Source organism: Polaribacter uvawellassae, from assembly GCF_039748955.1.
Lineage (GTDB): Bacteria > Bacteroidota > Bacteroidia > Flavobacteriales > Flavobacteriaceae > Polaribacter > Polaribacter uvawellassae.
Map to the genome: position 1 here is coordinate 115344 of NZ_JBDIZN010000003.1, position 115343 is coordinate 230686.

Annotated in this window: 96 protein-coding genes and 2 tRNA genes (2 of these 98 cut by a window edge); 43 read left to right on the forward strand and 55 right to left on the reverse strand. The window is 29.7% G+C overall.

Annotated elements, in window-relative coordinates:
* A protein-coding gene (gene purL / locus ABDX67_RS07730; protein ID WP_347174391.1) for a phosphoribosylformylglycinamidine synthase crosses the window boundary here: on the forward strand, nucleotides 1-2350 show its 3' portion. 1352 nt of this gene lie to the left of the window's left edge; the window shows 2350 of its 3702 coding nt (coding positions 1353-3702); the start codon falls outside the window, past its left edge; it ends in the stop codon at nucleotides 2348-2350.
* A gap of 78 nt (nucleotides 2351-2428) precedes the next feature.
* Here purL and ABDX67_RS07735 read toward each other — a convergent pair whose 3' ends face one another.
* From ABDX67_RS07735 to ABDX67_RS07750, 4 genes are all read right to left on the reverse strand, one after another.
* Nucleotides 2429-4843: an ABC transporter permease gene (locus ABDX67_RS07735; RefSeq protein ID WP_347174393.1), complete on the reverse strand. Its 2415-nt coding sequence runs from the start codon at nucleotides 4841-4843 to the stop codon at nucleotides 2429-2431.
* Between the two features lie 2 nt (nucleotides 4844-4845).
* Nucleotides 4846-7263 (reverse strand): ABC transporter permease, encoded by a 2418-nt coding sequence (locus ABDX67_RS07740; protein ID WP_347174395.1) that lies wholly within the window; start codon nucleotides 7261-7263, stop codon nucleotides 4846-4848.
* Between the two features lie 76 nt (nucleotides 7264-7339).
* Entirely contained in the window at nucleotides 7340-8041 is a 702-nt protein-coding gene (locus ABDX67_RS07745; RefSeq protein WP_347174396.1) for an ABC transporter ATP-binding protein, read from the reverse strand.
* An 86-nt stretch (nucleotides 8042-8127) separates the two neighbouring features.
* A complete protein-coding gene (locus ABDX67_RS07750) occupies nucleotides 8128-9372 on the reverse strand; it encodes an efflux RND transporter periplasmic adaptor subunit (RefSeq protein WP_347174397.1) in 1245 nt (414 codons plus the stop codon).
* A gap of 160 nt (nucleotides 9373-9532) precedes the next feature.
* On the opposite strand from ABDX67_RS07750, the gene ABDX67_RS07755 reads away from it, so the two are divergent.
* The 7 genes from ABDX67_RS07755 to ABDX67_RS07785 all read left to right on the forward strand — a co-directional run bounded on the left by ABDX67_RS07755 (nucleotide 9533) and on the right by ABDX67_RS07785 (nucleotide 19308).
* A complete protein-coding gene (locus tag ABDX67_RS07755; RefSeq protein ID WP_347174399.1) occupies nucleotides 9533-10903 on the forward strand; it encodes a sigma-54-dependent transcriptional regulator in 1371 nt (456 codons plus the stop codon).
* Nucleotides 10904-12226: a sensor histidine kinase gene (locus ABDX67_RS07760; RefSeq protein WP_347174400.1), complete on the forward strand. Its 1323-nt coding sequence runs from the start codon at nucleotides 10904-10906 to the stop codon at nucleotides 12224-12226.
* 56 nt (nucleotides 12227-12282) lie between these two features.
* On the forward strand, nucleotides 12283-13059 hold the full coding sequence (locus ABDX67_RS07765) for a pentapeptide repeat-containing protein (protein WP_347174401.1): 777 nt from the start codon (nucleotides 12283-12285) through the stop codon (nucleotides 13057-13059).
* A 237-nt stretch (nucleotides 13060-13296) separates the two neighbouring features.
* Nucleotides 13297-15057, forward strand: a complete 1761-nt coding sequence (locus ABDX67_RS07770; RefSeq protein ID WP_347174402.1) for an AMP-dependent synthetase/ligase — start codon at nucleotides 13297-13299, stop codon at nucleotides 15055-15057.
* Between the two features lie 76 nt (nucleotides 15058-15133).
* Nucleotides 15134-16906 (forward strand): AMP-dependent synthetase/ligase, encoded by a 1773-nt coding sequence (locus ABDX67_RS07775; protein WP_347174403.1) that lies wholly within the window; start codon nucleotides 15134-15136, stop codon nucleotides 16904-16906.
* 265 nt (nucleotides 16907-17171) lie between these two features.
* Nucleotides 17172-18176: an alpha/beta fold hydrolase gene (locus ABDX67_RS07780; protein ID WP_347174405.1), complete on the forward strand. Its 1005-nt coding sequence runs from the start codon at nucleotides 17172-17174 to the stop codon at nucleotides 18174-18176.
* Nucleotides 18177-18477: 301 nt separating this feature from the next.
* A complete protein-coding gene (locus ABDX67_RS07785) occupies nucleotides 18478-19308 on the forward strand; it encodes a hypothetical protein (protein WP_347174407.1) in 831 nt (276 codons plus the stop codon).
* A gap of 113 nt (nucleotides 19309-19421) precedes the next feature.
* Here the strand turns inward: ABDX67_RS07785 and msrA are convergent, their stop codons facing one another.
* A complete protein-coding gene (msrA, locus tag ABDX67_RS07790) occupies nucleotides 19422-20069 on the reverse strand; it encodes a peptide-methionine (S)-S-oxide reductase MsrA (protein WP_347174408.1) in 648 nt (215 codons plus the stop codon).
* Between the two features lie 144 nt (nucleotides 20070-20213).
* Between msrA and dnaX the strand changes: the two genes are divergently transcribed.
* Entirely contained in the window at nucleotides 20214-21908 is a 1695-nt protein-coding gene (dnaX, locus tag ABDX67_RS07795) for a DNA polymerase III subunit gamma/tau (RefSeq protein WP_347174410.1), read from the forward strand.
* A gap of 70 nt (nucleotides 21909-21978) precedes the next feature.
* Nucleotides 21979-22758, forward strand: coding sequence for a hypothetical protein (locus ABDX67_RS07800; RefSeq protein WP_347174411.1), 780 nt, complete (start codon nucleotides 21979-21981; stop codon nucleotides 22756-22758).
* Between the two features lie 86 nt (nucleotides 22759-22844).
* Here ABDX67_RS07800 and ABDX67_RS07805 read toward each other — a convergent pair whose 3' ends face one another.
* A complete protein-coding gene (locus ABDX67_RS07805; RefSeq protein WP_347174413.1) occupies nucleotides 22845-24668 on the reverse strand; it encodes a cation:proton antiporter in 1824 nt (607 codons plus the stop codon).
* A 113-nt stretch (nucleotides 24669-24781) separates the two neighbouring features.
* On the opposite strand from ABDX67_RS07805, the gene ABDX67_RS07810 reads away from it, so the two are divergent.
* Nucleotides 24782-25363, forward strand: a complete 582-nt coding sequence (locus tag ABDX67_RS07810; protein WP_347174414.1) for a MiaE family protein — start codon at nucleotides 24782-24784, stop codon at nucleotides 25361-25363.
* Between the two features lie 79 nt (nucleotides 25364-25442).
* Entirely contained in the window at nucleotides 25443-25880 is a 438-nt protein-coding gene (locus tag ABDX67_RS07815; protein ID WP_347174415.1) for a DUF4268 domain-containing protein, read from the forward strand.
* A gap of 241 nt (nucleotides 25881-26121) precedes the next feature.
* Here ABDX67_RS07815 and ABDX67_RS07820 read toward each other — a convergent pair whose 3' ends face one another.
* Nucleotides 26122-26460, reverse strand: a complete 339-nt coding sequence (locus ABDX67_RS07820) for a DUF4870 domain-containing protein (protein ID WP_347174416.1) — start codon at nucleotides 26458-26460, stop codon at nucleotides 26122-26124.
* A 103-nt stretch (nucleotides 26461-26563) separates the two neighbouring features.
* Between ABDX67_RS07820 and mnmE the strand changes: the two genes are divergently transcribed.
* From mnmE to ABDX67_RS07840, 4 genes are all read left to right on the forward strand, one after another.
* Nucleotides 26564-27958, forward strand: coding sequence for a tRNA uridine-5-carboxymethylaminomethyl(34) synthesis GTPase MnmE (mnmE, locus tag ABDX67_RS07825; RefSeq protein WP_347174417.1), 1395 nt, complete (start codon nucleotides 26564-26566; stop codon nucleotides 27956-27958).
* Nucleotides 27959-28054: 96 nt separating this feature from the next.
* Nucleotides 28055-33508: a choice-of-anchor L domain-containing protein gene (locus ABDX67_RS07830; RefSeq protein ID WP_347174419.1), complete on the forward strand. Its 5454-nt coding sequence runs from the start codon at nucleotides 28055-28057 to the stop codon at nucleotides 33506-33508.
* 113 nt (nucleotides 33509-33621) lie between these two features.
* Nucleotides 33622-40887 carry a DUF8202 domain-containing protein gene (locus ABDX67_RS07835; RefSeq protein ID WP_347174420.1) on the forward strand — a complete coding sequence of 2422 codons (7266 nt, stop codon included), beginning with the start codon at nucleotides 33622-33624 and terminating at the stop codon, nucleotides 40885-40887.
* Between the two features lie 194 nt (nucleotides 40888-41081).
* Entirely contained in the window at nucleotides 41082-45098 is a 4017-nt protein-coding gene (locus tag ABDX67_RS07840) for a GEVED domain-containing protein (protein WP_347174421.1), read from the forward strand.
* Here the strand turns inward: ABDX67_RS07840 and ABDX67_RS07845 are convergent.
* The 4 genes from ABDX67_RS07845 to ppk2 (ABDX67_RS07860) form a co-directional block, all read right to left on the reverse strand.
* Entirely contained in the window at nucleotides 45088-46230 is a 1143-nt protein-coding gene (locus ABDX67_RS07845; protein WP_347174422.1) for a cysteine desulfurase family protein, read from the reverse strand. The two genes, ABDX67_RS07840 and ABDX67_RS07845, sit on opposite strands and share 11 nt — an antisense overlap.
* A 17-nt stretch (nucleotides 46231-46247) precedes the next feature.
* Nucleotides 46248-46796, reverse strand: coding sequence for a Smr/MutS family protein (locus ABDX67_RS07850; RefSeq protein ID WP_347174423.1), 549 nt, complete (start codon nucleotides 46794-46796; stop codon nucleotides 46248-46250).
* Nucleotides 46797-46884: 88 nt separating this feature from the next.
* A complete protein-coding gene (gene ppk2, locus ABDX67_RS07855; RefSeq protein ID WP_347174424.1) occupies nucleotides 46885-47679 on the reverse strand; it encodes a polyphosphate kinase 2 in 795 nt (264 codons plus the stop codon).
* Between the two features lie 3 nt (nucleotides 47680-47682).
* Complete coding sequence (gene ppk2 / locus ABDX67_RS07860; protein WP_347174426.1) at nucleotides 47683-48543, reverse strand: polyphosphate kinase 2; 861 nt, start codon at nucleotides 48541-48543, stop codon at nucleotides 47683-47685.
* Nucleotides 48544-48632: 89 nt separating this feature from the next.
* Here ppk2 (ABDX67_RS07860) and ABDX67_RS07865 point away from each other — a divergent pair, with 89 nt between their 5' ends.
* Nucleotides 48633-49574: a lipid A deacylase LpxR family protein gene (locus ABDX67_RS07865; RefSeq protein ID WP_347174428.1), complete on the forward strand. Its 942-nt coding sequence runs from the start codon at nucleotides 48633-48635 to the stop codon at nucleotides 49572-49574.
* Here the strand turns inward: ABDX67_RS07865 and ABDX67_RS07870 are convergent.
* Entirely contained in the window at nucleotides 49571-50995 is a 1425-nt protein-coding gene (locus tag ABDX67_RS07870; protein ID WP_347174429.1) for an ATP-dependent DNA helicase, read from the reverse strand. The genes ABDX67_RS07865 and ABDX67_RS07870 overlap by 4 nt on opposite strands.
* Before the next feature lie 101 nt (nucleotides 50996-51096).
* Here ABDX67_RS07870 and ABDX67_RS07875 point away from each other — a divergent pair, with 101 nt between their 5' ends.
* The 4 genes from ABDX67_RS07875 to ABDX67_RS07890 are packed head-to-tail and all read left to right on the forward strand — an operon-like array spanning nucleotide 51097 to nucleotide 54538.
* Nucleotides 51097-51834 carry a hypothetical protein gene (locus ABDX67_RS07875; protein WP_347174430.1) on the forward strand — a complete coding sequence of 246 codons (738 nt, stop codon included), beginning with the start codon at nucleotides 51097-51099 and terminating at the stop codon, nucleotides 51832-51834.
* Entirely contained in the window at nucleotides 51797-52636 is an 840-nt protein-coding gene (locus tag ABDX67_RS07880) for a DUF3822 family protein (RefSeq protein WP_347174431.1), read from the forward strand. Before ABDX67_RS07875 ends, ABDX67_RS07880 begins: the two co-directional genes overlap by 38 nt.
* Nucleotides 52637-53179: an RsmD family RNA methyltransferase gene (locus tag ABDX67_RS07885; RefSeq protein WP_347174432.1), complete on the forward strand. Its 543-nt coding sequence runs from the start codon at nucleotides 52637-52639 to the stop codon at nucleotides 53177-53179.
* A 21-nt stretch (nucleotides 53180-53200) separates the two neighbouring features.
* Entirely contained in the window at nucleotides 53201-54538 is a 1338-nt protein-coding gene (locus tag ABDX67_RS07890) for an alpha-L-fucosidase (protein ID WP_347174433.1), read from the forward strand.
* A gap of 85 nt (nucleotides 54539-54623) precedes the next feature.
* Here the strand turns inward: ABDX67_RS07890 and ABDX67_RS07895 are convergent, their stop codons facing one another.
* Genes ABDX67_RS07895 through ABDX67_RS07915 form a run of 5 tightly spaced genes read right to left on the reverse strand, consistent with a single transcriptional unit; the run spans nucleotide 54624 to nucleotide 59689 of the window.
* Nucleotides 54624-55577: an AAA family ATPase gene (locus tag ABDX67_RS07895; RefSeq protein WP_347174434.1), complete on the reverse strand. Its 954-nt coding sequence runs from the start codon at nucleotides 55575-55577 to the stop codon at nucleotides 54624-54626.
* Nucleotides 55578-55580: 3 nt separating this feature from the next.
* Nucleotides 55581-56960 carry a peptidylprolyl isomerase gene (locus ABDX67_RS07900; protein ID WP_347174435.1) on the reverse strand — a complete coding sequence of 460 codons (1380 nt, stop codon included), beginning with the start codon at nucleotides 56958-56960 and terminating at the stop codon, nucleotides 55581-55583.
* Nucleotides 56926-57786 carry a hypothetical protein gene (locus ABDX67_RS07905; protein ID WP_347174436.1) on the reverse strand — a complete coding sequence of 287 codons (861 nt, stop codon included), beginning with the start codon at nucleotides 57784-57786 and terminating at the stop codon, nucleotides 56926-56928. Before ABDX67_RS07905 ends, ABDX67_RS07900 begins: the two co-directional genes overlap by 35 nt.
* A complete protein-coding gene (locus ABDX67_RS07910; RefSeq protein WP_347174437.1) occupies nucleotides 57779-59395 on the reverse strand; it encodes a peptidylprolyl isomerase in 1617 nt (538 codons plus the stop codon). Before ABDX67_RS07910 ends, ABDX67_RS07905 begins: the two co-directional genes overlap by 8 nt.
* Before the next feature lie 12 nt (nucleotides 59396-59407).
* Complete coding sequence (locus ABDX67_RS07915) at nucleotides 59408-59689, reverse strand: DUF493 family protein (protein ID WP_347174438.1); 282 nt, start codon at nucleotides 59687-59689, stop codon at nucleotides 59408-59410.
* An 83-nt stretch (nucleotides 59690-59772) separates the two neighbouring features.
* Between ABDX67_RS07915 and ABDX67_RS07920 the strand changes: the two genes are divergently transcribed.
* The 5 genes from ABDX67_RS07920 to ABDX67_RS07940 all read left to right on the forward strand — a co-directional run bounded on the left by ABDX67_RS07920 (nucleotide 59773) and on the right by ABDX67_RS07940 (nucleotide 64261).
* The gene (locus ABDX67_RS07920) at nucleotides 59773-60315 is read left to right on the forward strand and encodes an AAA family ATPase (protein ID WP_347174439.1); all 543 of its coding nucleotides are present in this window, start codon (nucleotides 59773-59775) and stop codon (nucleotides 60313-60315) included.
* On the forward strand, nucleotides 60312-62198 hold the full coding sequence (locus ABDX67_RS07925) for a RecQ family ATP-dependent DNA helicase (RefSeq protein WP_347174441.1): 1887 nt from the start codon (nucleotides 60312-60314) through the stop codon (nucleotides 62196-62198). The genes ABDX67_RS07920 and ABDX67_RS07925 overlap by 4 nt, the downstream gene beginning before the upstream one ends.
* Nucleotides 62198-63142, forward strand: coding sequence for a methionyl-tRNA formyltransferase (gene fmt / locus ABDX67_RS07930; RefSeq protein ID WP_347174442.1), 945 nt, complete (start codon nucleotides 62198-62200; stop codon nucleotides 63140-63142). Before ABDX67_RS07925 ends, fmt begins: the two co-directional genes overlap by 1 nt.
* Nucleotides 63143-63332: 190 nt before the next feature.
* On the forward strand, nucleotides 63333-63605 hold the full coding sequence (locus ABDX67_RS07935; RefSeq protein ID WP_347174443.1) for an HU family DNA-binding protein: 273 nt from the start codon (nucleotides 63333-63335) through the stop codon (nucleotides 63603-63605).
* A gap of 98 nt (nucleotides 63606-63703) precedes the next feature.
* The gene (locus ABDX67_RS07940) at nucleotides 63704-64261 is read left to right on the forward strand and encodes a YqgE/AlgH family protein (RefSeq protein ID WP_347174444.1); all 558 of its coding nucleotides are present in this window, start codon (nucleotides 63704-63706) and stop codon (nucleotides 64259-64261) included.
* On the opposite strand, the gene ABDX67_RS07945 is transcribed toward ABDX67_RS07940, so the two are convergent.
* Both ABDX67_RS07945 and ABDX67_RS07950 read right to left on the reverse strand, forming a co-directional pair.
* Nucleotides 64258-65094, reverse strand: coding sequence for an aminotransferase class IV (locus ABDX67_RS07945; RefSeq protein WP_347174445.1), 837 nt, complete (start codon nucleotides 65092-65094; stop codon nucleotides 64258-64260). The genes ABDX67_RS07940 and ABDX67_RS07945 overlap by 4 nt on opposite strands.
* A gap of 121 nt (nucleotides 65095-65215) precedes the next feature.
* Nucleotides 65216-65599, reverse strand: coding sequence for an START-like domain-containing protein (locus tag ABDX67_RS07950; RefSeq protein ID WP_347174446.1), 384 nt, complete (start codon nucleotides 65597-65599; stop codon nucleotides 65216-65218).
* Nucleotides 65600-65708: 109 nt separating this feature from the next.
* On the opposite strand from ABDX67_RS07950, the gene ABDX67_RS07955 reads away from it, so the two are divergent.
* Nucleotides 65709-65782 (forward strand) — tRNA-Met (locus ABDX67_RS07955).
* Between the two features lie 72 nt (nucleotides 65783-65854).
* Here the strand turns inward: ABDX67_RS07955 and ABDX67_RS07960 are convergent.
* Nucleotides 65855-66001, reverse strand: coding sequence for a hypothetical protein (locus ABDX67_RS07960; protein WP_347174447.1), 147 nt, complete (start codon nucleotides 65999-66001; stop codon nucleotides 65855-65857).
* A gap of 738 nt (nucleotides 66002-66739) precedes the next feature.
* Between ABDX67_RS07960 and ABDX67_RS07965 the strand changes: the two genes are divergently transcribed.
* A tRNA-Gly gene (locus ABDX67_RS07965) sits at nucleotides 66740-66812 on the forward strand.
* A gap of 40 nt (nucleotides 66813-66852) precedes the next feature.
* On the opposite strand, the gene ABDX67_RS07970 is transcribed toward ABDX67_RS07965, so the two are convergent.
* Nucleotides 66853-67497 carry a rhomboid family intramembrane serine protease gene (locus ABDX67_RS07970; RefSeq protein WP_347174448.1) on the reverse strand — a complete coding sequence of 215 codons (645 nt, stop codon included), beginning with the start codon at nucleotides 67495-67497 and terminating at the stop codon, nucleotides 66853-66855.
* A gap of 101 nt (nucleotides 67498-67598) precedes the next feature.
* Here ABDX67_RS07970 and ABDX67_RS07975 point away from each other — a divergent pair, with 101 nt between their 5' ends.
* The gene (locus ABDX67_RS07975) at nucleotides 67599-68480 is read left to right on the forward strand and encodes a lysophospholipid acyltransferase family protein (protein WP_347174449.1); all 882 of its coding nucleotides are present in this window, start codon (nucleotides 67599-67601) and stop codon (nucleotides 68478-68480) included.
* Between the two features lie 31 nt (nucleotides 68481-68511).
* Here ABDX67_RS07975 and ABDX67_RS07980 read toward each other — a convergent pair whose 3' ends face one another.
* The 3 genes from ABDX67_RS07980 to glmM all read right to left on the reverse strand — a co-directional run bounded on the left by ABDX67_RS07980 (nucleotide 68512) and on the right by glmM (nucleotide 72213).
* Nucleotides 68512-69981 carry an aminotransferase class V-fold PLP-dependent enzyme gene (locus ABDX67_RS07980; RefSeq protein WP_347174451.1) on the reverse strand — a complete coding sequence of 490 codons (1470 nt, stop codon included), beginning with the start codon at nucleotides 69979-69981 and terminating at the stop codon, nucleotides 68512-68514.
* Between the two features lie 11 nt (nucleotides 69982-69992).
* Entirely contained in the window at nucleotides 69993-70730 is a 738-nt protein-coding gene (locus tag ABDX67_RS07985) for a hypothetical protein (protein WP_347174452.1), read from the reverse strand.
* Between the two features lie 91 nt (nucleotides 70731-70821).
* Nucleotides 70822-72213 (reverse strand): phosphoglucosamine mutase, encoded by a 1392-nt coding sequence (glmM, locus tag ABDX67_RS07990; protein WP_347174454.1) that lies wholly within the window; start codon nucleotides 72211-72213, stop codon nucleotides 70822-70824.
* A 154-nt stretch (nucleotides 72214-72367) separates the two neighbouring features.
* Between glmM and ABDX67_RS07995 the strand changes: the two genes are divergently transcribed.
* A complete protein-coding gene (locus ABDX67_RS07995) occupies nucleotides 72368-74212 on the forward strand; it encodes an ion channel (protein ID WP_347174455.1) in 1845 nt (614 codons plus the stop codon).
* A gap of 4 nt (nucleotides 74213-74216) precedes the next feature.
* On the forward strand, nucleotides 74217-76070 hold the full coding sequence (locus ABDX67_RS08000) for an ion channel (protein ID WP_347174456.1): 1854 nt from the start codon (nucleotides 74217-74219) through the stop codon (nucleotides 76068-76070).
* A gap of 119 nt (nucleotides 76071-76189) precedes the next feature.
* Here the strand turns inward: ABDX67_RS08000 and ABDX67_RS08005 are convergent, their stop codons facing one another.
* The 21 genes from ABDX67_RS08005 to ABDX67_RS08105 form a co-directional block, all read right to left on the reverse strand.
* Nucleotides 76190-77086, reverse strand: a complete 897-nt coding sequence (locus tag ABDX67_RS08005) for a serine hydrolase (RefSeq protein ID WP_347174457.1) — start codon at nucleotides 77084-77086, stop codon at nucleotides 76190-76192.
* Between the two features lie 268 nt (nucleotides 77087-77354).
* A complete protein-coding gene (gene rpsA, locus ABDX67_RS08010) occupies nucleotides 77355-79163 on the reverse strand; it encodes a 30S ribosomal protein S1 (protein WP_347174458.1) in 1809 nt (602 codons plus the stop codon).
* Nucleotides 79164-79374: 211 nt separating this feature from the next.
* Nucleotides 79375-79920 (reverse strand): DUF7010 family protein, encoded by a 546-nt coding sequence (locus ABDX67_RS08015; protein WP_347174459.1) that lies wholly within the window; start codon nucleotides 79918-79920, stop codon nucleotides 79375-79377.
* An 18-nt stretch (nucleotides 79921-79938) separates the two neighbouring features.
* Complete coding sequence (locus ABDX67_RS08020) at nucleotides 79939-80694, reverse strand: LytR/AlgR family response regulator transcription factor (RefSeq protein WP_347174461.1); 756 nt, start codon at nucleotides 80692-80694, stop codon at nucleotides 79939-79941.
* 1 nt (nucleotide 80695) lies between these two features.
* Nucleotides 80696-81019 carry a 2TM domain-containing protein gene (locus ABDX67_RS08025; RefSeq protein ID WP_347174462.1) on the reverse strand — a complete coding sequence of 108 codons (324 nt, stop codon included), beginning with the start codon at nucleotides 81017-81019 and terminating at the stop codon, nucleotides 80696-80698.
* A gap of 7 nt (nucleotides 81020-81026) precedes the next feature.
* On the reverse strand, nucleotides 81027-81323 hold the full coding sequence (locus ABDX67_RS08030) for a 2TM domain-containing protein (protein WP_347174463.1): 297 nt from the start codon (nucleotides 81321-81323) through the stop codon (nucleotides 81027-81029).
* A gap of 3 nt (nucleotides 81324-81326) precedes the next feature.
* The gene (locus ABDX67_RS08035) at nucleotides 81327-81659 is read right to left on the reverse strand and encodes a 2TM domain-containing protein (protein ID WP_347174464.1); all 333 of its coding nucleotides are present in this window, start codon (nucleotides 81657-81659) and stop codon (nucleotides 81327-81329) included.
* 6 nt (nucleotides 81660-81665) lie between these two features.
* Entirely contained in the window at nucleotides 81666-81995 is a 330-nt protein-coding gene (locus ABDX67_RS08040; protein ID WP_347174465.1) for a 2TM domain-containing protein, read from the reverse strand.
* Between the two features lies 1 nt (nucleotide 81996).
* Nucleotides 81997-82302: a 2TM domain-containing protein gene (locus tag ABDX67_RS08045; RefSeq protein WP_347174466.1), complete on the reverse strand. Its 306-nt coding sequence runs from the start codon at nucleotides 82300-82302 to the stop codon at nucleotides 81997-81999.
* A gap of 15 nt (nucleotides 82303-82317) precedes the next feature.
* Nucleotides 82318-82647 (reverse strand): 2TM domain-containing protein, encoded by a 330-nt coding sequence (locus ABDX67_RS08050; protein WP_347174467.1) that lies wholly within the window; start codon nucleotides 82645-82647, stop codon nucleotides 82318-82320.
* Nucleotides 82622-83986 carry a 2TM domain-containing protein gene (locus ABDX67_RS08055; RefSeq protein WP_347174468.1) on the reverse strand — a complete coding sequence of 455 codons (1365 nt, stop codon included), beginning with the start codon at nucleotides 83984-83986 and terminating at the stop codon, nucleotides 82622-82624. The genes ABDX67_RS08050 and ABDX67_RS08055 overlap by 26 nt, the downstream gene beginning before the upstream one ends.
* A 31-nt stretch (nucleotides 83987-84017) precedes the next feature.
* On the reverse strand, nucleotides 84018-84446 hold the full coding sequence (locus tag ABDX67_RS08060) for a DUF2141 domain-containing protein (protein ID WP_347174469.1): 429 nt from the start codon (nucleotides 84444-84446) through the stop codon (nucleotides 84018-84020).
* Between the two features lie 108 nt (nucleotides 84447-84554).
* Complete coding sequence (locus tag ABDX67_RS08065; protein ID WP_347174470.1) at nucleotides 84555-85826, reverse strand: cryptochrome/photolyase family protein; 1272 nt, start codon at nucleotides 85824-85826, stop codon at nucleotides 84555-84557.
* A gap of 2 nt (nucleotides 85827-85828) precedes the next feature.
* Nucleotides 85829-86305, reverse strand: a complete 477-nt coding sequence (locus tag ABDX67_RS08070) for an SRPBCC family protein (RefSeq protein WP_347174471.1) — start codon at nucleotides 86303-86305, stop codon at nucleotides 85829-85831.
* Nucleotides 86306-86785, reverse strand: a complete 480-nt coding sequence (locus ABDX67_RS08075; RefSeq protein WP_347174472.1) for a glutathione peroxidase — start codon at nucleotides 86783-86785, stop codon at nucleotides 86306-86308.
* Between the two features lie 66 nt (nucleotides 86786-86851).
* Nucleotides 86852-87322, reverse strand: a complete 471-nt coding sequence (locus ABDX67_RS08080) for a TspO/MBR family protein (RefSeq protein ID WP_347174474.1) — start codon at nucleotides 87320-87322, stop codon at nucleotides 86852-86854.
* A gap of 3 nt (nucleotides 87323-87325) precedes the next feature.
* Complete coding sequence (locus ABDX67_RS08085; RefSeq protein ID WP_347174475.1) at nucleotides 87326-88021, reverse strand: lycopene cyclase domain-containing protein; 696 nt, start codon at nucleotides 88019-88021, stop codon at nucleotides 87326-87328.
* Entirely contained in the window at nucleotides 88021-88470 is a 450-nt protein-coding gene (locus ABDX67_RS08090; RefSeq protein WP_347174476.1) for a sterol desaturase family protein, read from the reverse strand. Before ABDX67_RS08090 ends, ABDX67_RS08085 begins: the two co-directional genes overlap by 1 nt.
* A complete protein-coding gene (locus ABDX67_RS08095; protein ID WP_347174477.1) occupies nucleotides 88470-89312 on the reverse strand; it encodes a phytoene/squalene synthase family protein in 843 nt (280 codons plus the stop codon). The genes ABDX67_RS08090 and ABDX67_RS08095 overlap by 1 nt, the downstream gene beginning before the upstream one ends.
* Nucleotides 89296-90777: a phytoene desaturase family protein gene (locus tag ABDX67_RS08100; RefSeq protein ID WP_347174478.1), complete on the reverse strand. Its 1482-nt coding sequence runs from the start codon at nucleotides 90775-90777 to the stop codon at nucleotides 89296-89298. The genes ABDX67_RS08095 and ABDX67_RS08100 overlap by 17 nt, the downstream gene beginning before the upstream one ends.
* 53 nt (nucleotides 90778-90830) lie before the next feature.
* Nucleotides 90831-91727: a MerR family transcriptional regulator gene (locus ABDX67_RS08105; protein WP_347174479.1), complete on the reverse strand. Its 897-nt coding sequence runs from the start codon at nucleotides 91725-91727 to the stop codon at nucleotides 90831-90833.
* 119 nt (nucleotides 91728-91846) lie between these two features.
* Here ABDX67_RS08105 and ABDX67_RS08110 point away from each other — a divergent pair, with 119 nt between their 5' ends.
* Together ABDX67_RS08110 and ABDX67_RS08115 are read left to right on the forward strand one after the other, a co-directional pair.
* Nucleotides 91847-92341 carry an RNA polymerase sigma factor gene (locus ABDX67_RS08110; RefSeq protein WP_347174480.1) on the forward strand — a complete coding sequence of 165 codons (495 nt, stop codon included), beginning with the start codon at nucleotides 91847-91849 and terminating at the stop codon, nucleotides 92339-92341.
* Between the two features lie 3 nt (nucleotides 92342-92344).
* The gene (locus ABDX67_RS08115; RefSeq protein ID WP_347174481.1) at nucleotides 92345-92986 is read left to right on the forward strand and encodes a hypothetical protein; all 642 of its coding nucleotides are present in this window, start codon (nucleotides 92345-92347) and stop codon (nucleotides 92984-92986) included.
* A gap of 33 nt (nucleotides 92987-93019) precedes the next feature.
* On the opposite strand, the gene ABDX67_RS08120 is transcribed toward ABDX67_RS08115, so the two are convergent.
* Both ABDX67_RS08120 and ABDX67_RS08125 read right to left on the reverse strand, forming a co-directional pair.
* Nucleotides 93020-94039, reverse strand: coding sequence for a threonine aldolase family protein (locus tag ABDX67_RS08120; protein WP_347174483.1), 1020 nt, complete (start codon nucleotides 94037-94039; stop codon nucleotides 93020-93022).
* A gap of 34 nt (nucleotides 94040-94073) precedes the next feature.
* Nucleotides 94074-96467 carry a zinc-dependent metalloprotease gene (locus ABDX67_RS08125; protein WP_347174484.1) on the reverse strand — a complete coding sequence of 798 codons (2394 nt, stop codon included), beginning with the start codon at nucleotides 96465-96467 and terminating at the stop codon, nucleotides 94074-94076.
* A gap of 96 nt (nucleotides 96468-96563) precedes the next feature.
* Here ABDX67_RS08125 and prfB point away from each other — a divergent pair, with 96 nt between their 5' ends.
* The 3 genes from prfB (at nucleotide 96564) to ABDX67_RS08140 (ending at nucleotide 100557) form a co-directional block, all read left to right on the forward strand.
* A complete protein-coding gene (gene prfB, locus ABDX67_RS08130) occupies nucleotides 96564-97670 on the forward strand; it encodes a peptide chain release factor 2 (protein ID WP_347174486.1) in 1107 nt (368 codons plus the stop codon).
* A gap of 7 nt (nucleotides 97671-97677) precedes the next feature.
* Nucleotides 97678-98019 (forward strand): arsenate reductase (glutaredoxin), encoded by a 342-nt coding sequence (arsC, locus tag ABDX67_RS08135; protein ID WP_347174487.1) that lies wholly within the window; start codon nucleotides 97678-97680, stop codon nucleotides 98017-98019.
* A 114-nt stretch (nucleotides 98020-98133) separates the two neighbouring features.
* Complete coding sequence (locus ABDX67_RS08140) at nucleotides 98134-100557, forward strand: TonB-dependent receptor (RefSeq protein ID WP_347174488.1); 2424 nt, start codon at nucleotides 98134-98136, stop codon at nucleotides 100555-100557.
* A 74-nt stretch (nucleotides 100558-100631) separates the two neighbouring features.
* Here ABDX67_RS08140 and ABDX67_RS08145 read toward each other — a convergent pair whose 3' ends face one another.
* Nucleotides 100632-100805, reverse strand: a complete 174-nt coding sequence (locus tag ABDX67_RS08145) for a hypothetical protein (RefSeq protein ID WP_347174489.1) — start codon at nucleotides 100803-100805, stop codon at nucleotides 100632-100634.
* A gap of 158 nt (nucleotides 100806-100963) precedes the next feature.
* Here ABDX67_RS08145 and fumC point away from each other — a divergent pair, with 158 nt between their 5' ends.
* A complete protein-coding gene (gene fumC, locus ABDX67_RS08150) occupies nucleotides 100964-102361 on the forward strand; it encodes a class II fumarate hydratase (protein WP_347174490.1) in 1398 nt (465 codons plus the stop codon).
* Between the two features lie 53 nt (nucleotides 102362-102414).
* On the opposite strand, the gene ABDX67_RS08155 is transcribed toward fumC, so the two are convergent.
* Together ABDX67_RS08155 and ABDX67_RS08160 are read right to left on the reverse strand one after the other, a co-directional pair.
* Nucleotides 102415-104910, reverse strand: a complete 2496-nt coding sequence (locus tag ABDX67_RS08155) for a polysaccharide biosynthesis tyrosine autokinase (protein ID WP_347174491.1) — start codon at nucleotides 104908-104910, stop codon at nucleotides 102415-102417.
* Nucleotides 104911-104915: 5 nt separating this feature from the next.
* Nucleotides 104916-105662, reverse strand: a complete 747-nt coding sequence (locus tag ABDX67_RS08160) for a polysaccharide biosynthesis/export family protein (RefSeq protein WP_347174492.1) — start codon at nucleotides 105660-105662, stop codon at nucleotides 104916-104918.
* A 134-nt stretch (nucleotides 105663-105796) separates the two neighbouring features.
* Here ABDX67_RS08160 and ABDX67_RS08165 point away from each other — a divergent pair, with 134 nt between their 5' ends.
* From ABDX67_RS08165 to ABDX67_RS08185, 5 genes are all read left to right on the forward strand, one after another.
* Nucleotides 105797-106570, forward strand: coding sequence for an O-methyltransferase (locus ABDX67_RS08165; protein ID WP_347174493.1), 774 nt, complete (start codon nucleotides 105797-105799; stop codon nucleotides 106568-106570).
* Nucleotides 106571-106594: 24 nt separating this feature from the next.
* Entirely contained in the window at nucleotides 106595-107170 is a 576-nt protein-coding gene (locus ABDX67_RS08170; RefSeq protein WP_347174495.1) for a cob(I)yrinic acid a,c-diamide adenosyltransferase, read from the forward strand.
* A gap of 90 nt (nucleotides 107171-107260) precedes the next feature.
* On the forward strand, nucleotides 107261-107482 hold the full coding sequence (locus tag ABDX67_RS08175; RefSeq protein WP_347174497.1) for a DUF2795 domain-containing protein: 222 nt from the start codon (nucleotides 107261-107263) through the stop codon (nucleotides 107480-107482).
* Between the two features lie 159 nt (nucleotides 107483-107641).
* A complete protein-coding gene (gene secA / locus ABDX67_RS08180; protein ID WP_347174498.1) occupies nucleotides 107642-110974 on the forward strand; it encodes a preprotein translocase subunit SecA in 3333 nt (1110 codons plus the stop codon).
* Nucleotides 110975-110980: 6 nt separating this feature from the next.
* Nucleotides 110981-111199 (forward strand): hypothetical protein, encoded by a 219-nt coding sequence (locus ABDX67_RS08185; RefSeq protein WP_347174499.1) that lies wholly within the window; start codon nucleotides 110981-110983, stop codon nucleotides 111197-111199.
* Nucleotides 111200-111266: 67 nt separating this feature from the next.
* Here the strand turns inward: ABDX67_RS08185 and ABDX67_RS08190 are convergent, their stop codons facing one another.
* Genes ABDX67_RS08190 through ABDX67_RS08200 form a run of 3 tightly spaced genes read right to left on the reverse strand, consistent with a single transcriptional unit; the run spans nucleotide 111267 to nucleotide 113366 of the window.
* On the reverse strand, nucleotides 111267-112223 hold the full coding sequence (locus ABDX67_RS08190) for a DUF4097 family beta strand repeat-containing protein (protein WP_347174500.1): 957 nt from the start codon (nucleotides 112221-112223) through the stop codon (nucleotides 111267-111269).
* A gap of 2 nt (nucleotides 112224-112225) precedes the next feature.
* A complete protein-coding gene (locus tag ABDX67_RS08195; protein WP_347174501.1) occupies nucleotides 112226-112834 on the reverse strand; it encodes a HEAT repeat domain-containing protein in 609 nt (202 codons plus the stop codon).
* Nucleotides 112803-113366: an RNA polymerase sigma factor gene (locus ABDX67_RS08200; protein WP_347174503.1), complete on the reverse strand. Its 564-nt coding sequence runs from the start codon at nucleotides 113364-113366 to the stop codon at nucleotides 112803-112805. Before ABDX67_RS08200 ends, ABDX67_RS08195 begins: the two co-directional genes overlap by 32 nt.
* 148 nt (nucleotides 113367-113514) lie before the next feature.
* Between ABDX67_RS08200 and ABDX67_RS08205 the strand changes: the two genes are divergently transcribed.
* Entirely contained in the window at nucleotides 113515-114039 is a 525-nt protein-coding gene (locus ABDX67_RS08205) for a hypothetical protein (RefSeq protein WP_347174504.1), read from the forward strand.
* 54 nt (nucleotides 114040-114093) lie between these two features.
* Here the strand turns inward: ABDX67_RS08205 and folE are convergent, their stop codons facing one another.
* Nucleotides 114094-114789, reverse strand: a complete 696-nt coding sequence (folE, locus tag ABDX67_RS08210; protein ID WP_430438125.1) for a GTP cyclohydrolase I FolE — start codon at nucleotides 114787-114789, stop codon at nucleotides 114094-114096.
* Between the two features lie 89 nt (nucleotides 114790-114878).
* A protein-coding gene (hisS, locus tag ABDX67_RS08215; protein ID WP_347174506.1) for a histidine--tRNA ligase crosses the window boundary here: on the reverse strand, nucleotides 114879-115343 show its 3' portion. The gene runs 1197 nt beyond the window's last position; only the last 465 of its 1662 coding nucleotides appear in the window; its start codon lies off the right edge, out of view — the gene reads right to left on this strand; its stop codon occupies nucleotides 114879-114881.

Below are 115343 nucleotides of genomic sequence, written 5' to 3' on the forward strand. Positions count from 1 at the left end.
TATTGTTTCTATTCACGATCATGGAGCTGGCGGACATTTAAATTGTTTGTCAGAATTAGTTGAAGATACTGGCGGAAAAATAGATTTAGATAAATTACCTGTTGGTGATCCAACGTTGTCAGCTAAAGAAATTATTGGCAACGAATCTCAAGAAAGAATGGGATTGGTAATTGCAGAAAAACATTTAGATACTTTACAGAGAATTGCAGAACGCGAACGTTCTCCGATGTACACAGTTGGTGATGTTACCGGAGATCATCGGTTTACTTTTGAGTCTAAAACCAAAGGTGATAAGCCAATGGATTTAGCGTTGGAAGACATGTTTGGCTCTTCGCCAAAAACAGTTTTAACAGATAAAACCATTGAAAGAAATTATAAAAATTCGCGTTATAAAACGAAAAATTTACAAATCTATTTAGAACAAGTTTTACAGTTAGAAGCTGTTGCTTGTAAAGATTGGTTAACCAACAAAGTTGACCGTTGTGTTGGTGGAAAAGTTGCCAAACAACAATGTGTTGGGCCTTTACAGATTCCGTTGAATAACGTTGGAGTTATGGCGTTAGATTATAAAGGAAAAGAAGGAATTGCAACATCCATTGGGCACTCGCCTATTTCTGGGTTAATTCATCCAGAAGCAGGAAGTAGAAATTCGATTACAGAATCGTTAACCAATATTATTTGGGCGCCTTTAAAAGATAATTTAAAAAGTGTTTCATTGTCAGCAAACTGGATGTGGCCTTGTAAAAATGAAGGAGAAGATGCACGTTTGTACAAAGCTGTAAAAGCAGTTTCTGAGTTTGCTATCGATTTAGGAATCAATGTTCCAACAGGAAAAGATTCACTTTCTATGAAGCAAAAATATCCAGATGGAGAAGTAATTTCTCCAGGAACAGTAATTATTTCTGCGGCAGCTAATTGTAATGAAATTACTAAAGTTGTAGAACCTGTTTTAAAAGTTGATGGTGGAAATATCTACTATATTAATATTTCTCAAGATTCTTTTAAATTAGGAGGAAGTTCTTTCAATCAAGTTTTAAATACGATTGGAAATGAAGCACCAGATGTTAAAAATGCCGCTTTTGTAAAAGACACATTTAATACGATTCAAAATTTAATTAAAGCTGATAAAATTGTAGCCGGACACGATGTTGCTTCTGGTGGTTTGATTACAACTTTGTTAGAATTATGTTTTGCTGATAACAATTTAGGAGCTGAGTTTGATTTAACAGCTTTAAATGAAGAAGATTCAATCAAAGTATTGTTTGCTGAAAATTCTGGAATCGTTTTTCAAGCTGACAAATCAGTTGAAGAAATTTTATCAGAAAATAATATTGAGTTCTTCAATATTGGTACGGCAAATAACTCAGGAAATATAACCATCAAAAATGATGAAGACTACTTCTCTTTTGATGTTGCTAAAATGAGAAATGTTTGGTATAAAACTTCTTTCTTATTAGATCAAAAACAAACCGCAAACGGATTGGCAAAAACGAGAGTTGAAAACTTTGCAAATCAACCTTTACAATATAAATTTCCAAAACATTTTACAGGACTTCTCGACTCCGCTCGAAGTGACATTAAGTTGTCAGGTCAATCGCAGTCGAAACCAAAAGCAGCTATTTTAAGAGAAAAAGGATCTAATTCTGAGCGTGAAATGGCAAACGCTTTGTATTTAGCTGGCTTTGATGTTAAGGATGTGCACATGACAGATATTATTTCTGGTAGAGAAACCTTAGAAGATATTCAGTTTTTAGGAGCTGTTGGTGGATTTTCAAATAGTGATGTTTTAGGTTCTGCAAAAGGTTGGGCTGGAGCAATTAAATACAACGAAAAAGCAAATACTGTTATCAATAATTTCTTTAAAAGAGAAGATACTTTATCTGTAGGAATTTGTAACGGTTGTCAATTATTTATGGAATTAGAATTGATATATCCAGAACACAATGTTCACGGAAAAATGGTACACAACGATTCTCAAAAACACGAAAGTGCATTTACTTCTGTAAAAATTCAAGAAAATAATTCGGTTATGTTATCGGGTTTAGCAGGAAGCACTTTAGGTGTTTGGATTTCTCACGGAGAAGGTAAATTTAAGCTACCTGAGAATGAAGAAAATTATAACATTGTTGCTAAATATGGTTATGATTCGTATCCATCAAATCCAAATGGTTCAGATTTTAATACTGCAATGATGAGTGATAAAACTGGTCGTCATTTAGTTATGATGCCTCATATAGAGCGTTCTATCTTTCAATGGAACTGGGCAAATTATCCAAAAGGACGAAAAGATGAAGTAAGTCCTTGGTTAAAAGCATTTGTAAATGCTAAAAAATGGATTGAAAATAAATAACACATGTATTATTTATAAAATGAAACAGCTTTTGAAATATTTCAAAAGCTGTTTTTTTATTTACAAAATATTCTAATTTTACTCAAATTTTAAATATTTAATTAAATCAATTTTTGTTGCGTTGTATGCTTTTAATCCAACAACTACAAAAACTAAAATAGCTAGTATAATTGGCGTTATAATAAACGGAATTATTGGCATATCAATTCTATACACAAAATTATCTAACCAATTTTGCATAAAGTAATAGGCAATTGGAATTAAGATTACAGAGGCAATTAAAGTAATTTTTAGAAAACTTTTTATTAATTGATACATAATTTCTTTTACTGATGCTCCTAATGTTTTACGAATTGCCACTTCTTTTAAGCGTTGTTGAATGGTTAACGTTGCTAAAGCAAATAAGCCCAATAATGAAATAATAATAACAACAGAAGTTAAGATTAAAAATAGTGTTTGTTGATTCTGGTACTTCTTATACGTTCTTGCAAAACGTTTATCTAGAAACTGTGCACTAAAGGGATATCCTTGTTCTATATTATCTTTCCAATAGTTTTCTATGTGTTTTAAAGTTTCTTCTACATTATTAGGTTTAATTTTAAACTGAACCATCCAAAAGTTTTGCTTCATCCAATTTACAGTATCCCAATTAAAAAATAGTGTTGGAGGAATTTTAGAATCGAGTCCGTTAATATGATAATCTTTTACCATTCCAACAATTTCGTATTTACCATCTTTAGCTTTAGAATCTCCATAACCAACTCTTAATTTTTTACCGATTGGATCATCATAAATATTATACGCTTTTGCTAAAGTTTCATTAATTAAAATATTTTTTATAGTATCAGAACTTATGTTTTCTTGTAAAAACCTACCTTTTAAAACTTTTATGTTTAGCGTTTGCAGATAATCAAAATCAATTGCGTTACCGTTGGTTTGCACAGAAATATCTTTGTAACTAACATTGGTAGAGTTAGAACTTCCGCCACCAATAATATAAGAATTGCTTGTTACAACATCTATATTTGGATGTTTTGATAACTCTTTTTTTGCCAATAAAAATTTCTTATATCTATCTTTATATTCATTCATTGATACAACAATTATTTGGTCGCCTTTAAAACCTAAATCTTTGCTCATCATATAATCTACTTGATTGTAAATGATTAACGAACCTGTTAAGAAAAATCCAGAAATTAAAAACTGAATTCCAAGCATAAGATTTCTTGCAAAAACACCTTGTTTGCTTCTAGAAACATTTCCTTTTAATACTTCTACAGATTTAAACTTTGATAAGTAAATAGCTGGAATAAAACCAATTACTACAGATATAACTATTGCAATAACTGCAACTTTAAGCAGTAATTCGAAATTTAAAATGGATATTTCTTTATTCATAAAATCATTAAAAGAAGGTAAAATAAGCTCAACTACTACTAATGATAAAATAAAAGCAATACATCCTTGTAAAACAATTTCTAAAGCATATTGTCTTATTAAAATTAATTTTGATAAACCTAAAGTTTTCTTTACACCTACTTCTTTTGCTCTTTGTGTTGCAGATGCAATTGATAAGTTTATAAAGTTTACACAAGAAATTAAAATCAATAATATTGATAAAGACAACATAATAATAATTAAATCATAACTTCCTTTTCCTTCTGGACCCGCTTGATCTGAAATTGTTTTTAATCGGATGTCTTTTAACGGTTCAAGAATGACTGTTACTCCGTATTTTTCAAAAAATTCATCTGTAGAAAGTCCTTCAACTTTTGCTTGTGGTTCTGTAGCATTTTTAAACCAAACATCATTTGTTTTTTTATTTACATCTTCTAAAAGAACACCTTTGTTGGTTTTTACAAATAAAGTGCTAGAAAAACTTCCCCAATGACCTTCTTGTTCTTTTTCAAATTGAGTAATAACTTTAGGCATATAAAAATGTTTGCCTTCTATTTTATAAACTGTTGTTATAACATAAGTTCTATTCTCAAATGTTATTGTTTTACCAATTGCAGATTTATTACCAAAATAAACTTTAGCTTGTTCTTCTGATATTGCAGCATTTGAAGTTACTTCTTTAAATGATTTTACACTTCCTTCTGTAATTTTAAAAGGAAAAAAATCAAAAAAACTAGCATTGCCTCTCAACATATCACGAGTAAAAACATCCTTGCCATCAATTTTTACTACAAAATCTCCATACCAACCATCACTTAAATAATAATTTGTTATTTCCGGAATATCCTCTAGATATTTTGGTCCTTCAATATTGGTACTACTGTCCCAAACTTCTCCATCAGATAATTTATGAATTACTCTGTAAACTTCATTTACATTTGGGTTTGTTGCATTATAACTTTCTTCATCATTTAAATACAATAAAACTAATAGTAAACCTGCAAAACCAACTGTTAACCCAAAAATATTGACAACGATATTCAGCCAATTCTTTTTGCTGTTTCTATAAAATATTTTAAACCAAGTTTGTAACATAATTATTCGAATTTTAAATATTTAATCAAATCTATTTTTGTTGCATTGTAGGCTTTAAAACCTACAACTGCAAATACTAAAACAATTAAAATAATGGGTGTAATTATAAACGGAAGCAATGGTATATCTATTCTATACACAAAGTTTTCTAACCAATTTTGCATAAAATAATAAGCAATCGGAATTAATAGTACCGAAGAAATTAAAACAACTTTAAGGAAGTTTTTCAATAACTGAAACATAATTTCTTTTACAGATGCACCTAATGTTTTTCTGATAGCAACCTCTTTTAATCGCTGCTGAATTGTTAACGTAGCCAAAGCAAACAATCCTAAAAGAGAAATTAAAATTACCAGTATTGATAATATTAAAAACAAGGTTTGTTGTTTTTGATATTTTGCATATGTCTTTGCAAATTTTTTATCTAAAAACTCATACGAAAAAGGAAATTTGGCATCGATATTTTGTTTCCAAAAATCTTCAATCTCTGTAATTGTTTTGTTTATATTATTTGGTTTAATTTTGAATTGAATTGCTGGCAACCATCCCTCTGGAAAATCAATAGCTTCCCAAAGTACCATAAACATTGGCTGAATCTCAGTATCAAACCCATCAAAATGATAATCTTGTATCATTCCGACAACTTCAAAACCTGGTTGATTATCTTCTAGCCAACCTAAATTTAATTTTTCTCCTAAAGGTTTATTGTAGATTCCTAAATCTTTTGCCGCGGTTTCATTAATGATTATTTTTAAAGTGTCTGATGCAAATTTTTCAGAGAAGTTTCTTCCTTTTAAAAGCTTAATTTTAGCAAAATCTAGGTAATTATAATCAACAATATTAGAGGCAGAGTTAAAACTCTTATCATTTATTTTATGCCTTAAAGAAGTACCATTTACAAAACCTTCACCTGGCACAAACATACTAGAAGTAACTGCGATAATGTTTTCGTTTTTAGATAAAACCTCTTTTGTTAGTTTGTACTTTTTGTATTCGTTTTTAATATTATATACATCTACAATTAGCACTTGTTCCTTATCAAAACCAAGATCTTTTTGCATCATATAATTAATCTGATTACCAACAATTAGCATTGTTATTATAAAAAAACCTGATATTAAAAATTGGATACCTAACATAAAGTTTCTAGCTAAGTTTCCTTTTTTACTTTTTGCCACACTTCCTTTTAAAACTTCTATCGCTTTAAAATTTGATAAATAAATTGCAGGAATACTTCCTACAAAAAATGAAATTAAAACTGCAGTTATAAATAATGTTACTAAGGAATTTGTATGCAATATTGAAATCTCTTTTTGCACAAATTCATTAAAAAAAGGCAATGCTAATTCAACAATTATTAATGCAATAATAAATGAGACCAAGCCTTGAAAAACAATTTCAAATACATATTGAAATAGTAATTGTTTTTTTGATAAACCCAATGTTTTCTTAACACCAACTTCTTTTGATCTTTGGCTTGCAGATGCGATTGATAAATTGATAAAGTTTACACAAGAGATTACAATTAATAAAATAGACAAACCCAATAATACCATTAATAGTTGATAATTTCCTGTTCCGCTTGGACCAGCTCTTTTTGCCGTATTATGTAAATAAATTGTATCCAATTTATCTAAAAGCACTGTTGGTATTCCGTATCGTTTTTCAAATTCTTCTACTGTAAATCCATTTTCTTCTGCTGTAGGTTTATAAGCTTTATCAATGATTACTTGATTCATTTTCCCTATAACTGCCTTTAAATCTGCATTTTTAGAAATTTTACAAAATAATTCGTTGTTATGATTTCCCCAATGAACTTGAAATTCTTCACCATATTGAAGTAACAAATCAGGTTCTTGATGTGAGTTTTTAGGAGTTTTATAAACTGTAGTAACTATATAATTTTCTCCACCCATTATTACTGAATTACCAACAGCTTTATCACCTTTAAAAATGCGTTCTGCATAGGCTTCAGAAATTGCAATGTTTGTTCTTGTTTCAGCAAATTTCTGGGAAGAACCTTCAATAATTTCGAAAGGAAAAAAATCAAAAAATTGAGGTTCTGTAAAAGTTACTTTATCAGTAAACTCAAATGCGTCTTTATATTGAACAACTCTACTTCTATAAAATGGATTTACCATTAAAGATTCTGTAACTTCTGGTATTTCTTTTGGATATGTTAAATACATCCCTGCATTTACAGTAAACCAAACATCACCAGTTTTTGGACGTTTTAAATTTACTCTGTAAACTTCATCCTTGTTAGGATTCCATTGATTGTAACTTTTCTCTTCATTTAAATACAATAAAACGACTAATAAACCAGCTAACCCAAGTGTTAAACCGCTAATATTTATCAGAGCATTTAACCAATTTTTTTTACTATTTCTAAAAAATACTTTAAACCAAATTTGAAACATTATTATATGCTTTACGCCTTAAGCAATATGCTTTAAGCTAGATGAAACTTTTCTTTTTTTCTTTTCTATAAAAAAGTTACTTAACTAAAACATCTATTTTATGTTCATTTGTTTTTTCTGAGATTACTTCACCATCTTTTAAAGTAATAATTCTCGACGAAAATTGTGCATCATAAGATGAGTGTGTAACCATAACAATTGTTGCTCCTGTTGCGTGCAATTCTGTTAATAATTCCATTACATCATTCCCGCTTTTACTGTCTAAATTTCCTGTTGGTTCATCAGCTAAAATTAATTTAGGGTTTGTTACCAAAGCTCTTGCAACCGCAACTCTTTGCTGTTGACCACCAGACAATTGTAACGGAAAGTGTTTTGCTCTATGTGCAATACCAATACGTTCTAAAATTTCTGTAACGCGTTCTTTTCTTTCTGATGCTTTTACTTTGTTATAAATTAATGGCAATTCTACATTTTCATACACCGTTAATTCATCAATTAAATTAAAGTTCTGAAATACAAATCCGATGTTGGCTTTACGCAATTCTGATCGTTGTTTTTCATTAAACTTTGCAACTTCTGTTTCATCAAAAAGATAACTTCCATTGTTTGGTGCATCTAATAATCCGATAATATTTAATAAGGTTGATTTACCACAACCTGAAGCACCCATTATGGAAACAAATTCGCCTTTTTTCACTTCTAAACTCAACTTATTTAAAGCTGTTGTTTCTACTTCTTCTGTTCTGTATACTTTTACTAAATCTGTTATTTTTATCATTTTAGATGTTTTTAAATTTTTATTTTATAATAGTTCTCGACTCCGCTCGAACTGACATTTACTATTTTTTTTTTGAGACTTTGCAACTAATTAATATTAACTTCTTCTACATTCTTGTAATCATCATAATTAGATGTAATTACTCTATCTCCTTCTTCTAATCCTTCTAAAATTTCGTAATAAAACGGATTTTCTCTACCAATTTTAATGGTTCTTTTTACGGCTTTATCATCAGAATTTAAAACAAAAACCCATTTGCCATTTGTGCTTTGATAAAACAATCCTTTTGGCAATAACAAAGCTTTGCTTTTACCCGATAAAAACACTTTAGATTTTAACGACATCCCTCTTTTTACATCGCTTGAAAGAGAATCATTTTTAAAACTCATTTCTAATTTGAATTGTCCGCTTAAAATTTCTGGATATATTTTAGACAATTTAACATCGTAGTTTTTTCCGTTCACAGCAACGCTCCCATTAATTCCTTCTCTTAATTTTGATATATAATACTCATCTACTTTTGCAACTAATTTATATCCATCTAAAACATCCATTTTACCAATTGGCTGTCCTTGATTATAACTTTCTCCTAAAATTGGATTGAATGATGACAACAAACCACTTACAGGAGCTTTTACAATAAAGTTTTCTTTGTTTTTTCTAAGTAACTGAAGACTTTTCTCCATGTTTAATAATGAAGTATCTATGTTTGTTAATTGAACATTTCTACTTTCTTTTTCGCTAGAAACACTTTTTTTAATCACATCATTTCTTTCTTTTTGAAACGTGTATTCTTGTAATGTTTTTTTATAATCATTCTTTGCAATTACTTCTTTCTGATATAAAGTAGAATCTAATTCATATTGTCTTTTTGCGTTTCTAAAATCATTATTAATACTTAATAATTGTTGATCTAAGTTTAATTGTTGATTCTTAATGTTTACACGTAGATTTCTTAAATTATTAATCTGCTCTACCATTGCGGTTTCTTGTGTTAAATAATTTAATTCTGCATTTGGATTGTATACTTTTAAAAGCGGAGTTCCTTTTTTAATTGTTTGTCCACTTTCTACAAAAATATCTGAAACAGAACCGCCTTGAATTACATTTACCAAAACAGAAGTAGTTGGCTCTACAGTACTATTAAATAAAATAACGTCTTCAAAATCTCCTTTTATAACTTCTCTAATACTTATTGAATCTTTTTTTAAATTCATCTGCTTTTTTCTGGTCATGTTTACTAAAACTAACACGAACAAAAAAACCGCAGGAATTCCCCAAAGCAATATTTTTTTTGTTTTTTTATTCTTAGGTTGAATTTGTTTATCCATTTTTATTATTTGTTTGATTATGTATAAGCCACAAATATGCCACGGAATATCAAAATTTAATCAACTAAAAATCAATTATTTAAAAAAAAGCCTACATTTAAGTGTGTTCATTTTCGAACAATTTTTTGTTCATATTCAAACAATGTGTTAATTATGCGGTATGAGAAAAAAAGAAGCCACTATTTTAATTGTTGATGACGATACTGATATTTTATTTTCTGCAAGAATCAGTTTAAAAAAATATTTTTCAGAAATTATTACCGAAAATAATCCGCAGAAAATAAATTCGCACTTCTCCAAAAACAGTTTGGATGTTGTGCTGTTAGATATGAATTATCGTATTGGTTTTGAAGACGGAAAAGAAGGTTTGTATTGGTTAAAACATATTAAAGAAGTTAGTCCAGAAACTACCGTTATTTTAATGACGGCTTTTGGTAGCGTAAATGTGGCAGTAGAAGCGATAAAAAAAGGAGCAACAGATTTTATTTTAAAACCTTGGACTACAGAAAAATTATATGCTGCTGTAAATGCTGGTGTAGAATTATCGCGTTCTAAAAGAAAAAATACACAATTAGAAACTATACAAGAACAACAAGATAAAGAGTTTCATCAAAAAACAGAACATATTATTGGGAATTCTCCGGCAATGAATTCTGCCATTAAATTAGTCCAAAAAGTTGCTCCGACAGATGCTAACATTTTAATTTTAGGTGAAAACGGAACAGGAAAATACGTATTTGCAAAAGAAATTCATTTACAATCTGAACGAAAAAACCACCCATTTATTCATGTAGATTTAGGATCTTTGAACGAAAACTTATTTGAAAGCGAATTATTTGGTTACGCAAAAGGAGCCTTTACAGACGCACAAAAAGATACTTTAGGTAGATTTGAATTGGCAAAAGGTGGAACCATTTTTTTAGATGAAATTGGTAATTTACCACTTCATTTACAATCTAAATTACTAACCGTTATTCAGAACAGAAAAATAACGCGTTTAGGAGAAGGAAAAGAAAGAGATTTAGATGTTCGTATTATTTGTGCTACCAATGCGCCAATCCATCAAATGGTTGATGAACAAACTTTTAGACAAGATTTATTATTTAGAATTAATACCATAGAATTAAACTTACCGCCACTTCGTAATCGAAAAGAAGATATAGAATTATTGGCAAATTATTTCTTGAAAAAACTGAATCAGAAGTACAGAAAAAAAATTGAAGGTTTTAGTAAAGAAGCAATAAATGGATTAAATAATTATAATTGGCCTGGAAACATTAGAGAAATTGAGCATATTGTTGAACGAGCTGTAATTATTACAGATAATGACAAAATTATGCCAGAAGATTTACACTTTTCTGCAAAAAAAACAACGGTACAATTAGAAAATAGTCTAAATTTAGAGGAAACAGAAAAAATCTTAATAGAACAAGCAATAGAAAAACATCAAGGGAATATTTCTAGAGCAGCAAAAGATTTAGGCTTAACAAGAGCCGCTTTGTATAGAAGATTAGAAAAGCATCAATTATAAATGGGAAAACCGCAATACATTCAAATAATTGTTAGAGTTTTATTAATTATCCTTAACGGAATTGTTGTTTTTAACAGCTACACAAATGCCTATATTATTAATACAATTGGCTTTTTATTTCTTATAGTTTTTCAATTGTTTTTATTGATAGATTATCTTAAAAAGTTATTTAGTGATATAGAAAAATCTATGGACTGTTTATTGTTTGATGATTACTCAAACACAATATCTGCTGAAAAAAGAAAAAATCCTTTACACAACAAAACAGCGTTACTGCTTGAAAAACACAGGAAAAATAATCTTCAAAAAACATCAGAAGAATTAATTTTTACAAATATTATAGAAAGTTTAAGCATCGGAATTCTTATTTTAAGAAAAGATAGATCAGAAACAATTGAGGTTTTTCAAATCAATAAAGCATTTACCAGTTTTTTAAAAATTCCCAAATTTTACAATTGGAATTTACTAAACAAAAAAATTGGTACACTCACCGATTACATAAATGATTGGAAAGAAAATAGACACACCATTTCTTTAACGATTAACGATGAACAAGAAAATTTCTTTTTAAAAACTTCTGTTACTCAAACAAATGAATATGGTTATTTAATTATTAGTTTAGAAACCATTCAGCAATTAATTGATAAAAAAGAAAAAGAAGCTTGGTTTAAATTAATGAATGTAATGTCTCATGAAATTATCAACACCATTACGCCTATTAGTAGTTTAGCAGAAAATTTAGATTCGTTATTACAAGAAGAAAACACAGATGAAAACACCATTGATGAATTATCTCAAGGATTAAAAATTATCAAACGAAGATCGAGTCATTTAACATCATTTGTAGATACATATCGAAAGTTAGCAGAATTACCTTTACCACAAAAAGAAGAAGTTAATTTAACAGAAATCATTAAAAATACCTTGTTGCTATTTGATCAAGAGTTTTCTCAAAAAAATATTAAAATCGACTTTAAAATTTCTAATTCTTATAATTTAAATGCCGACAGTCAACAAATTGAACAAGTACTTATAAATCTAATTTCTAATTGTATTCATTCTTTCGAAAACGTTACAGAACCAGTAATTAAAATCAATATTACTTCTGATAAAAACAGAACACATTTATCTATAATTGATAATGGAATTGGTATTTCTGATGAAATAAAAGACAAAGTATTTATTCCTTATTTTACAACTCGTAAAGATGGCTCTGGAATTGGTTTAACGCTTTCTAAAAGCATTATAGAAGCGCATAACGGAACACTTCAATTTAACTCTAAAAAAGGAAAAACTTCTTTTATTATTACATTTATAAATTAAAACTGTAACAATTCTAAAAAAACCTTGTCTTTACTACAAACATTAAAGAATCAATTATGAAAAATAGTTTAAAACTAACAGCTATTATTGTTTGTCTCTTATTTACAACAATAAGCATCGCACAAACAAGAATAAACGCTTCAGATATTATGAGAGATATCAAAAACGGAAAAGATATTACATACAAAAATGTAACAATTGTAGGTAATTTAGATTTTACTTTTATGGACGATCAATTAAAAAAATTACCTAAAAGACGAAAAAGCAGTTGGTGGAGCAATAATAGTTCTAGCAATAAAGTAGAAAAGCAAATTGATGTAAAAATTTCTTTTGAAAACTGTACGTTTGAAGATAATGTTTTTGCTTACATCCACGAAGAAGAATCGGGTTATACATTTGTAGCAAATTTTGATAATATGGCAATTTTCAAAAACTGTATTTTTAAAGAAATGGCGCAATTTAAATATTCGCACTTTAAAACTAATGCCGATTTTTCTGATAGTAAGTTTAATGGTGATACTTCGTTTAAATATGCTGATTTTAAAAGAGATATTAGTTTTTCAAAAACAATCTTTGGAGAAGAATCTACTTTTAAATATGCTGTTTTCAACAACAATGTAAGTTTTGCTAATGCAATTTTTAAAGAGTCTGCAATTTTTAAATATACAAAATTTAGAGACGGCGTTTCTTTTAATAAAACACGCTTCGAAGAAGATTTAGATATAAAATACACAAAAGTAAAAGGTAAATTTGATGTTGCAGGAATGCATGTAGAATATGATGTTGATGCAAAATATGCTAGCATTAATGGAAAAAAATTTAGCTATCAATAAAAACACGTATTAATACCCATTGAATTTAAACTAATAACTATTTATATTGCGGAAAGAAATATGATTCCTCAAAAATATTTAATAGCTTAGTTTAAGTGAGATTAGGGGCTTACTTATTCTTAAAACAGCTGGCTTTATTTTATAAAGCCAGCTTATTCTTAAAAATTTATATTTACAACAAAGCGTTATCTAAACAGATAGCGCTTTTTTATTTATATTGCTGCAATATTTTTATCTATGATTGAACCAAAAAGATTATTTGACTTTATTTATCATCAGCAAGAAAAATTTCCTCAAGAAAAATGTTATGTCTATAAAAAGGATACAATCTGGAAATCAATTTCTACTCAACAGTTTATTAAACAAGCAAATATTGCAAGTAGAGCATTATTAAATTTAGGAATAAAACCTAATGATAAAATTGCTGTAATTAGTTCTAATAACAGACCAGAATGGCACATTTTAGATATTGGTACATTACAGATTGGCGCACAAAACGTTCCGTTATATCCTACATTATCTGAAAAAGATTACGAATATATCATCAATCATTCTGATGCTTTGTATTGCTTTGTTTCTGATAAAGAATTGTTAGAAAAAGTAACAGCAGTTAAAGATAGAACTAAGTTAAAAGGAGTTTTTACTTTTGATGAAATCAATGTAGAAACTAGTTGGAGTTCATTTTTAGAGTTGGGTAAATCAGAAGCTAATCAACCTTTAGTTGAAAAATATAAAAAAGATGTAAAGGCAGATGATTTAGCAACAATTATTTATACTTCTGGTACAACTGGTACGCCAAAAGGCGTGATGCTATCACACAGAAACATTGTAGAAAACACACTTGTTAGTGCAGAAGCATTAGATTTAGAAGGCAATCATCATAGAGTAATTAGTTATTTACCAATCAATCATATTTTTGAACGTTTTGCTTCTTATTATTATCATTTCATGGGGTTTGAAGTTCATTTTGCAGAATCAATAGATAAATTGGGAGATAATTTAAAAGAGATTCAACCGCATTTTATGCCGGTTGTTCCAAGGTTGATAGAAAAAGTTTTTGATAAAATTGTAGCCAAAGGAAATGGGTTATCTGGAATAAAAAAAGGACTTTTTTTCTGGGCTTTAGCTTTGGCTGAAAACTACAAACCATACAACCAGAATACAGCATTTTATAATTTTAAATTAAAAATTGCTCGTAAGTTAATTTTTAGCAAATGGGCAGAAGCTTTAGGAGGTGAATTACGTTTTATGGTTTCTGGTAGCGCACCTTTACAAGAACGTTTAATAACTATTTTTAACGCTGCAGGAATTCCGATTTTTGAAGGTTATGGAATGACAGAAACGTCGCCAGGAGTTTCTATTAACGATTTAAGAAATGGTAAATTTAAAGTTGGTACAGTTGGAAAAGCTTTAAATGGAATTGAAATTAAAATTGCTGCTGACGGAGAAATTTTAGTAAAAGGATCTAACATAATGTTAGGGTATTATAAAAACGAAGAACTCACAAACAAAACCATAATTGATGGTTATTTGCATACTGGAGACATTGGAACCTTAGATGAAGAAGGCTTTTTAAAAATTACAGATCGTAAAAAAGAAATGTTTAAAACTTCTGGTGGTAAATATATTGCTCCAGCTGTTTTAGAAAGTGCCTTAAAACAATCTCGTTTTATTGAGCAGGCAATGGTGATTGGAGAAAGTGAAAAAATGCCAGCGGCTTTAATTCAAATAAATTTTGATTTTGTAAAAGAATGGGCAAAAAGAAAAAACTATTTCATAACAGATGTCGCAACAGATAAAAACCTTATTTCTAGAGTACAAAAAGAAATTGATATTTGTAATGCAAACTTTGGAAATTGGGAGAAAATAAAAAAGTTTGAAATAACACCCGAGGAATGGACTATTGAAGCAGATTTACTAACTCCAACTATGAAAATGAAACGAAAAAATATTAAAAAAAAGTACAAATATTTATTTCAAAAAATATATAATTCTTAAAAAAGTAACTACATAAATTTATCTTGTAAAATCGAGCTATTTTTTATACTTTGCAATACTTTCAAATAGTTACTTTATGTCATCAACAATTACACGTTTATTCGATTTTCCTTATTATCAGCTAGAAAAATACAATCTAGAAAAAGCACTAACTTCTTTTAAAGATAATAAATGGTATTCAATAACAACTAAAGAATATATTAATCAGGCAAATCAAATTAGTCGAGGTTTACTTAGATTAGGAATAAAAAAGGATGACAAAATTGCTGTAATATCAACCACAAACAGAACAGAATGGAATATCATTGATATTGGTATTTTACAATTAGGAGCACAAAACATTCCAATTTATCCAACTATTTCTAAAGAAGATTATGAATATGTGTTGAATCATTCTGGAGCTATTTATTGTTTTGTTTCTGATGAAACTGTTTTAGAAAAATTAAATCAAGTTAAAGGAAACACACAATTAAAAGGAGTTTATACGTTTGATGACGTAAAAGGAGAACATAATTGGAGTGAAATTTTACAGCTTGGTTCTGACGAAAGTAATCAGCCAGAAGTTGAAGAACATAAAAAAGCTGTTTCTTCTAATGATTTAGCAACTATTATTTATACTTCTGGAACAACTGGAAGACCAAAAGGTGTAATGTTATCTCATGGTAATATTGTTTCAAATGTTTTAGCGAGCGAAAAACGAGTTCCGTTAGTGAGTGGAGAAAGTCAAGCTTTAAGTTTTTTACCTGTTTGTCATATTTTTGAAAGAATGATTTTATACCTATATCAATATTGTGGTGTAGAAATTTATTTTGCAGAATCTATTGAAAAAATGAGCGATAATTTAAAAGAAATTAAACCTCATGTTATGACTGCCGTTCCAAGATTATACGAAAAAGTATTCGATAAAATTTATGGACGTGGAGCAGATTTAAAAGGAATCAAACAAAAATTATTTTATTGGGCAATTGATATTGGTTTACAATATGAACCTTATGGAGCAAATGGTTGGTGGTACGAGAAAAAATTAGCCTTAGCACGTAAATTAATATTTTCAAAAATAAAAGAAGGTTTAGGAGGTCGATTAGATTTAATGGTTTCAGGAAGTGCTGCTCTACAACCAAGATTAACACGTTTTTTTGCTGCCGCAGAAATGCCAATTATGGAAGGATATGGTTTAACAGAAACTTCTCCTGTTGTTTCTGTAAACGATCAAAATAATGGTGGTTTTAGAGTTGGTACCGTTGGTAGAATTATTGATAAAGTAGAAGTTAAGATTGCTGAAGACGGAGAAATTTTAGTAAAAGGTCCAAACATTATGTTAGGTTATTACAAAGATTCAGAAAAAACTGCAGAAGTAATGACTGGTGATTATTTTCATACTGGAGATATTGGAGAGGTTTCTAAAGACGGATTTTTAAAAATTACAGACCGTAAAAAAGAAATGTTTAAAACTTCTGGAGGAAAATATGTTGCTCCGGCTTTAATAGAAAACCAATTAAAACAATCTCGTTTTATTGAACAAGTTATGGTTATTGGGGAAAATGAAAAAATGCCAGCAGCAATTATTCAACCAAATTTTGAATTTGTTAGAGAATGGGCTGAAAGAAAAAATATTAAATTAGGAGACAATAAAGATATTGCTTCTAACGAAAAAGTAATTGAAAGAATTGAAGAAGAAGTATTCTTTTGCAATAAAAAGTTTGGAAAATGGGAAACTATTAAAAAGTTTAAATTGACTCCAGATGAATGGTCTATTGATGGTGGACATTTAACGCCAACAATGAAAATGAAACGAAAAATTATCAAAGAAATTTATAAAGACCTATATGAAGAGATTTACAGAGGATAAAAAACATAAAGCGTTACCATAAAGTAACGCTTTTTTTTGTGGTTTTTTTCTTAGTTAAATTTTTATTTTTAGAATTAAATAAAAAGTATATATTTGCACCGAATTTAATTTTAGGAATTCACGTTCCTAAAACTCCCTAAATACGAAACGATAAACAACCCTAGTTTATCAGATGAATTCCCTTAAAATTCGTCATTAATAGTACTACCCGCTGACCTAAATAAGATATAATACAATGTAAAATCGTATTTATATTTTAAATATTATGAAAAAAATCATTCTAATGTCACTCCTTTTGGTGTGTACATTCGTTAATGGTCAAATCATATTTTCTCATGAAAAGGAAATAGAAGGTAAAGAAAACTATACAAGTTTAGATATAGATTTCTTTAATCATATAGATAACATCCGTTTATCTGGTACATTATTAACACCCAAAACTTCCTACAAAAAGATTGTAATTATCGTTCCCGGTTCTGGCAAAGATACTCGCTACTCACATTATAAATTATCAACCACTTTTTTAGAAAACAATATAGCTGTTTATCGATTTGATGAACGTGGCGTTGGAAAATCTCAAGGTAATTTTACTTCAGATATAGAACCCTTAACAGATGATGTTTCTTATTGTATTAAATATCTAAAATCTTTACCAGAATTTAAGAATAAAGAAATTGGTATTCTTGGTCATAGTTTAGGCGGAATGGCTTCTGCGATTGCAAGCAACAACAGCTTAAATTCTACAACAAAGGTAGATTTCTTAATTCAAATTGCTTCACCTGTAAAAAACTTTTCTGAAGCATCTAAGTATCAAATACAAACACTTCCACAATATAAAATCAAAAATAAAACGGTAGAAGAAACTATTGCTTTATTAGATACCTTAATACAAATAACAAAACAATATAAAAACATAAGTGATTTAGCGCTAAGAGATTTAGGAATTAAAACCATTCAAGAAAAAGGTTTTAAACTAAATGATATCAAATTTTGGAGCTTAACACATATCAACCTTTTTAAACAAGATTATGAAACTGTTTACAAACAGCTTCAAATTCCGACAATTTATCTGATTGGAACAGAAGATAAATTTATAAACCCCAAAACGGAAGTTAGCTTGTTAAAAAAATACAATAACCCCTTAATAACAGTAAAAGTAATGAATAATTTAAATCATTACTTAACTGCTGGCGCTTTGCAATCTAATGTTATTTATAACATCGATAAAAAAGCTACAGACACGATTATTAACTGGATACAAAAAATTTAAATTTTAGCAATAAAGAAAAGATTTTAAGTACAGTTTATAGTCAAAAGATTCGAACCACAGAATCCTCTAAATATGTGGTGTTGCTAATGAATCCCTACAGTATTAGCAATTGTTTTAAACATCGTTTTTCAATTTAAAGATTAAATAAAAACCGTCTACGCAACAATTGGTTTATCTAATTATTGCTCTGACAATAAAGATGTTAACCCCTCCTAAATGGCATCTGCATTTAAATGCAGGTGCTTTAGGAAGGTTAAACAAAAAAATAAAAATAACTAGTAATCCTTAAAACACGTGTATTATGAAAAATGTATCAAAATTAGTAACAAGTTTATTCTTAATTGGAATCGTTACTGTAATTCAAGCTCAAAAAAGTAGTCAATCTGGAGTTTCTTTTCTAATGGATTTAAAACCCGTTTTACAATTAGAAATGACATCACCAGAACAAATTAATTTTGTTTTTAACAACAAAAAAGATCTTGCAAACGGAATCGTAAAAAACGCTGCAACCATTTTAAAAGTAACTTCTACTGTTAAGTGGGATTTATATGCTGTTGGTAGAACTATAAAAGACAACCCTAATGGAAGTACTTTTTGGGAACAAGAAAAAAGTTATGGATCTGATGTAAATTCGGTGGCAAATTTACCGCTTAGTTTATTAGAAATTAAGCAAAGTCAAATCAATACAGCAACAGAAGGAAGTTTAGCAACCTATCCAGATTACAGTCAAGATTTCACAAATCCGTTTAGATCAAGTGCTGGAAATAGTTTATATGTTGCTTCTGATGGATCTGCAACTCCACCAAATAGAAGCGGAAAATATATTGCTGGTCAAAGTGGACTTTCTAGCGGAGATAAAAAAGATTATATGCCAGCAGGAAGCTTTTATTCTAACATAAAGAAAAACAATCCAAATTTTTACTACAAAATAGATTATAGAATATTACCAGGTTATCCAGCAATTTTTCCAAATGCTTATAATGCAGATGCAACTGTTGCAGAAAACATTGTTGCCAACGCTAATGCAAATACAGTTTTAGCAGGTGGAGCTGCAGGTAACAATAACAAAAGTTTTGCTGAACCAGGTGCTTATAGAATGTATGTACAGTATGTTCTATTAGAAGATCAATAAAAACAAGACTTAATTGTCTAAATAATACTGTATAAACATTGTTTATACTTCATTGTGTATTAAGGATGCATATAAAAGCGTTGCCTACTGGTGGCGCTTTTTTTGTTTAGTGTTTAGCTTCTTTTTTTTAACAATTCTGGAAATTTCTTTTTAAAACGATTTAATCTTGGAACAGAAACGTTCTTAACATATGGATTATTTGGATTTAACTTTTCATAATTTTGATGATATTCTTCTGCTTGATAAAACTGTTCTAACTCTGTTACTTCAGTTACTATCTTACCATTATAAAAAGAATCGTTTAGATCTTTTATAAAATGCTCAATAATATTTTTTTCTGTATTATTTTGATAAAAAGCAATAGACCTGTATTGTGAACCATAATCTGGATGTTGACCATTTTTTGTGGTTGGATCATGAGAACCAAAAAAAACTTTCACGAGTGTTTTAAAACTTACCTTTTTGGGATCGTAATATACGGCAACCGTTTCTGCGTGTCCTGTTTTCCCTGTTCCAATTGATTGATAAGTTGGGTTGTTTGTAAATCCGCCAGCATAACCAGAAACCGCTTCCTCTACTCCATCAACACTTTCAAAAATAGCTTCGACACACCAAAAACATCCGCTTGCGAAATATGCAATTTTCATCTCTTGATTGTCTAATCTATAATTGGTTTTTTGTTCAGGAAAATTAGAAAAGCTAAACATTAAAAAAAGTAATAAAGTAAGAGTTACAGCAAGTATAGATTTTAAAAACTTCATAAAATGGATTTCTATTTTTCAACTTGGTCGTAAGATAAAAAGAATTTATACAATTGTTAAAAACTTTAGCAATCCAAATACAAGTTTAGTTGTAAAACGCCATCGAGTTACTTACATTTGTTTCTATAAAGAATAAATGATTTCATGGAGCAATTTATAGTATCTGCACGTAAATATAGACCACAGGTTTTTGCTGATGTTGTTGGTCAACAGGCAATAACCAATACGTTAGAGAATGCTATAAAAAACAATCATTTAGCACAAGCCTTATTGTTTACTGGTCCACGTGGAGTTGGAAAAACATCATGTGCAAGAATTTTAGCAAAACAAATAAATCAAGCTGGAAACATTTCTACAGATGAAGATTTTGCTTTTAATATTTTTGAGTTAGATGCTGCTTCAAACAATTCTGTTGATGATATCAGAAATTTAACAGATCAAGTTAGAATTCCGCCACAAACAGGAAAGTATAAAGTATATATTATTGATGAAGTTCACATGTTGTCTCAAGCTGCTTTTAATGCTTTTTTAAAAACCTTAGAAGAACCGCCAGCGCATGCTATTTTTATCTTAGCAACTACAGAAAAACATAAGATAATTCCGACTATTTTATCACGTTGTCAAATTTTTGATTTTAAAAGAATTGGCGTTTTAGATGCAAAAAATTACTTAAAAGTTATCGCTGAAAAAGAAGGAATTACAGCAGAAGATGATGCGTTGCACATTATCGCCCAAAAAGCAGATGGCGCTATGCGTGATGCTTTGTCAATTTTTGATAGAGTTGTTAGTTTTTCTGGAAAAAACTTAACAAGAGAAGCTGTTGCAGAAAATTTAAACGTGTTAGATTACGATGTTTATTTTAACATAACCGATTTAATCTTAGAAAATAAAATTCCAGAGGTTTTGATTGCTTTTAATGAAGTGTTATCAAAAGGTTTTGAAGGTCATCATTTTATCAATGGTTTGGCTTCTCATTTTAGAGATTTATTAGTTGCAAAAGATAAAGCTACTGTTGATTTATTAGAAGTTGGAGATACTGCTAAAAAGAAATATTTAGAGCAATCTACCAAAGCAAATGTACCTTTCTTAATTGCAGCGATAAACAAAGCAAATGATTGCGATTTAAATTATAAGGCTAGTAAAAATCAACGATTATTGGTTGAATTAACGTTAATGCAAATTTCCTCTATCACTTTTGATGGAGAAAAAAAAAAGTCAGTTAACTACATAATTCCAGCTACATTTTTCACATCACTTTCTCCTATTGCAAAAGCAATTGTAAAAACAGTTGAAAACAAAAAAATCATCACTAAAGTTGAAGAGCCAAAAAAACCAATTCCAAAGGTTATTCCGCCAAAACCTGTTCTTAAAAATGTTGAGAGAAGAACATCTTCTTTGTCTTTAAAAAGTGTTCACATAAAAAAAGAAGACAAAAAAGAAGTTGTTATTGATGAGAATTTCGACAATCATCCAAAAGATGTTTTTACACAAAAAGAACTAGAAAAAGCGTGGAAAATGTATCATTCAAAATTAATTAAAAGTGGTCAAAAAAGTATAGCGGCTACTTTTAATGCAGATTTTCCTGTTTTAAGTGAAGGTTTTAAAATTAGTTTGACATTACCAAATACGTTAATGCAAAGTCAGATTGAAAAAGAAAAACCAAAACTTATAAAACATCTTAGAACTGTTTTAAACAATTACGGAATTGATCTTTCAATTCTTGTAAATGAAACTGTAGTCAAAAAATTTGCATATACACCACAAGAAAAATACTCGAAATTACTAGAGAAAAATCCTGCAATGGCTAAGTTAAAAGATGTATTTAAATTAGACGTATAATTTGCGCAGCGTTGTTAAATTTATATCTTTAACATAATCCAAAATCAAATCAATACTTAACATTCTGATAATGAAAAAGATAGTTGCATCTTTATTTTTTTTTACAAGTATATTTTGTTTTTCTCAACAAGAAAACACAAAAAAATACAGTTTACGCAAATACGCTCATGTAAAATCTTTTTACAAAGGAATGTCTAAAAAAGCAACACAATTATGCTTAGATAATAATATACCACCAGCTGCATTATTAGCAATTACAGGTTTAGAATCTGGTTGGGACAGTGGTTATATTGGACAAATTACTGGAAATATTTTAAGCTTAGGAACCAGAAGAGGCGACACAGAATTGCCTGCTTTACGTTTGCCAAGAGTCTTAAAAACTAAAAAGATTTTATTTGATTCTTTAGAAATTATAAAGTATTCTGAAAAAGAATTAAAATGGGAAAATAGACCCGAAAGTTTAAAGAAGGATTACAGACCAAAATCAATTGCCGGAACAAAATTTCAGTTAGGTTATTTTAAACACCATCCAATTGCAAAAGCGAATGCTCATGTTGCTAATATCAACGATTTTGTGACTGTTTTTATTGGAAGAAAAAGTAGAATAAAAGTCTATCGTGAAACTCGTAAAAAGATGGACTCTTTAGTTGCTAAACATGGTAAAAACATCTTGTTAGAAGAACAAACTGCAATCCATTTTATCAACGGAATTGGTGGTAAATTAAATTCTTATAATTTCAGGAAAACCTGGCCAAAAAAAGTAATCTACATCATTAAAAATGCCGGTTTAACATCGCTAACAAAACAACTACACAAAGGGGTTTCTTTTGAAAAAAGTTGGAGTAATTAAACTAATTTTATTTAGATTCTTGTATTTACAGCAATGATAGTTTTACAAGAAATTTTGAGAAAAAAACCTTAAGAAGTTCTTTTTGATTAAAACTCTATTTTCTTTCCTAAATAAATTATCGTATTTCCTTCTTCTACATTCATTTCTTCTGAGTATGAAGAAATAATATGTATAACTCCATCATTACTTTTTACAAAAATAGGAATTGAACCAATTTCGGCATTTATCCTTCCTATTTTGGTGATGTAATCTTCATTAGATGTAATATCAACTTTATTTATTTGTGGGTTTTCTCTAACAGCTTCACTTAAATTAATAAAATCATCTGTTTGCGAAAACAAGCCAACATTTGGAGTTTCATTAGTGTTTTTCATTTCATCAGATGAAATTAAACGATACGAACCTTGCTCGCCAAAATTATTTTTATATTTTGCTAATGCGTGTTCATTTACAACAGAACTTCCGGTTAATGCCATTAAATAACCAACATCATTTAATTCTATATTTTCTGATAAATCATCTTCATAAACACTTGCTTCAATCGCTTCAAGTCCCATTTCTACGGCTTTTCTAATGTGATTCGGGTTACTATCAATCAATACTACTCTTCTATCATTTTGTTTTAAATAAGTAGCAATTAATCTTGCTGCTGGAGAAGCTCCAATAATTAAAATTCCGTCAGATGACTTTAAAAACACACCAACAATTTTAGAAAATAACCTTGCCGTAGTTGCATTTAATAAAACCGTACCAAGTACAATCATAAATACTAAAGGTGTGATGTACTCTGCTCCTTCTACACCTTGTTTTATTAGTTTACTTCCAAATAAAGATGCAATTCCTGCTGCTACAATTCCTCTTGGTCCAACCCAACTTATAAATAACTTTTCGTTGGTTTTTAATTTAGATCTATAAGTGCTAAGAAAAACAGCTGCAGGTCTAATAACAAAAACAATTACAACAAATAAAATAACGGTTTCCCAATTATATAATAGTCTTAAATCATCAATATCTATATTTGCAGCAAGAAGTATAAATAAAATTGAAACTAGTAAAAGGCTTAACGATTCTTTAAAATATAATAGTTCTTTTAAATTTTTTAATTTTCCGTTTCCTAAAACCATTCCCATAACAACAACTGCTAATAAACCAGATTCATGCGCAAAAACTTCTGACTCAACAAAAACTAAAAGTACAGTTGATAAGGAAACTACATTTAATAAATAATGTGGAATTAATTTTTTATTGATTACAAATGCTAACGCATGCGCAAAGGTAAACCCGAAGGATGTTCCGAATAATAATATTTTACCAAATTCCATTAAAGCAGTTTTAGTAAAACCGCTATCGCCACCAACACTAATAAATTCAAAAACTAAAACGGCAACTAATGCGCCAATAGGATCAATTAAAATTCCTTCCCATTTTAATACGGCAGATACATCTTTTTTAAGTGGAATATTTCTAAGAATTGGTGTAATAACTGTTGGTCCAGTTACAATAATCAATCCCGCAAAAAGAAAAGATATTTGCCAGCTTAAGTTAAATAAATAATGTGCTAACACACCAGCGCCAAAAAAAGTTACAGCAGAACCTAAAGTAATTAGTTTTGTTATTGAAGGTCCAACATTCTTAATTTCTTCACGTTTCAATGTCAATCCACCTTCAAAAAGTATTACACTAATTGCAAGAGAAACAAAATAATACAAACCTTCTCCAGGAAATAATCCTTTTTTTCCATCCCAAATTGGTTCAATCCATTTAGAACCATCACTTGTTATATATTCTGCAGCTATTGGTCCAACTAATAAACCAATTAAAATTAATGGTAAAATTGCTGGAATTTTAAATTTCCATGCAACCCATTGTGCTAATATTCCTAAAATGATAATTCCTGCTAATTCTAACATACTTTAATTCTCTTAAAATTTGGTTGGGAAGTTAAAAAAAAAACAATAAAACCAGCCATGATGCTTCTATAAATTATCAGTAATTTTGTTTTTCTATTTTAGAAGAAAAATTTATGTTAGGATTACAGTTTGAAACCAAAACTTCTTGGGCAGAAATTGCCAAAGATAATTTACAGCAAATATTAACAGATCATGCTTTTTTAGAGCAAAAAGCAGCGTCAAATGCCGTTTCTATCATTATCAATTATTCTGAAGAAACGAAGTTGGTGCAAGCAATGAGCGAAATTGCCATCGAAGAAATGGAGCATTTTAAAATGGTACACGATTTTATGGTAAAACGCGGAATGGTTTTAGGGCGAGAACAAAAGAACGATTATGCTATTCAGTTGATGAAATTCTTCAAAAAAACGGGCGATAGAAAAGAAGCTTTGATACAACGTTTATTGATTGCCGCGTTGATTGAAGCGAGAAGTTGCGAACGTTTTAAAGTATTTTCTGAAAATATGGAAGACAAAGAATTATCTAAATTCTATAAGGATTTAATGATTTCTGAAGCCAATCATTATACTGTTTTTTTAGGCTTTGCACGTGAATATGAAGAAAGAGAAACTGTTGACAAATTATGGAATTCTTTAGTTGCTTTTGAAGCAGAGATGATGCGAAATCGTGGTACAGAAGCGAAAGTTCACGGATAATAATAACAATGTTCAATGAACAATTATCAGTGAACAATGATAATTGATAATTGATAATTGAACACTGATAACTAAAAAAATGTTTAGTAAAGAAGAAGCATCACAACTTAGAAAAGATTTTTGGATTGCATTTGGAAAATCATTTCCTAGAAAATGGTTGAAATACAATACACAAATAAAAGGTTTCTCTTTTAAATTTGTTGCAGAACGCAAACAAGCAATGGTGGTGTTAGATATTGAACATCCTAATGAAATACAAAACGAATTGTTATTTGAGCAAATTCTTTCATTAAAAAATATTTTAACTGAAGAGTATCTTTCTGAACTTGTTTTTGATAATCAATACCAATTAGAATCTGGTAAAATTATTCATCGTATTTATGTGAATTTCCCAAAGAAATTTAGCATTTACAACAAAGATTCTTGGCAAGGTTGTTTCGAGTTTTTTGTTGAAAACATGGAACAGTTTGAATTGTTTTTTTACGAATACGAAGAGTATATTAAGCAAGCAATTTAGTTTACATTTTTGACTTTGTCTTTCTTGCGGAAGCAAGAATCTAAACGAACCAAAATATAAATTCTGACACTTTCAGTAAAACAGCTTCTTCATAAATTAGCCTGCGTTAAGGATTGAAGTGGAAATCCTTTTTATTTATGGATTTTTACTTCCGTAGGAATGACAAAAATAAAAAGATTGCAATGAAAAGCCTGACCTTACCTAGCTTTTGCGAAGTAAGGGAACGCCCAACTTTTTATTATTATTTTATAATTTTAATGCTAAAAGGATAATTTGGAGCTTCGTTATTATTGGCTCTGATGGCATTTATAATTGGAAAAATCAAATAGAAAATTCCGATAACAATAAATCCAACAATTCCTAATCCTAAGAACAAAACTAGCGGAATACAAATTAGCAAGTAAATAAACATGGTGATTCTAAAGTTTAGAATTGCTTTTCCGTGTGTATCCATTCCGTAAACCTCATCTTTCTTTACTAACCATAAAATTAATGGAACAATAAATCCGCCAATTCCAGAAACAAAGTCTAACAACTGTCTTAAATGTGTTAATACGAGTAATTGTTTATTTTCTTTCATCTTGATAAATTTTAGTAGTTGATCTATTAATAAGACTCTAAAAATTATAGTTTGTTACACAATTTGAGTTTTTCAAACTAATTTAACATCGTATCTTTGTGCCATGATTCAAAACGATACTATTATTGCGTTGGCAACTCCGTCTGGAGTTGGAGCTATTTCTGTGATTCGCCTTTCAGGCGAAAAATCGATTGAAATTGTAGATGCTTTTTTTAAATCTGTAAAAAAAGGAAAAACATTAAGCAATCAGAAATCGCATAGCATTCATTTAGGTCATATTGTTGATAATGATCTTATTTTGGATGAAGTATTAGTTTCTGTTTTTAAGAATCCAAATTCGTATACTGGCGAAAATGTGATTGAAATTTCGTGTCATGGTTCTGTATTTATCCAGCAAGAAATTATACAATTGTTTTTGAAAAATGGTTGTAGAATGGCAGATAATGGTGAATTTACCATGCGTGCTTTTTTAAACGGAAAAATGGATTTAAGTCAAGCCGAAGCTGTTGCTGATGTAATTGCTTCTAATTCGGCTGCGAGTCATCAAATGGCAATTCAACAAATGCGTGGCGGGATTACTAATGAATTGAAGGAATTACGCGCGCAATTATTAGATTTTGCTGCATTGATAGAATTAGAACTCGATTTTTCTGGTGAAGATGTTGAGTTTGCAGATAGAACAAAATTTAAAGAATTGGTTGCTCAAATTACATCTGTTTTAAAACGTTTGATTGATTCGTTTGCATTTGGAAATGCAATGAAAAACGGAATTCCGGTTGCAATTATTGGCGAACCGAATGTTGGGAAATCAACCTTGTTAAACACACTTTTAAACGAAGAAAAAGCCATTGTTTCTGAAATTGCAGGAACAACCAGAGATGCCATTGAAGATGAATTAATTATTGATGGTGTTGCCTTTCGCTTTATTGATACTGCCGGAATTAGAGAAACGCAAGATGTTGTAGAAAATATCGGAATTAAAAAAGCCTACGAAAAAGCCGAAAATGCGCAATTAATTATTTTCTTAATCGATGCAAATAAATTCTCACATTCTAACGAAATAATCTTAGAAGAGATTACAACTATAAAAGAACGTTTTCCAAATAAACGCTTATTAGTTATCGCAAATAAAATCGATACTTTATCGTGTCATGATTCATCAATTTTACAATCAGAAATTGAGAATTTAATTTTACTTTCAGCAAAACAAAAAACTGGAATTGACGAATTAAAGGCTGAATTAACTTCTTTAGTTAATACTGGAGCTTTAAGTAATAACGAAACTATTGTTAGCAATTCGCGCCATTTCGAAGCGTTAAATAATGCTCTGACAGCAATAACTTCTGTGCAACAAGGAATCGATTTAGAAATTTCTACGGATTTATTTTCAATTGACATTAGAGAATGCTTACGTCATTTAGGCAATATTACTGGCGAGTATGATGTTGATAAAGATATACTTGGTCATATTTTCTCTAACTTTTGTATCGGTAAATAAAAGATAAATTAATCTTTTAAATTTTTGTTAGTATAAATTATCAATAGTATCTTTACAATTAAATTATATAAAGATAACCCCTAAATCTAACTTATAATGGAAAAATTGCTTTCTGAAATAAATCATTTTTACAAAAATTATAGTAAGAATACTATAACCAATAAACTATTCTTAGTCGCTTTTTTACTACTAGCAACAAAAAACTATAGTCAAGCAACTTACACTTCTGGTTCAACAGCTGCACAATTAGCTACACAAATGACTGGACCTGGAATTACAATTTCAAATCCAACAATTACAAGTGGTATTTCTTCTCAAAGAGGTGTTTTTTCAAACGGAATAGCTGGAGCATCTTTACAATTAAATACAGGTATTATTCTTACTACTGGTACTGTGGTTGAATCTTTTACAACAAATAGCTCAGGTAGCATTTCTTTAGGTCCAAATTCAACATATTCAGATAATGAGTTAACTGCAATTGACGCAAATGCAACGAGAGATGTAGTTATTTTTGAATTTGATGCCGTTTTAGATCCTTTAGCAACAGTTTTAACTATAGATTATCAGTTTATGTCTGATGAATATGACGAATATGTTTGTTCTGCTTTTAATGATATTTTTGGTTATTTTATAACATCAGATACTACAGCTCCTTATACAGGATATCAAAATTTTGCCATTGTTCCCGGTACAGCAAATGCAGTTTCTATCAACTCAATTAATAATGGATCTATAGGCGCAAATGGTTCTGCACCAAACTGTGTAGATTTAACACAATCGGCTCAGTTTATTAGCAATAGCGGAGGATCTGTTCATGTTGAATATGACGGAATGACAAAGAAATTAAGAGCTTCTGCAACAGGATTAACGCCTGGCACAACCTATCGTGTAAAGTTAGCAATTGCTGATACCTCTGATAACCAATATGATTCTGCTATTTTAATTAATTTAATTTCTGGTTTTCCAGATGATGATGATGATGGTGTAGCTAATGATCTTGATAAAGATGATGATAATGATGGTATTTTAGATACTGTAGAAGATGCAAACTTAGATAACGATAATAATCCTTTAACAAACCCGACAGATACAGATGGTGACGGAATCCCTAATCATTTAGATTTAGACTCTGATGGTGATGGAATTCCAGATAATATTGAAGCTCAAACTACAAATGGTTATATATCTCCAGGAGGTACTTTTTCTTTAGGTGGTGTCAACACAGCTTATGGAGGTGGTTTAACTCCTATTGATACTGACGGAGATACAATTCCTGACTATCTAGATACAGATTCTGATGGAGATGGAACAAATGATCAGACCGAAGCAGGAATTACTCTTACCGGTAATGTTGGTGGAAATGGTTTGGATAACGGACTTGAAGCTATTGATGATTACTCTGATGTAAATGGTAATTTAAATGATCCAACTACACTACCTGATGCCGATGGCGATGTTGGTTCTGGAGGTGATGTAGATTTTAGAGATGCTTTAACACAAGGCGATAATGATAGTGATAGTATTGATGATGATGTAGATTTAGATGATGACAATGATGGGGTTACAGATGCACAAGAATTATGTAATACAGATTTTACCTTTACTGTAAGTTCTACTATTAATGTTTATATTAACTTAGGTGAATATGAAAATGAAAACAGTTGGACATTAACAGGTCCTGGAGGGTTTTCACAAAGTGGAGGTACTTATGCGAATGGAGACGAAATAATAGATTTAGATTTTCCAGTAACAACAGCAGGAACTTATGTGTTTACTATAAATGATAGTCAGGGTGATGGTCTAGATGGTGCTGGCGGATCAAATGCAGATGGAACCTCTTTGTATAGAGTCTCTTTAGATGGAGATACAATTTATGAAAGTGGTACATTTCCTGTATTTACAAATGAAGTAAGAAATATAGAGGTTACAGGTACACCTACATTTTCATGTCTAACATCAGACCCAATGAATGATGATGACACAGACAACATTCCTAATTACGCAGATTCAGATTGGGCAACAGCTAATGGTACGACTATTGTAAATGGAGTTGCAGCAAGTTTAGATTTTGATGGAGATGGAGTTATTAATAGTATGGATTTAGATTCTGATGGAGATGGAATTCCTGATAATATTGAAGCACAACCGACAAACTCTTATGTATCTCCAAATGCTTCGGTTGGTGCAACGGGTATTTTAACTAATTATGGAACAGGATTAACATCATTGGTAAATACAGATAGTACAGGTTTACCAGATTATAAAGATACAGATTCAGATGATGAAGGTGCTAATGATACTGTAGAAGCTGCTTTAACTTTAAATGGTATAATTGCAGTAAATGGTTTAGATACTGCAATAGCTACAACTTCAAATTATTCTGATGTAAATGGTACAATTAACGACCCAACAACTTTACCAGATTCAGATTCAGATAACGGTACTGGCGGCGATGTAGATTTTAGAGATGATACAGTAAATGTAAGCTTAGGTGCTGGAAATTCTCTTTGGTTACGTGCAGATATCGGTGTAACTGGTGGTTCAAACGTAACACAATGGAATGATCAAAGTGATTTTAATGACGATGGTAATTATACCAACGACTCAAACTTTACTGGAACGGGAACCACAACACCAGATGGAACTTCGAATTTTTTAAACTTTAATCCTGTAATTACGTTTAACCCAGCGACCAACGATGTTATGTCGTTTACTGGAAATCTTGATCCTAGAACAATCTATATAGTTTATAATGATATTTCAACAACAAATTGGACATCAGCTTTTACAAATAATGATATCAATGGCTCTCCTGCAGGTGATGGAATTGGTCATGGTCATTCAAATGATACTCAAATATATAATACTTCATGGACAATTGTAGATGTTAGAAATGGAGATTCTTATGTAAATGGAGGTTCTCAAAGTCTATTATCACATCCTAGACCAGATAATTTTCAACAGTTTACAAATGTATTTGATTCTAATGTTTCAAATGCAAGTCATACTTACTATGTTGGAAGCGATAGAGGAAATGCTGGTAGATCAATTAATGGAAGTGTAGCAGAAGTTATGCTTTTTACCGATGCACATAATGGAGCAACTAGACAAAAAATTGAAAGCTATTTAGCCTTAAAATATGGCTTTACGTTAAACTCAACAGATAATGATGGTTCTATAGTTGAAGGAGATTATATCTTATCAAACGGAGTAACTAAAGTTTGGAACTATACATCAAATAGCACTTATCATAACGATGTTGCTGGTATTGGTAGAGATGATACACAAGTTTTAAATCAGAAACAATCTAAATCTTCAAATACAAACTCTATTATTACAATGGGGTTGGGAGCAATAGCTTCAACAAATGCTGCTAATGCAAATTCATTTACAACTGACAAAGATTTCTTAGTTTGGGGGAATGATGCAACTGCACTTGGTGCTACTTCTCAACCTGGTGTTTTATGTGCTACTAATTTACAATTAGATAGGAAATGGAAAATTGTAGAAACTGGTAGTGTTGGGTCTGTACAAATTGCAGCAACAAAATCAGTAATTGATACACACTTAAATAATGCAACGTACAGTAAAGTAATAAAAGTTGCAGACAATGAAGCTTTAACAACAAATGTAGAATTTATTACTCTAACAACTGCAACAGTTGATGGCACTTTAAGTTATGTTGGTGATTATGACTTTAATGGAACAAAATATTTCACTTTTGCTGAGGTAAGTGGAATAACCTGGAATGGTAGCTCTGGAGGAACTGGTTCTTGGGCTGGTGGTTCTGGCGCTGGTGGTGCACCAAATACGGCACTTGCAGATAATAGTCAATTAGTTACAATTGATGCTGAAGGAACTTCGAATCATGCTGTTTTAGCAGCAAATGCACAAGTTGGTTGTGTTTGGATTAAAGCAGGCTCAAAATTAAATGTAAACACTGGTGTATTTTTAGAAATAGCGGATGAACTGCAATTAGATGGCGAATTAAGATTAGTTGGTTCAGCTCAGTTAATACAAACACATACAACTACAAGTAAGGTTACTGGAAACGGTAAATTATATGTAGATCAACAAGGTACAGTAACCAATACTTATAGATATAATTATTGGACATCACCTGTAAAAGAAGTAGGGAAATCTAATTTCTCAGTTAAAGGTGTAATGAAAGATGGTACTACTCCAACTTCTGTTAGTGATTTTACTTATGTACCGCCAGATATTAATTTCATTTCTTATTCTGGATCATATAGCACATTAAATGGAGATCATTCTACATCACCAATTACAATTGCAAACTACTGGATTTATAGTTATGTAAATGGATTAACAGGAACAAGTTGGATTCAACAATTAGAAACTGGTTCTTTTAATCCTGGGAATGGTTATATTTTAAAAGGTCCTGGTGCTGTTCAAAATTATACTTTTGTTGGAACTCCAAATGACGGAACAATTACAACTACTATTAATGCAGGTTTTTCAAGTTTGCTAGGTAACCCTTATCCTTCTGCATTAGATGCTAATGAGTTTTTTAGTGATAATTCTGGAATTGTAGATGCGCTTTATTTTTGGCAACATCTTGGAGATTCTGGAAGTCATGCTTTGGCTGGTTATCAAGGTGGTTATGGTGTAAGGATAGCAACAATGGCAACTTCACCAACAGTTCCGGCAGGAATTAACGGAGCTGGAGGAACAATTTTATCACCTGGAAGGTATATTCCTATTGGTCAAGGGTTCTTTTTGGAAGGATCTGATATTGGTGGTACCGTAACTTTTAACAATAGTCAAAGAGTTTATCAAGAAGAAATTGAAGACGGAGGAAGTGATTCTAAGTTTTATAAAGGAGCAAATAACAATACTCTGCCTGTTTTAAAATTAGGTTTTGAATATAAAAATGCTGAAAACCTTGAATTACACAGACAAGTAGGAATTTCTTTTAAAAATGGTAATACATTTAGACATGATTCTGGTTATGATAGTAAAGTATATGACTTAGACATTTCTGATGCTTATTTTAAATTTGAAGATAATAGACAAAATTTAACTATTGCTGGTATTCAAGAACTAACAGATGATTTAGAATTTCCGTTAGCAGTTAAAGCAGGAATTAGTGGTGACTTTAAATTCATGGTTGATTCTAAAGAAAATATCAATAGAAATGTATATTTAACTGATAAAGTAACAAATATTAAATACAATTTAAAAAATACAGTTACAATATCTTTAACTCAAGGGGTTTATGAAGATCGCTTTTATATTTCTTTTAGTACCACTGCGCTTGGTTTAGATGATGAACTTTTAAAGCAAAATATATCAGTATTCTTTAATAATACAACTAAAGAAATTCAGATTTCTAAAAAAACAGACATTACAATTCAAAGTGTAGAGCTGTATAACATCATTGGTCAAAAAGTTGAAAGTTGGTCTAATTTTAATCAAAATTTAAAAGAAATTAAATTACCAATTAATGCTATATCTAATGCCGTATATATCATCAAAATCAGCACAACTAATGGTAAATTAACAAAAAAAATAATTTATAATAAGTAATAGATAGTAACAGATTTAATTGGTTTTTAATTTTTTTTCTTACAAGAAATCATTTTTTTTGTATTTTTGTAAGCTAGACTTAGATAAGTCTAGTGAAAAAAATGTATAAAATTATGAGATTACAAATTATTAATAAACCGCTATTAATAACTATCTTTCCCCTAATAGTTCTTTTTTTTAGTATTACTACACAAGCTCAAAGTATTCCTGGAACAGGTACGTCCGCAAATATTTGTGGTGATTGTAACCCTATTGGTTGGTCTGATGCAGACCCGAATTTAGATGGAACTCCAGATATTTCAAACAGAAACCAAGCTGGTGGATCTCCAAATGCAGGACATAGTGCTACTTGGACAGTAACGCTTCCACTTCCCCCTACAACAGCAACAAATGTACGTTGGATTACACTTCGTGATGTTGGTAGTAGTACTTCAATAGAAGAAAATGTAACTACAACAATGACAGGCTTAGTTGTTGGTCAAGTATATAAGCTACTTTTATTTAGTATGACAGCTATTAGTAATGCTGATGGTGGTGATAATAACGATCAAAATTATGCAGGTACATATATAGAAGATTTTGATATTGAAATTGGTTCTAACCCTCGAAGAACTATTACTAATATAACACAGAATCAATGGGCAACAAACGCTATTATATTTATTGCAGAAAGTACTAGCGAAACTTTAACAATTTATCCTGGTGCAGATTCTGGTTTTACAGGTACTGTAAATACTTTACCTTTAGTTGAAACAATACATATTGCTGTAGATGCAGTAAATGCATTAGTTAGATTAGATACAGATGGTGATGGTGTTTTTGATGATATAGATATAGATGATGATAATGATGGTATTTTAGATACTGCAGAATATCCAAGCACTTTAGATTTTGACGGTGATGAAGATGGCGATGGACTTCCAAATTATTTAGATGCAAACGATGATAATGGTGGAGGTTCTGTAGGTACAGATTATACAGATACAAATAATGATGGTGTTCCTGATGCTTATGATTTTGACCATGATGGTATTCCTAATCACATAGATTTAGATTCAGATAACGATGGTATTTTAGATATTATTGAGGCACAACCAACAACAGGTTATATTCCTGCTTCTGGTAATGTTGGAGCTAATGGCTATTATGATGTATTCGAAACAAGTGCAGAGTCAGGTACACCAAAATTTACGATTGTAAATACTGACGGTGATAATGTTACATTGTTTAAACCAGATTTCTTAGATATTGATGCAGATGATGATGGAATTCCAGATATCGTGGAAGCTCATTCAACTTCAGATTATAAAAATAGTTTACCAACAGGGAATGTTGGCAATAATGGTGTAGATTCTAGATACGAAAACGTAGACACTTTCTCGCCTAGTGGAATTACAGTTGTTGATACAGATTTAGATACAACTCCAGATTATAGAGATTCAGATTCAGATAATGATGGAACTTCAGATTTAATTGAAAGTGGACTTGGTAATACAGTAAGCGGTAACGATTCTGATGGCGATGGTTTAAATGATAATCATGACAATACAGATCAAGCATTTACAGGTAGTGTTTCTAATTTTGATGCTACAAACGGATTAACAGATACAGAAACAGATTTGGCAGAAACAGAATCTCCAAATGATGTAACAACTGGTGGAGATGTAGATTTTAGAGATGATGTAAACGGAATAGATACAGATGGCGATAAAGTTCCAGATTCTATAGATTTAGATGATGATAACGATGGTATTTTAGATACTGATGAAACTGGCTGTACAACAACACCAGATACACCTGTTGGCGGAGTAGATTCTGGTGGTGGTGGAAATGGTGTTAATGCAGGGCAATTTCCTTTAATAAATAATTCTGATTTAGCTTCCGACAATGGTATTACATTAAATAGAGCTGGAGAATACCTTGTTGTTAATTTAGGTAATTCAATACCTTCAGGAACAGTAATCAGAGTACATTTATGGAAAAATAACGACAATAATAAGACACTACGTTTCGCTCAATTACCAAATAGTACAGTAAATTTAGGAGGAGGAACAAATCCTCAAACCATAAATGATACTGCTATAACTGGTGTGACTGCTTTTAATTACACTTTAAATGCTGATACTCAATACTTACAAATTGAAATGACCTCTAGAAGTGGTGGTAGAATTGAGATTATTGAAGCAACTGTATTATCTTATACTGGTTGTGGAATTGATGTTGATACAGACGGAGACGGAATTGTAGATCGTTTAGACATCGATTCAGATAACGATGGAATTATAGACAATGTAGAAGCGCAAACAACCGCTGGTTATGTTGCTCCAAATTCAGATAGTTTTGCTACTTACAATACTAACAACGGTGTAAACTCAGCATATATTGCAGGAGCAAATCCTATTACTAACCCTGTAAATACTGACGGTTCTTTTACAAACAGTGATAACAAACCAGATTATTTAGACATCGATTCAGATAATGATGGTATTCCTGATAATATAGAAGCACAACCAACTACCACTTATGTAAACTTTGTTGCAATAGCTGGTACAGATAAGAATGGTTTAAGTAGTGCGTATGATTTTACCGATAATTTTACTGCTATTGGTTTATCAAATTCATTAGTAAATACAGATGGTAATGGAGAACCAGATTATAGAGACCAAGACTCTGATGGTGATGGAACAGATGATGTTGACGAAGGTTTAAGCTCAATAACTGTTGGTACTTTTGGAACAGATACAGATGGTGATGGACTAGATGACATTTATGAACACGGAACTACAAATGATGGTTTTGTTGTAAATGACGGAATAAATGATCCAAAAACATCTGGATTAATAGATGTTGATGGTGATGTTCTTACTGGTGGTGATTTAGATTATAGAGATACATTGGTTGGAACAGATACAGATGGCGATGGTATTGTAGATTCATTAGATATTGATGATGATAATGATGGTATTTTAGATACTGTAGAAGGAAATGGAGATTTTGATGGAGATGGAATTATCAATTCCTTAGATTTAGATTCTGATGGTGACGGTATTTTAGACATTATAGAATCTCAACCAAATACTGGAGCTATTGTTTTATCCGGTAATGATGCCGATGATGATGGGTTAGACGATAACTTTGATGCTACTCCAAACGGAAATTCTAATGGTACTGGTTCTCTTGGTACTACTCCAACAATTACAACTGCAGTAGACACAACTCCAGATTATTTAGATATTGATACAGATGATGACGGAATTCCAGATAATATAGAAGCACAATCTACACAAGGATATGTTGCACCAACTGGTAATGTTGGTTTAAACGGAGTTGATTCTGCGTATGAAAATAACGATACTTTTAATCCAACTGGATTAACATTACCAAATACAGATACAACACTTAATAATAATGGAGACAGTATTCCTGATTATAGAGACACAGATGCAGATGGTGATGGTGTTTTAGACAATCATATTACTGAAAGCGGTATCACTCCAAATGGTGCCATTTCTGCAACAGATTCTGATGGCGATGGACTTATAGATACTTGGGAAGGTAGTAACGCTACAGCTGGAGAAGCATACGATGTAAACGATGAAATAGACGATCCTGTTAACGATTTATTAGACGCAGATAATGATGCTAATTCTACAGGTGATGTTGACTACAGAGATATTGATGTTGTTTTAGACAATGACAATGATGGAGTTATAGATTCTGTTGATTTAGATGATGATAACGATGGTATTTTAGATTCTGTAGAAGGAAATGGAGATTCTGATGGAGACGGAATAAAAGATTCTTTTGATATTGATGCAGATAATGATGGAATTCCTGATAATATAGAAGCACAAGCAACTGTTGGTTATATTGCACCAAATGCAGATTCACCAGCAAATTACACTGCAAACAATGGTGTAAACTCTGCATATCTTGGCGGTTTAACACCTGTTAATACTGATACAGTTACAGGAAACAATGCAGATGGTCTTCCAGATTATCTCGATTCAGATTCTGATGGAGACGGAGTAAATGATATTTTAGAAAATGGAAATGCAAATACATTACTAGGCTCAGATGCAGACAACGATGGTTTAGATGATGCTTTTGAACATGGAACTACCACTGATGGTTTTGTTGTTAATGATGGCATTAGCGATCCATCTACAGGTTTACCAGATTTAGATTCTGATGTAAATGTAGCAAACGGAACAGTACCTCCTGCATCGAACTATAATGATGTAGATTACAGAGATATTGATGATGACAGAACAGCACCTTCTTCTCCTGGTAATATTTTATGGCTACGTCCGGATATTGGTTTAATAGGTGGAGCAACAGTTACAGCATGGAATGATCAAGCTGGTACACCACAAAATGCAACACCAAGTAATAGTCCGGTTATTAACTCTAATGGATTAAACTTTAACAAAACAGTTTCATTTAATGGTACTAATCAGAGATTAACAATTAACAATGGTATTTTTGGAAATACAGCCAATAATGCGTATTCTTCTCTTTGGATTTATGCGGTAAGCAAAAGAACATCTGGATCATCAAATGCATACGTTTTTGCTCATAATGTAGATGGTAGTAATGTTATTTCTTTAATTGCACCAAACTCAGGGAATAATCTTTCCTTTACTCCTGGTGTTGGTGGAAATACGTTAAATTCTGCTTGGGGTGGCACAAATAATCAATTTAGTCTTTGGAATGCTGGCTTTTCTAATACAGCTGCTAGTGCTCCTTCTGGTCAAAGAACTGCTATTTATAGAAATGGTCAAAGACTTGCTACCAATAATACGGCAGGTACTTTTGGTGGAGATAATGGAGATGCTTATATAGGTAGTCTAAGTACTAATAGTGGTTTTCTAACTGGTCAAATTGCTGAGCTAATGGTGTATACATCTGCTCCTTCAGCCGCAAGACAACAACAGGTACAATCGTATTTAGCTATTAAATATGGTATCACACTTAGTAAAGTAGAAAACAACACAACTACAGAAGGAGACTATATCTTAGAAGATTTAACTACCAAAGTTTGGAACACTACTACAAATAGTACGTATCATAACGATGTAGCTGGAATTGGTCGTGATGATGGAATGTTATTATTACAAAAACAATCAAAATCAATCAATACAAGTTCTTTAGTAACTATTGGTTTAGGTAGCATTGCAGCAAACAATGCTAGTAACAATAATTCTATCAACTCTAATAAATCTTTCTTAATGTGGGGGAACAATGGGGCAACTGTAAATAGTACAAATACTTCTTCTGTTTCTTTAGTATGTGAAACTGAATTACAGTTAGATAGAGTTTGGAAAGTTGTTGAAACAGGATCTATAGGTTCTGTAGAAATTGCTGCTACACAGTCGGTTATAGACGCTGCTTTAACAACACCAACTTCTCAAGTAATTGTTTTAAAAATAGCAGACGATGCAAGCTTTACAACCAATGTAAAACACATTCCTGTATCCACAAGAACCATTAATAGTGTTTCTCATTATGTTGCAAATTTTGATTTTAACGGTACAAAATACTTTACTTATTCTGAAGTACTTGGTATTTTCTGGAATGGAGATGCAAATGCTTGGAAAGGTGGTGCAAGAGGAAACTTTTCTCCAACTGATACAGATGGAACTGTTGATGCATCAAAAGTACTAGTAATTGATGCTGAAACATTAGGTAGAAATGCTGTTATGTCAAATAGTGGAACTGTTGGTTGTGTTTGGGTAAAAGCAAATTCTAAATTGGTGGTAAATAATAATAGGTTTATCAAATTTGGAGGTAAACTAATTTTGGATGGAGAAATTCGATTAATAGGTGATGCACAATTAGTACAAACACATACCGGGGTTTCTAATGTTGAAGGAAACGGGAAACTTTATAGAGATCAAAAATCGTATTTACCAAATGTGTATCGTTATAACTATTGGACATCTCCAGTAGTGAAATCATTAGGAAATACAAGTTATAAAGTTGGAGAAGTGATGCATGACGGAACTACTCCTACTTCACAAACCTCAACAGCAAAAAGTATTGTATTTAAACCATATACACAGTTTAGTGATTTAAACGGAGAAAAAACAGACCCAATTAAGATTGGAAGTTATTGGATATTCTCATACTTTAATGGAACTACTAGAGATAATTGGGTTCAAAAAGGACATACTAATAGCATCAATGTTGCAGAAGGTTATATCATGAAAAGTACTGGTAGATCTCCACAGAACTATACGTTTATTGGAACTCCAAATGATGGCACCTATTCTAAAACAGTAAGTGCTGGTACATCTTCATTAGTTGGTAATCCGTATCCAAGTGTATTAGACACTCAAAAATTCATTCAAGATAATAGTGCTGTTATAGACGGAACTTTATATTTCTGGGAACATAAAGGAGAAAGTACAACAACTAGTCAAGTTGAAGGTCATGGAAAGTATGGATATATAGGTGGTTATTCTCAACGAAACGAAGCAATGGGTGTTGCAGCAAATTCTGTAATTGCAGGAACAGCTGGTCTTGGGCAATCTTCTTATACTTCTCCTCCGCAATATATTGCTGTAGGTCAAGGTTTCTTTGTCTCTGCTCCTTCTAATAAAGGTGGTACGTTTAGTTTTAAAAACTCACAAAGAACATATAGTGCAAACAATGTGTTTTTTAAAGGACAAACAAACAACACATTACCAAATTTCAAATTAGGGTTTGATTATATAAATGATACCAATGCAGGAATCCATAGACAATTGGGAATCAATTTCAAAACAGGAAATACGTTTAAATATGAAAGTGGTTATGATAGTCAAACATTTGACTTACAACCAACGGATGTTTATTGGAATTTCCCAGAAATAGAATCTAATTTAATTATTGCAGGAGTTGGCGAATTAAGTGCTCAATTGCAAGTACCATTAGGCTTTGAAATTGATACAGATAAACCTGTTACATTAATGATTGATGAAAAAGAAAATATGGAAGGTTACACAATCTATTTAGTAGATTTAATAACTGGTCAGATTTTTAATTTAGATTCACCAAAAGTGTTAAATTTAGCAAAAGGTACTTATAAAGACAGATTTGTATTAATCTTTGGCGGTTCAGCTTTAGGTATAGATGATGAAGCCATACTAAATAAAATACTTGTTTATTCAGACAATGAAAACAATGAGCTTGTTATTAAAAACAACAACAATCAGGTTGTAAATAAAATTGAACTATATAATTTATTAGGTCAAAAAGTAACAACTTGGAAAAACATTGAAACTAAATTTGAAAATAGAATTTCTACTAATAATTTAGCGTCATCTATATATATTGTAAAAGTGTTTACTGAGAAAGGTGTTTTCTCCAAAAAAATAAGCGTAAAAAACAATTAAATAATTTTTAAATTATAATGAAAAACACCACTTTTAAGTGGTGTTTTTTTATCATTAAAATTTACACTCTTGTTTTATAAAATTTAATTGTTAAATATTTTATAAAAGTACGTATAAAGTAAAACCCACAACTCTATTTTTTTCGTATATACTAATAAGTTTAATACTTTTGTAAGTCATAGTTTTTTTAAAAAATGAGTTTAATTTATCGTTTTACAGTTAGCCTATTTGTTGTTGTATTATCAATAATACCACATACAGTAAATTCACAATCTTATTGCACACCAAGTAATCTTGGAAATGCTAGAAATGCAAGTTTCTTTGTTTCTAAATTTAGCTTAGAAGATATTGATAATGTTAGTGACTTAACTGCTAACTCTTACGAATATTACACAAACAAAACTGCCGAAGTTATTAAAGGTCAAACTTATGCAGCTTCAGTAACTTTTAACATTCCAAACTATAATACAGGAACCTTAAATGTCTGGATAGATTACAACAAGAATGGCACATTTGAATCTTCTGAATTAGTAACTAGCTACACAGAAAGTCAACCAGCTAGTAGCACAGGAATTACAAAAAATTTCAACATTACAATTCCAACTAGCGCAACAACTGGAGAAACAAGAATTAGAGTCGCTGTTAGTAGAGGAAATTCTATTGAGCCTTGTAATTTAAAGTATCAGTCTGGTGAGTATGAAGATTACAAAATAAGAATAAAACCAATACCTCAACCACCAACTGCAATTTGTGTTAATAATCTAAATATAAATTTAGATATTTTAGGAAGTGCTACTATTACAGCAAATGATATTAATAATGGTTCTTTTGATGATTATGATGCTACAAACGACCTTATTTTATCAATAGATAAAGATACTTTTAACTGTAATGATGTTGGAACACCACAAACTGTAACACTAACCGTAACAGATTTAGATGGTTTAACAAGTACTTGTACAACAACTGTTACTGTTTCTCTTTATGCTGGCACATTTGAAGCTCCCGCTCTTGACGATATTACTCAATATTGCTCTTATACAGCAACAGCTCCAATTATGGAGTATCAGTGTAATGAAACAATAGTTGCAACAACTTTAGATCCAACTAGTTTTAATACAGCAGGAACTTATACAATAGATTGGGTTTTTGATAATGGAAGTACACAAAAAACAAGTACACAAACAATTGAAATTATAAATCCTACCCGAATTAATCCGGCAGATATTACTATTTCTAACATTAGCAACAAAAGAGCAGATGTTTCTTGGATATCTTCTGATGTTGGTCCGTTTAAAATTAGGTATCGTTTAAATGGTTCTAGCGATCCTTGGCTAGAAACTACATCTATAAATAAATCAATAACAATAAATAACCTAAATGATGGTGATGAATATGAAGTTCAAGTAAAAGTAGATGCAAGTTGTGCAAGTTATCCTGCAACTACTAAAACATTTACAACTTTTGCAATTATTTACTGTAACACTAACTTAAATTTAAGCAAGGGAAATTATTTTATATCGAATGTAACAATTGGCGATATCAACAATACAACTACATCTAGTGATCCATTTTACAATTATTTTGATACTACAGGTACAAGTTTAGAAAAAGGAAAAACATTTTCTGGAACTATCTCTTATACAAGACAAAGTTATAACGATACATATTTAGTAGTTTGGATTGATTTTAATAGTGATGGTAAATTTTCTGTAAACGAAGAAGTTTTTAGCATAGAAAACCTTGGTAACGCAACAACAAATTTCACGATTCCACTTAATAACATTCTAATACCTGAAACAGCAATATTAGGAAAAACAAGGTTACGAGTTGGATTAAGTCAAAATCAAAAACCATTACCTTGTAATTTTAATCATCAAAGAGGAGAAGTTGAAGATTACAATATAGATTTAACTCCAATTGATAATTCTTCGTTTGAATCTGCATTAATTACACAAACATATCATTCTGCATCAACAGAAAGATGGATTGAAATTACGAACATAAATACGAGCAAAACAATACCAACAAATACCGTAGTTTTAGCTTTATACAAAAACAAATCTGGTGATCAAACAGGAATATCACCTACAAGTACTTTTGTAATTAATACTACTTTAACTCAAGGAGAAACTGTCCTTATAAAAAGTAATTCATCTACATTTAGTAATATTATTGGTACTGTTATTACAAATAATGATATCACAGATTTTGATGAAGAAAATGATATTTTAATAGTCACAAAAACCACCGGAACAGATGCTTGGGAAAATCGTTTTGATGTAGTCTCAAATATAAAGAGTAACGCTTCTATGGTTAGAACAGATAAAGTTATCACTTATAATAAAAATTTCAACTCCGCTGAATGGATTAATTTTGTTGATGATAATTTATCAACAACTACAAACCCACCAGAAAGGCATCCTCATGCTCCTCTCCTTTCAGAAATAACAAACGCCGATAATAATGCCAATATAAAACTTGGAGTGCATCATACAAACTCAATAACAAGAGAAAGTGGCACTTGGAATAATGGTTTTCCTGATCGTTCTAGAAAAGTATTAATCAACGAAAACCTAACCACTACAAGTGCAATTAATGCTTACAAATTGACTATTACAGGAGCAAATAAGCTGACAATTAATAACAATTCTTTAATTGTTAGCGATTCTTTAACTATTGATACAAATGCTTCGCTAAGATTGGCTGGTACATCACAATTAATACAAACACATACTGGAAAAAAACAAATTTCAGGAACAGGAAAACTTTATATAGATCAAACGAGTCAATTAACAAATCTATATCAATCAGGAAACTGGTCTTCTCCCGTAACAACAAACGGAACAACTTTTTCTATAAAAAGTGTGATAAAAGACGGTACAACTCCTACTTCATCAACTTCTGATCCTTCTGATATTACCTTTTCAAGCGGCTATGATGGTGCTAAAACAACACCGATTACAATTAGTAGTTATTGGTTAGCAAAATTAATTAATGATGTAGATTATACAAGGCGAATAAATCCTGAACAAGTTTTTATGAAACCTAGTGAAGGATGGAATATGAAAAGTACTGGAAGTGGAACACAAAACTTTACTTTTAAAGGAATTCCGAATGATGGAGATTATACAAGTATTATTAGTCAAAATAGATTAAGTTTATTAGGAAACCCGTATCCTTCTGCAATAGATGCAGATAAGTTTTTATTAGATAATAGCAACGCTATTTCTGGTACTTTGTATTTTTATGAAGCTGGTGATGATACGTCTCATATTCGAGGTCAATATAAAGGAGGTTATGCAACAAGAGTAATTGGAATGGGAACTTCTTTTGGATCAGGAAAAGCTCCCACAAAATACATTCCTGTTGCACAAGCATTTTTTGTAACAAGAAGCAACGAAGGAACTGGCACAATAAAATTTACAAATAGCCAAAGAATAAGTAATGCGTCTAATACTTTTTTTAGTAAAAATAAAGCAGCTAAAAATGTAAAGATTTCAAACTTTCCTGTGTTGCGTTTAGGTTTTGAATTTATAGTAAATGAACCTGAAACATTTCTATTTCACAGAGAAGTAGCTGTAGGATTTAGAGGATTATCTTCTAGTAAATATAGAATTGGTTACGATGCACCAATGTTTGGACGAAACCCTACAGACATGGCTTTACAAATTCCTAATTCAGAAACTCCATTTACAATTACTGGAGTTGAAGATTTTAATGATGCAATAAAAATTCCTTTAAGTGTATATTTAGATGTTGATCGTTCGGTTACTTTTAAAGTTGATGCTTTAGAAAACTTAGATACCAATGTATATCTACAAGATAATTTAGCGAATAAAGAATATGATTTATTAAAAAATGGTGGAGTAACTTTAGAATTAAACGCTGGTAATTATTACGATAGATTTGTTATTAAATTTAGAAACAACTCTTTATCTGTAGATGACGAATCTTTACAAAAAGAAAGTATTACAACTTATTTTGATACTACTTCTAAACAATTAGTTGTTAAAAACTTACAACAAGAATCTATTAGAGCAATTAAAGTTTTCTCAATTTTAGGGCAATTAATTTTTTCAAAAAATCAATTAGGAAATCAGTCAGAGTATAAGCTACAACTTCATAATCAAGTTAAAACTGGAATCTATTTTATTAAAATAAGTTCTGATAAAGGTACTATTACCAAGAAAATATTTATCAATCAGTAATAATACTTTTTAGTTTTAAAACAGTTGTATCAATTTCTTTTTTTGTGGTGTTTTTACTAAACGAAAACCGAACAGATATTTTATCGGCTTCTGTTTTATTTAATAATTCATCTAATACATGAGAGCCTTTACTGCTTCCACTTTGACAAGCACTTCCGCCAGAAACAGCAATTCCGTTTAAGTCTAAAGTAAACAACAACATTTTACTTGCTTTTGCAAAACGAACATTTAAAATGGTATAACTACTTTTATCTATGTGTTCTGAATTCCCATTAAAAGCAACATCTTTAAAATTGGATTTTAACTCAGAAATAAAATATTTTTTTAATTCTGATAGATAACTGGTGTCTTTATCAATATTAGAAACGGCAATTTCTAGTGCTTTTTCCATTCCTAAAATACTGTGTACATTTTCTGTACTAGAACGTGCTCCTTTTTCTTGATCACCACCGTGCAACATTGGCTGAATTCCAAATCCTTTTTTGAAATACGCAAATCCTACACCTTTTGGTCCGTGGAATTTATGCGCACTTGCAGCAATAAAATCTATCTGAGTTTTTTGCAAATCTATTTGATAATGTCCAATTGCCTGCACAGTATCAGAATGAAATAATGCATTATGCTTTTTACAAATTTCAGAAACTTTGTTTAACGCTAATAAATTCCCGATTTCATTATTTACATACATCAAACTCACCAAACATTTATCTGTTTGATGCGTTTCTAAAAGTTCATCTAAATGTTTTAAATCGATATCTCCGTTTTTATCAACATCAACAAAAACAATTTCTGTTTGATGTGTCTTCTTTAAAAAATCGCAGGTATGTAAAACCGCATGATGTTCAATTTTTGAAGTGATGATAACTTCAATGCCTAAATTAGTAACCGCATTTTGCAGAATTAAATTATCTGCTTCAGTTCCACCAGATGTAAAAATAATTTCGCTTGCAGATACATTAAAATGCTTTGCAATATTTTTTCTGGCTGTTTCTACAGAAGATTTTGCTTTACGTCCAAATTGATGTGTAGAAGATGGATTTCCGTTATTGTACAGCATCGACTGAACCATAACATCGATTACTTCTTTATCTATTGGCGTTGTGGCGGCGTTATCTAAATAGATTTTGTTCATGCTACAAAAGTAGGAATTTAATTAGGGTTCTGAAAAATATAAACTTCGGTTGCGCCTAAACCATATTTTTGATACGAAGCGTCGTAATATTCTACTGGATATTTTTTAAATAGATAAACCAATTCAGATTTTAAAACGCCTTCACCTACTCCATGAATAAAAATAATTTTAGAAATTTTTTTTTGAATGGCATATTCTAATTTTCTTTTTGCCGTTTCTAACTGAATCGTTAACATATCGTAATTATCGAGTCCGTTTGTAGAATTTACCAATTGATTGATATGCAAATCAACTTCAAAAATGACCTCATTCTTTGCTTTTGTAAAACTTTGAGATTTCTTTTTTGGGTTTTCAGCAATTTTATCTTGTAATAATTGATGGTTGATGTCGCTAAATTTTGTTAATTCATGTTGATTCTCCTCAATCTTTACAAGTTCAGAAGGCAAGTAACTAAAGATCATTCCTGTATCATCTTTAATCGATATATCTGTGCTGTTAATGCTTGTAATTGTGCCTTTTACAACATCATCAAGTACAGCAACAAAATCTCCAATAACAAAATTCATTTTTATAATTTAAAAAAGGTACTACTTATTTAATTGCAAAAATATATAGAACCTTTTGATTGATGCTTAAAAAGATAAAGTATTCCTTTTAGACTTTAATATTCTTATCATAAGGAATTCTTTTAAGAATATAATTGATTGAATTAATTCTTGCTTCCGTTTTTTTATTGGCTCTTATAATTTTCCAAGGAGAAATTTCTGTGTTTGTTTTTTCGAACATGGCTTTTTTATAGGTTGTATAATTATCCCATAATTCTTGTGCTTTTTCGTCTACACTCGTCATTTTCCATTGTTTTAATGGATCATTTTTTATTTCGCTAAAACGCTTTGCTTGTTCTTTTTTAGAAATAGACATGTACATTTTTACCATATGAATTCCAGACTCTAAAATCATTTGTTCAAAACCATTTACTTGATTCATAAATATTTTATATTCTTCTTTGGTGCAAAAACCATTTACAGGTTCTACCACAGCTCTATTATACCAGCTTCTATCAAAAAAAACAATTTCCCCAGCTTTTGGGAACTGACTCACATAACGTTGAAAGTACCATTGTGTTTTTTCTTCCTCAGAAGGTCTTGGTAATGCAACTTTCTTTAAATGACGTGGATTTATTTTCTCTGTTATTCTTCTAATTGCTCCACCTTTTCCTGCAGCATCTCTTCCTTCAAAAATTATAATTACGCGTTCGTTATTGTTAATCACCCAAGATTGTAGTTTTACCAATTCTACTTGTAATTTTTTTAATTTTCGTTCGTAATCAATATATCTAACAGCTCTTTCTAAATTGATTGGATCTTTAGACAACATAGCTAGCAACCCTTTTTTAGAGTTTAATTTTTTAACATCATCTTCTGTAATTTCTATTTTTTTTACATCCATCTTTTAAAGGTCTAATTGTTTTGATGATCTATAATAACGCATAATAATATTTGGATCTGGCAACAAGGTTGTTAATGCTTCTTCTTTTCCTGGATAATCAAATTGAGACAATACATAACGCATAGATTCTAGCCGCGCTGTTTTTTTATCGTTTGCTTTTACAATAATCCAAGGACAATAAGTTGTATGCGTTTTACTAAACATTTGTTCTTTATAATACGTATAAGAATCCCATAATTCTTGACCTTTTTCGTCAACTGGGCTAAATTTCCATCGCTTTAAAGGATCTTGTAAACGAGCGTCAAAACGTGCTTTTTGTACATCTTTAGAAATTGAATACCAAAACTTAATAATTATAATTCCGTCTTCATACAACATATGTTCAAAATCTGGCACTTGCAACATAAATCTATTGTATTGTTCTTTTGTACAAAAGCCCATAACAGGTTCAACTACTGCTCTATTATACCAACTTCTATCAAAGAAAACCATTTCTCCAGGATTAGAAAGTTCTTTGATATATCTTCTAAAATACCATTGTCCTTTTTCTATTTCTGTGGGTTTTGTTAAAGCCACTAAATTTGTAGAACGCGGGCTTAAATGCTCGGTAAAACGTCTAATATTACCACCTTTTCCAGCAGCATCTCTTCCTTCAAATAATATAACTAAACGTTTGTTTTCTTTAGAAATATAATGTTGTAGTTTTACTAATTCTATCTGTAAATTTCTTAATTCCTCTTCGTACAAAAATGTTTTTTCAATTTTTTGATAAGGCGTTTTTTTTTCTTTTATTTTTTTTAATAATTCTTCTCTAGAACTGATACTTTTTAGCTCTTCGAGAGTAAAGGAATCGTTTTTACTCATGCTTATAATTCAAAATTAACCTAACCTAAACTTACAAATTTTAATCTAAAATAAGAAGATAATCATCAACAAATTTTATATTTGCCAACATGCGAATTATTGCTTTCCTTTTTTTTATCTGCTTCCCTTTTTTTAGTGTTGCACAAAGTACATATTCTAAAGAATTTAGCCTTATTTCTGATAATGATTTATATACATCTATTCATAGAGATGGCTACTATACAAATGGTTTATTTTTAACATACAGAACTGTTAAAAATGAAGTTATAGAAAATTCACCAAAGAGAATCTATAAATTTGAAGTTGGACAAATGATGTTTACAGCATCAAAATCTACGCTTCCTTTTGCTAGTTTACACGACAGACCGTTTGCTGGATATTTCTATGCTAGTTTTGGTATTAGTAGGTTTTACAAATCAAACAATGTATTTACAACAGATATAGAAATTGGAGCTTTAGGTCCAAATGCAAAAGGAGAAGAATTACAAACTTTTATGCATGATGTTTATAATTATCCAAGACCTTTAGGTTGGAAACATCAAATACAAAATGCAATTGCAATAAATTTTAATTCTAGTTTTGTGTATTATTTTAATAAAGTCAGCTCAAAAAAATTAGACTTTAGTAGCTTTAACACTTTAAAAGTTGGTACAATATTTACAAGTATTTCTTCAGGAATTTATTCTAGATTTGGGTTTAAAACCTTGCAGCCATTTTCTAATTCGGTTGCATTTCATTCTAACTTAAACACAACTTCTCAAAGTAATAGTGAATCTTTTATTTTTGCAAAACCAATGCTGAATTACTCGTTATATGACGCAACAATAGAAGGAAGTTTTTTAAACAAAACGAGTTCAGTTACTTTTGATGTAATGCCTTTTCATTTTTCTTTAGAAGTAGGATATCGCTATTATAGAAAGCGCTTTTTATATGGTTATACTTACATATATCACACAAAAAAATTAAAAAGTTTAAGGGCTTCGAAAAGCAATTCTTACGGAAGTATTTATATTGGATATTATTTTAACTAATTGGTAAAATAATCATCTTTAAAACCTATTAAATATAGTTTTTCTTCTGCTCTAGTAATGGCTGTATATAACCAACGTAGGTAATCTTCATTTATTCCTTCTGGTAAATATGGTTGCTCTACAAAAACTGTTTTCCATTGCCCACCTTGAGATTTATGACAAGTCATTGCATACGAAAACTTAATTTGCAAAGCATTAAAAAACTTATTGTTTTTAACCGCTAATAATTGTTTGTACTTAGATTTTTCGTGTGCAAAATCCTCTCTAACTGCATGGTATAATTTATTAGATTCATCATATGTTAATGATGGTGATTCGCTAGAGAGTGTGTCTAATAGTAAAACAGTTTCAAATGGTGGTTGATTCGGATAATCAATCATTCTAACTTCAACTTCTGCAAAACGAAAACCGTACAATTCTTTTACAGATTTGATTCGTGTTATTTCACAAATATCACCATTAGCAATAAATCCTGCTTCAGAAGAATCTTTTAACCAATAATAATTATTTTTTACAACCATTACATAATCGCCAGTAGAGATTTCGTTTTCTTGTCCACGTATTTTAGTCCTAATCTGCTCATTGTATTGATTGGCCCTTTTGTTAGAACGCACAATAAACGCAGTATCTTCTACACCAATATTATCATAAGCAGATGTAATAGCATCTTCAATATCATATCCATCTTCTAACCTGATAATATCAGGAAAATTTAAATCGAATTGAAATTCTGTAGCGTTATGATGTATCAACATTCGTAAATGAGTTGCATTGGCAAGAATTCCTGAATTTTCATGCTGACGCATCACTTCATCCAATTCTATCTCTGTAACATCTTTATGATAATCTAATTCTAAAGTTCTTGCTTCTAAAGCCGGACTAACATTTAACTTTACAGGTGGTAATTGTGCAGTATCTCCAATAAAAATAATTTTACAGTTTTTTCCTGAGTACACATAATTTATTAAATCATCTAATAAAGAACCTGTTTCAAATAGTTTTGCATTGCTTGGTTTATCTGGAATCATTGAAGCTTCATCAATAATAAAAAGTGTATTGGTGTGTTTGTTTGGTTGAATTACAAAATCTACTGAACCGTTTTGTTGTTTTTTAGGGAAATATATTTTTTTATGAATAGTAAAAGCTTGCTTTTTAGAATACCCAGAAATCACTTTTGCTGCGCGACCTGTTGGTGCTAATAAAACTGCTTTTGCTCCAACTTTCCAAAGAGAGTTTACAACCGTACTAATGGTCGTTGTTTTACCTGTTCCGGCGTATCCTTTTAGTAAAAACAAGGCACGATTATTGTTGTCAAATATAAATCCAGACAGTTCATCTAACAATTTTTGTTGTTTGATTGTCGGCTCAAAAGGAAACTTTTGAAGAAGTTCTTTATAAAAATCTGATTTGTTTTTTATCATAAAATTTCAAATTTCAAATATAGGAATTGATTTATGCATAAAAATTTTTATCATTAAAAAAAAATTGTAGATTTGCGAATACTCATTTAAAAACTATACGAATGTTAATTACTATTATTGCCGCTATTATTGTTACTGGTGCTATTGCATTTTTAATCGTAAAATTTCTACCTTTAAAATTAAGACCTATAGTATCTATATTATTGCTTGTATTAGCTGTTTTCTTAACTTGGAAAATATATGATGGAGTTATGAAGCCAATTAATTTCCATAAAAACAAAAAAGTTGTATACGAAAAAGTTATCAACCGTTTAAAAATGATAAGAGATGGACAAGTAGCTCATAAAGAAGTTACTGGTAAATACTCTAAGAGTATTAGTGGTTTAATTCAGTTTATTGATACTGCAAAATTAGCAATAACAAATACTACTACTGTTGTTGAAAAAGTAAATAAAGGTACTAAATGGCAACCAATTATGGTAGATGTTGAAAAAAGAGTAACTGATACAATTGGATACGAACCTGTTATATCTAGATTCACTAATAGAGATTATAAAAGTATGGCAAAAGTTCCTGGAACAGACAAAGAGTTTTCTTTAGAAATAGGAATGGTTGATAAATTTAATGTTCAAGTAGATGTATTCTTTGCAAAAGCAAATAAAATTGATGTTTTAAAAGGAATGGATCCTTCTTTAGTAAAACAAGAGCTTGAAGCAATTACTTCTGATGAAATTAAAGGTGAGTTTATTTCTGTTGGTTCTTTAAACGAAGTAACAACTGGTGGAAACTGGCCACCATCTTATGATAAAAACGATCGTGAGACAAAAGACGATAAATAAAATTATAAAAGATAATTATAGAAAAGAATTATCCATCCAATTTAGTTTGGATGGATTTTCTTTTTGTATCTGTAATTCTGACACAAAAGAATTACAGCATTTTACTACGCATACTTTTGAGAATTCTATTGCAACGCCAGAGTTGTTATTATCTAAAATTGAAGAGTTATTCAATCAAAATACAGTATTAAAACAAGAATTTGAAACTGTAACTGTAATTCATCAAAACAATTTATCTACGCTTGTTCCTACAGCTTTATTTAATGAAAATGAATTGCAATTATATTTAGATTACAATATAAAAACTCTTACAAACGATTTTATTGCATTTGATAATTTAACTCAATTAGACATTAAGAATGTATATGTTCCATACATTAACATCAATAACTTTTTCTTCCAGCAATTTGGAGAATTTGATTATAAGCATTATTCTACAGTACTGATTGATAAATTAATTTTACATTCTAAAAACAATACAGATAAACAGTTTTTTGTAAATGTTTCAACGAATACTTTTGATATTGTTATTATAGAGAACTCAAAATTATTGTTTTACAATTCATTTTCTTTCAGAACAAAAGAAGATTTTATTTACTATATTTTATTTACTGCAGAGCAATTAAAATTAAATCCAGAAACATTTTTGTTATACTTCTTAGGCGATATAGAAAAAGATTCTGAAATTTATCATATTACATATCAATACATTAGAAATGTAAATTTTATCCAACTAAATATTCCTTTCTTTGATAAAGAACTAGACATTTCTAACCATTCACATTATACAACGTTACCATAAATGAGAATTATCTCTGGAAAACACAAAGGAAAAAGATTATCAGCTCCTAAAAGCTTACCTGTAAGACCAACTACAGATATGGCAAAGGAATCTTTGTTTAACATTATTAATAACAACTATTATTTCGAAAATGTTGATGTCATTGATTTATTTGCTGGAACCGGAAATATTAGTTTCGAGTTTGCTTCTAGAGGAACAAAAACCATTTACAGTATAGACAAACACTTTGGTTGCGTAAAATATATTAACACAGTCTCTAAAGAGCTAGATTTAAATATAAACTCCTACAAAAGCGATGTCTATAAGTTTTTAGAAAAAACACCTTTAAAAGCAGATATTATTTTTGCTGATCCACCTTATGATTTTGAAACGGAACAGTTTTTAAAAATCGCAGAAATCATTTTTGATAGAAGTATTTTAAATGACAATGGTTTATTAATTATCGAACATTCTAAACACACCGATATTTCTACACATCCAAATTTTAGTTATGCTAAAAAATACGGTGGAAACGTATTTAGTTTTTTTGAGTATCTTGAGTAATATTTTAAATCCTATTTCCGAATGAATTCTCTAAAGAAAATTCCACTTATCTTAATAATTCTATTTGTAACTATACCGTTTCAAGCTAATGCACAAACAACTGAAATTCCTAAAGAACAACGATTAGCTTGGTTTAAAGATGCTAAGTTTGGGGTTTTTATTCATTGGGGAATTTACGCAGTTAACGGAATAGACGAATCTTGGTCTTTTTACAACAATTATATTTCATATACAGATTATATGAAACAGCTAAACGGATTTACAGCTAAAAACTACAATCCTGCAAAATGGGCAAAACTGATTAAAGAAAGTGGTGCAAAATATACTGTAATTACTACAAAACATCACGATGGTGTTGCTCTATGGAATACAAAACAAAACGATTTAAGTGTCGTAAAGAAAACGCCAGCTAAAAGAGATTTAATTACGCCATTTGTAAATGCTGTTCGAAAAGAAAATTTAAAAATTGGATTGTATTTTTCGTTATTAGATTGGTCTCACCCAGATTATCCTGGTTTTACTAGAACAAAAACGAAATACACAAAAGACGATAAAAAATGGAAATCGTTTACAAAATTTAACTTCGGTCAATTAAATGAGTTGACAAAGTTTAATCCAGATTTGTATTGGTTTGATGGCGACTGGGAACATTCAGCTGACAAATGGAAAGCAAAAGAAATTAGACAATTATTGTTGAAAAAAAATCCAAATACATTTATCAATTCTAGATTGCAAGGTTATGGAGATTATGCAACGCCAGAACAAGGTGTTCCTATTACAAAACCATTAACTGATTTTTGGGAGTTATGTATGACCATCAATAATTCTTGGGGCTATCAACCAAACGATAAAGATTTTAAAACGGTAAACCAATTGATTCGGATTTTAGTGGATTGTATTAGTATGGGTGGAAATTTATTGCTTAACATCGCACCAAAACCAGACGGAACAATTCCTGAAAAACAAGTTGACATTTTACAAGGAATTGGTCGTTGGACAAACAAACACAAAGAAGCTATTTACGGAACAAGAGCAGGAATTCCACATGGACATTTTAATGGATACACAGCTTTATCTAAAGACAAAACAACTTTATTTTTATATGTAGATAATAAGCCAAATGGTCCTTTATTAATTAAAGGTTTAAAAAATAAAGTAAATAGAGTTTGGGTTGTTGGTAACGGAACAAAATTATCTCATAAAGTAGTCGGAAAACAATATTGGAGCGATATTCCTGGTTTATTATATATTGATTTACCAGAAAAAGTTCAAGATAAAGACGTTACTGTAATTGCTGTTCTTTTAAAAGGACAAGTTGATTTATATAGAGAAGAAATTAAAGCGATTGAGAGTAATTAAAAACTTCTAATAAGTAGCGTTGTTAGTAGAAACGAAACAACAAATACAATGATGGCAATTATATATAATTTCTTAGGTTTCATAATTAAAGTAAAGAAATAATTATTTCATTAATTGTAATACCTTCTGCTTCTGCTTTGTAGTTTTTTACAACTCTGTGTGATAAAATAGGAATAGCAACAGCTTTAACGTCTTCAATATCCGGTGAAAATTTACCGTTAATTGCAGCGTACGCTTTTGCTGCTAAAATTAAATTTTGTGAAGCTCTTGGTCCAGCTCCCCAATCTATATAATTCTTAACAAAATCAGTTGCATTTGCTTCTTTTGGTCTTGTTTTACTTACTAAAGAAACAGCATATTCTACAACATTATCTGCAACAGGAATTTTTCTAATTAATTTTTGAACATCTAAAATTTCTTGACTAGAAAAAATTGAATTTACTTCTTGTGATTCATTTGAAGTAGTGTTTTTAACAACTTCTACTTCTTCCGAAAAAGTTGGATATTCTAAATGTATAGAAAACATAAAACGATCTAATTGTGCTTCTGGTAAAGGATAGGTTCCTTCTTGCTCAATTGGATTTTGAGTAGCCAATACATAAAAAGGTAAATCTAATTTATAATGATGACCTGCTACTGTAACAGAACGTTCTTGCATTGCTTCTAACAAAGCTGCTTGCGTTTTTGGTGGAGTTCTATTAATTTCATCAGCCAAAATAATATTGCTAAAAATTGGCCCTTTGATAAAAGTAAATTTCCTGCTTTCGTCTAAAATTTCGCTTCCTAAAATATCTGAAGGCATTAAATCTGGAGTAAACTGAATTCTTTTAAAATTTAATCCTAACGTTTCAGAAATGGTATGAACTAATAATGTTTTTGCTAAACCAGGAACACCTATTAATAAAGAATGTCCACCACAAAAAACAGAAAGCAAAACAAAGTTAACTGCATCGGTTTGACCAACAATTACCTTTGAAATTTCTTTTTTTAGTAGTTTCGTTTTTTCTACTAATTGTTCAATTGCAGCTACGTCAGACATTAATTACTGGTTTTCTTTTCTCCAATTTTTTTGAAACTCACACTTATTATATTTTTCGCTAATTTTTATATAAGTATCATTTATTTTACCTTTAGACCATTTGGTAATGTTCTCTTCTTTTTTCTTTTGCAATGCTAATTTCTGAACTTTAACATAATCATTTACCAAATCAGCTTGATGAGTTTCCGTTCTATCTTTCATGTAAATAATCTTGTACATTTTTTCGTTTTGCTGAGTTTCATCATAAAAAGGCTCTGTAATTTCTCCTTTTTTAGTATTGATAACTTTAGCATATAATGACGGATCCATTCTTGTTAAATCGAAACGAGTTTCATTTGTAAAAGGATTTACTATCAATCCGCCACTGTTTTTTGTCTCTTCGTCTTGAGAATATTTTGCAACTGCTTCTTCAAAAGTAATTGTTCCGTCAATAATTTCTTTTCTGATTTTTTCTATTTTATCTTTTATTTCTTGGACTTTAGAATCTAAAATTTCTGGTTGCATTAAAATATGAGAAACAATTCTAGTTTTACCTTTAATTTCGTGAAGTTGAATAATATGATAACCAAATGCCGTTTTAAAAGGTTCTGAAACCTGACCAACATCTAACGAAAAAGAAACTTCTTTAAATTCTTTTATAAGTTGACTCTCTTTTGTTACTTCTATTCGCCCGCCATTTTGAGCCGCAGTTGGATCGTCGGAATTTAAAACAGCTTTAAGTCTAAAGTTTGAGCCAGCTTCAATTTCTTTTTTAAGTGCAGTTAATCTTTTAATAATTCTATCGTTTTCTTCTTGAGTTGGTTCTGCATAAAGAACAATTTGCGACATTTCTATCTCAGCTTGTATCTCTGGAAGTTCATTTTTTTCTTTTAATCCATTAAAAAAAATTCTTACTTCTTCTGGAGTAACATCAATTCCCTCATTAATTTTTTGTTGCTCTTTATTTATCAATGCATTTTCTCTTTCAATTGTAAAAAGCTCAGTTCTTAAATCGTTTAAGTCGTTAAAACCATATTGTTTAACTACATTTTCTATGGAACCAAACTCTTGTGTAAAATAAGCTAAATTTCTATCTACAGCAGAGTTTACTTCAACCTCAGTAACTAAAACACTATCAACAACTGCATGATGAGAAAGTAGTTTTTGAAGCATTAATTGTTCTAACATTTCACAGTCAGTAATTTTAATTCTCCCTTCACTTCTTTGTTCAAAATCAAGTTTAAACTTTGCAATATCAGAACTTAATACTACATTTTTACCTATTACAACATCTACTCCATCTATTTTATTCATTTGAGCTTGTGCTGTTATGGTAAACAACACCATAATGAAAATAAATACTGGATTATTAATACTCTTTAAAATTTTTGTTTTGAATTGCATCGTTAAGTAACGTTTTTTCTATATCTCTAATTAATTCTAGTTTTCTTTTATGTAAAATAAGTTGTTTTATTGTTGGAGTGATATAATTTATTGGTGCAATATCGTTCCTTTTTAACACGTCTTTTACAGCCACCAAATATAACCCTAAAGAATCTTCTTTTTGTACGTATTTAGATTTTTTTAACAAATATTCTCTTGGTTCTTCTTTAAATTTTGGAATTTTTAACAAAACGTCTGCTAGTTTAATCCAAGTAGAATCATTTAGGTTGATTGCTTTAAAGTTTAACTCTTGGTTTTCTAGTGCAATTAAATCTTCTTCTTTGTCAGATTTAAAATGTTTTATAATTTCTTTTTTATCTAATAAATCGTTTCCAAAATGAAGGTATTTTATTTTAATAAGTTCTTCATTTAGCCTAAAATTTGCTTTGTTTACATTATAATAATCAGCTATTTCATCTTCAGAAATTACAGTATCTAATTGTTGTTGAATCAAGCGTTCTTTATATCCATTTATCAACAAACTTTCTTTATAATCTTGCACTAATTTACTGTAGGTTGTATTTTCTTGAAGCGTGAGATTTTCTTCTGCTTTTTGTTTAAGTAATTCTTGTACAGCCCAATTATTTATAATGCTTTTAACAATTAAAGCACTATCGTTTTTAGATATGTTTTTAGGAATTAAAGACTCAATATCTTTACTGTATAAGTAATTACTATTTATACTTGCAATTGGTTTTTCTACAGTATTTTCTTTCTTGCCAAAATCAAAAAATTGACAGGATGCAAAAACTATTAATAAAAATAAATAAGCAAGTTTTTTATTCATTTAAACCGTATTGTTTTGTTAGTTTTTTTAAAGTTCTTTTCTTTATAGTTATTGGATATCTTTTACGTAAAGTAGCAATGAGTTCTTTATCTAAATATTCTTGATAATCATTCATTACTTGTCCTTTATTTTTAGATAAATCTTTAAAAGAATACTTCGATTTGTTTTTATAAAAATAAGCTTTTAATCCTAAAGAGTCTTTTGTGGATTTATCCCAAACTTTTTGTTGCATCAAATCAAATACAATTAATCCTTCTTCATATTCTTTTAAAGTCTTTGCAAATTCTGGTTCTGTATATTTTAAATTCTCTTTAAAATAAATAAGCACTTCTTCGTTCTTAAAATCATTAAAAAGAACATCTACTGGTTTGTGTCTTCTGTTTCTAATATAATCAAAAAAACGATCTTGTTTAATTTTCTTTGTATTTATTGATAAAATTGTTTGTTGTAAAGTATCTTTATTAGAAGCTCTAATTTCTTTAGTATAAAATACACGTTTAGCTTTTTCAAACTCTACAATGTTATATTCGCTTTTAAGTTTCTTTAAAACATGCAAATCAGACATTCTTGCGCCACCACTTGATCTAACTTTTTCTGTTAACTCATTTTGCATTTCTTTAAATGATTTTACAGGATATTTTTTTAATAATTTAATAATATGCCAACCAAATTGTGTTTTAAACGGCAACGTAATGTCATTCACTTTTCTCAGTTTAAAAGACTCATCTTCAAAAGGTTTCAACATTCTTCCTGTTCCAAATTTTGGTAATCTACCTCCTTTGGTAACCGTTCCTTTATCATTAGAATATTTTGAAACTAATTGCTCAAAATTTGCACCATTTTTTAAACTTGTATAAATACTATCAATTTTAAATTTTCCTTTACTAGATTGATCTGTAATTAATAAATGTGCTACTTCTACTTCTCCTTCAGACAATTGTAAATCGTTTACTTTTAAAAAATGGTATCCATAATTTGTTTTAAATGGTTCAGAAATTTCACCAACTTTTGTTTGAAAAGCCATATTTTCAAAAGGATATACCATTTTAAAAGCAGTAAAATATCCTACATTTCCAAAATTGTTTTTTACAGATTGATCATCTGAATACGCAAGAGCAACTTTATCAAAAGATTTTCCAGAAAGCACTTCGTTCCTTGCTTTGTTAATTTTATTATATGCAATTAAAGTATCTGCTGGAGTTGCATTTTGCGAAACTTTTACTAAAATATGACTTACATTAATCTTGTATTTTGTTCTAAAATATGCATCTTTTACTAATGTAGATAAATACGCTGTATCTTGTAAATATGGCGCAATTAATTGGTTTTTATATGTTTCTATTTCTCTTTTGTAGGCTCTCGTTTCATTTAATTTTAAACGATATGCTTCTTTTAGTTTTAATTTAAAATTAATAAATAAATCTAGATTTTCTTTAATGCTTTTTTGATTTTCATCTTGAATAACATTTAAGTTCTTTTCATAGACATTTTTAAATTCTGATACAGTAACTTTTACACCATCAATACGAAGCAGAACATCAGAGTCTTTCTGTGCAAAAGAGGTAAAAGAGATTGCTAAAAATAGTGTACTAAAAATTTTAATCTTCATGTTAATTTTAATTTATAAAGAGATAATTCCTTCAATTTTTTCTGCTTTTCTATAATAAGAAATTACTTCTTTAGACGAGCTTAATTTAACTTTAATAGAAACGCTTACATATTTACCAGTTTTAGATTCTTTCGAAGAAATTTTGGCTAACTTATCTTTAAAAAGTTCTTCAATTTCTACAACTTGGTTTCCATTTGTAGGAACGATAAATTTATATAAATATTCTGATGGAAACTTTGTTGTTGCCTCTAAACTATCTTTTAATTTTAAATAAAAATCTTCTTTTTTAGACATACTACTAATTTTATCTTTTTATTATTCCTGCAAAATTACACTATATTATTATTTTTATAATCAGAATCTTTTATTTTTGCTGAATGCAACAAAAAATAGTACTTATTGGTGGACCAGGAACTGGAAAATCTTCTGTTTTAAACGAATTAATTTCTAGAGGATTTCTTTGTAAACCAGAAATTTCTAGAGAAGTTACTTTAGAAGCTCAGAAAAAAGGGATCGATCAATTGTTTTTAACAAACCCTTTATTGTTTAGTGATTTGTTGCTAAAAGGAAGAGAAAAACAATATTTAGAAGCCAACGAATCTAAAGAAAAACTGGTGTTTTTTGATCGCGGAATTCCAGATGTACATGCATATTTAGAGTTTTTTAATACTGATTATCCGGCGCATTTTATCGAAAAAAGTACCACACATTTATATTCAAAAGTCTTTATGCTTCCGCCTTGGAAAGAAATTTATACTTGTGATAATGAACGCTATGAAAGTTTTGAAGAAGCAGTTAAGATTTATCATCATTTAAAAAAAACGTACGAACAAATTGGATATAAAATTAGTATTGTACCTTTTGGAACAATTCAAGAAAGAACCGACTATATTTTAGATGCCATTAAAAATGATTTATGAATACTGCTTTAGAAATATTAAAAAAGTATTGGAATCATAATTCGTTTAGAGAACCACAAGATAAAATCATTAATTCCGTTTTAGATAATAATAATACAATCGTATTATTACCAACTGGTGGCGGAAAATCTATTTGTTTTCAAATTCCTGCTTTGGTAAAAGACGGAATTTGCATTGTTGTTTCGCCACTTATTGCTTTAATGCAAGATCAAGTTGATAGTTTAAACAACAAAGGAATTAAAGCCACAACAATTGCTTCTGGTACTTCTCAAGACGATTTAATTACCTTGTTTGATAATATCAAATTTGGTAATTTTAAGTTTTTATATCTCTCGCCAGAAAGATTACAATCGCCTTTTATACAAGAAAAAATTAAACAATTAAATGTAAATTTAATTGCAGTTGATGAAGCGCATTGTATTTCTGAATGGGGACACGATTTTAGACCATCTTACAGAAATATTAAAATTTTAAAAGAATTAAAACCTACTGTTCCAATTATTGCATTAACCGCAACAGCAACAAAAGAAGTAATTGATGATATTGCCGAAAGTTTAGAAATTAAGGATGCAACTATTTTTAAAAAATCTTTTTATAGAGATAATTTAGCCTATCAAATTTTTTCTTTAGAAGATAAATTAGGTCGCCTTTTACAAATCTGCACAAAAACAAAAGCACCAATTATTGTGTATGTAAGTAGCAGAAATAAAACCAAAGAAATTGCTAGTTTTTTAAACGCAAATAATTTTAAAGCGAGTTATTATCACGGCGGATTATCTGCTGCAAACAAACAAGAAGCTTTTGATAATTGGATTTCAGAAAAAACACCAATTATTGTGGCAACAAATGCCTTTGGAATGGGAATCGATAAAGACAATGTAAAAGTTGTTATTCATTTAGACTTACCAAATAGCATCGAAAATTACATTCAAGAAGCTGGAAGAGCTGGTAGAAATGGCGAAAAATCTTTTTCTGCTGTATTGGTTAATAAAAATGACATTCGTCTTTATAAAGAACGATTAGAAAATATTTTTCCTACAATTACAGAAATAAAACACATTTACAAAAGTATCTTTTCACACTTTCAAATTGCGAACGGAGAAATTAATGAAGAAGCATTTCAGTTTAATCTTTTTGAGTTTTCTGACAAATATAAAATTCCTGCAAACAAAGTTGCTACAACTATTAATTTATTAGAAATCAACGGAATTATCCAAATTTCTGATAGTTATAATAAAAAATCTACGGTACAATTTTTAACAAGTAGCAATCGTGTTTTAAACTATTCTAAATCAGATTCTAAAACCACAAAGTTAATTCAGTTGTTATTAAGAAGTTATGGTGGAATTTTTGAGCAAGAAACAAAAATCAATGAATTTTGGTTGGCAAAAAAAGCGCACTTACTTTCTAAACAAGTTGTTGCCATTCTTACAAAATTAGAAACCGAGGAATTGATTACCTATAAAAAAGCAACTGAAAATGCAGAAATCTATTTTTTAGTTCCGAGAGAAGATGATAAAACCATTAATAGTATTTCTAAAAATATTCAGAAATACATCAAACAAAAAATAAGAAAAGCTACAGATTTAGTTGCATTTATTGAGAATGATACAGTTTGTAGAAGCATCCAAGTTTTACACTATTTTGATGAAAAAGGAAATGTCAAATGCGAAATTTGCGATGTTTGTTTGGCAAACAAGAATACATATCAAGATATTTCAAAAGAAATTATAGCGTATTTATCAGTTATAAAAACAGCAACATCAAAAGAAATCTGCGAACATATTTTAAGCAAAGAAGACATCATTTTAGTAAATTTGCAACAGCTTTTATCCGAAGAAAAAATTAGCATTAATAATTTTAATCAATATCACCTTAATTAATGAGAAATTTACGAATTGTATTTATGGGAACTCCAGATTTTGCAGTAACCATTTTAAAGCATTTAGTAGAAAACAACTATACAGTTGTTGGTGTAATTACTGCTGCAGATAAACCAGCCGGAAGAGGACGAAAGCTAAACGAATCTGCTGTTAAAAAATATGCTGTTTCTCAAAACTTAAAAGTGCTACAACCAACAAATCTTAAAAGTCAAGATTTTATTGATAAATTAACTGCTTTAAAAGCTAATTTACAAATTGTTGTTGCCTTTAGAATGTTACCAAAAGTAGTTTGGCAAATGCCAGAATTTGGCACATTTAATTTACATGCTTCTTTGTTGCCAGAATATCGTGGAGCTGCACCAATTAATTGGGCTATTATTAATGGTGAAACAAAAACTGGCGTAACAACTTTTTTTATAGATGATAAAATTGATACAGGAGAAATTATTCTTCAAAAAGAAATTGCCATAAAAGATGATGAAATTGTTGGTGAATTGCACGATAGATTAATGTATTTAGGTGCAGATTTAGTTTTAGAAACTTTACAACTTATAAAGGAAGATAAAGTAGCTACTAAAAAGCAACCAGAATTAGAAGAGAAAACTGCTTATAAATTGTTTCCAGATAATTGTAAAATTGATTGGACAGATAGCTTAGAAAATATCTACAATAAAGTACGCGGATTAAATCCATATCCAGCAGCTTGGACAACTATTTATAATAATGACATAGAAACAACTGCAAAATTGTATAAAGTTTCTAAAGAGTTTGTTAAACACACCGATGAAATAGGTAAAATAATAACTACAAAAAAAACCTTAAAAGTTGCAGTTTTAAACGGATATTTAATTATTGATGAAATAAAACTAGCCGGAAAGAAGAAAATGGATGTCCAAAATCTACTAAATGGCTTCCAATTTTCATCAAAATCAAAAATGGCTTAACTCCTTTGTTGACATAGTTTATGCGATTTTAACCGTTTTTTTGCTTTGGTTATTAACAATTTCACCTCTTTTATTAACAAAAACAAGGTTTTTTGAGGTCATTTCTTGCACGAACCCTTATTCCTGCTATATTTGTTAAGCTTAGTTAAGCGAAAATATTAGATCAATTAATTTTTAAAATTTACAAATCATGAACAAATCAGATTTAATCGATGCAATGGCTGCTGACGCAGGAATTTCTAAAGCTGCTGCAAAGGCTGCATTAGACTCATTAACTTCTAACGTTACTAAAGCTTTAAAAGGCGGAGAAAGAGTATCATTAGTAGGATGGGGAACTTGGTCAGTATCTAACAGAGCTGCTAGAACTGGTAGAAACCCACAAACTGGAAAAGCTATTCAAATTGCTGCTAAAAACGTAGTAAAATTTAAAGCTGGTGCTGGATTAAGTAGTTCAGTGAACTAGAAATACAAAAAATTGTATTTAAAAACTCTCTTAATTAGTTAAGAGAGTTTTTTTATTGCTTAAAAAGTTGCTATATTTAAAAAACTTAGAATTATTATATGAATTCACTTTTACCAAAAAAAGGAAGATTATTAATAGCAGAACCATCAATCTTAAATGACAACTCATTTAATAGGTCTATAATTCTGCTAACAGAACACACAAAAAATAATTCGATTGGTTTTATCTTAAACAAACCTTTAAGTTTTACTGTTCACGATTTAGTTCCAGAAATTGATTGTGTTTTTCCTGTTTATCAAGGTGGTCCGGTTGAGCAAGATAATTTATATTTTGTGCATAAAATTCCGGAGTTAATTCCTAATAGTATAGAAGTTGCAAATGGTATTTTTTGGGGAGGAGATTTTGAAATTTTAAAAGACTTATTAAATAATCAAGAATTAAAAATAAGTGATATTCGTTTTTTTTTAGGGTATTCTGGTTGGGAAAGCAATCAATTAGTCGATGAATTAAAAACCGACTCTTGGTTTGTATCAGAAAATAATTACTCGAATATTTTTGCAACAGACAATACTACTATCTGGAAAAACAAACTACTAGAAAAAGGTGGTAAATATAAGATTTGGGCAAATGCACCAAGCGATATTCAACTAAACTAAGCTTTAGATAAGATTTGTTGCAACTTTAAATTTGCCGATAGCTTCTCACCTATTTCTGTTTTAAACTCTTTTTTACGATACTTTGTAACTGGCTGAATTCCAATAATAGAATTTGTTAAAAATATTTCATCTGCCTTTTGCATTTCAAAAGGAGAAATTGAAGTTTCAGTAAGTATGTAATCTTTATTTTTTTGAAGAATTTCAATTACTTTTTTTCTAACAATTCCTTTAATACAACCTTCTTCTAACGCCGGAGTTTTAATTTCTACTCCTTTTACAACAAAAATATTGGCATTTGTTGCCTCTACAACTCCTTTATTTTCGTTTAATAAAACGCAATTATCCAATTCATTTTCTTCCATATAAATACTTGCCAAGGTATTTAACATTCTATTGGTAGTTTTTATGGTAGAAAGCATTCCTGAATAATTATAGAAATCTTTAAATAAATCAATTTGATAAGTATCTTTTGTTTGATAGGTATTTTCAGATACTTCAATTACATAATCTACTTCATTTGTTTTTGGTGTGTACAAACCGCCGTCTTTTCTAAATACAGATAAACGAACACGTGCATTTTTATTTATTAATTGTTTGGGAATTGTTTTAAGTATTTCCTCTTCAATAAATTCTAACGTAAATTTTAACGGAATTTCCATGCGTAACATACGCATAGAAGCCATCAATCTAAAATAATGATCTTCCCAAAAAACTACATTATTATTGATAACACTAATGGTTTCAAAAATAGCATCTCCATATTTAAACGCTCTATTGTTTACTGATACAGAAAAATCATTTTCATTTATTAAATCGCCATTATAATTCAACATAAATATCATCTTAAAATTGAAAAACAAAATTACATTAAAACCATTAAAATTGGGTTTATAATTCCATAAAAAAAGCCTTATAAAATATTTTTATAAGGCTTTTTAAAATTGCAATATGCATTTATGCTCCAATAGTTTGTTTTAATTCATCAATTTGATTTTCCCACAACATTTTAGACTCTTCTACTTCATCATCATCATCTGCAAAATCTGTAATCATTAAAGAAACATCTTTTGTAATTGGGTCAACTTGAATTCTAAATTCAAAATAAGAATCATCTCCTTCACTTTCCACCCATTTATATTTCATTTTTTCGCCATTTTTACTTGATAAAACAGCCGCTTTTTCTTCATCACCATCCCAAATAAAAGTTACCAATTTACCTCTAGAATTCACTTTGTCGGCAAACCATTCTTCTAGTCCTGCGGGAGTTGCAAAATAAGTATATAGCATGCTTGGAGAAGCATGAATAGGAAATTCTAACTCAAATTTAACTTTACTCATTATTGATTTTCTTAGAAGGACAATATAGGTATTTATTCCTTTTTAAAAAAATTAAAAACTTAGCTTGTAAAAAAACAAAAATAGGTTATATTTGCAGCCGCATAATTATGGCGAGGTAGCTCAGTTGGTTAGAGCGCAGGATTCATAACCCTGAGGTCACGGGTTCAAATCCCGTCTTCGCTACAAAAGAAAAACCCAAAACAAATTTGTTTTGGGTTTTTTAATTTAATAAAATTTACAATCTATTAACCAAACTTACAACCTATGCAATTCTTTTTTCTTTAATCTTTTAATTTCATTTTTTAATGATGAAATTTTACTCTCATTAATCTCTGCTTTAATTAAAGCAAACAAACTATAAACTAAGATTATAGCAATTAATATTTTTTCTGAATTTGCCATTTTATATGTTTTTTTATTTTCTAATTTTTCTTTTAAACAATATCATTAAATAGTTAAATTGATATTAATACCTTATAAATAAAATGATTATTAGTAGCTTAACAAATGAAGTGTACTTTAAATAAACTTCGTTTCTTTTAGTGTTTAATTTTTTTATTTTATGATACCAATAAAGAATAAAAAAAGTAATAAGAACTGATAGTAATTCTGCTATAATTTGATTCATTTTAAAGTGATATTTAAAACCCTAAACAATTTTAGGATTGAATTAATTAAACTTAAATGTAAAATCTCAACTGAAGATTATATTTACATTCTTGTATAAATTTACAATGAAGTCTTAATTTTGATTCGTTTTTTCGATAAACGGTAAGTTTCTTTCGACGAATGGTTTTTTACATTCGTTAATCGTTTTTACACTTATATTAAAAATTACCATAATTAAAGGTGTAAAAAGTTGATTATGTCCTTATTGATGGAGCTTATTGAGACCAAAATACTGGAAAACAGTTTTTTAAATAAGTTTACGAATACACAACTAAAAAAAGTTCTGAGCTTACTGAATAAATACTTCAACTGATAATATAAAATTGCATAAGTTCTACAATGATGAAGGCTTTGTTATCTATGGCTTTCATTTTCTGAAAGTTATCCGAAATGATAAAAAAAATTGTTAATTATCTTTTATTTTTCATTGCAAAAATGAAAAATGAGCTTATATTTGCAGCTCTTTACCACGCGAAAGTAGCTCAGTTGGTAGAGCGTCAGCCTTCCAAGCTGAATGTCGCCGGTTCGAACCCGGTCTTTCGCTCAAAAAAAAACCGAAACAATTGTTTCGGTTTTTTTATGCTTTAAAAGTTCTTTAATTTATCTCCAAAAAGTAATAACAGAATAATTGGTAATGCCAATAAACCAACCATTAGAGTGTTTTGCATAATAAGATTTGGCATCATAACTAAGGCAATTACAAACCCTCCAATTGTGCCACCTAGATGTGCAGAATGACCAACATTTCCTAATTGTTTTTTCATTCCGTAAATTGAATATAATAAATACCCTACTCCAAAAACATAAGCAGGAATTGGAATTGGCAACGGAAATAACATCAGCGTCATATCTGGATACAATAAAATTGCTGCATATAAAATTCCAGAAACCGCTCCTGATGCACCAACAGCGCTATAATAAGGTTCGTTTTTATGATAATAAATAGAATACATATTTCCAGCTAATAAGCTCCCAAAATAGATAATTAAAAAAGAAATATTTCCCATAATTCCGGCAACAATTCCACCAAATAAATACAATGCATACATATTAAATCCAAGATGCATCCAATCTACATGCAAAAAACCCGAAGTAAACATTCGTATTTTTTCTCCGCCTAAAATTTTTCCAACTTGAAACTTGTATTTATCTAAAAAAGCATATTCATTAAAGCCTTTCATAGATATTAAAACATTGACAATTATAATTCCTAAAACAAATTGATTCATTCTACCTAATATATTTATCTACAAACTTAACATAAAACTATCTAAAAGATTGGCTTCTTTATAAGAAAATTAAATCCGATATTTGCAATACAAAAATACGCATGCACAAACTTGTTTTTTATTTATCATACCCAATAATCTGGTTGTTTTCTAAGCTACCTTTTAGAGTGTTGTATATTATTTCTGACGGAATTTACTTCCTCTTCTTCTATGTAATTGGTTATCGAAAAAAAGTGGTTTTAGAGAATTTAAAATTAGTGTATCCAGAGAAGTCTGAAAAGGATTTAAAAGCAATTCAGAAGCAGTTTTTTAGTCATTTTGTGGATACATTAATCGAAGCAATTAAAGCAATTACTATTTCTGAAACCAGTATCAAAAAAAGGTATTCTTATAAAAATATTGAATTAATTGACGAGTTATATAGCCAAGGTAGAAGCATTATTTTAACAGGTTCTCATTATGGAAATTGGGAATGGGTTGTTGGAATGCCATTAGTTGCAAAAATTGATTGTTATACTTCATACACAAAAATTCAGAATAAAAATTTTGAAAAATTAATTAAAGATTCTCGAAGTAAATTCGGAATGAAATGTGTAAAATCTAACGAGATTATAAAATCGATTTTAAAGAACGTAAAACAACAAAAGCAAGGATTGTATTTGTTGGTTGCCGATCAATCTCCAATGCTTCATAAAAGTTTGTATTGGACAGAATTTCTGAATGTAAAAGTTCCGGTTTTTACAGGTGCAGAAATGATTTCTAAGAAGTTTGATTTTGCAGTTGTAAATATGAATACAACAAGAATAAAGCGCGGTTATTACGAATCTGAATTTGAATTGATTACAAATACTCCAAAAGAAGAAGAAGCCAATGAAATTACAAATGCTTATTTACGCTTAACGGAAAAACATATTCACAAGAATCCTGAGTTTTATTTGTGGTCACATAAACGCTTTAAACACAAAGATAATGCACCAAAATAAAAGCCTTGAATTTCTTCAAGGCTTTTATTTTTTAGTTTTCAAACCACTTTTTTACCAACGCTTTTTCTATAGATAAATGCGTTTTATGTTTGTAATCATTTTGAATAGCATCATATTCATAATCTTCTTTCCAATCATCTAGATTCTCACAAACTGCTTTTAAAGCATCGCAAATAAAATCTACTTCTTTATCAGTTATTGTTGGGTGGATTGACAAACGAACCCAACCTGGTTTTTCTACAGAACAACCTTCAATAATTTGTTTTTTAATAGCATTTGATCTTTGTTGATCTACATTTAATAAGAAATGCCCGTACGTTCCAGCACAAGAACAACCGCCACGCGTTTGAATTCCAAAACGATCATTTAACAACTTTACGATTAAATTAAAATGCACATTATTTACATAAAATGAAAAAATACCTAATCTGTGTTTGTGAGTTGGTGCTAAAATATGCACATTCGGAATTGACTCTAAACAAGCAAATAGTTTTGCGTTGATTTCTTCTTCTCTATCGTGGATTTTATCAGTTCCCATTGATTCTTTTAATTGAACACATAAAGCAATTTTTATGGTTTGCATAAAAGCTGGAGTTCCTCCATCTTCTCTCGTTTCAACATCATCAAAATAATCGTGTTCTCCCCAAGGATTTGTATAACTTACCGTTCCGCCACCTGGATTATCTGGTACCAAATTTTTATACAGTTTTTTATTAAAAATTAATACTCCAGAAGTTCCTGGTCCGCCTAAAAATTTATGCGGAGAAAAGAAAATTGCATCTAAATATGCGTCTTCATCTTCTGGATGCATATCAATATCTACATATGGTGCAGAACAAGCAAAATCTACAAAACACAAACCGTTATGTGCATGAATTATTTTGGCTACTTTATGATAATCTGTTTTTATTCCTGTAACATTAGAACAGGCTGTTATAGAAGCAATTTTAATCGGTCTGCTTTCATGTTCTTTTAGCAATTCTTCAAAGCTATCAAAACACAATAACCCTTCATGATCACAAGGAATAACAACAACATCTGCAATGGTTTCTAACCAAGAAGTTTGGTTAGAGTGATGTTCCATATGAGAAACAAAAACAATGGGTCTTAATTCATCCGGAACCGTTGTATGCGCTTTTAAACTTTCGCTAATTTTTAATCCTAAAATACGTTGAAATTTATTTACAACACCTGTCATTCCAGAACCTTCTGTAATTAATGCATCGTCTTTTGATGCATTTACATGACGCTTAATAATGTTTCTTGCTTCATGATAAGCCAACGTCATCGCTGCTCCACTTGTTGAAGTTTCTGTATGTGTGTTTGCTACAAAAGGTCCAAAATCGTTTACTAATTTATCTTCAATTGGTCTGTACAATCTTCCGCTTGCTGTCCAATCTGTATAAATTAAATCTTGCTCACCGTAAGGAGATTCAAACTTTTGATCTACTCCAACAATATGTTTTCTAAATCTATTAAAATACTGCTCTAAGGATTCCATTTAGTTGTTGTTTAAATATTGAATTTATATCCGAAAACGATTGTTCTTTCTAAAAAAGTAAATTTTTGGGAAGCTGAATCTATTTCGTTTTTAGTTGTTCTAATATTTGGCATATTAATATACCCCGCTTTAAAATCCGATTGGATAAAAAAACTTTTTAAAATTGTAATATTTATTCCTACACTTGCAGAAACTCCCCAACCAGCAACATTAAAATCATCATATCTTTCATTTTCTAACAAGGTAGCATTTGTCTTTGGATATAAGAATCCAACTCCAAATCCTTCAGTAAGATTTACCGTAAAATTTGGATCTGTAAAACCAATATAATATCCTAAATTATCAAATCTTTTTACTTCAACATGTACATAATTTAAACCATCGGTATGTTCAAATTGTAAAAATTCATTTGATAAATAAATATCATCATTAACATAATTTTTATCAAACTTTCCGCCAGTATTAATGGTTCCATTAATTTTTACAGATTGATATGGATACGAAATCATCACATATTTCATGTGATCTACTCCAATTGAAACAGAGTAATTATCATGAAAAAAATACCCAATTTTCATATTTGTTTGTGGAATTGTAATACGAGCTGGGTGAAAATAGTCGTACAAAGAAAAAGGCGTTACTTTATCTTTTGCTTTTACAGCGGATAATGTGAAATCGTAATTTACTCCTTTAAAGTGAATGTCAGAATCAGAATAATTAACTCTATTCCAACCCCAATAAAAAAACATTTTTCCTTTGTTTGATGTTTTGTTTGATTTTTGAGCAACTAAAAATGTACTCGTTAAAAGCAGACAAAGTGTTAGAATAAATAGCTTTTTATTATGCGATAACATCTTCGATTTCTTTGATAAAACGTTTTGCTAAAGCATCTGCATTTTCTTGTGAAGTACTTTCTGTATAAATTCTAATAATTGGTTCTGTATTTGATTTACGTAGATGAACCCATTCTGTTGCAAAATCAATTTTTACACCATCAATAGTATTTACATCTTCATGTTTATATTTAGAAGCCATGGTTTCTAGCACTTCATCAACATTAATTTTTGGCGTTAATTGAATTTTATTCTTACTCATAAAGTAACTTGGATATGAATCTCTTAACTCTTTACAAGACATTTTTTTATGTGCTAAATGCGATAAAAATAACGCAACACCAACTAAAGAATCACGCCCATAATGAGAAGCTGGATATATAATTCCGCCATTTCCTTCTCCACCAATTACAGCATTTGTTTCTTTCATTTTTATCACCACATTTACTTCTCCAACTGCTGAAGCTGTATAGGTTCCACCATGTTGTTCAGTAACATCGCGCAAAGCTCTAGAAGATGATAAATTAGAAACTGTATTTCCGCCACCTAATCTTCCTAATACGTAATCTGCACACGCAACTAATGTATATTCTTCGCCAAACATAGAACCATCTTCAGAAATCAACGCTAGTCTATCAACATCTGGATCCACCACAATTCCGAAATCTGCTTTTTCTTTTACAACCAATTCAGAAATATCTGTTAAGTGTTCTTTTAATGGTTCTGGATTGTGCGGAAATTGTCCGTTTGGTGTACAATACAATTCTACACAATCAACATTTAGTTCTTTTAATAAAGCCGGAATAAAAATTCCGCCAGTAGAATTTACACCATCAACAACTACTTTAAAATTGGCTTTTTTAATGGCTTCTACATCAACCAATTCAAGATTTAAAACTTCTTGAATATGTTTTTGTAAATAGCTTTTATCTTTTGTGTACGTTCCTAAATTATCAACTTCTGCAAAATTAAAATCATCTGCTTCTGCTTTTGCTAAAATAATTTCTCCTTCAGCTCCATTTAAGAATTCTCCTTTTTCGTTCAGTAACTTTAAGGCATTCCATTGTTTTGGATTGTGAGAAGCGGTTAAAATAATTCCGCCATCCGCTTTTTCTAACGGAACAGCAACCTCTACAGTTGGCGTTGTAGATAAGCCTAAATCGACAACATGAATTCCTAATCCTACCAACGTATTGGCAACCAAACTAGAAATCATTTTACCAGAAATACGCGCATCTCTTCCTAAAACTACGGTAATATTTTCTTTATTTTTATTTCTTTCTAAAATAAAAGTACCATAGGCTGCAGCAAATTTTACAGCATCTATGGGCGTTAAATTATCAGCAGTTTTTCCTCCAATTGTTCCTCTAATTCCTGAGATTGATTTTATTAATGTCATTGTCTTTTTTTATTAGCTGAACAAAGATAAATTATTTGCTGAAATGTTGATGCAACTTTACCCTAAATAAAATTTAGTATTTTTATAGTAATCAATTGGTTACCGATTTTAACAAATTTTACTTTTTGATTGACAACAACCAAACCATCTTATTATGATAAAAAAAATATTGCTACTCATACTTTTTTATTGTTTCTCTATCAACAGTTTTTCTCAAGAAATCAAATACAAAGAATATAGTTATGCTGAATTCTTTCAATTAATTGAAAATGAAAAAGATTCTGTTTTTGAGTTAAAAGATGCAAGTATAAAATTTAATTTAGAAACTGATAAGGAATTTTTACTTTATACAAATGCTGATACTATTATTTTTCCTAAAATAAATAAAGAAAAAAGAATAATTAACAAAGAAATACGACTTAAAAATGTCCAATTTATTAATTATAATGGGATTTCTGATGATCAAAAATACAATGTTATTTCAGGGCTAAATAATACTCATTTTAAAAAACGTGTTATTTTACAAGGTGTATTTGATATTTATATTTACAACTGTATTTTTGACACCTCCTTTTTTTATAGAGTTGAAAATAAAGAACTAACTTTATTAAATTATGCTCAAAAATCTGATATTAAAAGAACTAGTTTCGTTAACAATTTTTTTAAAGCTAGAGTTTGGGCACAAGCATTTGTAGATAATCCGACTTATAATTATGACATAATATTTAAAGACAATACTTTTCAAGATAAAAGTGATTATTTAGAAAGCGGAAGTTTAATATACACAACTGGTGTATCAAGTATTGTTATTAACAATAACAAATTTTTACTTAGTAAGAATTCCTTCTCAATAATTCTTGAAGAATTATATACTATCAATTTTTACAATAATTATATAGAAAATATCAAAACTGATATAACATTCTATAGACTAGAGAATACAACTTTTTTAAACTTTAATCAAAATGTTTTTGAACAAATGATTCAATTAGATGTTAGTGAATTTCAACAAAAATTTAAACTTGATTGGAATCAATTTAAAAAAGGTTTTATTTCTAAAAATAGTTATAATAGCTATTATTTAAAAAAATATATTTCTAAAGAAAAAGAACAAATTAATGAATTATGGAGTAATAAAATTTTGTTAGAATATAATACTAAAATTAGAATTGAAGATGAAAATTTATTTAAAGAAGAAATAAAATTATTAAGTGGTTTTTATGATTATTATAAAACTGCTTTTGATACGAAATCTTCCAACCAAGTATACACCACTATAAAAGACTTAGAAACAGAAAGAATGGCTTTTGAATATGGGCAAAAACCTACTTTTGAAACTTATTTCAAGTGGAAAATCAATCAGTTTCTAAAAGTTTTTTCTGCTTATGGCACTGAGCCAGCAAGAGCTGTTGTGTTTTCTATGTATGTAATTCTGTTGTTTGCTTTTATTTATTTGCTATTTCCTAATTCTTGGGATGCTCATGGTAGAAAACGAATTATGAATCGGTATGCATTCTTCTTTAAATACATGAATAAAAAATCTGGAATTCATGAAGTGTATTTAGACAATCAGAAAGAAGACTTATTAGAGTTTGATGAATTTAAAACTTTGGTAGCACAACAAGGAAAAACAGTTCCTAAGTTTTTTACAGCAACTGCTTTACCTTTGTACAAATGGGCGATTTCTGGAACAAAATTTTCTGCAAGCGTTTTAAAACGTGTAGATATTATGAAAGGCACTTGGAATGACTTACCACTCAAAAAACGTTGGTGGAAATCGTTCTTATTAATTGGTGCTTTTTTAATTGCTATTTGTTATGACATATTGATTAAAATGCTAAACGCATTAATGCTCTCAATAAACACTTTTACAACCTTAGGTTTTGGAGAAATTCCGATTAAAGGTTTACCACGTTATTTGGCAATCATACAAGGATTTATTGGTTGGTTTATGCTAACTATTTTCTCTGTATCGTTAATCTCACAACTACTAAACTAAGACTATGAAAAAGTTTCTAATCCTATTTACAGTTTTATTCTCTATCAACAGTTTTTCTCAAGAAATCAACTACAAAGAATATAGTTACTCTCAATTCTTTAAAATGATTGAAGAAGAAAAAGATTCTGTGTTTATTTTAGAAAATACGGTTATAAAACCAGATTATAAAACCGATAAAAAATACTTTATTGATTTTGATCTCTTACAGGATGGGAATCCATATAAAGAGATTGACTCCCTTTATAAAATTAACAAAGAAATTAAGTTGACTAATGTACAGTTTCAACCTTTCATTAATAAAGAAGTTGATGTAGATAATCCAAGGTTTGCGACACTGCTTAATCTCGAATTTTTAAAACCTGTAAGCTTAAACAATGTTGCCAATCTTATTTTTTATAAAGTTAAATTTAATTACCAACCAAATGTAAGATTTACATCAACTTTTAAAAAATCTTATAACATTATTAGATCTGATGAAATGCCTGAGGCTTTTGCTTTTGTAAATTGTTTATTTAACGATGGAATAGTTGTTAGCGATAATTATACAAAGAATGAAATTAATGTTCAATTTTTTATTTATAATTCACTTTTAAAATCACAAACTGCTTTACGAAATAAGATTTTCCCAACTAATTCTAAGATCAATTTTAATAATTTCATGAAGTTTGAATTTAATTCTAATCAAGTAGAAGGTAAAGGAGCTGTTAATTTAATTCTTAAGAATGTTTACAATCTACAAATTGCGAACAACACTTTTGCAGATATAGTTAGAATGAATTTAGAACTAGAGAAAAATTTATCTTCAGATATTTTTAATAATAAATTTAGAAGTAAGGTACTTTTAAATGCACCAAATATTTTAAACTCGAGTATCAATTTAGATTACAACCAATTTGATAAAAATTTATTATCTACAAACGCGAATAGTTATTTTTTTGAGTTTATTAATGATACTATTAGCAATTTCAAACCTGATAAAGAACGTTGGTCAAAGAGAAACATTAATTATTATCAAAATCATGTTCTAGTAGAAAATAACAATGCTTTTAAAATAGAAATTAAATTTAAAGGACAATTGCACGCACTTTACAAACAACAATTTGATAATGAATATGCCAATAAAGTATATATAGAAATTAAGGATTTAGAAACTAAACGATTAGAATATTTGTTTCTAAAATCTCCTACTTTTGATACTTATTTCACTTGGAAAACAAATCAGTTTTTAAAAGTATTTTCTGCTTATGGCACAAAACCATCTAAAGCTATTATCTTTTCTATGTATGTAATATTATTGTTTGCTTTTATTTATTTGCTATTTCCTAATTCTTGGGATGCTCACGGAAGAAAACGAATTATGAATCGTTACGCTTTCTTCTTTAAATACATGAATAAAAAAGCTGGTATCCATGAAGTGTATTTAGACAATCAAAAAGAAGACTTATTAGAATTTGATGAGTTTAAAATTTTGGTTGAACAACAAGGAAAAACTGTTCCGAAGTTTTTTACAGCAACTGCACTTCCACTCTACAAATGGGCAATTTCTGGAACTAAGTTTTCTGCAAGCGTTTTAAAACGTGTAGATATTATGAAAGGCACTTGGGTTGATTTACCAAAATCAAAACGGATTTGGAAATCGATCTTATTAATTGGTGCTTTTTTAATTGCAATTTGTTATGATATTTTTATAAAAATGCTAAACGCATTAATGTTATCAATCAACACTTTTACAACTTTAGGTTTTGGAGAAATACCAATCAAAGGTTTACCACGTTATTTGGCAATTATACAAGGTTTTATAGGCTGGTTTATGCTGACTATATTTAGTGTTTCGTTAATCTCACAATTACTTAACTAATTATGAAAGCACAAAAACGACTTGTCATTGCGAGTTTAACGAAGCAATCTCATAAATTGAAACTTATTTTAAACAGATTGCTTCGTCATTCGTTCCTCATTCCTCGCAATGACAAAAAACTATTGCATAAAATCATATACAGATTTAGAAATTTTTGCTAATTGATCTGTTCCTTTGTCAAAGTCTTTTAAGTTTTTAGAAAGCAATACCAAAACGTAACTTTTACCATTTGGTAAAAATACAATTGCTGCATCGTGATGAACGCCAGTAATTGAACCTGTTTTATGCGCAACTTCAATATTTTCTGGTAAGTATTTCGGAATCATATCGTTCCATTTTTGATCTTTTAAAATAGTTAGCATTGCTTTGCAATCTTCTTTTGTTCCTGCTGTTCCGTTTGCTATCGCTTTCATAATTACTAACAAATCATTTGCTGTGGTAGAATTGCTTAAACCTTTTTCATAAGCTTTTATATCTTCTACTCCACGCAGCACTTCTATTTTATCAGCACCTAAACTTCTCATAGTTGCCGTTGTTTTTTTAGCATCAACAACTTCAATTAACACATTGGTTGCCAAATTGCTGCTTAAAATAATCATGCCATACATTAAGTCGTACATTTTTTGCATCGATCCGATTTTACTGTAAATAACATCGTCGCTATCTTCGCCAATATCCATTTTATACAAACTGCCATCTACAATACTTTTAAATTCGTTTTTAAGTAGAATAGAATCGTTTAAATTGAGTTTCCCTTCAGATTGTTGCTTGTACAACTCAATCATCACAGGAACTTTCATTGTGCTTGCTGCATGAAATTGTTCATCAACATTTATAAATACGTTTTTCTTTTCATCAGACAAATCTAAAAATGCAACAGCTACATCTCCATCAATATTTGAGATTTGATTTTCTATAGAAATTTTTAAAGTATCTAAAGACTTCGAATTGTCAGCACAAGAAATTGCAACAAAAAAAAGGATACTTAAAAATAAAGGTTTGATGTATTTAGTCATTTTTTTGAAATTTTATATATAATTAATGAAACAAACATAAATATTAACAATGCATATTGCACAAACCTATAACTTTCGTCTTTATCAAATACTTGAATTAACAACAAAATTACTAAAGGAACATATGCTAATAGATAAACAATAATTTTCTTTTTTTTCAAAACTTAATTTTTTTTGATTGCTAATGTAACAAAAAAACGCCGTTGAGAAAATCAACGGCGTTTTATATAGTATGGATTCCCGTTTTCACGGGAATGACAAGAAGGTTTTATTTCCCTTCCATTTTCTTCTTTAAATCAGCTAATCCACCGATATCTCCAAGAGTCGTTTTTTCTGCTTCGGCTGCTTTCTTTGAAGCTGCTTTTACATTTTTCTTCTCTTCTTCTTTAAAGATTGATGTATGAGAAACTACAACTCTTCTGTATTCTTTAGAAAATTCTAAAACTTTGAATTGTGCAGTATCACCTTTTTCTAATTTTCCACCGTCTTCTTTATCTAAGAAACGAGTTGGTGCAAAACCTTCTACTCCATCAGCAAATGTTACTGTAGCTCCTTTATCATTCTTTTCAGAAATTGTTCCTTCATGTAAAGAATCTATAGCGTATGTAGCTTCGTGAGCATCCCAAGGATTGTCTTGAGTTTGTTTGTGTCCTAAATTTAATTTACGACCTTCTACATCTAACTCTAAAACTTGAACTTCTAATTGATCACCTACAGATGTAAAATCTGATGGATGCTTAATTTTCTTAGTCCAAGATAAATCAGAAATATAAACCAATCCATCAATTCCTTCTTCTAACTCTACAAACACACCAAAATTAGTGTAGTTTCTTACTGTACCAGTATGAGTTGAACCAACAGGATATTTCTTAGTAATATCTGTCCAAGGATCTGGATGTAATTGTTTAATACCTAAAGACATTTTACGGTCTTCTCTATCTAAAGTTAAAATTTGAGCTTCAACTTCGTCACCTATTTTTACGAAATCTTGTGCAGAACGTAAATGTGTTGACCAAGACATTTCTGAAACGTGAATTAATCCTTCAACTCCTTCAGAAACTTCAATAAATGCTCCGTAATCAGCTAAAACAACAACTTTTCCTTTGATTTTATCACCAATTTTTAAATCAGCATCTAAAGCTTCCCAAGGATGAGCAGATAATTGTTTTAATCCTAATTGAATTCTAGATTTGTTATCATCAAAGTCTAAAATTACAACGTTTAATTTTTGGTCTAACTCAACAACCTCATTTGGATGGTTAATTCTAGACCAAGATAAATCTGTAATATGTACTAAACCATCAACGCCACCTAAATCAACAAATACACCGTAAGAAGTAATATTTTTAACAATACCTTCTAATACTTGTCCTTTTTCTAATTGACCAATGATTTCTTTTTTCTGTACTTCTAAATCAGCTTCAATTAATGCTTTATGAGAAACTACAACGTTTTTAAATTCGTGGTTGATTTTTACAACTTTGAATTCCATTGTTTTTTCTACGTATTGATCGTAATCTCTAATTGGTTTTACATCAATTTGAGATCCTGGTAAGAATGCTTCGATACCGAATACATCAACGATCATTCCACCTCTTGTTCTACATTTAACGAAACCGTTAACGATTTCTCCTGTTTCATGTGCATTGTTAACTCTATCCCAAGCTTTAATTACTCTAGCTTTTTTGTGAGATAAAACTAATTGACCTGAGCTATCTTCTCTTTTATCAACTAAAACTTCTACAACATCGCCAACTGCTAAGTTAGGATTGTAACGAAATTCGTTTAAAGAAATAACTCCTTCAGATTTAGAATTGATGTCAATAATTGCATCTCTCTCTGTTAATCTTACTACTGTTCCTTCAATTACATCGCGTTCGTTTACGAAACCTACAGTTCCTTCTAACGCTTTTTCGAATTCTTTTAATTTTTCTTCATCAACAGCTTCAATACCTTCTTCGTATTTGTGCCAATCAAAACTTGCTAAAAATTCTTGTGGATTTACAGTTTCTACAACTGTTTCTTGTACTTCTGTAGCAACAACTTGCTCTTCAGTGTTTTTTGTTTCTTCAGACATTCTGAATTTACTTTGTATCTTGTTGTTATTCAGATTTTTAACGACAATAACATCAAGAGATGTTTATATAAATAATTGTTTTCTAATTCCTTTTATAAATCTGTTCTCGTAAAAAGGAGTGCAAATGTACAAAATATTTGTAATTAAACAATTGAAAATTAAAAGATTATTATTAATGTAATTGTATGAGAATCAATAGGGTTATACTGTACTATTTTTTCCTGTTTTGTAAAATTACGATAGTAATAATATAGAGAAGCACAATTACAAAAGGAATCATTACAAATCTTAAATCTGGAAAGACATACCAAAGAACCAAAACTAGTATTGTTCTTGATAGTGCGTGAAAAACACCAACCCAATGATTTATAATCCAAGAGAAAGGCAACCACGTAGTTCCCGTTAAAATACCTACAGTTAAAGGCAAAGAAGTATAATCGATTAAGAAAAATGGAATTGCAATTGCATAAACTAAAATCGATTGAAATACTATTGAGAAAAATAATTTATCAAAAACGTTTTTAGGTTTTTCTTTATCTAGGAAATTTTCTCCAGTAAATTTTGATATAAATAAGGATATATACACAATGCTTCCGGTTCCAATAAATAAAACCCAAACTGCTACTTCAGGTGAAAAAAAAAATCCTAAAAGACCAATAATTATCCAAACAATCATTCCTGAAAGTGGTGTTGCTAAAAATTTTCCGTTAGAAAATTCAATTCGTTGCTCTTCAAGAGTTCTTTTTTGATGATCCATTGTTTTTTAATTCTGATTTTAATCAATCCAATTTTTAAAATCTTTTACCCGTTCTCTACTCACAATAATTTCTGCTTCAGAATACGAATTTAAAATGATTTTTAAACGACTATTTGTGTACGCAACAATGTCTTTAATTGCAGAAATTTGCACAATATACGTTCTGTTTACTCGAAAGAATTTTTCTGGATCTAACTCGGTTTGAACTTGCTCTAAAGCACCATCTAATAAATAACTTCTATTTGCAGTAGTATGAATATAAGTTGCCTTATTTTCACTATAAAAACACTCAACATCATCTGTAGAAACAATTTTTAAATGCTGACCAACTTTTATAGTAAAACGTTTTTTATATTTTCTATCAATCGGATTTACCAATAGTTTTTTGATGTCTTCAAAATTTAATTGAACATCTGCTTGCTTAACGTGTTGACTTTTATATTTATCTACTGCAGCTTTTAATTCATCTTCATCAATTGGTTTTAGTAAATAATCGATGCTATTTAATTTGAATGCTTTTAGCGCATATTCATCATAAGCAGTTGTAAAAATTATGGCGCTTGAAATGGTAACGTGTTCAAAAATTTCAAAAGACAAACCATCAGATAATTGAATGTCTAAAAAAAGCAGATCAGGATGTTTGTTATTCTGAAACCATTCTATTGATTCTTCTACAGAATGTAACATCTTATTTGCTTTTACATCCAATTCTTCTAACATTCTACTTAATCTTCTTGCAGCAGGTTTTTCGTCTTCTATAATTATTACATTCATTTTAAAACTTATTATGATCCTTATTCATTTCTTCTTGTATCTTACGCTCTTCCCAACTTTTACTAAAAAAACTATATCTATACGTGTTTAATCCATGGATTATTAACCCAATACCCCACCAAAAAAACAATCTATAATTACTGATTTGAGTAAAAGCTTCAAAAAAGGAATCTCCATAAGAAATATCAAGATAAATTCTTCTACCAATAAAAAACCCATTGATAATTACATAAACTGCAAAGTGTTTGTAAAAGCCTTTTAACTCTTCAACTCTTTTTTTAGCTTTTATATATTTATCGCTTTTATTTTTAACTGTATTCTCCATATTTTCTTTATTCTTTCTCTAAAATTTCATTTAACTTTCTTTCTTCCCACTTTTTACCAAAAAATTTAGATTCAAAAACTCCTAACCAATGAAAAATGATTCCAATTCCCCAAAATAGCCAAACTGCATACATGCCAAAGTCAGAAAAAATTTCTGAAAATAACTTATCTTCTTTAAAACCATCTATAATTTGAACACTACTAATAAAAATATTTATTGTAAAGTATATTGCTAAATGAATGTAAAAGCCTTTTATATCTTCTACTCTTTTTTTAGCTTTTAAATATGCATTAGTTTCTATCATTTCTTAAAATTTAGATTTTCGTTCTTCTTCTTCCATTATTTCTTTTAACTTTTTTTCTTCCCAGTTTTTTCCAACAACATTAAAACCAAAAACACCTAACCAATGAAAAAAGATTCCAATTCCCCAAAAAACCCAAGTAGAATATACTCCGAAATTTTGTATTACTTCATTAAATGAATCACCTTCATCATTCATTAAACCAAAAATTATAATTCCACTTAAAAATGTATTCACAATAATATATACGATTAAATGAACGTAAAATCCTTTTATTTTTTCAACTCTTTTTTTTGCTCTAAGGTACTTTATACCTTCTATCGTTTCTGCGTCTTTCATGTTGTTTTATTTAAGTTTGTTATTGTTTTCTGCTGACATTAATTCGTTAATCTTTTTCTTTTGCCAATTTTTACTCATACTGTTAAAAGCAAATAATCTCATTGCTTGAAAAATAATCCCTGCTCCCCAATAAATCCAAACTGCAAAAATTTTATATTGTAAAAATGCTTCTTTAAATGTATCACCATCATTCATATCGTCAATAATCATATAAGAACTTAGCGCAATATTTACTACAATATAAATTGCTAAATGAACATAAAACTTTTTTACTTTATAAACTCTTTTTTTAGCTTTTACATAAGCTAATTCTTTATTTATTTTTTCTGAAATCATTCTATTTAGATTTCCAATTAGAGTTTTGCTCTTCTTCTTCCATCAATTCTTTAATTTTATTTTCTTCCCAATTTTTTCCTAAAAACGGATTGTAATTATAGGTATCCATTGCGTGGAAAGTCAATCCCATTCCCCAACCAAAAATCGGAAACCAAAACCAATGAAAGTCTGGCACAAAACGCAAGTTTATAAAAATTAAAAAAGGAATAACAATACAATAGGAAGCAACATTTGCATAAAATCCTTTGATTTTATCTACTTGCTTTTTAGCTCTTAAATATTTTTGTTCTTTTGTAAATTCTTTCATGATTTCTACTTTATATTATTTTGATAATTTTCTGTCTTCATCCATCAATTCTTTAATCTTTTTGGCTTCCCAATCTTTTCCAAAACCAATTTTTGAAGATCCAAAAACCAAAAACCAATGTAATATTACTACAAATACAATTCCTGGTGCAGCAAACCAAAACCAATGATAGCCAGGCGAAAAAATTAAATTAACTGCTACAATTATTATCAGAGAAAAGATTTCTATTACCAAATGGATGTAAAATCCTTGAATATCTTTTACTCTCTTTTTTGCTTTTAAATAACGTTTTTCTTCTAAATATTCTCCTTCCATACTATTATTCCCAGTTTGATGTATCATCATTTTCTTCCATTAATTCTTTAATCTTTTTACTTTCCCAGTTTCTTCCTAAAAACGGATTGTAATTATACACATCTAATCCGTGAAAGATTACACCAATTCCCCAACCAAACATTGGAAACCAAAACCAGTGAAACTGTGGTGATGTATATAAATTTACAAATACTAAAAATGGGATTACTATACAGTAAGATGCTAAATTTTGATAAAATTCTTTTAGCTTTTCTACTTTTTCAACAGCTCTTACATAACTGTTATTTTCTATTTCTTTTGTGTACATAATGTTGTTGTTTTTTGTTAATAATGGCAGGCTTACCCTAAAAACTATATTGTCGTTTGTAATTTCTACACTTCTTTTTGTTAGTAAGAAATACCTGTCCGTAATATTTCTTAATCCAATTTGTGTGCTTTTGCCAATTGCTTCTTTATGATTTACATTATTCTCTATAATTAACGCTCCGTTTTCTTCAAAAATTCGAAGTTTTAAAGGTTTACTTGATGAAACTACATTGTGTTTTACAGCATTTTCAAGTAATAATTGTAAGGACAAAGGCACTATTTTTAATTCTTCGTTGCTAATTTCTGATGGAATTTCAAATTGAATAGCATCTTCAAATCGCATTTGTAATAATTCCATGTACGTTCTTGCGAATTGTAATTCTTCTGAAAGCGGAATTAACTCTTTGTTTCTTTGTTCTAAAACGTATCGATATACTTTCGATAACTTTGTAGTAAAGCGTTCTGCTTGCTTTGGATTTTCTCCAATTAATGATGTTAATACATTTAAACTATTGAATAAAAAGTGCGGATCAATTTGATTTTTTAACGATTCAAATTTTGCAGTTTCCGTTTTTGCTACAATTTCTTGTTTATTGCTTTTTTGCGTTTGCGAAGCTTTCCAATTGATCATAAATCCACGAGCGTGAAAAAATACAGCAATTGCAAGAGCTCCTAAAATTGTAAATACATGTACTAAAAATAAATCACCAAAGAAAAAATCATCAAAATGATATCCTAGAATCAGCACATATTGCACATAATGAATTAAAAGAACTATAAGAATTGTGTAAATGATTATAGTAATAATTCCTGCTGTAAGTCGCTGATTTGTTTCTTCAACCCAACTCCATTTGGTATTTAAATACTCATTAATCATTCCGTTTCCTAATCCTAATCCGAAGGAATACATTGCAGAAAATAAAAATATAATTCCAACACCTTTGATGGTAAATTGTTGATTTATAATCACAAATAAAATTCCAAATACAACTGTTAACTTTATACAAAGGATAACGTCTTTCTTTATCTTATTTAGTGTTGAAATATTTTTATCTTGACTCATGTCTTTTAATTTATCGTTAAAGATTTTGCTATTAAAATCTAATCTCTAAAGTTACATCTTTATCTGAAACTTCAAACTGTGCTTCATCAAAATTTGGTGGACCAAAACTCATTGGATTGTTAGACATACCGTAACTCTCTATTGGCATTCCGTTCGACTGAAAATCCATTTTTTTATTACTGTTTGCGTCGTGAAAGCAAATAATAGCATAATTTCCAGGCTCAATATTTGTAAAAACTACTTTACTTTTCTTTCCTTTTGGAGAACTCGATTGCGTTTGAACTGGCTCTTTCATAAAGTTATCTTTGTTGTATAAAGCGTAATTTACTGTACCATTATCACTCGGAACATTGTCTATTGTTACTGTAATTGTTCTTTTGTCTGTATTAGATTTTTTAGCTGTAAATGTTGATGTTTGAAATACAACTAGGATTGCGAAAATTGTTGTGAATACTTTCATGATTTCTTGTTTTTAATTGTTAATGACACCACAAAGATGTTACAACAAACAAGTTTTTAAAATTAAAAGAAACCGAATTGTATTTTTTTCAGGATGAATTGTAGAAATTTAAGAATTCAACCCTTTTTTGTATGTAGATAATGCTCTTTCTCTAGCAAATTTATGTTCAACAATGGGTTGCGGATAGGTAAGTTCATTCAAATCTTTTACCCAAGTATTGATATATTGTAAGTTTTTATCAAACTTTTTTATTTGTTCTGTTGGATTAAAAATTCTAAAATATGGCGCAGAATCACAACCAGTTCCGGCTGCCCATTGCCAATTACCATTGTTGGCAGACAAATCGTAATCTAATAACTTTTCAGCAAAATAAGCTTCTCCCCAACGCCAATCAATTAATAAGTGTTTACACAAAAATCCGGCAGTAATCATTCGAACTCTGTTGTGCATATAACCTGTTTCGTTTAATTGTCGCATACCTGCATCAACAATCGGATAACCAGTTTCTCCTTTGCACCAAGCTTCAAATTCTTGCTCGTTATTTCTCCATTCAACTTGATCATATTTCGATTTAAAATTTTCTGTAATCACTTTCGGAAAATGAAATAGAATCTGCATAAAAAATTCTCTCCAAATTAATTCACTCAAATACGTTGCATTACTTTTTAAAGCAGTTTTAATCAGTTTTCTAGTACTTATTAAACCAAAACGTAAATATGGAGAAACATAGGATGTTTTATCAATAAAAGGAAAATCTCTAACAGCATCATATTGATTTAAATGCACTAAATTATACAGTTTTACTTTGATTGTACTTTCTACAAATCCGATAGATTCTAAAGTAGGAAAATCTTTTTTAAAGTGATAAAAGTTAGGCTTTGGATTACTTTCTAAAAGTAAATCTTCGTTAAATTCTGACAACCATTTGTTTTTATACGGCGTAAAAACCGTGTATGGCAATCCGTCTGTTTTCACTACTTCTGATTCTTCAAAAACGACTTGATCTTTATAGGATAAAACTTCAATATTTTTTGATTTTAAAAACTGCGTAACCTCTAAATCTCTAGCAATTGCATACGGTTCGTAATCTTTATTGTAAAAAACTTTATCAAATTGATATTCAAAAACCAATGCTTTCCAAACTTCAATTGGCTTTCCAATTTTTATCAATAGTGATGAATTAATTTTTTTTAATTCTTCATCAATATTTTTTAACGTATTGTAAATAAAGGTAATTCTTGCATCATCTTTTGGTAAAGAATCAATGATTTCTGTATCAAAAATAAAAATTGGAAGTACAGGTTCTTTTTCTAAAGTTGCCTTATACAAAGCAACATTATCTTCTAAACGTAAATCTCTACGAAACCAAAATATATTCATTATTAAAAAATAGTATCTAACACTTTTTCTCTATATTCAAAAATAGATTGTAGTTGTTTTTTTATAAATAAAGTTTGCGCAATGCTGCCTAGAAAACCAAAAGGAATTTTATAGGATATTTTATCTTTCATCAAGGTTTTTCCGTTTGGCAACGATTCAAAAAAATGTTCGTGATGCCACATAGAATATGGCCCAAAACGTTGTTCATCAATAAAAAATTCTTGCTCTTTCACAGCGGTTATTTCTGTCACCCAATTTGTTCTTACAAAAGGAATTGGTGAAACTTTATACGTAATAATCTGACCTTGATATGCTTTTCTATCAACTTTAGAAGTGATGTGAAAACCCATTTTAGGCGGAGTGATATTCGACAAATTTTCTGGTGATGAAAAATAATTCCACGCTTCCGCTAACGGAATATTTAATTCTTGTGATGCTTCTAAGGTATAAATTCCTGAGTGTTTCGAAAACTGAATCATTTATTGTAAATGTTTTGTAATCTTTTTACTCATTGGTTTGGTTAAAGAAAAATAGTAATCAATCAATTCGCCCTTTTCATCCACCAAATATTTTTGAAAATTCCACTTTACTGAAGAATTTTTCAATCCGTTTTTTTCTTTCTTTGTCAACCAAGCATATAATGGATGTTGATTATCTCCTTTTACATCAACTTTTTCAGTAATCAAAAAAGTAACGCCATAATTGAGTTTGCAAAAAGACTGAATTTGTTCAGCAGTTCCAGGTTCTTGTCCGCCAAACTGATTTGAAGGAACACCGATAACCATCAACTTGTCTTTATACTGCTCATATAACTCTTGTAAACCTTCGTATTGCGGAGTAAAACCACATTCTGATGCCACATTTACAAACAGTATTTTTTTACCTTTAAAATCTACTAAATTGATTTTCTCTCCAGAAATGCTCTTAATTTCGATATTGTATACTGATGTTGATTCCATTTTTTCTGTTTTATTGATGATATTGATGCCTATGAGTAGACAAATAATATAAATATGTTTCATGTTTTAATTGTATAAAATTATATATCCGTTTAAAGTTGATGCTATTGTTAACCAAATTAAATACGGTGCAATCAACAATGTGTACCATTTTAATTGTTTGATAAAATTGAATGTAAAAAAACCTACCAATAACCATAAACTTATAATGATTACAAAGCCTACAATTGTTAAATGCTGATTAAAAAAAACGTAATTCCAACTTACATTTAACAACCATTGCAGCAGAAATAGTTGTATTAGAAATGATTTTTTTTCTTTAAAAAACAAAACTAGTTTGGTCATATAAAATGAAAACAATACCATAATTGTTGTCCAAGCTGCGCCAAAAACCCAACCTTCTGGAGTCCAAGGAGCTTGATTTAAAGAAGTGTACCAATTTGACGTTGGGCCATCATTCATTAAAATAGTTCCAATACCTAAAGCTCCAAAGTTGGCAATAAAAAATATTAAAAATAAAATATACTTGGTTTTCATCTTTTATGCAGTTTTAAAAAGGTTCATTTTTTTGAATTGTTCATTTAAAAAAACAACCCAAAACAACATTGTAAAAGCATAGCCGGCATCTTCAATCGGAATTGTAAATAAGCGAATTCCTAAGTTTTCTGTATTGTTATACCAAACAACTGGCTCTGAAATAAAACTTCCTGTTAAGATTCCGTTTACTATAAAAAACGGAATTAGAATAATAACAAACGAAATGTAAAATCGCTTTAAAATATCTTTTGCTAAAAAAATTGCTATCAATAAAGTAAATACTAACAATGAATAATTAACACTTGTGTACCATTTATCAAAATTAAAAAACAAGGTTATTGCCGTTATAATCAATAAAAAATAGGTAATCCCTTTTACTACTTTATCTGACAATAAAAATGTTGGTTTAAAATATTCTAATGAATAATGTATAAAAATACTTGCATACGGAATGCAGATAAAAAACAACATCTCGTCAATGGGTAATCCCGCAATTTTGTATGGCAAATGATAGTCTTCATTAAATCCCCAAATACCATTTTTGGTAAAAATAACATCCCAAACTATAAAAAAAATTGCCACTAAAATTATGGCTAGAAACACTGTTTTCCATTGTTTGATGAAATTCATCTTTTTATTAAATGAATACATAAAAGGAATACTAATTGAACCCAAATTTAGTAGTAAATATAAATACATTAGAAGTTGTGTTTTTTAAAGTATTTTAAGGGAACAAACAACATTCCGAAACATTCACCATCAGGCTTTCCTAGATGTTTATGATGAATTTTATGTGCTTTTCTCAAGCCTTTTAAATACCTACTATTGGTATTTCTAAACCATTTAAATCGCCTGTGAATTAACACATCATGTACTAAAAAATAAGCAATTCCATAACATAAAATTCCCAACCCTATGAAGAATAAAAAGTTGATTTCTGGACGAATTCCAAAATAGAATAATAAAATACTTGGTATGGCAAATACAACAAAGAAAGCATCGTTCTTTTCAAATACATGCGGATAACCTGGCTGATGATGATCTTCATGCAAAAACCAACCAAAACCATGCATAATATATTTGTGCGTACACCAAGTTACGCCTTCCATAGTTACAAATGTGATCAAAGTAATTAAAGCAAAAATCATCAGATTAAATTTAGTTTATATTTTACAAAACTTCTTGCTAACAAATTAATTTTCATAGGATTAGAAATTCGAACTCTTGTTTCCATTATCTTAGAAGAAGGTGTTTGTTTTAATTTTTTTAACAATCGTTTATAATATCGATACGCAACATAAACACCAAATTTAGCTTCTACAGGAAGTTTTAAAATGCCTTCTTTAAAAGCAATTTCAAAATCTTCTTCTATTTCTTTAATAATTTGATTTTTTGATTCATTGTCTAAAGTTTTTAAATCAACATTCGGAAAATAAGACCTCTCTAAACCTTCGATATCATCTTTTAAATCTCTTAAAAAATTGACTTTCTGAAAAGCAGAACCCAAACGCATTGCTGGTTTTTTTAATGCTTCAAACTTTTCTCTATCTCCATTAACAAAAACTTTTAAACACATTAATCCTACTACATCAGCAGAACCATAAATATACGAATCATATTCTTCTTTTGTGCTGTATTCTGTTTTGTTTAAATCAGCTTTCATACTTTGTAAAAATGCCTGTATTAAATCATCTGAAATATGATATCGAAATACTGTTTGTTGAAATGCATTTAAAATGGGATTTAAACTAATTCCGTCTTCAATTGCCTCATAATAATCTGCTTCAAATTTATTGATTAATTTTTCCTTGTTATATTGATGAAAACTATCAACAATTTCATCAGCAAAACGAACAAATCCATAAATATTATAGATGTCTTTTCTAATTTTTGGCGATAACATTTTTACAGCCAAAGAAAACGAAGTGCTATAATTTTTTGTAACTAACTCACTACAATTGCTAGAAACCTGATCAAATAGTGCTTTCATTCAAATGTTTTTTAATTATTAAATCTGAAACAATTTTACCAGAAATTAACGATGGAGGAACACCTGGTCCTGGAACTGTTAACTGTCCTGTAAAAAATAAATTTTTAACTTTTTTACTTTGTATTTTAGGTCTTAAAAAAGCAGTTTGAGTTAGAATATTTGCCAAACCATACGCATTTCCTTTATACGAGTTGTAATCTTTAATAAAATCGTTTACACAATACGATTTTTTAAATAAAACACTACTTTTTACTTCTTGATTTGTTAAAAGTTCTAATCTATCAATAATTTTAGTAAAATAAGCCTCTCGTAATTCTTCAGTATCTTCTAATCCTGGTGCAAGCGGAATTAAAAACGTTGCGGCTTCTTTCCCTTCTGGAGCTAAACTATCATCTGTTAAACTCGGAAAACTTGCATAAAACAAAGGCTTTTCTGGCCAAGCAGGATCATCATAAATTGTTCTTGCGTGTTCATCAAAATCAGTATCAAAAAACAAGGTGTGATGTGATACATTGTCTATTTTTTTATTGAACCCAACATAAAATAATAATGATGACGGAGCAAACACTTTCTTATCCCAATACTTTTCTGAATATTGTCTGTATTTGATTGGCAATAATGTTTCTGAATGATGATAATCTGCTCCGCTCACAACAATATCAGCTTTCATAAATACATCATTTACCACAACTCCTGTTGTCGCTCCTTTATCATCAAGACAAATTTCTTCAACATTTGCATCTGTTGTAAACTTTACTCCTAAATCAATAGCTAACGTAGTCATTGCCTCAACAACTTTGTACATTCCGCCTTTTGGATGCCAAGTTCCCAAACCAAAATCTGCATAATTCATAAAATTATAAAAAGCTGGGGTATTGCTGGGCTTTGCGCCTAAAAACAATACAGGAAATTCTAAAATCTGAATTAACTTCTTGCTTTTTATTTTCTTACGAACTTGAGTTCTAATAGTTGAGAAAAATTGATTGACTCTTTTAATTGTAACTGGTGTAATCAATTCTAGCGGAGAAATCCCTGGTCGATACACCAAATCTTTAATGGCTGTATTATAATTAAACTTTGCAGCGTCTAAAAAGCTTTTTAAATGCTTAGAGCTTCCTTTTTCTTCTTTTTCAAAAGCTTCAAATATTTCTTGAAGTTGTCCGGAAATAATAACGGATTCTAATTCAGAAAAATACACTTGGTACGCTGGATCTAATCGATCTAATTCGTAATAATCAGCTGGTTTTTTATCAAAGTCATTAAAAAACCGTTCAAAAACATCTGGCATCCAATACCAAGTCGGACCAATATCAAATGTAAAGCCTTCAGTTTTATATTGTCTTGCTCTACCTCCTATGGTCTTGTTTTTTTCCAGAACTACAACATTAAAACCCGCCTTTGCTAAATAGCAAGAAGCAGCTAATGAGGAAAATCCTGAACCTATAATATAAATTTGTTTTTTCATTTTGTCTAGCAAATATATAAATTAATTAAACAAAATGTATAATTTAAATAAAATTATAAATCTTTTAACAAATCAATCAAGCCTTTATAGAACAAAAAATGACTTTTATAATCAGAAGAATTAAGACTTTGAGTTCGGTTACCAAAAGCCCAAAACTCATGTTTTGTATTATTTAGTTTGGCATCTATTTCGTCTAAATAGTCGTTTAAAACTGAATCTAAAGGGGAAACTGTAAATGAAGAAATAAAATTAATTTTAGAGAACTTAGATAAAAGAGAATTCAAATTATCTAACGGAATGCTTTGCCCTAAATAAATTGTCTTTTTTCCTCTTAGAGATAATTCATAATTCAAATACATTAAACCTAATTCATGAATTTCATTTTGGGGTAAAAAAAGCACATAAACAGCACTGTCATCAACTAATAAATTTTGCTGTATTTTCTCAATATTGATTTGTATTTTTTGAGAAATTAAATTAGATATAAAATGTTCATGAGCGGGAGTTAATGTATCTGTTTGCCACATTAAACCGATATGATCTAAAAAAGGTATAAACACTTCCTTAAAAACATCTCTAAATGTTTTATTGATGAGCAATTGATTATAGGTTTGATTAAACAAAACTTGATTAAAACTAAACATTGCCATTTTAAATGAATTGATAGAATCATCTACCAATGCAGTTTTATTTGCTAATTCTCTAGCTATTAAAACAATTGATTCTTCAGATAATTTTGCAATTTTAGAAATCTTATAATTATTTTTATTCAATAAAGAAACGTTCAATAATTTTTGAAGATTTTCAGTATCATAATATCTTGCGTTACCACTTGTTCTTTGCGGCGTTAAAAGTTGATATCTTTTTTCCCAAATTCTAATTGTATGTGCTTTAATTCCAGATAGATTTTCTAGATCTTTAATGGTAAAGCTTGTTTTAATATTGTTCAATTCTAAATAGTTTTAATTAAACAAATATAAGAATTTCAATTTAATAGTAAATTTTACAAGAGTAATTCTGTAACTTTTTCTACTTTTGAGCTACTTATAAAACGAACTAACAAATTATAATGCAAAAGGATTTAGAGTCTAAATTTTTACTGGATTTTGAGCAAAATCAAAATATTGTTCATAAAATATGTAGAATGTACACTACAAATCAAGATGCACATAATGATTTGTTTCAAGAAGTTGTAATACAGTTATGGAAAAACTACAGCAAATTTAGAGGAGATTCTAAATTTAGTACTTGGATGTACAGAGTTGCATTAAACACCGCTATTTCTTTATACAGAAAATCTACCAGAACTGTTAAAACACAAGATATTGATGATTTTACATACAAGATAAAATCTAATGAATATGATGATACTGAAGAATTGCAATTAAAAGCGCTATACAAAGCTGTACATCAATTAAATGATATTGATAAAGCTTTAATCTTTTTGTATTTAGAAGACAAACCATACAAAGAGATTTCTGAAACTTTAGGGATTACACAAGTAAATGCTAGAGTTAAAATGAATAGAGCAAAAGAAAAATTAAAAAACATTTTAAACCCATAAAAGATGGATTTAGATAAACTAAAAGAATCATGGAAAAATCAACCAGAAGAAACAAATACGGTTTCTAATGTTGATATTTATAAGATGTCGCATTCAAAATCTTCATCAATAGTAAAATGGATTTTTATTATTGGAATTTTAGAATTGATTTTTTGGACAAGTTTAAATTTTATGGTTCCACAAAAATATATGGAGTTCTATAAAGATTTTAAAATAATGGATATTTTAAAAGCAAGTACTTATTTACACTATGTAGTAATTATTGTTTTTTTAGTTCTATTTTATAAAAATTACAGCGCTATTTCTATTACAGACAGTACAAAAAGGCTAATGAACAAGATTTTATCCGTTAGAAAAACGGTTAAATATTATGTCTATTATAATCTCGGAACTATCATTGTCTCTAACATCGTTTTAATGTCTATTTTATTAGGACAACCCGATGATTTAGCTAGCGCATTAAACCCAAGCGGATTAGACATTGAAGCAAACAAGTTAATAACTTATTTTGTTGTTGGATCTGCTGTTTTAATGTTATTTATGTTTGTAGTTATCTGGTTAATCTACAAATTTACTTATGGAAGATTACTTAAAAAACTAAATAGTAATTATAAAGATTTAGATCATTTAGAACATTTACAATAAAACAAAAACTCCAGCTAAAAGCTGGAGTTTTGTTTAAAAAGATTGTAACTCTACAATGAGTTTTTCTAACATTTCTTCAGAGAAATCTAAATGAGTCACCATTCTTAATTTTCCATCGCCCATAGAAATAAAATGAATTTCTTTTTGTGCCATTTTTGCCACAAAATCATTTTCATCAATTTCATCTTTTGTGTAAAAAATTACAATATTAGTTTCTATTGGCTCTACGCTTTTTACAAAAGAACAAGCTTCTAAAACTTTTCCAATTCTTTTTGCTCTTTTGTGATCATCAGCCAATCTTTCTATATGATTGTCTAATGCATAAATTGCAGCTGCTGCTAAATAACCCGCTTGCCTCATTGCGCCACCAAATATTTTTCTGATTCGCAACGCTTTTGCAATATGTTCTTTTGTTCCTAATAAAATAGAACCAACTGGAGCTCCCAATCCTTTTGACAAACAGATTGAAATGGTATCAAATAACTCTCCGTATAGTTTTGGCGATTCTTTTTTTGCAACCAAAGCATTAAATAATCTTGCTCCGTCTAAATGAAATGCCAACTCTTTTTCAATACAAATTTGTTTTATTTTTTGAAGTTCTTCGATGTCCCAACATGCTCCACCTCCTTTATTTGTGGTGTTTTCTATACAAACCAAACGAGAATACGGAGCATGAATATCTGCTCGACCAGAAACTGCGTATGTTAATTGTGCTGCAGTAAACATTCCTCTTTCTCCATCAATTAAATGACTAGAAACTCCTGAGTTAAATGCTGCGCCACCACCTTCAAAATTAAAAACATGCGCCCATTTATCACAAAACATCTTATCTCCTGGATGCGTATGCAATTTAATTGCAGTTTGATTTGCCATTGTTCCTGAAGGAAAAAATAATGCATCCTCCATCCCAAACATTTCAGCTGCTTTAACTTGTAACGCGTTAATGGTTGGATCACTATTAAAAACATCATCTCCAACTGCTGCATTCATCATTGCGGCTAACATCCCTTTTGTTGGTTTTGTAACGGTATCACTAATTAAATCTATTCTCATTTATAAATGTTGATTCTTATAAGTTTTAAACTTCTTAATCCATTCCGATTGGCGATCCATCTGGAATTTGAGGTGATTGAACTTTTTTAAATTTAGAAGGATCGTTTTTAAATGCAGAAATACTTCTTGACATTTCTTTATCGTGCATTAATTGAGCACCTTTAGATTTTCTAGTACGTAACAAAGAAGCAATTTCATCAATTTTATAATTTACAACTGCTGTAACTTGCTTGTACGTGTTTTTGTTAGCTGCTAAATAAAACAACTGATTTAAAACTTGTTCATTTACAACATTTTGTAATTCTTGGTAATAATCGTTTTTATGAGATTTTTTAAAAGTATTATCAATAACATTATCAATTAATTCTTCTAAACCTAATTGCGTTTTGTCTAAACTTTTATGCAACACTAATCGCGCTGCTCTTTGTGGATGAAATAACAGTTCTAAAGTCATTTCTGATGCCGTCTCAACGGCACCAAAAGGATCAAATTCTGCACCTACTTTACTTTTAAAAGACTCTCTTGTTCTTCCATAACCATAAGCTCTTGGCGGAAACAATTCTAATTTTGAAGTAGGAATAGCAATCGTTTCAACATCAATTGTTTTTAAAAGAGTAGAAAGCGCCTTTCTTTCTACCGAACCTGGAACTCTTTTTACAATGGTTTGCTTTCCTCCTTTAACTGCGTAGTTGTAATCCAAACCTCCTATAATTTTAGAAACAGCTTCTGTTTGGTATCTGTGCATAAAATACAATGGAACAAAAACATCTTCTAAAACAGAATATGGTTCTTTACTTTTAATATTATCAGTAGAAAATTTATCAATTGCGTTTTTTCTGATTGCTAATAATGAATTTAATTCATCATAAACATTTTCACCATTATCCCATAAATGTGCGTACGCATGCGCGCTTCCTTTTGGTCTAGCATCTTGATCTGTAATAAATCGCAAACCTTTCGCAAAAGCTGCATCTAAGATATTTTGTAATCCTTGTGCTTCATTGTTCACAAAATCTTGATACGAATACGCAACAGTTACTTTATCCCATTCTCCAATTCCGGTTGCATAAGCGTTTGAGAAATCTATTTTTCCATTTTTTAAGGAAAACTGTGGATGCGGATAATCCATTACAGAAGATCTACCAATTGTACTTGCAATATAATTGTGCGCAAAACCAATTGTATGACCAATTTCATGCGCAGATAATTGTCTGATTCTAGCCAAAGCCATTTCTAAAGCAAACTTATCTTTTGCTGTTTTAGTTGCGTACGGCGCTTGTAAAGCTTGCGCAATTAAAAAATCTTGTCTAATTCTTAAAGAACCTAAACTTACATGTCCTTTTATAATTTCTCCAGTTCTTGGGTCAGAAATACTTCCACCATAACTCCAACCTCTAGTTGATCTATGAACCCATTGAATTACATTGTATCTTAAATCTAAAGGATCTGCACCTTTTGGTAACATTTTTACTTGAAATGCATTTTTATATCCGGCAGCTTCAAAAGCTTGGTTCCACCATCTTCCTCCTTCTAATAAAGCAGATCTTACTGGTTCTGGAGTACCTGGGTCTAAATAATATACAATTGGCTCAACTGCTTCGCTAATAGCTGCATTTGGATTCTTCTTTTCTAATCTGTGTCTGTAAATAAATCTTTTTGTAATTGATTGATTAACTGGTGTAGAATAATCCATATAAGACATCGAGAAAGAACCAGAACGAGGATCATACACTCTTGGTTTGTATTTATCATCTGGCAATTCTACAAAAGAATGATGCTGATAAACAGTTACTGCGCTAGCATCTGGAGTTACAGACCATAAATTTCTACCTCTCGGGCTTCCTTTAAACGTTAATAAAACATCAAATTCTACATTCTTTTTAAACGCTTTTGTTCTTTCTAAATTAAAAGCACTTCTAGATTTGTCTACATTATAATTTCCTTCACCGCTTCTAGATAAAGTATTTGAAACACCAAAAGTATCTTGCATAAAAAATGAAGTTGCATCAACTAAATACGTGTTGTTTTTTTGTTCCATAATAACAAAACCATGTAAAACCGATTTTGCAAAAGCTTCTTTTATGGAATTTTTTTCTTCGACATTATCTGTTAATGCTCTAAATTTTTGATTTGGCTTAATTAATAAGATTTTATTTCCAGCTTTTCTGAAAAAAACCACCGATCCGCCACCTAATTTTCCTCTATCTAAACCAATATCGTTAGAACCAACACCTTCAGAAAGCGCATTAACATATAAAAACTCTGATTCGAGTTTAGAGATTTCTAAAAATATTTTGTCTTTACTGCTATCGTAGTAAAAATTAAAATATCCTTCGTATTTAGTTACTTTTTTATTGTCTTTAAAAAATTGTGAAAAACACGCTTGATTTACAAAAACAAATAATAATAAAATGGTTAATTTTTTCATGGTTAAAAGATTTTCTATAAAACTATAAAATATTGACGAGAAATTAGATTGAATAAAATATTAAATCATAAATTTTAACTTATTTTTGTGACACCTATGATTACACAAGAACAAATCAAAAATATTTCTGATAGAGTATCTAAGTTAAAGCAATATTTAAATATTGAGCAAAAGCTTATAGAGATTACTAATGACGAAGAAAAAACTGTTGCTCCCGATTTTTGGAACAATCCAAAAGAGGCAGAAGCTTTTATGAAAGAGCTTAGAATTAAAAAGAAATGGGTAACAGATTATGATACCGTTGTTCGTTTATTAGAAGACGCTCAAGTGCTGTATGATTTTTATAAAGAAGATGAAGTTTCTGAGCAAGAAGTTCTATCGCAATTTACAAAAACAGAAGAATTATTAGAAAGTATTGAGTTTAGAAATATGCTTTCTGATGAAGGTGATAATTTAAGCGCCGTCATACAGATTACAGCCGGAGCTGGAGGAACAGAAAGTTGCGATTGGGCAGAAATGCTGATGAGAATGTACATGATGTGGGCAGAAAAAAACGGATTAAAAATTAAAGAGTTAAACTATCAAAGCGGAGATACTGCAGGAATTAAAACAGTAACATTAGAATTTGATGGCGATTATGCTTTTGGATGGTTAAAAGGAGAAAACGGCGTACATCGTTTGGTCAGAATATCTCCTTTTGATAGCAATGCAAAAAGGCACACTTCTTTTGCTTCTGTGTATGTGTATCCAGTTGCAGATGATTCTATTGAAATTGAGATAAATCCTGCTGACATTGAAATTACGACTGCAAGATCTAGTGGTGCTGGTGGACAAAATGTAAATAAAGTTGAAACAAAAGTTCAACTAACACACAAACCAACCGGAATTCAAATTCAATGTTCAAATTCTCGTTCTCAACACGACAATAGAGCAACTGCAATGCAGATGTTAAAATCTCAATTGTACGAAATAGAATTGCAAAAAAGACAAGAAGCTAGAGCTGATATTGAAGCTGGAAAAATGAAGAATGAATGGGGAAGTCAAATTAGAAATTATGTAATGCATCCTTATAAATTAGTGAAAGATGTTAGAACTGCTCACGAAACAGGAAATGTAGATAACGTAATGAACGGAGATATTGACGCCTTTCTAAAAGCATTTTTAATGTTAAACGGACAAAAAGAAACTGATACAACTTTATAAAAAAGATATGATAAAAATATACCACAATGCGCGATGCAGTAAATCTAGACAAGGTTTAGAATTGCTAGAAAACTCTGGAAAAAAATTTGAAATTATAAAATATTTAGAAAATATTCCTACAAATGAGGAATTAACTTCAATTATAGAGAAACTACAAATTAAACCTATTGATTTAGTACGAAAAAATGAAGCAATTTGGAAAGAACAATTTAAAGGAAAAGAATTATCTGATAAAGAACTTATTTCTGCAATGATTCAATATCCTAAACTAATAGAAAGACCTATTGTTGTTAACAACAATAAAGCTGTAATTGGTAGGCCAATAGAAAATATAACAACTATTATTTAAGATTTTTTGAGAGCTATTTTTAGCTCTCTTTTTCTTTAACAGAAGTTTAACAAACCCATATTTAAACTAATTGACAAACTTATTGTCTTATCACTTTAACAATAAATCAATCAGATGAAAAAATCTATTTTAGTTTTAATTTGCCTGTTAAGTATATCGGCAATTTACGCGCAAAGACCAACTCAAGCTGCAACGTATGCTGTTTCTGGTAAAGTAATTGATAAAGACACGAAACAACCCTTAGAATATGCTACTGTTGTTTTAAAAAGCTTAAAAGACAATAAATTAAGTGGCGGAATTACAGATGGAAAAGGTGAATTCTACATCAAAATTGCAGGTGGAACATACGACATAAGTGTTGAATTTATTTCTTTTAAAACAGTAAGTTTTAAAAATAGAACTATTGATAAAAACATCAATCTTGGAACCGTAATTTTATCTGAAGATGGAGAAATGTTGGATGAAGTTGTTATTATCCCAGAAAAATCTACAGTAGATATTCGTTTAGATAAAAAAATATATAATGTTGGTAAAGACATGACTGTTAAAGGTGGTAACGTTGCTGATGTTTTAGACAATGTACCATCTGTAAGTGTTGATGTTGAAGGAAATGTTAGTTTAAGAGGAAATGAAAATGTTAGAATTTTAATTGATGGAAAACCTTCTTCTTTAGTTGGTTTAGATGGTACAAGTGCTTTACGCCAATTACCTGCAGATGCAATTGAAAGAGTTGAAGTAATTACTTCTCCGTCTGCTAGATATGATGCAGAAGGAACAGCTGGAATCTTAAATATCATTTTAAGAAAAGGAAAAGTTACTGGATTTAACGGTTCAATCAACCCAACAATTGGAGATCCAACTCAATATGGAATTTCTACAAACCTAAACTATAGAACAGAAAAGTTCAACATCTTTACCAACACTGGTTATAATTACAGAAACGGACCAGGGAAAAGTATTAACAATTCTACCTATTTTGATAATTCTGGCAGTATTACGGGGTATCTTGATGAATTAAGAAACAACAATAGACTTAGAAAAGGTTTTAACTCTAGCTTTGGATTAGAATATTACATAAATGATAATAGTTCTCTTTTAGGAAATGTTGTTATCAGAAAATCTGACGGAGAAAATACAACGTCAAATAATGTAGAAATTTTTGATGCAAATAAAACCTTAACAGATACAAGAACAAGAAACGAGAATGAATTATCTGATTCAAAATCAATTCAGTATTCTCTTAACTATACTAATAGATTAAGTCCAACTGGGAAAAAATTAACAATCGATTTACAATACAGTAAAAGTGATCAAGACGAAACTGGGAGTATTTTTCAAAATAATGCTTTTGTAGAAGATAATAACACGATACAAAACTCAGTTAGAAAACTTTTTCAAATTGACTATGTTTTTCCAAAAGAAGATGGTTCGCAATTTGAATTAGGTTATAAAGCTGATTTAAATACTTCTAATTCAGATTATAAAAACTCACCAGCAGTACCATATTCTGACCCAAAATTTGATCCATCTAACAATTTAGATTTCAATCAAAATGTATACGCTTTATACAGTCAGTACGGAAAAAAAGTTGATAAATTTTCATATTTAGTTGGTTTAAGAGCTGAGTTAACAGATCAACAAATTAACTTAATTACAACCAATGAAAATTATAATAAATCGTATTCTCAGTTATTTCCAACTGTAAATTTAGGATACGAATTGTCAGAAAATGAAAGTGTAACACTTGGTTACAGCAAAAGGTTAAGAAGACCAAGATCCTATTTTTTAAACCCATTTGAGTCTAGAAGTTCAGAAACAAATATTTTTAAAGGAAATGTAAATTTAGATCCTACTTTTACTAATTCATTTGATTTAGGCTATTTAAAGAAATGGGATAAATTAATGTTAAACTCTTCTATTTATTATCGACATTCAACTGGTGTTTATCAGTTTATCAGTCAAGAAAGAGGAGATTTTGTAAATGGAGTTCCTGTAATTGTTAGATCTCCGGTTAACTTATCATCAGAAGACAGATATGGATTTGAATTAAACTCCAACTATAGTGTCTCTAAAAAAGTAAATTTCTCCGGTAGTTTTAACTTTTATGGATTTGAAACAGTAGGAGAATATAATAATATAGATTTTGGAAATAAAGATTCTAACTGGAATGCTAGATTTAATTCAAGAATTACATTACCTGCTAATATTCAATGGCAAACAACTATGTCTTATAGAGGTGGACAAAAAAATGCTCAAAGCACAAGTGATGGGATTTTTAGTGCAAACCTAGCTTTCAGTAAAGATTTATTTAAAGATAATGGCACAATGGTTTTAAACATTAGTGATGTTTTAAACTCTAGAAAACGTAAAGGATATTCTTATACTCCAAACTCATCAACTTACGGAGAAATGCAGTGGAGACAGAGACAAGTATCATTAAGTTTTGTATATCGTTTTAATCAAAAGAAAAATCAAAGACAACAAAGACAACAACAAAATGATGACTTTGAAGAAGGTGGAGAAGGATTTAGAAAGTAATTTTTAAATACTTTAGTTCATAAAAAAGGGTTTGCATTTTGCAAACCCTTTTTTATTTAATATTGTTTAAAAAACTACTCTTTATCAGCAGCTTTTCTTGCTTCTTTCTTTAATTTCATATTTTCCCAAATTGTACCACCAATCCAGTAAGGAACAACAAACGTTAATAAGAAAATTAACAACCAAAAACCAGCTGTAAAAATAAACATGAATAATAAAAATCCTGAAAATTCTGAAAAATCTAACATTTGTGTTTCTTTAAAATAATTAATACTACAAAAATAATACATATTTTCAATTTACACTAATAATTAAAAATTATTTTAAACAAGTATTTTTCCTTTTTGTTGATAACTGATTGTGATACTTTTAGTAATTTTGCAGTAGTAAAAAAACAACACAAAAGATGAAATACAGAATAGAAAAAGATACGATGGGACAAGTAAATGTTCCTGCTGATAAATATTGGGGAGCACAGACAGAACGCTCTAGAAACAACTTTAAAATTGGCCCTGCTGCTTCTATGCCATTAGAAATTGTTTACGGTTTTGCTTACTTAAAAAAAGCTGCTGCTTTTGCTAATTGTGATTTAGGAGTTCTAGCGTCAGAAAAAAGAGATTTAATTGCTCAGGTTTGTGATGAAATTTTAGAAGGAAAACATGACGATCAATTTCCATTAGTAATTTGGCAAACTGGTTCTGGAACGCAATCAAACATGAATTGCAATGAGGTTATTGCAAACAGAGCACACGAAATCGCTGGAAATATTATTGGTGAAGGAGAAAAAACTATTCAACCTAACGATGATGTAAATAAATCACAATCATCAAACGATACATTTCCAACTGGAATGCATATTGCCGCTTATAAAAAAATTGTAGAAACAACCATTCCTGGAGTTATGCAATTAAGAGATACTTTGCAGGCAAAATCAGAAGCTTTTAAGGATGTTGTAAAAATCGGAAGAACTCACTTAATGGACGCTACTCCACTTACTTTAGGACAAGAATTTTCTGGTTATGTTGCACAATTAAACTACGGATTAAAAGCACTAAATAACACCTTAGAACATTTATCTGAATTAGCTTTAGGAGGCACTGCAGTAGGAACTGGATTAAATACACCAAAAGGATACGATGTTTTAGTTGCAAAATATATCGCTGAATTTACTGGAATGCCTTTTGTTACAGCAGAAAATAAATTTGAAGCTTTAGCTGCACACGATGCTTTTGTAGAAACCCATGGAGCGTTAAAACAACTAGCTGTTTCTTTAAATAAAATTGCAAATGATATTCGTATGATGGCTTCTGGTCCACGATCTGGAATTGGAGAAATTATGATTCCTGCAAATGAACCAGGAAGTTCAATTATGCCAGGTAAAGTCAATCCAACCCAAGCTGAAGCAATAACAATGGTTTGTGCACAAGTTATGGGAAATGATGTTGCTGTAACTATTGGAGGCACACAAGGACATTACGAATTAAATGTTTTTAAACCAATGATGGCTGCAAACGTTTTACAATCTGCACAATTAATTGGAGATGCTTGTAAATCTTTTGATGAAAATTGTGCTGTAGGAATAGAGCCAAATCAAACAAGAATTACAGAGTTATTAAATAATTCTTTGATGTTAGTTACTGCATTAAATACCAAAATTGGATATTACAAAGCGGCAGAAATTGCAAACACAGCACACGCAAACGGAACAACACTAAAAGAAGAAGCTATTCGGCTAGGCTATGTAACTCCAGAACAATATGATGAATGGGTAAAACCAGAAGAAATGATTGGAAATCTAAAATAAATTCAAGTTATAGAAAAAAAAGACCATTTTTTAAATGGTCTTTTTTTATTTTCTTAAGCCTTAGGCTTAATTAAGTTAATTATTTTTGTAAAAAAACTTTCTTTTACCTCTTCCTCGTGGTAACCATTACCATATTTTCCATAACCATAACCGTAGCCATATCCGTAACCGTAACCATAACCGTATCCATATTTTCCTTGCGTAGAAAAATCATTTAAGACAAAACTAATATTTGATACTTCTTTATTTTTATACTTATCATCAATCATTTTCATCATTCCTTTTTCTGAATAATTTTGACGGATTGCATAAATAATTGCATCAGAATATTTAAATAATTCTAAAGCATCAGAAACTAAACCAATTGGTGGTGTGTCTATAATTACATAATCATATTTACCTTGTAAGTACTTAATCATCTCATCAGTTTTATCATTAATTAATAATTCTGATGGGTTTGGCGGAATTGGACCTGATAAAATTAAATCTAAATTTGGAATGTGTGTTTTGCTAATAACATCTTCAATACTGCTTTGACCTATTAAATAATTAACGACTCCGCTTTCATTACTTAAATCAAAATCAGGAAATATTTTTGGCTTTCTTAAATCCAATCCAACTAATACTGTTTTTTTACCACTAAGTGCAAATACAGAAGCCATATTAATAGATATCATTGTTTTTCCTTCTCCACTTACAGAAGAAGTAAGTAATAATGTTTTAGAATTAGGGTTCTTTTTATTGGTGCTAAATAAAAATTGGATATTTGATCTTAATGCTCTAAAGGATTCTGCAACAGAAGATTTTGGTCTTTCAAATACCGCTAAATTATTTCTCCAATCGTTTCTACCAACAACGCCTAATACAGGAATAGCATAAGAACTTTCAATTTCCTCTACACTATGTATTTTATTGTCGAGTATTTCAACAATAATAATATAAAAAAGTGGTAAAATTATGCTTATAGATAAGGCTAATAGATAATTAAAACTTGGTATTGGGTAAATTGGCCCATTACCTAAATCTTTAGCTGTATCTATTATTTTTACATCAGAAACATTTGCTGCAATTGCAGTTCCTGCTTCATAACTTTTTTGCTTTAAATAACTATAATTAGCTTCTGACATTTCATAACTCCTCTCAAAAGCAATTAAACCTTGTTCTTTTTCTGGTAAAGTTTTTTGTTTACCTAAAGTAACCTGTTGTCTTTTATTGATTTTTTTTAAATCGTTAGCGAGCGTTATTCGTAAACTTCTAATGTTTTCTAGAAGAATATTTTTTGTAGTTATTATTTCATTATCTAAAGCAATTATATCTGGATGATTATCAGTTATTTGACCTCTTAATTTTTCTCTAACAGTAGTTTTACTTATTAGTTCTCCAATTTCTTGAGGAATTTTACCATCTGCAATCTGAGTAATTGCTGGAACTGGAATATCATTAAATCTTTTATGTGTTATTAAATAGTTCCTTAAACTATCTAAAGATTCAATATTATTTGTAACAACTCTTTTTTCCTGATCTATACTTGTAATTTCTTCTAAAATTGTAGTTCCTTGGGCAGAAAGATTATAAATGTTATTATTTTTTTTAAACCTACTTAATGCTTTCCCCAATACCTTTAAACTATCAGATTCTTTATCAAATAAATTATCTATATATTTTTTAGTGTTTTGTGCGTAAGCAATTTTGGCAGCTTTTTTGTCTTTTTCTAAAACCTTTACAGACATGTTTAAATAGTCTACAATTCTATTTTTATTTACCCCTTGAAGTGTAAGTTTAAGAATTGAAGCACCATCAGTTAAATCTGAAACCCTAACACCTCTATAGCGACCAACTGTACTATCAAAATTATTAAATCTTATATAGTAAAAATCTCCAGGTGACATTTCATCAAGAGAATTAATTGTGAAGTTTAAAAAAGGTGTGCTGATTTTCTCACCTGAATTATACTCTTTAGAGAAATTTATTTCATCAGTATTATATGAAGTAATAAGATTACCTGTTTCTTTTTCTTTAATATCGCTAGTGTAAGAAACCAATAAATCATTCCCTTTTTCATTAAAATCAAATGAGACTCTGTATCTATCTTCGCTAACCGCTTCTATTTTAATAAACTTACCATATATCTGTGGCTTATCTAAATCTATTTTTATTTTAAAAGGCGTATTACCATACACATCTTCTTTTCTGTACTTACCTTCTTTTAAATAATCAATATAGAACTGTAATGTATCTACCACCTTTTCATTATGGGTTCTAGATGCAAGTATAACTTTTACAGTACCAACAGCATTACTTTCCCCGCCCCAATTAAAAGCTATATTAGTTCCTGTTGAAAATAATGGATTATTTTCTTCTTTTACACTAATTGTAGTGCTTAAACTATATCTTCTTTCTTTATAGCCATTTATAAATTTAGCTACAATAAGTCCAATAATAATAGCTACAAGAAATAATTTCCAATATGCTAAAACTTTAAAAATATAAAGCTTTATATCTATGGAGTTTTGCTGTAGGTTATTATCATATGAAGGTTTTTTACTCATAAATTTTATAAATTTCTAACCAATAAAATAGTAGATGTAACTAATGTAAAAATAGAAACTAATGTAGTTAATGATTGTAACCCTGTAGTACCTGTTCCCCAAGATTTTTGTTTTAAAGCAACAACATTTATATAATCATTTGGTTGAATGTAAAAAACTTCAGAATCAAAAATAGTAGCTTTTGTTAAATCTAAAACATATTTTTTTCTGCCATTTATTGTATTTCTCCAAAGTTCAACATTCTTTTTATTTCCTGTAATAGTTATATCTCCAGAATTTGAAATAGCATCTAGTATACTAACTCTGTTCTGATTAATAACCTTTGGTCCTGGATTATTAATTTCACCTAATATTGTATATTTAATTCCAGTTAAATTAACAGAAACAAAAAAACTTTCTTTGTCTGTTAGATATTTTAAAATTTCTTCCTCTAATTTTAAACGAACCTCTTTTGTGGTATATCCTAATACATTAATTTCTCCAATTCTTGGCAGTCTAATATTACCATGTCTATCTATTCTATAACCAAACAGTGCAGTTGCTCCATTCTCAAAACCTCCGTTGATAATACTAGCTGTTTGATTTACATTATTCGACTTCTTAAACAGTGCAACATATTTTTCATCTTCTGCTTTTACATCAATAGATAATACATCATCAACCTGTAAGCGATAAGGTTCGTTGTTGAGTTTGTAAATATTTTTTTTAGTAATTGGCTCACCTTGCAAATAAATTAAATCTTTATATGGCACACATGAAGCCAAAAATAACACAGAGAGAAGTACGAAAAATCGTTTAAGCATAAATCAAAATATAATTACTGACCAAAAATATAATTTTTATATCGCTCTTCCTATAATTTTCCTTTAATTTTGCTATTATTTCTATGCAAAAAGTAATTTCTTATATAAAGTTTATAATTAAATCTTCAAATCAACACGGAATACATTCTCCGTTTGTCTTTGATTTAACAACAAAATGCTTTTATAAAAAAAAGAATTCTTTAAAAAACAACACCCTTAAATCATACAGAAACAGTCTTTTAACTAATAAGATTAAAATTGAAGTTACAGATTTTGGCGCAGGATCTAAAATTTTTAAAAGTAATTTAAGACCTATCAATAAAATTGCTAAATACGCAGGGATAACTCATAAAAGAGCAAATTTATTATGTGGTATTTCTGAATATTTCAACCCAAAAACTGTTTTAGAAATTGGCACTTCTCTCGGAATTGCAACTTCAGCAATTCACCTTGGAAATCCAACTGCAAAAATTACAACTCTTGAAGGTTGTAAAAACACAGCCGAAATTGCACAAAAGCAATTCGAAAAATTTTCTTTTAAAAATATTGATTTGATAACGGGTGAATTTAGCAAAACCTTACCAGAACTATCATTTAAAAACTCTTTAGATATGGTTTATTTTGATGGAAATCATCAAAAAGAACCAACTTTAGACTATTTTCATCATTGTCTTCAATTTATACATAATGAAAGCTTTTTTATTTTTGACGACATTCATTGGAGCAAAGAAATGGAAGCTGCTTGGGAGGAAATAAAAAAACATCCTAAAGTAAAAGTTACAATTGATACTTTTCAATGGGGAATTTTATTTTTTAGAAAAGAACAAGAAAAAGAGCATTTTATCATTAGAATTTAACTAGTTAATTTGTACTTTTATCTTATGAAAATTTACACTAAAACTGGCGATAAAGGAACTACAGCTTTATTTGGCGGAACTCGAGTTCCAAAGCATCATTTAAGAATAGAATCTTACGGAACTGTAGATGAATTAAATTCATATATTGGTTTAGTTAGAGATCAAAATATTGATATAAACGCTATCGATTCTTTAATTAGAATTCAAAACGAACTATTTACGTTGGGTTCAATGTTGGCAACTCCGCCAGAAAAAGAAATCTTAAAAAGTGGTAAAGAGCGTTTGAATATTCCGAAAATTACTTCAAAAAATGTCGAAACATTAGAACAAGAAATTGACACAATGAATTTAGAATTACCTCAAATGACAAATTTTATTTTACCTGGAGGGAATCAAACCGTGTCATTCTGTCACATTGCTAGATGCATTTGCCGTAGAACGGAAAGATTAGTTACTGCCTTAAATGAAAACGAAACCGTTAATCCTGCAATTTTAGAATATTTAAACCGACTTTCTGACTACCTATTTGTATTGGCACGAAAGTTGTCTAAAGACTTATCAGTTAAGGAAACCCCGTGGATTCCTGAAAAAGAAAAATAAGTTCTTTTAATTTATTGACAGATTTATCAAAAAAAACTTGGTTTTCTGAATAAAAAAATTATTTTTGCAGAAAATTAAACTCTACTAAAAATGTATTGGACACTAGAATTAGCATCTTATTTAGCAGATGCACCTTGGCCAGCAACAAAGGATGAATTGATAGATTACGCTATTAGAACAGGAGCACCTTTAGAAGTTGCAGAAAACTTACAAGAAATTGAAGATGAAGGCGATGCTTATGATTCTATTATAGAAATTTGGCCAGACTATCCGACTGAAGAAGATTATCTTTGGAACGAAGATGAATATTAACAAAAAATTACATCAAAAAAGTCTCAATCGAGGCTTTTTTTTTGTTTACATTTAACACTAAATTGTAATTGCTGTCAATAAATATCAACTTATTTATTATCAACTAATTATAAATCAATATTCAGTTTATAAAATTGAATTTTAAATAGAACACATACAATGAGCTTATTAAACTCTGTCTTTAAAATATTTGTTGGAGACAAACAACAAAAAGATTTAAAATTATTACAACCAATCGTTGAAAAAACTAACGCTTTTGCAGAAGTAATTGGCAATTTATCAAACGATGAATTAAGGGCGAAGTCAGACGAATTTAAATCTAAAATAAAAGAAGCAACAAATTCTTTTGAAACAAAAATATCAGAATTAGAACAAGAAGCTTTATCCGCAGATATTGACAGACAAGAAGCAATTTATGCAGAAATTGATACATTAAAAGATCAAACGTATGAAGCATCTGAAGCGGTTTTACTTGAAATAATGCCAGAAGCTTTTGCTGTAATGAAAGAAACTGCAAAAAGATTTACAAACAATACAGAAATAGAAGTTACCGCTACTCCATTTGACAGAGAACTTTCTGCAACTAAAGAAAACGTAACTTTAAAAGGAGATAAATCTGTTTGGTCAAATACTTGGGACGCATCTGGACAAAAAATAACTTGGGACATGATTCATTATGATGTTCAGTTAATTGGTGGTTCTGTTTTGCATCAAGGAAAAATTGCAGAAATGATGACTGGAGAAGGAAAAACGTTAGTTTCTACTTTACCAGTTTACTTAAATGCATTAACCGGAAAAGGAGTTCATGTTGTTACAGTTAACGATTATTTAGCAAAACGTGATGCTGCTTGGATGGGACCAATTTTAGAATTTCATGGATTAAGTATTGATTGTATTGATGTGCATCAACCAAACTCTGATGCACGTAGAAAAGCATATAATGCAGATATAACTTACGGAACAAATAACGAATTCGGTTTTGATTATTTGCGTGATAATATGGCGCACACAAAAGAAGAATTGGTTCAAAGAGCACCAAATTATGCAATTATTGATGAAGTAGATTCTGTTTTAATTGATGATGCTCGTACACCATTAATTATTTCTGGTGCTGTTCCACAAGGTGATAGACACGAGTTTAACGAACTAAAACCTTTAGTTGCAGATATTGTAACACTTCAAAAACAATACTTAGTTGGAGTTCTTGCCGAAGCTAAGAAATTAATTGCTGCTGGCGATACAAAAGAAGGCGGTTTCTTATTACTAAGAGTTTTCCGTGGAATTCCTAAAAACAAAGCGTTAATTAAATTTTTATCGCAAGAAGGAATCAAACAAATTCTTCAAAAAACAGAAAATATTTACATGGCAGACAATAATAAGTTGATGCCAGAAGTAGATGAAGAATTATATTATGTAATTGAAGAAAAAAACAACTCTATTGACTTATCAGACAAAGGAATTTCTCATTTATCAGGAAAAACTAGCGATGATAATTTCTTTGTGCTACCAGACATCGGTGTAAAAATTGGTGAGATTGATGAAAGTGATAATTCAACCGAAGAAAAAGCAAAAATAAAAGAAGAATTATACAGAGATTTTAGCATTAAAAGTGAGCGTATTCACACCATGAATCAATTATTAAAAGCGTATTCTTTATTCGAAAAAGATACAGAATATGTAGTAATTGACAATAAAGTAATGATTGTTGATGAACAAACAGGCCGTATAATGGACGGTCGTCGTTATTCTGACGGATTACATCAAGCAATTGAAGCTAAAGAAAATGTAAAAATTGAAGACGCAACGCAAACTTTTGCTACAGTTACACTTCAAAATTATTTTAGAATGTATCGCAAACTTTCTGGTATGACCGGAACTGCGATTACAGAAGCTGGCGAACTTTGGGAGATTTACAAATTAGATGTTGTAGAAATCCCAACAAATAAACCCATCCAAAGAGATGATAAAGAAGATTTAGTTTATAAAACTACAAGAGAAAAGTACAATGCTGTTATTGAAGATGTTGTGAAATTAGTGGAGCAAGGAAGACCTGTTTTAGTGGGTACAACTTCTGTTGAAATTTCTGAATTATTGGGTAGAATGTTAAAAATGCGTGGAATTGACCACAATATTTTAAATGCAAAACTACACAAAAAAGAAGCAGACATTGTTGCAGAAGCTGGTAAACCAGGACAAGTAACCATTGCAACAAACATGGCTGGTCGTGGTACAGACATTAAACTTACCGAAGAAGTAAAAAAAGCTGGTGGTTTGGCAATTGTTGGTACAGAAAGACACGATTCCCGTAGAGTTGACAGACAATTACGTGGTAGAGCTGGTCGTCAAGGAGATGTTGGTTCAACACAGTTTTATGTTGCTTTAGATGATAATTTGATGCGTATTTTTGGTTCTGATAGAATTGCAAAAATGATGGATAGAATGGGGTTAAAAGAAGGAGAAGTAATTCAGCATTCTATGATTACCAAATCTATTGAAAGAGCGCAGAAAAAAGTAGAAGAAAACAACTTTGGTATTCGTAAACGTTTGTTAGAATATGACGATATTATGAATGCACAACGTGAGTTTGTGTACAAACGTAGAAGACATGCTTTAGACGGAGATCGTTTAAAAATTGATATTGTAAACATGATTTACGATACCTGTCAAGCTATTGTTAGTCAAAACAAACCATTAAAAGATTTTAAAAACTTTGAGTTTGAATTGATTCGTTTTTCTTCAATGACTTCTCCATTTTCGGAAGAAGAGTTTGAATCTATGGACGAACAAGCATTAATTGATACATTGTATGAAACTATTTATGCACATTATCAAGACAGAATTGCTAAAAATGCGGTAGCTGCTTTTCCTGTTATTAAAGATGTGTATGAAAACGAAGGCGATAAATATGAGCGAATTGTAGTTCCGTTTTCTGATGGCGTAAAAAGTTTACAAGTTGTAACCAACTTACAAAAAGCATACGAATCTGAAGGAAAAGAATTGGTTAAGGATTTTGAAAAAAATATTACACTTGCTATAATCGACGAGAATTGGAAAACGCATTTACGTAAAATGGACGAATTAAAAAGTTCTGTTCAGAATGCATCGTACGAGCAAAAAGATCCGTTATTAGTTTATAAATTTGAAGCGTTTGAATTGTTTAAGCAAATGATTGACGACGTAAATAAAGAAGTTTTATCCTTCTTGTTTAAAGGAGAAATTCCGAATCAAGGAAGTATTTCTGAAGCGCGTCAACAAAAAAGAGAACGTTTAAATGTGAGTAAAGCTGATGTTCAAAATAGTACAGAACAAGCAATTAGCAATTCTAGACAACAACAAAACGAACCAATTGAAACAATTGTTAGAGAACAACCAAAAATTGGAAGAAATGAGCGTGTTACCATTAAAAATGTAATGTCTGGAGAAGAAAAAGTAGTAAAATACAAACAAGCCATTCCTTTGATAGAAAAAGGAGAATGGGTTTTGGTAAAATAATTAAAAATGAAAAAAGCAATTCCGTATATTTATATCATTGTCGGTATCAGTTTTGTTATCAAAGGTTTTTATGCCATTTTTAATGAGCAAGAAATTTACTACCTAATTTTCTCTTTAAAAACGGAAAGTAAATCTGTTTATATTTTATTTAACTTGTTTTTTGGTGGGTTGATTTTATACAGCGGAATTGGAAGATTGAAAAGATTTAAAAGATTTAAAAAGTAATTTTTTCTATAAAAACACAATGAAGCCGATGTATTTACATCGGCTTTTTTATTATGAATAATTTATTTTATTTTTTCCTCAAGTAAACAGTTCCAAAACCAGCTTCTAGTTTCATTTTTACTTTTCCGCGTTTTAATTTTAATTTCATGTGTTGCAGACCATCAGATTCGCTATCCTGTAACACATTAAAGTCTAAATTGCTATAAACTGCTGCTGCGTTTGCTTCTACATTTACATCAGAATTCGATGGCATTGTAATGTCTATAAAACCATTATTTGTGTAAACAGAATACAATTTTAAAGGTAGTTTTTTGTCAAATATCACTGTAACATTTCCTCCAATTGAATTGATAGAAACTGGACCAGTTACATCAGTCAATTTTAAATTATTTAATGATGTTGTCAACTCAACTTCTCCGTTAAAATTTGACAATGAAGATGTTTTATTTGAATAAAAAATAGCTTGAGTTTTACTTCCTTTTTTGCAATTGCTTGTGTCCCAATTTAACTTAATTGAATTCGGGATTTTAATTAAATAACTTTCATTGCTCAGCATTACAAACTGACCATTTGTTACATCTTTAAAAATCAATTCTCCTTCTTTTTCTTCAATGGCAAAATAAATTCCTAAATCTTTATTTTCTTGCTTCTTCCCTAATCTTTTCAATCCTTCCTTTTTACTGTCATTTGTTCTAGCAAAAAAAACATTTCGAGAGCCCGAAACAATTAAACTATCAGTTTTGTATACTCTTGCATTATTAGAAGAAATTTTCCCTATAAGTGGTCTATTTTTTTTTAATTGTGAATTAGAATTATATGTATAAGTAAGGTTTGAAATCTTAATATTTCTTTTCTCATGCAAACTTTTTATAATTACTTCAGTACCGTTATAACCTTCTATTTTAAAGTTTTTAGAAGAACATATATTTAAAGTTCCTTTGTTAAATTTAATTTTTTTCTCTTGTGCATTTACTGACAAAACAGCCAATAATGCAACAACTATTACTGTGATTATTTTTTTCATGATTATTGTTTTAATTGGTTGATAGCTAAGGTTGCATTACTCTTAACTATTGGAAATATTTCTTCATTATTGATGATTTCTTCAAGAGTTTTTTGTGCACGATGTTCTCTTAAAAAGCTCAACGATTTAATGATTTTTATTTGTACTAACGGAGTTTTCTCCTTTTCTAAAGCGGTAATTAAATTGGTTCTTACATTGTCATTTGATGGGAATTTTAACAACGCATCAATCGTGGCAATTTTCACATTTGCATTTGCGTCATTATGCAAAATTTTAATTAATGTGTTAATTATTTTTGAATCTTCTTTTTTAAATTCATCTTCAAATTTATAAACACCTTCTAAACGTTTTCCGGCTGATTCATTATTCAAAAAAGCCAACACTTCTGATGTTTTTGTTAGTTCATTTGAATTCTGATTCCAAAAGAAAATAGACAACACCAACACAATACTTGCTGCGACAGCAATAAAACGCAAATACACTACTTTAGGTTTTTTTGGTTGATGCAATTCTGCCTGAAGTTTCTTTTTGAAAAGAACTTCTGATGCTGCTGACATTTTTTCCGAATCAAATTCGTTTTTATGTTGCTGTATGTGTTCTTTTAAATTCATTGTTTTGATGTTTTTGTAACATAGTTATCAATTGATTTTTACCTCTTGCATACTGATTTCTAACAGTACTTTCGTTGATTTTCAAAATTTCAGAAATCTCTCTATGATTGTATTCTTCAATCATATACAACACTACTATTACTCTATATTTTTCTTTTAATTTACTAATGCATTCTTTGATGAAATCTATCGAAATTTCTTCTGCATTCTCAAACTCAATTTCTACTGTTTCTGTTGCTATTTCTTTAGAATCATCTAAAGAAAAAATGTTTTTCTCTTTTCTAATTTTATCAAAACACAAATTGATAGCAATTCGCCGAAACCAAGCCGCTAAATTCACGTCATTATGTACTTGATGTATCTTTTCAAATCCTTTTATAAAAGCATCTTGCACCAAATCTTCTGCATCTTCTTTACTTTTTAAAATCCGATAACAACTATTGTACAACAAATTCTTATATTCATTATACACCTCAATTTGAGCTGCGTAATCGTTTTGTTTACATTTTTGTATGATGTCTTTTTGATTCAAAAAAAAGATACTGTTTGGTTAACCTTACATCTTTATAACGTAAGAAAAGTATTTGTGTCTCAAAAAGTAGGAAAAGATTTTCAATTATTTTTATTACTAAATAAATAAAACAGATTAAAAACGTTATACTTGTTAAAACATCATAAAAATGAAGAAATTTATATTATTATTTTTTTTCACTACCTCTCTATTTTCGCAGACAGATAAAGAAAACTTTATTCAACCAAATAAAAATGCTATTTACTTTGAGGTTGGTGGTTTATCACTTAAACCTTTCTCAATAAACTACGACAGAATGTTATTTACAAGTAATACTGTTTACTTCAACTCAACAATTGGTTTTGGTTTTGATAATCAAAAAAAAGACGTTAATAGCTATTCAATTCCATTGTATTTTAATCTAACAACTGGATTACATAAAAATAATCATTTCGAAATTGGTATTGGAGCTACATACTCTAATACAAAAAAAACAAACGACGAAGAGACAATTATTTATGGAGGTATAAAAATTGGATATAAATATCAATCCAAAAATCATCTTTTCTTTAAAACTGGCTTAAACGTTTTTAGTAGAATTTACGTTATTGAAGACTTAAATAAAAACAATCCATTTAAAGATTTAAAACTAGTTGGAAATATTTTCAATCTAAGTGTTGGTTATAGCTTTTAAACAAAAACGCCACTACTTTAGTAATGGCGTCATTATATTTTTAAAAGAAAACTTTTACATATTCTTAAAATCTGTATTCATTTTTAAGTAATCTAAAAACTCTTGTTTGGTATCTTTATTTTTAAACTTTCCACCAAACTCAGCAGTTACCGTACTACTTTCTATATCTTTTATTCCACGAGAATTTACACATAAATGTTTTGCATCAATAACACAAGCAACATCTTCTGTTCCTAAAGCTTCTTGCATTGCTTGTACAACTTGCATGGTTAAACGCTCTTGAACTTGTGGTCTTTTTGCAAAATATTCTACAATTCTGTTCATTTTTGACAAACCAATTACTTTTCCGTCAGAAATATAGGCAACATGCGCTCTACCAATAATTGGCAATAAATGATGCTCGCAAGTAGAATACACAACGATATTCTTCTCTACCAACATTTCTCCGTAATTGTAATTATTTTCGAAAGTAGATGCTTTTGGTTTGTTTGCTGGATCTAATCCCATAAACAATTCATTTACAAACGCTTTTGCAACTCTTTTCGGAGTTCCTTGTAAACTATCGTCTGTTAAATCCATTCCCAAAGTTTGTAAAATATCTTTTACACTTTCTTGAATTCTATTAATTTTTTCTTCGTTAGAAATAGCAAACGCATCGTCTCGTAATGGCGTTTTTGCCGATGTACCAACGTGGTTCTCTCCTATTTCTTCAACTCTTTCGTCATTCATTTTGCTATTCACTTCAAACATTTCTTTCTGTATTAGTTTGCAAATTTACGTGTTTGCAACGTATTATTTTAATTTCTCTATAAATTAAAACTATGAATCTATAATTGTTTTTAAGAGTTCAGGTTTTCTACCAATTCTGATAATGAACAAGTAGTTTGTTCTCCAGAATTCATGTTTTTTAACGTGAATTCATTTTTTTCAATTTCTTGTGATCCAACAATTACAACAAATTCAATTTCGCGTTTGTTGGCGTAATTCATTTGTTTTTTCATTTTTGCATTGTCTGGATACAATTCTGATTTGATATTATTTTTTCTCAATTCTGTAATTGCTTTCATCGAAAACAAAGCTTCCGCTGCTCCAAAATTGACAAACAATACTTTTGGCTTTGGTAAATCAACAGTTTTAAACAAACCCAATTCTTCTAATACCAAATAAATTCTGTCTAAACCAAACGAAATTCCGACTCCAGAAACATCTGGCATTCCAAAGATTCCTGTTAAATCGTCATACCTTCCGCCGCCGCCAATCGAACCCATTTTTACTTCTTTCGGTGCAGCAACTTCAAAAATTGC

Coding starts and splice junctions, on each gene's coding strand:
- ABDX67_RS07735 (WP_347174393.1), bottom strand. CDS start 4,843: ATGTTACAAACTTGGTTTAAAATATTTTATAGAAACAGCAAAAAGAAT.
- ABDX67_RS07740 (WP_347174395.1), bottom strand. CDS start 7,263: ATGTTTCAAATTTGGTTTAAAGTATTTTTTAGAAATAGTAAAAAAAAT.
- ABDX67_RS07745 (WP_347174396.1), bottom strand. CDS start 8,041: ATGATAAAAATAACAGATTTAGTAAAAGTATACAGAACAGAAGAAGTA.
- ABDX67_RS07750 (WP_347174397.1), bottom strand. CDS start 9,372: ATGGATAAACAAATTCAACCTAAGAATAAAAAAACAAAAAAAATATTG.
- ABDX67_RS07755 (WP_347174399.1), top strand. CDS start 9,533: ATGAGAAAAAAAGAAGCCACTATTTTAATTGTTGATGACGATACTGAT.
- ABDX67_RS07760 (WP_347174400.1), top strand. CDS start 10,904: ATGGGAAAACCGCAATACATTCAAATAATTGTTAGAGTTTTATTAATT.
- ABDX67_RS07765 (WP_347174401.1), top strand. CDS start 12,283: ATGAAAAATAGTTTAAAACTAACAGCTATTATTGTTTGTCTCTTATTT.
- ABDX67_RS07770 (WP_347174402.1), top strand. CDS start 13,297: ATGATTGAACCAAAAAGATTATTTGACTTTATTTATCATCAGCAAGAA.
- ABDX67_RS07775 (WP_347174403.1), top strand. CDS start 15,134: ATGTCATCAACAATTACACGTTTATTCGATTTTCCTTATTATCAGCTA.
- ABDX67_RS07780 (WP_347174405.1), top strand. CDS start 17,172: ATGAAAAAAATCATTCTAATGTCACTCCTTTTGGTGTGTACATTCGTT.
- ABDX67_RS07785 (WP_347174407.1), top strand. CDS start 18,478: ATGAAAAATGTATCAAAATTAGTAACAAGTTTATTCTTAATTGGAATC.
- msrA (WP_347174408.1), bottom strand. CDS start 20,069: ATGAAGTTTTTAAAATCTATACTTGCTGTAACTCTTACTTTATTACTT.
- dnaX (WP_347174410.1), top strand. CDS start 20,214: ATGGAGCAATTTATAGTATCTGCACGTAAATATAGACCACAGGTTTTT.
- ABDX67_RS07800 (WP_347174411.1), top strand. CDS start 21,979: ATGAAAAAGATAGTTGCATCTTTATTTTTTTTTACAAGTATATTTTGT.
- ABDX67_RS07805 (WP_347174413.1), bottom strand. CDS start 24,668: ATGTTAGAATTAGCAGGAATTATCATTTTAGGAATATTAGCACAATGG.
- ABDX67_RS07810 (WP_347174414.1), top strand. CDS start 24,782: ATGTTAGGATTACAGTTTGAAACCAAAACTTCTTGGGCAGAAATTGCC.
- ABDX67_RS07815 (WP_347174415.1), top strand. CDS start 25,443: ATGTTTAGTAAAGAAGAAGCATCACAACTTAGAAAAGATTTTTGGATT.
- ABDX67_RS07820 (WP_347174416.1), bottom strand. CDS start 26,460: ATGAAAGAAAATAAACAATTACTCGTATTAACACATTTAAGACAGTTG.
- mnmE (WP_347174417.1), top strand. CDS start 26,564: ATGATTCAAAACGATACTATTATTGCGTTGGCAACTCCGTCTGGAGTT.
- ABDX67_RS07830 (WP_347174419.1), top strand. CDS start 28,055: ATGGAAAAATTGCTTTCTGAAATAAATCATTTTTACAAAAATTATAGT.
- ABDX67_RS07835 (WP_347174420.1), top strand. CDS start 33,622: ATGAGATTACAAATTATTAATAAACCGCTATTAATAACTATCTTTCCC.
- ABDX67_RS07840 (WP_347174421.1), top strand. CDS start 41,082: ATGAGTTTAATTTATCGTTTTACAGTTAGCCTATTTGTTGTTGTATTA.
- ABDX67_RS07845 (WP_347174422.1), bottom strand. CDS start 46,230: ATGAACAAAATCTATTTAGATAACGCCGCCACAACGCCAATAGATAAA.
- ABDX67_RS07850 (WP_347174423.1), bottom strand. CDS start 46,796: ATGAATTTTGTTATTGGAGATTTTGTTGCTGTACTTGATGATGTTGTA.
- ppk2 (WP_347174424.1), bottom strand. CDS start 47,679: ATGGATGTAAAAAAAATAGAAATTACAGAAGATGATGTTAAAAAATTA.
- ppk2 (WP_347174426.1), bottom strand. CDS start 48,543: ATGAGTAAAAACGATTCCTTTACTCTCGAAGAGCTAAAAAGTATCAGT.
- ABDX67_RS07865 (WP_347174428.1), top strand. CDS start 48,633: ATGCGAATTATTGCTTTCCTTTTTTTTATCTGCTTCCCTTTTTTTAGT.
- ABDX67_RS07870 (WP_347174429.1), bottom strand. CDS start 50,995: ATGATAAAAAACAAATCAGATTTTTATAAAGAACTTCTTCAAAAGTTT.
- ABDX67_RS07875 (WP_347174430.1), top strand. CDS start 51,097: ATGTTAATTACTATTATTGCCGCTATTATTGTTACTGGTGCTATTGCA.
- ABDX67_RS07880 (WP_347174431.1), top strand. CDS start 51,797: ATGATAAAAACGATCGTGAGACAAAAGACGATAAATAAAATTATAAAA.
- ABDX67_RS07885 (WP_347174432.1), top strand. CDS start 52,637: ATGAGAATTATCTCTGGAAAACACAAAGGAAAAAGATTATCAGCTCCT.
- ABDX67_RS07890 (WP_347174433.1), top strand. CDS start 53,201: ATGAATTCTCTAAAGAAAATTCCACTTATCTTAATAATTCTATTTGTA.
- ABDX67_RS07895 (WP_347174434.1), bottom strand. CDS start 55,577: ATGTCTGACGTAGCTGCAATTGAACAATTAGTAGAAAAAACGAAACTA.
- ABDX67_RS07900 (WP_347174435.1), bottom strand. CDS start 56,960: ATGCAATTCAAAACAAAAATTTTAAAGAGTATTAATAATCCAGTATTT.
- ABDX67_RS07905 (WP_347174436.1), bottom strand. CDS start 57,786: ATGAATAAAAAACTTGCTTATTTATTTTTATTAATAGTTTTTGCATCC.
- ABDX67_RS07910 (WP_347174437.1), bottom strand. CDS start 59,395: ATGAAGATTAAAATTTTTAGTACACTATTTTTAGCAATCTCTTTTACC.
- ABDX67_RS07915 (WP_347174438.1), bottom strand. CDS start 59,689: ATGTCTAAAAAAGAAGATTTTTATTTAAAATTAAAAGATAGTTTAGAG.
- ABDX67_RS07920 (WP_347174439.1), top strand. CDS start 59,773: ATGCAACAAAAAATAGTACTTATTGGTGGACCAGGAACTGGAAAATCT.
- ABDX67_RS07925 (WP_347174441.1), top strand. CDS start 60,312: ATGAATACTGCTTTAGAAATATTAAAAAAGTATTGGAATCATAATTCG.
- fmt (WP_347174442.1), top strand. CDS start 62,198: ATGAGAAATTTACGAATTGTATTTATGGGAACTCCAGATTTTGCAGTA.
- ABDX67_RS07935 (WP_347174443.1), top strand. CDS start 63,333: ATGAACAAATCAGATTTAATCGATGCAATGGCTGCTGACGCAGGAATT.
- ABDX67_RS07940 (WP_347174444.1), top strand. CDS start 63,704: ATGAATTCACTTTTACCAAAAAAAGGAAGATTATTAATAGCAGAACCA.
- ABDX67_RS07945 (WP_347174445.1), bottom strand. CDS start 65,094: ATGTTGAATTATAATGGCGATTTAATAAATGAAAATGATTTTTCTGTA.
- ABDX67_RS07950 (WP_347174446.1), bottom strand. CDS start 65,599: ATGAGTAAAGTTAAATTTGAGTTAGAATTTCCTATTCATGCTTCTCCA.
- ABDX67_RS07960 (WP_347174447.1), bottom strand. CDS start 66,001: ATGGCAAATTCAGAAAAAATATTAATTGCTATAATCTTAGTTTATAGT.
- ABDX67_RS07970 (WP_347174448.1), bottom strand. CDS start 67,497: ATGAATCAATTTGTTTTAGGAATTATAATTGTCAATGTTTTAATATCT.
- ABDX67_RS07975 (WP_347174449.1), top strand. CDS start 67,599: ATGCACAAACTTGTTTTTTATTTATCATACCCAATAATCTGGTTGTTT.
- ABDX67_RS07980 (WP_347174451.1), bottom strand. CDS start 69,981: ATGGAATCCTTAGAGCAGTATTTTAATAGATTTAGAAAACATATTGTT.
- ABDX67_RS07985 (WP_347174452.1), bottom strand. CDS start 70,730: ATGTTTTTTTATTGGGGTTGGAATAGAGTTAATTATTCTGATTCTGAC.
- glmM (WP_347174454.1), bottom strand. CDS start 72,213: ATGACATTAATAAAATCAATCTCAGGAATTAGAGGAACAATTGGAGGA.
- ABDX67_RS07995 (WP_347174455.1), top strand. CDS start 72,368: ATGATAAAAAAAATATTGCTACTCATACTTTTTTATTGTTTCTCTATC.
- ABDX67_RS08000 (WP_347174456.1), top strand. CDS start 74,217: ATGAAAAAGTTTCTAATCCTATTTACAGTTTTATTCTCTATCAACAGT.
- ABDX67_RS08005 (WP_347174457.1), bottom strand. CDS start 77,086: ATGACTAAATACATCAAACCTTTATTTTTAAGTATCCTTTTTTTTGTT.
- rpsA (WP_347174458.1), bottom strand. CDS start 79,163: ATGTCTGAAGAAACAAAAAACACTGAAGAGCAAGTTGTTGCTACAGAA.
- ABDX67_RS08015 (WP_347174459.1), bottom strand. CDS start 79,920: ATGGATCATCAAAAAAGAACTCTTGAAGAGCAACGAATTGAATTTTCT.
- ABDX67_RS08020 (WP_347174461.1), bottom strand. CDS start 80,694: ATGAATGTAATAATTATAGAAGACGAAAAACCTGCTGCAAGAAGATTA.
- ABDX67_RS08025 (WP_347174462.1), bottom strand. CDS start 81,019: ATGGAGAATACAGTTAAAAATAAAAGCGATAAATATATAAAAGCTAAA.
- ABDX67_RS08030 (WP_347174463.1), bottom strand. CDS start 81,323: ATGATAGAAACTAATGCATATTTAAAAGCTAAAAAAAGAGTAGAAGAT.
- ABDX67_RS08035 (WP_347174464.1), bottom strand. CDS start 81,659: ATGAAAGACGCAGAAACGATAGAAGGTATAAAGTACCTTAGAGCAAAA.
- ABDX67_RS08040 (WP_347174465.1), bottom strand. CDS start 81,995: ATGATTTCAGAAAAAATAAATAAAGAATTAGCTTATGTAAAAGCTAAA.
- ABDX67_RS08045 (WP_347174466.1), bottom strand. CDS start 82,302: ATGAAAGAATTTACAAAAGAACAAAAATATTTAAGAGCTAAAAAGCAA.
- ABDX67_RS08050 (WP_347174467.1), bottom strand. CDS start 82,647: ATGATGATACATCAAACTGGGAATAATAGTATGGAAGGAGAATATTTA.
- ABDX67_RS08055 (WP_347174468.1), bottom strand. CDS start 83,986: ATGAGTCAAGATAAAAATATTTCAACACTAAATAAGATAAAGAAAGAC.
- ABDX67_RS08060 (WP_347174469.1), bottom strand. CDS start 84,446: ATGAAAGTATTCACAACAATTTTCGCAATCCTAGTTGTATTTCAAACA.
- ABDX67_RS08065 (WP_347174470.1), bottom strand. CDS start 85,826: ATGAATATATTTTGGTTTCGTAGAGATTTACGTTTAGAAGATAATGTT.
- ABDX67_RS08070 (WP_347174471.1), bottom strand. CDS start 86,305: ATGATTCAGTTTTCGAAACACTCAGGAATTTATACCTTAGAAGCATCA.
- ABDX67_RS08075 (WP_347174472.1), bottom strand. CDS start 86,785: ATGGAATCAACATCAGTATACAATATCGAAATTAAGAGCATTTCTGGA.
- ABDX67_RS08080 (WP_347174474.1), bottom strand. CDS start 87,322: ATGAAAACCAAGTATATTTTATTTTTAATATTTTTTATTGCCAACTTT.
- ABDX67_RS08085 (WP_347174475.1), bottom strand. CDS start 88,021: ATGTATTTATATTTACTACTAAATTTGGGTTCAATTAGTATTCCTTTT.
- ABDX67_RS08090 (WP_347174476.1), bottom strand. CDS start 88,470: ATGATTTTTGCTTTAATTACTTTGATCACATTTGTAACTATGGAAGGC.
- ABDX67_RS08095 (WP_347174477.1), bottom strand. CDS start 89,312: ATGAAAGCACTATTTGATCAGGTTTCTAGCAATTGTAGTGAGTTAGTT.
- ABDX67_RS08100 (WP_347174478.1), bottom strand. CDS start 90,777: ATGAAAAAACAAATTTATATTATAGGTTCAGGATTTTCCTCATTAGCT.
- ABDX67_RS08110 (WP_347174480.1), top strand. CDS start 91,847: ATGCAAAAGGATTTAGAGTCTAAATTTTTACTGGATTTTGAGCAAAAT.
- ABDX67_RS08115 (WP_347174481.1), top strand. CDS start 92,345: ATGGATTTAGATAAACTAAAAGAATCATGGAAAAATCAACCAGAAGAA.
- ABDX67_RS08120 (WP_347174483.1), bottom strand. CDS start 94,039: ATGAGAATAGATTTAATTAGTGATACCGTTACAAAACCAACAAAAGGG.
- ABDX67_RS08125 (WP_347174484.1), bottom strand. CDS start 96,467: ATGAAAAAATTAACCATTTTATTATTATTTGTTTTTGTAAATCAAGCG.
- prfB (WP_347174486.1), top strand. CDS start 96,564: ATGATTACACAAGAACAAATCAAAAATATTTCTGATAGAGTATCTAAG.
- arsC (WP_347174487.1), top strand. CDS start 97,678: ATGATAAAAATATACCACAATGCGCGATGCAGTAAATCTAGACAAGGT.
- ABDX67_RS08140 (WP_347174488.1), top strand. CDS start 98,134: ATGAAAAAATCTATTTTAGTTTTAATTTGCCTGTTAAGTATATCGGCA.
- ABDX67_RS08145 (WP_347174489.1), bottom strand. CDS start 100,805: ATGTTAGATTTTTCAGAATTTTCAGGATTTTTATTATTCATGTTTATT.
- fumC (WP_347174490.1), top strand. CDS start 100,964: ATGAAATACAGAATAGAAAAAGATACGATGGGACAAGTAAATGTTCCT.
- ABDX67_RS08155 (WP_347174491.1), bottom strand. CDS start 104,910: ATGAGTAAAAAACCTTCATATGATAATAACCTACAGCAAAACTCCATA.
- ABDX67_RS08165 (WP_347174493.1), top strand. CDS start 105,797: ATGCAAAAAGTAATTTCTTATATAAAGTTTATAATTAAATCTTCAAAT.
- ABDX67_RS08170 (WP_347174495.1), top strand. CDS start 106,595: ATGAAAATTTACACTAAAACTGGCGATAAAGGAACTACAGCTTTATTT.
- ABDX67_RS08175 (WP_347174497.1), top strand. CDS start 107,261: ATGTATTGGACACTAGAATTAGCATCTTATTTAGCAGATGCACCTTGG.
- secA (WP_347174498.1), top strand. CDS start 107,642: ATGAGCTTATTAAACTCTGTCTTTAAAATATTTGTTGGAGACAAACAA.
- ABDX67_RS08185 (WP_347174499.1), top strand. CDS start 110,981: ATGAAAAAAGCAATTCCGTATATTTATATCATTGTCGGTATCAGTTTT.
- ABDX67_RS08190 (WP_347174500.1), bottom strand. CDS start 112,223: ATGAAAAAAATAATCACAGTAATAGTTGTTGCATTATTGGCTGTTTTG.
- ABDX67_RS08195 (WP_347174501.1), bottom strand. CDS start 112,834: ATGAATTTAAAAGAACACATACAGCAACATAAAAACGAATTTGATTCG.
- ABDX67_RS08205 (WP_347174504.1), top strand. CDS start 113,515: ATGAAGAAATTTATATTATTATTTTTTTTCACTACCTCTCTATTTTCG.
- folE (WP_430438125.1), bottom strand. CDS start 114,789: ATGTTTGAAGTGAATAGCAAAATGAATGACGAAAGAGTTGAAGAAATA.